The organism is Actinoplanes sp. NPDC051513 (assembly GCF_044454685.1).
Lineage (GTDB): Bacteria > Actinomycetota > Actinomycetes > Mycobacteriales > Micromonosporaceae > Actinoplanes.
In genome coordinates this window covers 135250-248092 of record NZ_JBITDW010000006.1, presented here as the reverse complement: position 1 = coordinate 248092, position 112843 = coordinate 135250, and the positions used below count along the sequence as shown (strand labels likewise).

Here is a 112843-nt window from a genome sequence, read left to right as displayed (position 1 = left end):
GGAAGAAGTAGAGCCCGAAGTCGACCAGCGCGCCCACGGCCGGCTCGCCGTCCACCGGCAGGTGCCGCTCGTCGAGGTGCCAGCCCCGCGGGCGCATCACGATCGTCGGGTAGGGGCCGCCGCCGAGCTCGTATTTCTTCTGCTCGGTCTCGAGCGAGACGGTGCGCCGGATCGCATCGTAGAGGTTCTGCTGGCCGTCGACGACGTTCGACCAGTGCGGGGTGTTGGCGTCCTCGAGATCGGCCAGCCACACCTTGGCGCCCGAGTTCAACGCGTTGATCGTCATCTTCCGCTCGGTCGGCCCGGTGATCTCCACCCGGCGGTCCCGCAGATCGGCCGGCGCCTCGGGTGCGGACCACTCCGCCGCCCTGATGTCGGCGGTCTCCTCGAGAAACCCGAGCGTTCCGCCGGCCGCGATCTGCTCCCGCCGGGCTTTTCTCGCGGCGAGCAGCTCGTTGCGCCGCCCCCGGAAGCGCCGGTTCAGTTCGGCAACGAACGCCACAGCCTCATCAGAAAGGATCTCGGTCATCGCGACGGCTCCCCTCGGTGCGCCAACTCCCTCGTACCGTAATGGACCGGGCCGCTCCCCGCGCCTCGGATGAGTTGCACAGGGCGGGAGCCGCGCTACGGCGGCCGCCGGCACGCGGTCCGGCGTGTGCCGGCAGCCGCCGTAGGCGGGGTTCGGGCACGGCTGCGGTTGGGGGGCAGCCCGCAGCCGTACGATATATGGGGTTTTAGAAGGTTCCTGCGGTGTTGCACTTGGCGTGCTGGACCACGCAGTCCTTCACGCGGTGGCCGAGCGCCGACGGCTCCCAGACCATGAAGGCGTCGCCGTGCATCGAGCCGGCGTTGCCGGAGCTCAGCTTGAAGCCGGCCGACGAGCCGCTCGTCGGATAGCCGATCACGAAGGAGACCGACGGGATCGCGACCGGGAACTTGCCGGAGCACTGACCCTTGTTGTCGGCGGGGCCGACGTGCGACTTGTGGTCGGGGCTGTCCAGGTGGACGCCGTCCCAGCAGTCGGGGAAGGTCAGCTGGAAGGTCAGCTCGGCGGTCTTGGCGCAGACCGGCCAGTTGCCGTCGGCGCTGCGGCCGGCCTCGCCGCCCATGCCGGCGCACCAGAACTGGCCGTTGGCGCCCTTGGGGGTGGCGATCTGACGCTTCGCGTCCCCGGCGATCATGCGGAAGCCCTGCGGGAACGGGACGGTCCTGGTCGGGTCGGGCAGACGCGAGCCGTAGTAGACGGTGACGCCGTGCGGCTCGACGGGCTTGCCGTTCTCGTAGAGGGTCGGGATCCAGTACGCCGAGTGGTCCTCGATCGGCTTGCAGCTGGAGTCCTTGTTCGTGAGCAGCGTGCCGAGGGTCGTGGCGGCGTTGGTGCTCTTGTTGCCCATGAACGAGTGCATGTGCGACGCGCCCGGCATGTTCGGGAACACGATGGGGTCGTCGGCCAGGTCGTGGCTGATGGTGCAGGAGGCGTTGAACTCCGAGACGCGGACCGGGTTGTTGACGATCGCGCGCGGTGTCATCGCCTTGAACGCGGCCAGTTCGGTGGCCCATCTCGCCTGGTCGACGTCGACCCAGCCGGCGCCCGTCGCGGATGTCGTGGTGGGTGCGGCCGTGGTCGGTGCGGTCGTGCCCGGTGCCGAGGTGGCCGGCTTGGTCGTCGTCGGCGTGGGCTTTGTCGCCGGGGTCGGGGCCGTCGCCGCCGGCGTGGCGCCGAGGGTGAACCAGTTGACGTTCACGAAGTCTGATTTTTGCGGACTTTTCATGACCGCGTACAGCGTCTGCTTGCCGGCCGGCGGGGTCGTCATCGCGGCGGTCCTGGTGACCCACTTCTGCCAGCCGCCGGTCTTGGCGATCGGGAAGCTCGCGACCAGCGTGCCGTTCGGCTTGGCCAGGCGCAGCTCGACCGTGCCGGAGGCCGTGCTGTTCGAGGCGAGCCGGGTAGTCACCGTCGTGCCGATCTGGACGTTGTCGTAACGCATCCAGTCGCCGTCCTTGAGCCAGCCGACGTTGCGGCCGCCGTCCTTGTCGGAGGTCTTCTCGGTGCGCACGCCGTTCTGGGCGTTGTACGCCTCGGCCTGCAGGCGGCCGGGCACCTTGGTCTCGGCGGCGTCGGCGGTGGCGATGTAGACCCCGCTGGCGCCGAGGGCAACGGCGAGGGCGGAGGCCAGGATGAGTTGGGTGCGGCGGCGTCGCGAGCGCGGATTGCCGGGCGCGACATGAAGGGCATCGCTGCGCATTAATATCTACCTTTTCGATGACCGTGGTGGTATCCAGTCATCAGGGAGTATGCACAGGCCAGGGCTATGATTCAACGCGATTCAGAAGACTTTTGAATTGCCTTTTCAAAGGACGCTGGCAGTCGCCACGGCGACTTTGAATAACGCTTTTTATGAGTGGGCTACTTTAATTTTCGCTTAAGACAGAATACGACGGTGCGCGACCTCGGCGTCACGCTGCAGAGTCTCGGCGTCGGCGTGGACGAGCTCGCCGCGCTCGACGATCGGCGCACCCCCGACCAGGGAGAGCTCGACCGGGGCCGGCGGCCCGAAGACCAGCGCGGCCAGTTTGTCATCGATACCCTCGTGGGCGAGACCGTCGAGGCGCCACACCACGAGGTCGGCCAGCTTGCCGGGCTCGAGGGAGCCGAGATGGTCTTGCCGGCCGAGGCAGCGCGCGCCGCCCATGGTGCCCAGGCGCAGCGCCTCGCGCGCGGCCATCGCGGTCGGGCCGCCCCGGAGGCGCGCGGTGTAGAGCGCCTGACGCAGCTCGGCGCCGAGGTGCGAGACCTCCTGCGAGGCGGCGCCGTCGACGCCGAGCCCCACGGGGACGCCGTGGTTCAGCAGCTCGCGGACACGGGCCATGCCGGCGCCGAGGCGGGCGTTGGAGCTCGGGCAGTGCGCCACGCCGGTGCCGGTGGCGCCGAGCTTGGCGATCGCTTCGTCGTCGAGGTGGACGCCGTGTGCGAGCCAGACGTCGTCGCCGAGCCAGCCGACGCTTTCCGCGTACTCGACCGGGGTGCAGTTGAAATGCTTGCGGCAGAAGTCTTCCTCGTCGTCGGTCTCGGCGAGATGGGTATGCAGGCGGACGCCCTTGCGGCGGGCCAGCTCGGCGGCTTCTCTCATCAGCCGGGTGGTGACCGAGAACGGCGAGCAGGGCGCGACGGCGATCTGCAGCATCGCGCCGGGCGACGGGTCGTGCCAGCGATCGATGGCCCGCTCGGTGGCGGCGAGCGCCTCGTCGGTGGTCTCGACGATGTTGTCGGGCGGGAGGCCGCCGTCTTTCCGGCTGAGATCCATGGAGCCGCGGGTGGGATGGAAGCGCAGGCCGATACGGCGGGCGGCCTCGATCTCGGCCTCGAGAACGTCGCCGCCGTCGCGGGGGAAGACGTAGTGGTGGTCCATGCTGAGGGTGCAGCCGGAGAGGGCCAGCCGGCCGAGGCCGGCGCCGGCCGACGCGCCGACGATTCCCGCATCGAGACGGCCCCAGATCGGGTAGAGCGTCGTCAGCCAGCCGAAGAGGGTGTCGTCGAGGGCCAGGCCGCGGGTCGCCCACTGGTAGAGGTGGTGGTGGGTGTTGACCAGGCCCGGGGTGATCAGGCAGCCGCGGCCGTCGACCCGGCGAATGTCGTTCCCGCCCGCTGCCGGGCCGGCCCACTCGGTGGCCGGGCCCGCTCCGGTCGCGACGATGCGGCCGTCGTCGCCCACCACGACGTGGCCGTCGGGATGGTAGGTGTCGCTCGCGTCGACCGTGGCGACCGCGGCGTTCTCGATGACGATCACCGGTACCACTCCGCGAGCGCCGGGGGCGCGTCGTCGCGGGTCACGGTCCCCTCGATGAGGCCGTAGGGGCGGTCGCCCGCGATGAACACCTCGTTGTCGTTGGTCAGCTCGAACACCGACAGGTCGACCAGGTAGTGATGCTTGTTGGGCAGGGCCAGCCGGATCTCGGCGATCTCGGGGCGCTCGTGCAGCGTGTGGCTGCCCATCGAGAACAGGGTCTGCTGCAGCGAGAGGCTGTAGGTGTTGACGAACGCCTCGGTAAGCGATGTCAGGGCGCCCTCGAAGGAGGCCGCCCAGTCGCCGGTCTCGCCCAGATGGCGCCAGCCGGCGTCGACGGCGGTGGCCAGGATGCGGTCGTTGGTCTCGGGCAACGTCGTGTACCGGTCGCGGACGAAGCCGTGGAATTCCGACGCCGTGGTGTTGAGCAGGGTCATGCCGGTGACGCCGGAGACGACCTGCTCGCGCTCGGCCGTCGCGACCACCTCGGCGAGCCTGGTCCAGCCGCCCTGGCGGCGGAACGAGTGCGGGCCGAGACGATCCCAGCCGTACGCCTCGATCGCCACCCGCGCGGCGCGCACCTGTCCCTGTGTTCTCAGGAAATGGCGCGCCAGCAGCAGCCCGAACTCCTCCGGCTCGCCGACGCCGTGTTTCTTCGCGAACGCGTACACGGTGTTTTTCATGGTGTCGGTCGGCAGGACGCCGGCGTTGTCGCCGGTCAGGTGGGTCGCGGCCAGGTCGCCGGAGAGCGCGATGCTGACGTTGAGATCGGTCAGCGAGTGCGTCTCGCCGTCGCGGGTGACGCGCACCAGCCGCGTCTCGGCCTTGCCGTAACGATTGGGTCCGAGCACGATCGCCACGGTGTCAGCTCCCTCGGTAGGTGGTGTAGCCGAAATTGCTGAGCAGCAACGGCACGTGATAATTGCGCTCGGGGTCACGCACATGGAACGCGACGGTGACCTCGGGGAAGAAGCAGTCCTCGCCCAGGTAGGGCTCCACGTAGAAGAACAGCCGGTAACCGCCGGCCTGCCACTCGTGCATCGGCACCCGGTAGCGCAGGCGGCCGTCGCCGTCGGTGCGGCCCTCGCCGATCGTGCGCCAGCCTTCCGAGTCGCGTCGCTCGAGCCGCACGTAGACGTCGCGGGCCGGCTCGCCGGTGGCCGTGTCGAGAATGTGCGTCGAGATGCGGGCGTGGAACTCGGGCTGCGTGCCGTCGTCAGAGGGCATCGAGCACCCGCTCCAGCCGGAGCAACGCGATCTTGCGCAGCTCGTCCGCCACGATGGCCCGCTCGGTCGCCTCGTCGTTGCCCAGCCGCTCGCGAGCCGCGGCGAGAATCTCCTCCCCGGTCCGGCCACTGGCAAAGATCAAGAACACATGCCTGAACCGTTTCTCGTACGCCTGATTGGCGTCGACAAGCGCGGACGCGGTCAGCTCGTCGGCGCTCTGGGCGGCCGCGGACTGTTCCCGCCGCGACCAGGCCGCCTCCTTCGAGTCGCCGGCCGCGCGCTCCCCGATGCGCGGATGGGCATTCATGGCGACGCACACGTCGTCCCAGCTCAACTCGCGGGCCGCCGCGTCGGCCGCCGAGACGATCTCGGATCGCTCGCGATACGGCCGTTTCGCGATGATCGCGGCGCCCCACGCCGGCGCGGCGCAGCAGGCGAGGAGGTCTTCCTCGAGGCGAACGGCGGGCAGCGAATTGAAGACCTCGACCGCGTCCATCGGGCAACCCCCTCCTGTGTCGATCAGTCAAGCAGGCCCGGTCGTACGAGTGCAGACCTTTGCCCGGGAATTTACGAGCCTGTTCCCGGTTGCGAGTCACCCTGCCACGGGGGTCCGACAGTTTTGTCGGGCCCCTGCGCGAGGATGGTCCCGTGCTCATCTCCGACGCCTCGCTGCCCGATCTGCCCATCCGGTCCGTGCTGCCCGCCCTGCGCGAGTCACTGGCCACCGCGGGCGCATCGGTGCTGGTGGCGCCGCCCGGCACGGGTAAGACCACGCTTGTTCCGCTGGCTCTCGCCGGGCCGGCCGGGCGGGTAGTGGTCGCCGAGCCGCGCCGTCTCGCCGCGCGAGCCGCGGCCCGCCGCATGGCGTCCCTGCTGGGCGAGCGGGTGGGCGAGCGAGTGGGCTTTTCCGTGCGCGGCGAGCGCCGCGTCTCCCGCCGGACGATGGTCGAGGTCGTCACCACCGGGGTCCTCGTGCGGCGGCTCCAACGCGACCCCGAGCTCGCCGGCACGGCCGTCGTGATGATCGACGAGTGTCACGAACGGCACCTCGACACCGACCTGGCGCTGGCGTTCTCGCTCGAGGTACGCGCGACGCTGCGCCCCGATCTGGGTCTGGTGGCGGCCTCGGCGACGATCGACACCACGGTCCTGGGCGACGTGCCGGTGGTCAGCGCGTCGGCGCGACTGTTCCCCGTCGAGGCGCACTGGGCGCCACCGACCGTCCCGATCAGCCCACCGCTCGGGCTGCGGGTCGATCCTCGGCTGCTCGACCACGTGGCGGCGACGGTGCGCCGGGCCCTGGCCGAGGGCGACGGCGACGTGCTCGTCTTCCTGCCCGGAGCAGGCGAGATCGACAAGGTCGCCGCCCGGCTCGGTGGCGCCGGGGTCGACGTCATCGCGCTGCACGGCCGGCAGCCGTCGTCCATTCAGGACGCGGCGCTGCGACCCGCGACCCGGCGACGAGTCGTGCTGGCCACCGCGGTGGCCGAGAGCAGTCTGACGGTGCCCGGTGTCCGGGCTGTGGTCGATGCGGGCCTCGCCCGGGTGCCGCGGATGGATCACGCCCGCGGGCTCGGTGCGCTGGTCACTGTGCCGGTGTCGCGGGCCGCGGCCACCCAGAGGGCCGGCCGTGCGGGTCGCGAGGCGCCCGGGCGGGTCTACCGCTGCTGGTCGGAAGCGCAGCACGCGCGCCTGCCGGCCCAGCCCGAGCCCGAGATCGCGGCCGCCGACCTGACGGGGTTCGCCCTCGACCTGGCGTTGTGGGGCCATCCCGACGGGAGCGGGCTGGCGCTGCCCGATCGGCCGCCGGCCGGCGCCCTGCAGACGGCGGTGGCCACGCTGCGCGACCTCGGCGCGGTCGACGATTCCGGCCGCATCACCGCGCGGGGCCGCGCCCTGGCCGACGCCGGCCTCCATCCGCGCTTGGCCCGCGCCCTGCTCGACGGCGCCCCGGTAGTCGGCGATCGCCGGGCGGCGGAGATCGTGGCGCTCCTCGACGACGACCGGGCTTCTTCCGACGATCTGGTCGTGGCCTGGCGGCGAGCCCGATCGGCCAACGACCCATCGTGGCGCACCGAGGTGCGGCGCTTGACGGCGGCGCTGAGCCGCTCCCCCGTCGACGATGTCGAGGTCCCCGACGTCACGGACGCCGCCTCCGCTCTCGGCGACGACGAGTCGGGGCTCGACGCGTCGGTCGATCCTGGCGGTGCTGGGCTTGATGCCGGCGGCCGGGGTGCGGGCCGAGCCGACGGCCGCCGGGATGCGGGGCGAGCCGACAGCGGCCGGGGTCCAGGGCGGGCCGACGGCCGGCGACTGCCCGACGATCTGGCGGCGGGGCTGATCGTGGCGATGGCCTATCCGGAGCGGGTGGCCCGGGTGCGGGAGGCCGGCGGGCGCGCCTACCTCATGGCGGGTGGCACCGAGGCCGAGCTCGCGCCGGGCAGCGGGCTCGCCGGGGTGGGCTGGCTCGCGGTGGCGGGCGCCGACCGGGCGGCGGGGGCACGCACGGCGCGGGTTCGGGCGGCGGCGCCGCTCGACGAGGCGACCGCGCGGGAGGCGGCCGGTGCGATGCTGTCCGAGTCGAACGAGATCGGGTGGGTGGACGGGGACGTGGTGGCGCGCACCGTGCAGCGGCTCGGGGCGATCACGCTGGCGGAACGGCGGATCGCGGAGCCCGCTCCGGCGCTGGTGCGCGCGGCGCTGCTGGAGGGGCTCCGGCGTGACGGGCTCGGCCTTTTGACCTGGAGCCGCGGAGCGGTCGAGTTACGGGAGCGACTGGCGTTCGCGCATGCGGCGCTCGGCGAGCCATGGCCCGACGTCACCGACGAGGCATTGCTCGATCGGGCCGACGAGTGGCTGGCGTTGGGCTCGGCGCGGCGGCGGGCCGATCTCGCGAAGCTCGACGTGACCGCCGGGCTGCGTCGCCTGCTGCCGTGGTCGGTGGCCGGGCGGCTCGACGAGGTCGCGCCGGAGCGGTTGCCCGTGCCGAGCGGGTCGCGGGTCCGGGTGGACTATTCGGACAGTGCGGCCCCGGTGCTCGCTGTGAAGGTGCAGGAGGCGTTCGGTTGGAAGGACGCGCCACGCCTCGCCGACGGGCGCGTGCCGGTGCTGCTGCACCTGCTCTCCCCGGCGGGGCGGCCGGTGGCGGTCACCCGCGATCTGGCGTCGTTCTGGCAGCAGGGATATCCCCAGGTCCGGGCCGAGCTTCGCGGCCGGTACCCGCGCCACCCCTGGCCCGAAGACCCCACCACCGCCGAACCGACCCGTCGCACCAACCCCCGCTCCCGCCGATGAGCCAATCCGCTCCGGCCGGCTGCCACACCGCGAGGCCAGGTGAATGGGCCGGCGACGGGTCAGGTGAGCTGCTGGAGGAAGGACGAGCCGGGCTGTGCGGGAATCGCCGGCGGCTTCAGGCGATGGAGCGGGCCCGGCTGGCCGAACAGATAACCCTGGCCCAGCGGGCAGCCCAGCTCCGACAGGCCCGCCGCCCGGGACACCGTCTCGATGCCCTCGGCCACCACCATGATGTCCAGCTCGTCGCAGATCGCGAGGACCGAGCGGCACAGGGCGCCGGCCCGCTCGGGGGCAACGTCCACATCGGTCAGTGTGGAGTCGAGCTTGACGATGTCCACGGGGAGGGAGTGCAGCTGGGCCAGGGCGTTGAAGCCGCTGCCGAAATCGTCCAGGGCGATGCGCGGGCCCAGGGCGCGCAGGCGGGTGGCGGCGGCCGCGGCGGCGGGGAGGTCGCCGATGCGGTAGGTCTCGGTGATTTCGATGACCAGGCGGGACGGCGGGAGCTTGTGGCGGGACAGGGCGGCCCGGACCGCTTCCTCGAGGCCCGACTGGCCGAGGCGGGCGGCGGACACGTTCACGTGCACGTCGATCGGGCGGCCGTAGACCAACGCCAACCGGGACCCGTCGGCGCATGCCTGGTCGAGCACGAAGTCGTCGATGGCGGCGACCTGGCCGGTGCGCTCGGCGACCGTCACGAAGACGTCGGGATGCACGGGGCCGCCGGCCGCGGGCAGGGTCCAGCGGGCCAGGGCCTCGACGGCGACCGTGGCGCCGTCGGTCAGGCGGACGATGGGCTGGTAGTAGACCTCGAAGCCCGAGGCGGCGGGGCGGCCGCCCGCGACCAGGGCCTGGGCCAGCAGGTGCGGGAGGTCGGCGTTCGGGCTTCCGTCGGCCGTGCCGGCGTAGCGGGCCAGGGCGCCCTTGCCGCGGCGCTTGCTCGAGTACATCGCGGCGTCGGCGCGGCGGAGCAGGGCGTCCGCCGAGAGGGGCTCGCCGGGCGCGGGGACCACCAGGCCGATGCTGGCGCCCACGCCGATGCGGTGGCCGTCGATGATGAACGGCTCGCGCAACGCTGCCAGCATCCGGTGGCCCAACGGCTCGGCCTCGGCCGGGCGGTGGTCGAGCACGACGGCGAACTCGTCGCCGCCGAGGCGGGCCACCAGGTCGTCGGGCGGGACGCAGCCCTGCAGGCGTTCGGCGATGGCGCGCAGCACGCGGTCGCCCATCGCGTGGCCGAAGCTGTCGTTGATGAGTTTGAAGTCGTCGAGGTCGGCGAAGAGCACCGCCAACGGCTTGCCGTGGTGGCGGTGGGCGTCGAGGGCGAGCACCAGGCGCTCGCGGAACAGGGCGCGGTTGGGCAGGCCGGTCAGCGGGTCGTGGTAGGCCTGATGGCGCAGGCGCTGCTGGCCCTCGGAGACGCGGTCGAGCAGCACGGTGTTGTCGACGATGGTGAACATCTGCCTCGCGACGACCAGGCCCAGACCCAGCCAGCCGAGGTACGCCTCGAACGGCGACAGCGGGTTGCCGGCGCCGGTGCTGATGGCGATCACGATGCCGGTGGCGGTGACCGGCACGTACGGAAGCAGAAGGTGCAGCCAGTCGCGTTCGGCGACGTCGGTGGCGGGGTCGGCGACGGGCCGGGGGTCGCTGATCGCGGCGAGCGCCACGAGGCCGCAGCCGAGCAGGTAGCCGGCGGACTCGAGGGGGCTGAGCGGGCCGTCGCCCAGACGCAGCAGCCGCAGTGTGTCGCTGACCGCGAAGGAAGCGAGCGCGAGCCCGGCCAGGTGCAGCGGTCGCCGGCCCGCCGGCGAGCCGGGCCGGGTGATCAGTAACAGCGTGGCCATGGTCAGGAGCAGAAGATCGGCGATCGGGTACGCGGCGACCATGCCGACCACCACGCCGTCCTGGCCCTCCCAGGCCACCCATGCGTCCGGCACCACCGACCAGGCCAGGGCCAGCAGCGAACCGGTGATCAGCACGCTGTCGATGAGCAGGGCGATCTGATCGCGGCGGGCCGAGGTCGGCACCGGTCGGGGGCGGGCGTAGGGCACGTTGAGCAGGGCGATGAACATGCAGACGGGCAGCGCGAGGAAGCCGATGTCGGCCACCGAGCCGACCGGCCGGCCGGGATCGGCCACGTCCTGCACGAACCACCAGAGGCGGACCGCCGACCAGCCGATCAGGCCGCCGCCGGCGAGGAGCCGCCATCGCCGCTGCACGCCCGTGCGCCGGCCGGCAGCCGAGAAGCACACCCAGGCGGCGGCCGCCCCCGCGACCGCCTGTGCGGCATCGTCGTACAGCCGCCAACCCCCGGCGCCGATCAGCTCGCCGAGCACCGTGGAACCCAGGACGAGCGTCAGCGTGACGAACAGTCGCGCTGTCATCCATTCACCATCCGCGAAATAGCCGCGGGACCCCCTTGCTCCGCGACCGGAGTAACCTACCGCAAGCGGCGGGTGATGGCCGAAACGATGAGGACTATTCACGACGGTGGAGACCATGTCTTCCGCCTCACGCGTCCTGCAACTCAAGGAAGGTCGTGAACAGCCCTCAGTCAGTCGGCGCTTGTCAGATCGGCGACAATGACCGTCACGTTGTCGGGGCCGCCGCCGCGCAGCGCGAGGTCGATGAGCCGCTCCGCGCACGACTTGGGGTCGGCGGCGGCGAGGATCTCCTGCTCGAGGGTCTCGTTGCTGACCACGGCGGTGAGACCGTCGCTGCAGAGCAGCCAGCGGTCGCCGGGCTCGGGCTCGACGATCACGTACGCGGGGCTGACCGGCTCGCCCTGCAGAACCCGGGTGACCACCGAGCGGCGCGGGTGGCCGGCCGCCTCCTCGGGCTTGATGAGCCCCTGGTCGACGAGCATCTGCACGTACGTGTCGTCCTTGGTCAGCTGGTTGAGCCGGCCGTCGCGAAGAAGGTATGCCCGGGAGTCGCCGACGTGTGCCATGGCGGCGCGGGTGCCCGAGAAGATGACCGCGGTGAGCGTGGTGCCCATGCCCTGCAGCTCGGGGTCGGCGACGACCTGCTCGGCGATCCGACCGTTGGCGACCTCGAGCGCCCGGTGCAGCGCGTCCATCTGATGGTCGTTGTCGATGGGCACGTCGAGAACGCTCATCGACTCGATCGCGAGGCGGCTGGCGAGATCGCCGGCGGCCATCCCGCCCATGCCGTCGGCGACGACGAGCAGGTGGTCACCGGCGTAGTAACAGTCCTCGTTGTTGCTGCGGACATGTCCTTGGTCGGTGACTGCCGCCCACCGGAGGTGCAAGGTCATGGCGTGCAGCTTCCCAGATCACCGCGAGCCTGTCTGCACGCGGGCGGCGGCGAGTCGCCAGAAAGGGCGCTCGGGCGGACGGAATTGCTGTTCAGCTGGGGTCCAGCGGACGGCCAAGACACCGTGGGTCAACCTCGCTGTCGCGGTGGGTGGGTGCGATCCAGGAGAGCGCCGACTCCTCGACCTGCCAGCCGCGCACGCTGACAGCGCTGTCGGGCGGCCGCACCGGCTCGGGGCAGAGGGTCTTGGAGCGCACCTGGTCGTTGGGGATGAAGACGACCTCGCCTTCGCTCTGCAACATGGTCGTCGAGGTGTCGTCGACCGAGATGAGCTGGCCGCGAACGACCTGCGTGCCGCCGGCGGACGAACCGGCCGCGGGGACGACCTCGACGGCGCTGTTCGGGAGCACCGGCGCGCGCAGGAAGAGCACGCCGACCGCGAGCGGGGCGACCAGCGCCGCGCCGACCGCGGGCCAATGGGTGACGAGCTGGGCCGACCAGGCCGGGACCGGCCCGGTCAGCAGCGGCCCGAGCAGCGGCGGCACGGCGAGCAGCAGCGCCGTGGTGGTCTCGCCGGCGCGCAGCGCGTCCACGATGCCGGGCCACACGAAGATCAGCACGAGAGCGCCGACGAGCACCGGCACGCCCACGGTGATCCAGAGCATGAGCCAGCGCTCGGCGCGGAACCGGAGCGTCGCGGTGACGCCGAGGATCGACACGACCAGCATGCCGAGCGTGGGCAGCAGCCGCAGCTGCCAGGTGAACGCGGCGAGCATGGTCGCGAGCAGCACCACCCAGTCGGGCATGCGCAGCGCGGTCACCGCGAGCAGCGACCGGCCGGCCTCGTCGGGCCGGCTGACGACCAGGATGCCGCCGAGCGCGCGGAGCACCAGGATCACCGCGGGCACCGTCCAGATCAGCGTGATGAACAGGGCGCTGATCATGCCGAGCGGGCTGATGTACTGCACCAGCAGCAGCATCGTAGGGAGGTCTTGACGGCTGAGGTACCACAACCTGAGGACCAGCAGGACCAGCGGGAACGCGGGCAGGACGGTGAGCAGCCAGTTGAGCTGGGCCCGCCGGCGCCGCGGCGGGATCGGTCCGCCCTTGACGAAGATGTCGGTCACGGGAAGGTGCCTTCCCAGGGCAGATCGCGGATGTCCGGCTTGGGCACGTCGGGCTGGGTCGCGATGGCGATCGGGGTCGTCCCGTTCTGGTCGACCTCGTCCTGGAGGTCGTTCTTGTAGGCCTGCTCCCAGCGGTCGTCCTTGGGGTCCTTGAGCGACCGGTAGAGCGTCAGGTCGACCAGCTTCTTGAGCGCGGCGTTCTCCCCGACGTTGACGCCCCACGCCTCGGTGGCGTCGAGGCCGAGGTCCCAGTGGTCGAACTCGCCGGGATAGCGGTCCTTGTAGCCGGCCAGGATCGCGGCGTCGGTGGTGACCGCCTCGACCTTGTGCTCGCGCAGGTCGGCGATGCACTCGCTGACCAGGTTCTTGCTGCGCATGATGACGCCGGCGTTCTCGGGGGCGGTGAGGCTGGTCGAGGTGGAGAGCGAGCACCCCTGTTTGCCTTTGAGATCGCCCAGCGTGGTGACCCGGGAATGCCCGCGCAGGGTCAGCACGGACTGTTCGGTGAACAGGTACGGCGCCGAGAACGTCACGCCGGCCATCTGCTCGCGGTCCTGCGTGATGCTGTAGCTGGCGATCACCATCTTGACCGGCACGCGGTTGCCCGCCGGGTCCGACGCCTGCATGCGCGCGCGATCTTCGCTCTGGATGCCGTAGAACTTGACCTCCGACCGCCGGAAGCCGAGATCTTCGGCGATCATGTAGGCGATGTCGACGTCGAACCCGCCCCAGGTCTGTTTGCGATTGTCGTAGAGCCCGACGCCGGGCTGGTCGTCCTTGATCCCGATGGTCAGCACGGGCCAGCTGTCGACCCCGGCCTGGTCGCGCAGGTCGGCCACCGACGGCGGACCGCCCACGAACACCTTCATGATGGCCAGCGCCAGGACGAGCACCAGGGCGAGGCCGAGCGCCGCCAGCCGGAAGGCGGCCAGGCTGAAGCGGGGCGGCGGGTTGAGCATCGGCTCGGGCTCGGGCGGCGGCAGCTGCCGGTCCACCGCCTCGCGCTCGGCGATGTCCTGCACCGCGATGTCCTCGGCCGTCCCCTCCGGACCGGGCGGCGTCCGGCGCCGCACCGGCCAAGCGAAACGGCTCGAATTCCCGTCGGTCATCGCCCCATGGTGCCGTATCCCGCAAAGAACCTAGAGGCGGGCTGCGACCACCACAGCGCTCTCGGCCGGCAACTCCACCCGATCGCGTTGCAGCACCACCCCGGGCGAGGTGGCGAGCAGCACCTTGCTCGGCACCGACCGCAGGCTGACGGTCTGCGGCGCCGGCGCCAGGTTGGCCGCGACGACGCACCCGCCGCGGCGGATCACCACGAACTGGTCGCCGTGCCAGACCTCGACCCGGGAAAGCCACGGATCCGACAAATCCGAATACTGCCGCCGGAGCGCGATCAACTGTTTGTAGCACGAGAGGATCTCGGCGTGGCCGGGCTTGCCCAGCTCGTCCCAGTCCAGTTTGGAGCGCTCGAACGTCGCCGGATCTTGCGGGTCGGGCACCTCGTCCGAGCTCCAGCCGTGCGCCGCGAACTCGCGCCGCCGGCCGGTGCGCACCGCGTCGGCCAGCTCGGGCTCGGGGTGGCTGGTGAAGAACTGCCACGGGCTGCTTGCCGCCCATTCCTCGCCCATGAACAGCATCGGCGTGAACGGCGCGGTGAGCAGCAGCGTCGCCCCGACCTTGAGCAGCCCCGGCGAGAGCAGCGCGGAGAGCCGGTCGCCGACCGCCCGGTTGCCGATCTGGTCGTGGTCCTGCAGGAATGCCACAAAGCGATGGCCTGGCGTTTTAGAAGAAACCGGCCGGCCGTGGCGCCGCTGCCGGAAGCTCGACCAGGTGCCCGCGTGGAAGAACGCGCCCTCGAGCACGGTCTGCAGGCAGTCGAGCGAGCCGAAGTCGCCGTAGTAGCCCTGCCGCTCGCCGGTGAGCAGCGTGTGCAGCGCGTGGTGCACGTCGTCGTCCCACTGCGCCTGCAGACCGAACCCGCCGGCCTCGCGCGGGGTGATCAGCTTCGGGTCGTTGAGGTCGGACTCGGCGATCAGCGAGAGCGGGCGGCCGAGGTGCGCCGAGAGCGACTCGACCTCGACCGCGAGCTGCTCGAGCAGGTTGACCGCGGAGTGGTCGACGAGCGCGTGCACGGCGTCGAGCCGCAGGCCGTCGACGTGGTAGTCGCGCAGCCACATCAGCACGTTGTCGGCGATGTAGCGGCGCACCTCGTCGGAGAGCGGCCCGTCCAGATTGATCGAGTCGCCCCACGGGTTCGAGCCGTGCTTGCTCAGATACGGCGCGAACATCGGGGCGTACGCGCCGCTGGGCCCGAAGTGGTTGTAGACCACGTCGAGGACCACGCCGAGGCCGCGGGCGTGGGCGGCATCGACGAAGCGCTTCAGGCCGTCCGGTCCGCCGTACGGGTCGTGCGGCGCATACCAGCAGACGCCGTCGTAGCCCCAGTTGTGCGAACCGTTGAACGCGTTGACCGGAAGCAGCTCGACCAGGTCGACACCCAGGTCGACGAGATGGTCCAGCCGATCGATGGCCGCGTCGAAGGTGCCGGCAGGGGTAAATGTTCCAATATGCAACTCGTACAACACAGAACCCGGTAGCTGCTTGCCGGTCCACGCCTGGTCGGTCCACGCGAAGGCGGAATGGTCGTAGACCCGGCTGGGCCCGTGGACGCCGGAAGGTTGCCAGGGTGAGCGAGGATCCGGCAGCGGCGAGTCCGCCCCTTCCAGAACGAACGCGTAGTCGGCGCCGGCGGAGACAGCCGGAAGATCTACCTGCCACCAACCGGAATCGTCGCGCTCCATCGCGCGCTCCTCCCCCGCCACCAGCAGCCTGACGGTTTTCTCGGGGACCCAGACTTCGAAGAGTGTCATTCTTTCACCAGCAGGGCGACGGGGTAAGCACGCAGCAGCTCGGCCACCGACAGGCGATTACCGCCGTAGCTGGTCCCGGTGAAGACTTCCGTCCAGCTGTTGCCGTCGAGTGACAGGGTGGTGTCGCCCCAGCCGCCGTGGCGTGACAATCCCACCGGCAGCCGGGTGGCGATGGTCACCGCGCCGCCGCGGTCGAAGGCCAGGCAGTGCTCGCCGACGCGGCCCTCGGCGTAGACCGGGCGATAGCCGGTGAACAGCTCCGGCCGCTGCCGGCGCAGGCGCAACGCGCGGCTGGTGACCAGCAGCTTGGCCGCGCCGCTCTCGTCGACCGGCGGCAGCCAGCCGTCGTCGAGGCGGGCCAGCAGCGCGCGCCGGGCCGCGAAGTCGACGGGACGCCGGTTGTCGGGGTCGACCAGCGAGAAATCCCAGAGCTCGCTGCCCTGGTAGACGTCGGGCACGCCGGGCATGGTCAGCTGCACGGCCTTCTGCCCGAGCGCGTTGGACCAGCCGGGCGGCGTGATCGATTCGACGAAACCGGCGACCTCGCGGTGCAGCGCCGGGTCGTCGTAGATCCGGTCGACCATCTCGCGCAGCAGCGCTTCGAAGCGCTCGTCGGGGCGCGTCCAGGTGGTCGAGGTGGCCGCTTCGCGAGCGGCCTTCACCGCGTACGCGTGCAGCCTCTCCCGCGAGATCGGCCACGCGCCCACCGCGGCCTGCCAGATCAGATGGGCCAGCGAGGGGTCCGGGAGCGGAGCGATCCGGACCCAGCGGCGCACCACCTCGGTCCAGTCCCCCGGCACCTCGGCCAGCACCGCCAGCCGCGCCCGCACGTCCTCGCTGCGCTTGGTGTCGTGGGTGGAGAGCGTGGTCATCGCCGCCGGCCAATCGCGCCGCCGCTCCTCGTTGAGCTCGTGGAACTCGTCGAGGGTGACGCCGAACTTGGCGGGATCGTTGCCGACCTCGTTGCGCGCGGTGAACCTGGTCCAGCGGTAGAACGCGGTGTCTTCGACGCCCTTGGCCATGACCGCGCCGGTGTACTGCTGGAAGCGCAGCGCGAGCTCGTCGGCCGGGTTGCGCAGGCGGGTGGTGAGCGCGTCGAGCACCGGGATCAGCTGCGGCCGCCGGCGACCGGCCTCGGCGCGCGCCTGCGCGAGATGGCGACCGCCCAGGGGCAGATAGGAGCGATAGACCGGAAAACAAGCGGCAAGTTCGGCCAGGGCGCGGGGTGCGGCCTCGATCTCGGGTACGAGACGGGCCAGGCGCCCGAGCTCGGCGGCGAACATCGTCGTCGCGGCGGTCAGCTTGGCCTCGTGCACTTGATCTTGCCAGGAGACCTCGCCGCCGGTCAGGTGATGTTGCAGGGTGTCGAAGAACGACTCGGTGGACGGGTCGACGAAGACGCCGCAGACCTCGGCGAGCGCGTCGTACCCGGTGGTGCCGGCGACCGGCCAGGGCGGCAGGTGCTCGCCGGGCTCGAGGATCTTCTCGACCACGAGCCAGGCGGCGGGGGCCGCGGTGTGCAGCCGGGTGAGGTATTCGCCGGGGTCGCGCAGGCCGTCGGGGTGGTCGACGCGGATGCCGTCGATCATGCCCTCGGCGTTCCACCGCAGGATCTCGGCGTGCGTGGCCTCGAGCACGGCCGGGTCCTCGACGCGCAGGCCGGCCAGGTCGGTGATCGAGAAGAAGCGGCGGTAGTTCAGCTCGGCGTCGCCGCGGGGCCAGGCGACCAGCTCGTAGTGCTGGCGGTCGTGGACCTCCCGAGGGGCGCCGTCGCCGGTGCCCTCGGCGATCGGGTAGCGCTTGTCGTAGTAGCGGAGCTCATCGCCCTCGACGGACAGTTTGTCCAATTCGTCCGGCGCATCCCCGAGCACGGGAAGCAGGATCCGGCCCCGCGACCAGTCGATGTCGTAGAAACCGGAAAACTCCGATTTCGGGCCGTTTTTCAGCACGTCCCACCATGTCGGGTTGGCGTGCGGCACGGCCACGCCCGCATGGTTGGGAACAATGTCCACCACGAGCCCAAGACCGGCCGCACGGAGGGTTTCGGACAAGTCAGACAAACCCGAAGAGCCGCCGAGGGCCGGATTGACGAACCGATGATCGACGACGTCGTAGCCGTGGGACGAACCGGGCACCGCGGTCAGGATCGGCGCCGTGTAGAGGTGGCTGACCCCGAGATCGGCCAGGTAGTCGGCGAGCGCCCCCGCCGCCGAGAGGGGGAAATCGGGACGGACCTGGACCCGATAGGTTCCAGAAGGACGGCCTTCAGTCCGGTCAAGGGCGGCGGCGGGGTGGTTGGACTGGGGCATCAGACCGTCCTGTCCAGCACGATTAGCGATCGGTCCGCCACCCAGATCTTGCTGCCGGCCTCGACGACCGACGGGCGATCCGGCGACGGCTCGGCGGTCTCGATGACCTTCTCCCACTTCTCGCCGTATTCGGCCGGGGGCGTGGCGAACTCGATGGGCGCGTCGTGCGCGTTGAAGAAGAGCAGGAACGACGAGTCGACGTGCCGCTGGCCGTACTGTCCGCGCTCGCGGATGCCCTCGCCGTTGACGAACAGCGCGACCGCCCGGCCGAAGTCGTTGCCCCAGTCGTCGCCGGCCATCTGCCGGCCGTCGGGGGTGAACCACTCGAGGTCGGGCAGCGGGTCGCCGCCGCCGCGGGCGGTCACCGGCAGCCCGGTGAAGAACCGCCGCCGCTGGAACACCTGGTGCCGGTGGCGGAACGCGGTGAGCCGCCGGGTGAACTCGAGCAGTTGCTCGTCGGCGTGCTCCCAGTCGATCCAGGAGATCTCGTTGTCCTGGCAGTAGGCGTTGTTGTTGCCCTGCTGGGTGCGGCCGAGCTCGTCGCCGTGCGAGATCATCGGCACGCCCTGCGACAGCATCAGCGTGGCCAGGAAGTTACGGCGTTGCTTGGATCGGAGCGCCAGCACCTGGGGATCGGAGGTCGGGCCCTCGATGCCGCAGTTCCACGACCGGTTGTGGCTCTCGCCGTCCCGGTTCTCCTCGCCGTTGGCGTCGTTGTGCTTGTCGTTGTACGCGACCAGGTCGCCCAGCGTGAACCCGTCGTGCGCGGTCACGAAGTTGATCGAGTGGAAGGGCTTGCGGCCGTCGTCCTGGTAGAGGTCAGCCGAGCCGGTGATCCGGGAGGCGAACTCGGCCAGCGTGGCCGGCTCGCCCCGCCAGAAGTCGCGGACCGTGTCGCGGTACTTGCCGTTCCACTCCGTCCAGTTCGGCGGGAAGTTGCCCACCTGGTAGCCGCCGGGGCCGACGTCCCACGGCTCGGCGATCAGCTTGACCTGACCGACCACCGGGTCCTGCTGCACCACCTCGAAGAACGTGGAGAGCCGGTCGACGTCGTAGAACTCGCGGGCGAGGGTGGAGGCGAGATCGAAGCGGAACCCGTCGACGTGCATCTCGGTGACCCAGTAGCGCAGCGAATCCATGATCAGCTGGAGGCTCTGCGGGCTGCGCACGTTGAGGCTGTTACCCGTTCCGGTGTAGTCCATGTAGAACTGCGGCTGATCGTCGACCAGGCGGTAATACGTACGATTGTCGATGCCCTTGAGCGACAGCGTCGGACCGAGATGGTTGCCCTCGGCGGTGTGGTTGTAGACGACGTCGAGGATGACCTCCATGCCCGCCTTGTGCAGGGCCTTGACCATCCCGCGGAATTCCTGGGTCTGCTGGCCGAGCGTGCCGGTCGAGGAATAGCCCTGGTAGGGGGCGAAGAAGCCGAGCGTGTTGTAGCCCCAGTAGTTGCGCAGGCCGAGGTCGTGCAGCCGGTTGTCGTGGACGAACTGGTGCACCGGCATGAGCTCGACCGCGGTCACGCCGAGGCTCTTGAGGTGCTCGATGATCGCCGGGTGGCCGATCGCCGAGTAACTGCCGCGCATGTCCTTGGGCACCTCGGGGTGCCGCTCGGTGAGGCCCTTGACGTGGGTCTCGTAGATCACCGAATGGTGGTACGGGATGTCGGGGCGCCGGTCGTTCCCCCAATCGAAGTACGGGTTCACCACCACGCCCTTGGCCATGTAGGGCGCCGAGTCGAGATCGGACATCCGGTCGGGGTTGCCGAGTTCGTACGCGTACAGCGACGGGTGCCACCGGATGTCGGCGTCGACCGCCCGCGCGTACGGGTCGAGCAGCAGCTTGTGCGGGTTGTAGCGCAACCCGCGCCCCGGCTCGTACGGGCCGTAGACGCGGTAGCCGTACCGCTGGCCCGGTTCGACGCCCGGCAGGTAGGCGTGCCAGACGAACGCGTCCTGCTCGTGCAGCTGGACCTTGCGCTCGTTTCCGGACGGGTCGAACAGGCACAGCTCGACCGCCTCGGCACCCTCGGAGAAGATCGCGAAGTTCGTGCCCGTGCCGTCGTACGTAGCACCCAACGGGTACCGGTGACCAGGCCAAACCTGCATGTCGTGCTCCCACCCTCGTCGGCGCCACGCAGTGTGCCCGCCGGCCGTCCGGCGTAATCCTGCGCGGCCGCGTCAGCGGTCATTGTCTCGGACGCGACCGGCAAACCGCCGCGCGACTGTCCGTTACCCGCAGATCGGGTCCTACTGCGCTCGCTTGGCCGAGTAGATGCTGAGGTTGGTATAGGCGGCCGAGAGCATCGGCGTCGTGACATCGTGCTTGGCGCCCTCGGCCACGAAGTCGCCGAGGATCGCGTCGGCCTCGACCGGCAGCCCCTGCATCATGTCCCGGTACATCGAGGACGTCATCGGCTCGGTGGTGGACAGGTTGCGCTGCACCACCGCGATCGCGCCCGCCCGCGGCGGGTGGCCGGCCGCGGTGGCGATCGCGATCGCCTCGGCCGCGACGCGGGCCCCGAAGTCGTGGCCGCCGGGCGCGGCGTTGATGTCGCCGACGCTCGCCCGCATCAGCGTGGTGGCCGCCGCCATGGTGGCCAGGAAGACCCATTTCTCCCACATGTCCTGCACGATCGTGTGCGATGGGTTGGAGTCGAACTCCTCGCCGGAGAGCGCGAAGGTCACCTCGGGGAGCCGCTCGTCCTCGCCATCGAGCGGGCCGTAGCCGATGCGGTGCAGGCCGCTCATCTGCACGACGTCGCCGTCGGCGTCGAGCGTCGCCAGGATCAGGCAGACGCCGCCCCAGGCCCGTTCCGGCCCGAACGCACCGACCAGCTCGTCGACGTGGCGCATGCCGTTGAGCAGCGGCACGATCACCGTGTGCGGGCCGATCGCCGACGCCATGTCGATGAGCGCCTGCTCGAGGGCGTAGCTCTTCACCGCGAGGACGACCAGGTCGTACTGGCCGTCCACGGTTTCCGCGGTGATCGTCCGCGGTCGGACGATGGTCTCGCCGTCCGGACTCTTGATCCGCAGTCCCCGGCCGTCGAGCACCGCCTTGCGGCCCGGCCGGACCAGGAAGGTGACGTCTTTGCCGGCTTGAGCCAGCCTGCCGCCGAAGTACCCGCCGGTCGCGCCGGCTCCTACGAAGAGTGTGCGCACCGTCTATCTATACCTAACCCAGGAGCTCATCCGTGAAGCACCAGCGCCACTTCTCGCCGGGTTCGTAGGAACGCATGACCGGATGGCCGGTCTGTTCGTGGTGGGCCGACATGTGCCGGCGCGGCGAGGAGTCGCAGCACGCCACCATTCCGCAGTCGAGGCACACGCGCAGGTGCACCCATCCGTGGGTGAACCCGCCGGCCACGCACTGCGGGCACCCGTCTTCGTACGCCGTCAGCGGGGCGGGCGAACCGGCCTCCGCCAGGTGCAGGCAGGTCAATCGTCACTCCGTTGCAACTGGGACTCTTCGAGGTCGAGCTCGCGCTGTGCGCGGGTCAGCACCTCCTCGGGGATCCGCCCCTCGTTCCGGGCGATCTTGAAGACGTGCCGTTCCGCTGTGATCATCTCGCGCCGCAGCCGACCGTACGCCGTCGAGGGGGTTTCCTGCTGCTGATTGCCGAGCCGTTCCCACGCGTTGTTGGACCGGCTGCCGATCAGTCCGCGCAGTCGCTCGACCACTTCGGCCGGCGCGCCGTCGGCCTTCTCCTCGAGCGCTTCGAGGGCCGCGCGGCTGGCCTGATACTGCACGCCGGCCTCGGCCAGCGCATCGGCCGAGGTGGTGTCCTGCCGCACATTGAGCCGCACCGCGAGCCACGGCAGCGTCGTGCCCTGCAGCAGCAGCGTGAAAACAATCACGGCGAACGCCACGAAGAGGAACAGGTCCTTGTTGGCGACGTCGTCGGGCAGCGACTGTGCGGCCGCGAGCGTGACCACGCCGCGCATGCCGGCCCAGGCGATCACCGTGGGCACGGCGAGCGGCGGCCGCTCCTCCCGCTCGCGGATCCGCGGAATCATCCGGACGAGGTACGTCGCCGGGTACATCCAGAGGAACCGCACCACCACCACGACGCCGATGACCGCGGCCGTCACGGCGATGGTCGTGCCCACATCGGTGGTGATGCCCTCGCCGATGCTGCGCAGCTGCAGCCCCACGATGAGGAAGACGACGCCCTCGAGCAGGAAGGTGATCAGCCGCCACACCGCGTCCATCTGCAGCCGGGAGGTCGGCGACAGCAGGTAGGGGATGCGGTGACCCAGGTAGAGCCCCGCGACCACCACGGCCACGACGCTGGAGCTGCGCAGTTCCTCGGCGACGATCACCACGACGAACGGGGTGAGCAGCGACACCGCGTCGTCCAGCAGCGGATCGAGGATCTTGCGGTGCAGCTTGGCGGCGATCACCGCGCCGGCCAGGCCGATCACCACGCCCACGCCGGCCTTGAGCCCGACCTGACCGACGATCGGCCAGAACCCGACCGCGCTGCCGGCCAGGGCGCCCGCCGCGATGCGCACCATCACCAGCGCGGTCGCGTCGTTGAGCAGGCTCTCGCCCTCGAGGATCGTCACCACGCGGCGCGGCAACCCCACCCGGCGGGCAATCGCGGTCGCGGAGACGGCGTCGGGTGGGGCGACAATCGCCCCGAGTGCGACACAGGCCGCGTACGGGACGCTGGGCAGCAGAACGTGCACGACGGTGCCCACGGCGAACGCGGTGACCAGCACCAGCCCCACCGCGAGCAGCAGGATCGGGCGGATCTGGCGGCGGAACGCCGGCACCGAGGTCTGCAGGGCCGCGACGTAGAGCAGCGGCGGCAGGATGCCGATCAGCACCAGCTCGGGCTCGAGGTGCGCCTCCGGGAAGCCCGGCACGAACGACAGGCCGAGGCCCGCCACCAACAGGACAAGTGGCGCCACGAAGCCCAGCCGGCGGGCCAGAGCGGCGCCGAGAACAGAGATCGCCACCAGCACGACCACGTCGACGATGCTCCCCATGCCGGGAAGCTTAGTCAGGCGATCGGTGATCAAAGATAAGCACTTCTACTCACGCCCGGGCCACGCCGGGTAGGGAAGGCTGTCGCGCATGAATGTGGGGATCACCGGGATCGCGTACGCCCTGCCGGCCCGCGAGGTGCCGACCGACGAGCTGCAGCGCAGCATCGCGGTGGCCAGCGGGCTGGCGCTGCCGCCGAGGATGTTCGAGCAGGCCACGGGCATCAAACGCCGCCGGATGGCGGCCGACGGGGAGTATGCCTCCGACCTGGCGATCGACGCGGCCACCAAGGTGCTGGCCGAGACCGGCACCGACCCGCTCGACCTCGACCTGCTGCTGTTCGCCAGCGCCACCCGCGACATGGCCGAGCCGGCCACCGCGCACGTGGTGCAGGCCGCGCTGGGCAGCCGGGCCCATGCGATGGACGTCACCAACGCCTGCAACAGCTTCCTCAACGGCATCGACCTGGCCCGCTCGATGATCCTGTCCGGCCGGGCGCGCCGCGCCCTCGTCGTGACCGGCGAGACGCCGACCCGGGCGATGCGGCCGCGGGTGGACGGCCTGGCCCAGGCGCGTACGGCGTTCGCCGGGTTCACGTTCGGCGACGCGGGCGCGGCCGTGCTGGTCGAGCCGGTCGCCACCGGCGGCATCGTCGACGTCGACACCGAGACGCACTCCGAGCACTGGTCCGCGGGCGGCATCTTCGGCGGCGGCTCCCGCCATCCGCGCGGCGACGAGCACACGTACTTCACCGGCGACGGCCACCGGCTGCGCCAGATCTTCGAGAAGATCGGGGCCGGGCTGATCGAGCGGGTCGCACTGCGCACCGGGCACGGCTGGGGCGACTACGCCAAGGTCCTGGTGCACCAGGTGACGCTCCCCTACCTCGAGCGCTTCGTCGAGGCCACCGGCGTGCCCCGCGACAAGCTCGAGGTCACCGTCGACCAGCTGGGCAACATGGCCTCGGCGACGCTCGGCGTGCAGCTGGCCCGGGTGCGGCCGTCGCTCGAGGCGGGCGACCGGGTGCTGCTGGTCGGCCTCGGCGGCGGCGTCAGCCTGATGACCATGGTCTGGGAGGTCTCGTGACCGCGGACACCGAGCCGGACGCCGGGCGGGACCCGCGCCCGCCGAGCCCGGCGAAGGCTGCGCCGCTGTGGGTGATCGTGCCGGCCTACAACGAGGCCGCCCGCATCGGCGACACCCTGCGGGCCCTCAGAACCCAGACCGACACCGACTTCACGCTGCTGGTGGTCGACAACGGCTCGACCGACGGCACGGCCGCGCTGGCCCGGTCGCTCGGCGCTCTGGTGCTGACCGAGCCCGAGAAGGGCGTCGGCTGCGCGGTCGACACCGGTTTCCGGTACGCGATCGCGCACGGCGCCGTGCACCTCGCCCGCACCGACGCCGACTGCCTGCCCGCGCCCGGCTGGGTGGCGGCCGCGCGCCGGGCCCTGGTCGAGGGCCGGGGCCTGGCCTGCGGGCGCATCGTGGCCCGCCGCGACGAGCACGGCCCGTTCGGCCGCGCGTTCTTCCGCCTGCTGGTGACGCTCGCCGCCGCGTTCGGCCGCCTGCGACCGGCCCACCGCGGCGGGGAGTATCTGGCGCCGTACCGGATGCACGCCGGCAACAACATGGCCATCACCGCCGCGCTCTACGTGGCGTGCGGCGGCATGCCGCGGCGGCCCTCCCCCACCGATCGCACGTTCCTCAACCGGGTGCGGCGCACCACCACGGCGATCGTGCACGCTCGCGACATGGTGGTGGCGAACTCGACCCGCCGTATCCGCGCCTACGGCGTCGTCGGCACGGCGAAGTGGTACCTGGATCGCGGCAGCGGTGCTCTCCCGGCGGACCCGCGCTGATGCTCGATCGCCTCATCGCCGGCCTCGATCCCGGCGACACCCGTCCCGCCCTGGCCGGCCGGGCCACGCGCGGCGACCTCGCCCGTCTCACGCACGGCCTCGCCGTGGCGCTGCATTCTCGCGGCCTCGTCGCCGGGGAGACGATCGGTTTGTGCGTACGGCCGGGACCACGTGCCCTGGCCGCCATGCTCGCGGCGTACCACCTGGGTCTGCGCATCGCGGTGCTGGACCCGACCGCCGGCCCCGACGTGCTCCGGGCCCGGCTCTCCCTCGCCGCGCCGCGGCTGATCCTCGCCGACGCCGCCGCCCAGGCGGTGGCCGGCTGGCTGGCGCCGCTGGCCCGCCGCGCCCACCTGGCGCTGCCCACGCTCGCGGCCCTCGCTCCCGTGATGACCGTGGGCCGCCGCCTGCCCGGCGCCCCGCCCGCGCTGCGCCCGCTCCCCGGTCCGCTGCCGGCCGCCTTCGACGGCGACGGCGACGCGGTGATCGTCTTCACCTCGGGCACGACGAGCCGGCCGCGGGCGGTGGTGCACACCCGGCGCTCGCTGTCGGCCGGGATGACGGCGGTCCGCGACCTGGTCCGCCCGGTCCCCGGCGTGCCCGTCCTCGGCGGGACGTTCTTCGTCCTGCTCCCGTCCCTGGCGAGTGGCGCGCCCGTGGCCCTTCCCTCCCGCCGCGACCTCGGCCGCCAGATCCGTTCCCTGTCGCCGCAGGCCACCTATCTGACGCCGCCGCAGCTCCGCGCCGCGCTGTCTTCCGGGGTCCGCTTCACCGGCCGCGTCTACAGCGGTTCCGCGCCGGTCAGCGCGGCCCTGCTGTCGGCGGTGCGGGCGGCCGGCGCCACCGAGGCCTGGGGTGTCTACGCGCTGACCGAGGTCTTCCCCGCCGCCGCGGTGGAATCAGCGGACAAATCCGGTTTCTCCGGCGAAGGGGATCTGGTCGGCGCGCCGCTCCCCGGAGTGACCGCGACGACCGGCCCGGACGGCCAGCTCCTGCTGTCGGGGCCCACCGCGGCCGATCGATACCTCGGTGAGGAGCCCTTCGACGCGGTGGCAACCGGCGACCTGGGCCGGCTCGAGAACGGGCGGGTGGTGCTGGGTGGCCGCATGAAGGACATGATCCTGCGGCGGGCCGAGAACATCTATCCGGGCCTGTACGAGCCGTCCCTGCACGTCCCGGGCGTCGAACTGGCCGTGCTGGTGGGCGTGCCGGCCGGCGACGGCGACGAGCGCGTGATCGCGGTGATCGAGCCGTCCCCCGGCGCGGACGAGACGCGGGTGCGGGCCGCCCTGCGCGACCCCCTCGCCCGGATGGGCGCGGCCCGGCCCGACCAGGTGCTCTTCGCCCGGATCCCGCTGACGGGCCGCTCGCGCAAGCCCGACCGCGAGGCCACCGCCCGGCTGGCGGCCCGCGCATGACCACTACCGCCTCGCTTGGCAGCCGACGCATGACCACCGCCGCCCGGTCGGCGGCCGGCGTATGACCGCGACCGCTCGCGCGCGGGACCGGCGCGTTTATCTGCTCAGCCATCCGGTGCTCTTCGCGCTGCTCGCGGCCCTTCGGGGCAAGCCCGTGCGGCGGCTGGGCCGCACGCTGGTGGTGCACGACCGGGAGGCCTATCTCGCGGCGCTCACCCGGATCCCGCTGGACCGCACGGCCGAGGGGACCACCGGCGGCGCGGTGGATCGGCTGGCGGGCGCCGGCGGGCTCTTCGACCAGCAGGGCGACCAGCACCGGCAGGCCCGCCGGGACGTCGCCGAACGGCTGGGCGCGGCCGGCGTCGAGCGGCTTCGCCCGGTCTGGACCCGCCTGCTCGACGAACGTCTCGCACCGCTCGCCGAGGGCGGCGCCGTCGACCTGGCGCCGCTGGCCGCCGAGATCGCCGGCGCCACGGCGGCGGCGCTGCTCGGCCTCGACGCCGACCCGTTCGAACTGGCCGCGGCGGCGCAGGAGGCGGGGGCGACGGCGGCCCGCGCGCACCTGCCGGGGCTGGGCCGCCGCCGCGCCGCCGCCCAGGCCGAGCGCGCGGCCGAGCGACTGCTCGCCCTGGTCACGCCCGCCGGAACGGCCGCCTGCCCAGTCGTCGGCGAGGGGGGCCCACCTGCGCGGGGCGACAGCCGGGCAGGTCACGGCGACGGTTCCGCCAGTCGGGGCGACGGCGGCCCCGCCGTCGAACGTGGGCGAGGCGACGCGGGGCTGGCGGCGACGCTCGCTGTGGCCGCCGTGAACACCACCGTCGCGGCGCTGCCCCGGGCCGCGGCCTGGGTCTGCGATGGCGGGCTCTGGGCGTACGCGCGCGAGGGCGTGCTCGTCGACGAACTGCTGCGCGTCACCTCGCCCACGCCGCTCCTGCCTCGCGTGGCCGCCGCCGGAGGCGAGATCGCCGACGGCTGCCCGGTGCGCGCCGGCGACCGTATGCTGCTGATCGCCCGGCACGCGGTGGACGCTCATCGCCGCGACCCGGATCCGGTGAATCCGGCGCCGGCCCGGATCTCGCAGCTTGTCTTCGGGGCGGGGACGCACGCCTGCCCGGGGGCGCGGCTCGCCCGGCGACAGCTCGGTGACCTGCTCGAAGCGCTCGCACCGCACCGGCCCGTCGTCGTGCGCGCCGGAGTCGATCGGCGGGCGGCGTTGCCGAGCTGGCGGACGCTGATCGTGCGAGCGACGGCGTGAAGATCGCGGGGGCGACGGCGTGAAGATCGCGGGGGCGACGGCGTGAAGATCGCGGGGGCGACGGCGTGAGGATCGCGATCACCGGGGCGAGCGGGTTCTGCGGTGGCGTCGTGGCACGGCTCGCTGCGGAACGCGGGGACGACGTGACCTGCCTCGGTCGTCGGCCGGGGCCGGTGGGGAAGCACGTCTTCTGGGACGCCACCCGAATAAATCCCGATATCTCCGGATGTGACGCGGTCGTGCACCTCGCGGCGGCCGTGGGGGATCCGCGGCCCGGGAACGCCACCGAGCGGGCGTTCCACACGGTCAACGTGGACGGGACCCAGCGGCTGGTCGAAGCCGCAAAAGGGGCTCCGATCGTCTGGGTGAGCAGCGCCTCGGTGTATCGGCCGGGACCCTATCGCGCCCCGTTGACCGAGGAACATCCCACCGACCGGCAGCACACCGCCTATGGCCGTACGAAATCATGGGGTGAGCGAATCGCCCTCGCTGCCGGCGCCGTCGTCCTGCGGCCTCGCGCCGTGTACGGCGAGGGTGACCCCCACCTGATGCCGCGGCTGCGGCGAATCGTGCGCGGCGGCCGCGCCTGGCTGCCCGGACCGGACGTGCCGCTGAGCCTGACCGCCGTGGAGAACCTGGCCTCCGCATGCCTGGCCGCGCTGGACTGGCCGGCCGGCGCCTACAACATCGCCGACGACGTGGTCTACCGGCGCGATCGGGCCGTCGGAAGCGTGCTCGGCGTGCCGGTGCGGCACGTGCCGCTGACGGTCGCCCGGGCCGCCGCGACGCTGCCGGGGCGGACGCTGACCCGCTACAGCGTCGACCAGGTCACCGACGGGATGGTGCTGGACATCGGCAAGGCCCTCGGCACGGGCTGGCGCCCGGAAACCAGGCTCACAGGGTGGTGACCACGCCCGAGCGCGCGACCGTCTCGGCCCGGGTGCCGTCGCGGCCGAGCTGCGTGGTGACCGCGTCGACCGAGAAGACGTAGTTCGTCTGCGCGTCGAGGCCGGTGACCGTGGCGGTGAGGTAGCCGCAGCCGGAGGCGGGCGTCATGACCGTCCAGCCGACGTCGCGCTGCCGGCCGGGGAGCACGTCCTGGGAGATCGCGGTGATGCGGTACTCGACCAGGTCGTTGCCGCCGTAGTTGTAGAACGTGACGGCGGCGCTGCCGGCGGCGCTGCCGGCGGCGGGGACGACCGTGGCGCCGGCGATGGCGTGCGCGGTGTCCGGCGGGCAGCCCGGGCTTCCGGTCGGCGTGGGGGTGGCGGTCGTCGACGCGACCGGCAGGAAGCCGGTCGGGAACGTGCTCGGCTTCGCGGTGTACCCGGAGGGTGCCGCGGACGGCGTGGCGCTGCCCTGCGACGTGATCACCCATGGTGACCCGCTCGGGCTCGGCGCCGCGGTCGCGGTCGTGCTCGACTTGCAGCCGCCCAGGGCCAGCGGCGCCAAGATCAACATGCCCAGCCAACGCATGCCCAGCCAACGACGGCGCACCGGCCCGCCTCCCCGTCTCGCTCCAGCGATGTCGGGGTTCAGATCGGCTTGCGGCTCGAGACGCTTAGGCGGGGCTGAAGTGTGCGCGGGCCCGCGCGGCGAGATCTTTGGTGGCGGCCGAGTTCACCCACGTGCCCAGCACCACGGACGCGCCCGGCACCATCTTGGCGAACATGCGGCGGGCCGCGTGGACCCCGGCCATCTGGCCGAGCCGGAAGCCGAGCTTGAGCATCACTCCGGTGAGCGGACGGTCGGCGACGTCGGTGAACATGCGGCTCGCCCGTTCCCGGCCGGCGGCGACGCCCAGCGCGAGGCGGGCGCCCTCGGCGGCCTTGTGCACCCGTTGCAGCACCAGGAGGTCGGTGGCGCGCTCGGTGGCGGCGGGGTCTTCGCCGTACGCGGCGGCGATGTGCAGCACCATGCGCGACTGGGTCCAGGCCAGGACGCCCAAGTCGAGCACCGCGCCGGGCAGGCCGGTCGCGCCCGAGACAGCGCCGGAGATGCGCGCGAGCGTGGTGAAGCGGCGGATGGCCAAAGCAGCGAGGGCGTCCGGGGAAACGCCGGGGCGGTCGAGTCGCATACGCTCGGCCCACTGGGCCGCCTCGGGCCCGAGGCGGCGGACCGCGTCGAGGGCGAGGTGCTCGGGCGCATACTGCGGGTCTGACTTCATGTGGGACCAGAGCGTGCCGGGGGGCGCGATGGTCTCCTGGATCGGATCTCTGACGGGGGTGGCGGCTTCGCTCATCAGATCTCTCCGTTGGGGGGATGGGAAGGGATCCTGATCCATTGTGGCGTGCACATGCACGTGCAGGCGAGGGGTGCAGATGATTTTGTATCCGCACTGAGATCTTGAGCACGGTTTTGCCGGAATGAACCCCGGCCTGCCGTTGTTACATCGGGTTACCCGCTTTTCTGCACAGGAGGTCCTCCACGTGCTCGACCCACACGAGCTCTATGAGTTGGCCGACGACCTGCCGGCGCTGGACGAGCCGGTGCTCGTCCAGGCGCTCACCGGGTTCGTCGACGCGGGCAGCGCGATCCAGCTGTTCCGCGAGAATCTGCTGGACAGCCTGGAGACCAGGGCCGTCGCGACCTTCGACCTCGACCAGCTGCTCGACTACCGCTCCCGCCGTCCCCCGATGATCTTCGTGGAGGACCACTGGGAGTCCTACGAGGCGCCCAGTCTCGCCCTGCACCTCATGCGCGACCAGCTCGGCACCGAGTTCCTGATGCTCGCCGGCCCCGAGCCCGACCTGCAGTGGGAACGCTTCATCGCGGCCGTGACCGGCCTGATGGACCGCTTCGGCGTCAAGCTCACCGTCGGGCTCAACGCGATCCCGATGGCCGTGCCGCACACCCGTCCGGTCAGCGTCACCGCGCACGCCACCGACCAGCGCCTGCTCGGCGACCGCGAGTCGTGGTTGCAGCGCGTGCAGGTGCCGGCCAGCGTCGGCAACCTGCTCGAGTTCCGGCTGGGCGAGCAGGGCAAGGACGCCATGGGGTACGCGGCGCACGTCCCGCACTACCTGGCACAGACCACCTATCCGGCCGCCGCCGAGCTGCTGACCGACTCGGTGTCGTCGAGCACCGGCCTGGCCCTGCCGACCGGCGAGCTGCGCAAGGCCGGCGAGATCGTCCGCGCCGACATCGACAAGCAGATCGCCGACGACGAGCAGGCCGCGCGCCTGGTCAGCTCCCTCGAGGCGCAGTACGACGCCTTCCTGCGCGGCCGCGAGAACAACCTGCTCGCCGAGTCCGACACACCGCTGCCGACCGCCGAGGAACTGGGGGCCGAGCTCGAGCGCTTCCTGGCCGAGCAGACCCGCGACGACTGACCGCCAGATCGCGCTGAGTGCGAGGACGACGGCCGGCCTTCGGGCCGGGTGTCTCCTCAATGGAGCGGGAACGATATCTTCAGCGGATGACGGAGCGCCCCACCCGGCCGGGAAGTGTCGCGCTCACCGCGATCTGCACGGGCGGGGTGCTCGCGTTCGTCGGCACGACGCTGGACTGGGCACGCGTCACCGACGCGTCCGGGGCCTACTATCTCGTCCGCCTCGCCGACTTCAACCGCGTCGCGGCGCCGGTCGCGGTGCTCTGGCTGGTGCTCGCGGCCGGCGGCGCCCTCGCCGCCCGCGGGTCGTCGCCGTGGGCGTCCGTGGCGCGGATCGGCGTCATGCTGACCGCGAGCGTCGGCTCGTTCTACCTGCTCAGCCTCACGCTCTTGGCGAACGGCTCAAGGGTGCTGGCGCACGCCGGCCTCACCGACCAGCCGTCGGTGGTCACGGTCCGGCACATCATCCCGGAGGCGGGCTGCCTGCTGTACGTCGTCGGGCTCATGCTGGTCGCGGTGGGCGCCGGCATCACCGAGGTCGCGATGCGCGGGTTCCAACCGGCTCCGCCCCGTCGGGAGGGCCGTCCGGTGCTGCACCGCATCGTGCTGCTCCTCGGCTTGATCCTCGCGGTCGTCGCGGCGGTCCTCCCCTGGTTCGGCACCAGCGCCGCCGGCGTCGTCCTCACCCCGACCGGCATCGACTCGCCGCCCGGGCACCATGACACCGAGACGTGGCTCGTCCTCTACCGGGCCGGCGTCGCCGCCTGCCTCGTGATCACCGTTCTCGCCCTCGTCCGGCGGCGGCACGCCCCGTGGCTGCGCCTGCTCGGTCTCGTCGTCGGCGTCGCGGTGACCGTGATGCTCCTGAGCGGGTATGTGGCTCTGTCGCGCCAGACCACCTTGCAGTACGACTGGGATCGCATCGGCCCCGGCCATCACCTCGGCGTCGTGGCGATGCTCCTGCTCACGGCCAGTTTCGCGACGCTGCCATCAGGGGCCTCGGAAGGGGCGCTGCCCTCAGGGGCGTCAGAAGCGGCGCTGCCCTCAGGGGCGTCAGAAGCGGCGCTGCCCTCAGGGGCGTCAGAAGCGGCGCTGCCCTCAGGGGCGTCAGAAGCGGCGCTGCCATCAGGGGCCTCAGAACCAGCCGCGGATGAAGCGGACCAGGAAGCCGAAGCGGAGCGTCGCCCGTGACGAGACAGGCGCGCAAGGCGCCCGCCAAGAAGCCCAAGTCCGCGACGGCCCGGCAGGCGCCGGCAAAGGCGCCGTCAGGCTGGACCGAGCTGTCCAAGGCGACAAAGGCGCTGGTGGCACTGGTCGGCACGACCGCGGTGGCGGCCGTGGTCCCCGGGGTGCTCCCGTACGTCTCCGACCACACCCTCGACCTGTTCCGCTCCCCGATCGTCGACCTCCGCAGCGAGATCGGATCGTCGAGCCTGTTTCTCGGCCAGGCCGCCACCGAGGTCGTGGCGACCGCGCCGGAGGACATCGTCGCCGATCCCCGGTTCGTGCCGGCAGGCTACGCCGGTACCCGGCTCACCCTGGAGGGCCGGCGCTCGGCCCCGGTGTCCGTGCTGGACATGTCCGTCGAGATCGTCGAGCGCCGGCCGCCGCGCCGGGGCACCCTCATCTACGTCCAGTCGCAGGGCGAGGGCGACAACACGGTGGTCGACGTCGACCTCGACGCGCCCCGACCCCTCCCGGTCGCGGCGGGTGGCGGTGGCCCGTACTTCACCGGCAAGCACATCACGCTCGGCCGCGGCGAACTGTGGGTGATCAACGCGCAGTTCCGGACCACCCAGCACGAGTACGCCTGGCGCCTCCACCTGCGGCTGCGCTACCGCGGGTCGGACCGCGAGGTGACTGTGCCGCCGGCCGATCGGCCCCCGTTCCGGATGACCGCGTTCGTCGCGCCCGGCGATTACCGGCAACTGTTCGTGTGGAACAAGGACGGGCTCCTCACCGGGCACGACTGCGCCGCCGAGCAGGCTGTCTGCGCAGCCACGGACCTGCCGCCGATGAAGGCGCGACGCTAGCGTTGACCCAGCATGAAATCGAGACCCACCTGGATCTGCCGGTCCCAGTAGCCCCACTCGTGGTCGCCCGGCCCGAAGCTCGCGTCGATCTCCACCCTCGCGCTCTTGCACGCCGCGACGAAGCGTTCGTTCTGCTTGACCAGGTGGTCCTCGGTGCCGCAGCGGAGCATCAGCCGCGGCAGCTCCGCCCGGTCGGCCTTCTTGACGAGATGGAAGAGGTCCTCGTCGCCGCCGGCGACCTTGCGGTCGGGGAAGACTCGCGAGACCAGGGTGCGGATGTGCGGCCTCAGGTCGAACTCTTGGATGTACGCCAGATCGAGCGCGCCCGAGAAGCTGGCCGCCGCCGCAAACCGCTGCGGTTCCCGTAGTGCCCATTTGAAGGCGCCGTAGCCGCCCATCGACAGCCCGGCCACGAACGTGTCCTCGCGCCGCGCCGACACCCGGAAGAAACGCTCGACCGTCTGCGGCAGCTCCCCGGTGAGGAAATCCCAGAACCTCATCCCGTACGCCTCGTTGGCGTAGAAGCTGCGGTGCACCTGGGGCATGACGACGGCCAGGCCGCGCGCCGTGGCGTACCGCTCGATCGAGGTGAACCGCGTCCAGGCGGTGTCGTCGTCAGTGAGCCCGTGCAGCAGGTAGAGCACCGGCGGCGGCTCGTCACCCTCCTGCGGCAGCACCACGGTCATCGAGGTGTCCAGTTCGAGCGTCTCGGCGGCGAAGTCCACCCGGATCAAGGCCATGCCACAGGTTGGCACATCCGCCGTATGCCCGGTGGGTATACCCGATGAGTATAGTCCGCAGCATGACGGTGTCGTACGCGTTGCTGGGACTGCTCGATGAGGCCGACCGCCACGGCTACGACCTCAAGCAGTCCTACGACCGCCGGTTCGGCTCGGCCCGGCCGCTGCGGTTCGGGCAGGTGTATCGCACGCTCGCCCAGCTCGAGCGGGACGGGCTCATCACGGTGGCCGGTGTCGAGGCGGGCGCCGGCCCCGACCGCAAGCGGTACTCGATCACGACGGACGGGGTGACCGACTTGGAGCGCTGGCTGTCCGAACCGGAAGATCCGCAACCTCAGCTTCAGACGGTGCTGTTCACCAAGGTGGTCACGGCCCTGCTGTCGGGCCGGCCGGCCGGCGTGTTCCTCGAGGACCAGCGGCAGCGGCACCTCACGGTGATGCGCGAGCTCACCGCCGCGCGGCGGGAATCGTCGCTGCGCGACGGCATGCTCATCGACTACCAGCTGTTCCACATCGAGGCCGACCTGCGCTGGATCGAGCACGCGGCCGGCCGCCTCGACACGCTCGCATCGGAGATCCGGTCATGAGCATTCTGGTCGCGCCGCTCCGCTGTCGCGCGGCAAGACCAGCTTCGATCTGGCGTCACGGCCCGTCGTGCTCACGGCGGTGACAAATCTGCTTCCGTACGCGATGAGCTTCGTTCTGATTCTGACCGCGTGCAGTCTGACCGTTTCCGTGATCACCGGGGTGCAGACCGCCACCCGCCTCGACTCGGCCCGCTTCGAGTGACACCCCAACCGGGTTGGGAATGTCGTACCCGTCGATTAGAATGTATGTACTAAAAGGGGCCGTGACCTGCGAGGAGATCAACGTGACCGCGCCTGTTTTGTCCGAACCTGTTCCCGTGATCCCGCCCTACGCGACCATGCTCGGCTTCACCCGCTACGTGACCCGCACCGGCCCCGCGAAGGCCACGTTCGTCGGCGGTCTGCGACGCGCCCGCGAGCGCCGCAGCGGCTTCAACCCGCACGGCCAGCTGGTCAAGGCACTGAAGGCCGACATCGCCTTCCGCACCGGCGGCAGCTACCTGTCCGCCGTCACCGGTCTGGTGAAAGACCGCTGGAAGCCGCTGTACGAGTCGATCAGTGCCGGCGCCGTCACCTACCTGAAGTCGCTGGGCGACCCCGACCAGGTGAGCCTCGCGCAGACCCGCGACGCCCTGGCCTCGGTCGGACCCCTGGCCGTGAAGATCAACCCGCATTTCGGCCTGCGCTACGAGAACGGCCGCCGCGAGGCCGTCCGCCTGCACTTCGACGAGGCCCCGCCCACCCCCGAGGCCATCACCGCCACGCTGCACCTGATGGCCGGCCACATCGACCAGATCCTCCCCAACGCCGAGCCGGTCCTGGTCGACCTGCGCCGCGGCGTGACCCACCGCATCGACCCCGCCCTGAAACCCGCCGACATCGAGAGCTGGCTGACCGGCGAGGCAGCCGCCTTCACGACCATGTGGTCCACCACGGTCGCCTGACCGAGGCCACCCACCACCACGCCTGACCGAGCCCGGTCCGGCCGCACCACCCCAGAGCCCGCGGCCGCCCCGCCACCCCGGGGCGGCCGCGGCACATCCGGCGCGCCCGCGGCACATCCGGGGCGCCCGCGGCACATCCGGGGCGCCCACGGCACATCCGGCGCGCCCACGGCACATCCGGCGCGCCCACGGCACATCCGGCGCGCCCACGGCACATCCGGGGCGCCCGCGGCACATCCGGGGCGCCCACGGCACATCCGGCGCGCCCACGGCACATCCGGCGCGCCCACGGCACATCCGGGGCGCCCACGGCACATCGGTGACGTCAACGTGGTGCGCGTCAGGCGGCGTTGGCGGCTCCAGCGGCAGGCGGCTGAGCGGCTTCTGCCGACGGCCGGCCCGCATTCGCCGCTCGGCGGGACGCTGCCGTGCGGGTCGACCTGGTCAGGGTGGCCGGTTTGCCGGCGGCCGCCAGACCGAAGGTGGGCATGTTGCCGTACAGGGCCTCGAACGTGCCCTGCCGCACCACATACGTCTCGTGCCAGACGCCGACGTCGCCGCTGTCGCCGACCGCCTTGTTCCAGCGCTTCCACGCCGGATGATGGGGCAGCCGGGCATCTCGGGCGAACGCCTCCAGCTGCTCGACGCTCCTCCAGTACTGCACCAGGATCGGGCCGCGCGGGCCGACCCACGACGTGAAGTGCAGCAGGCCGAGCTCCTTGCGGCGGATCAGCTCGCGCAACATCGGGCCCATGGCCAGCGCCACCGGGATCCACTTGTGGAGCTTCCACACCTTGTTGACCCGCATGCCGATCAGGAAGACGACGAAGTCGCCCTCCAGCTCGGCGGTGGTGTAGCCCGCAACGACCTTCGCCATCTCGACCATCTCCCCGAAGGTTTGGATAGAGTCACTATCGATAGTTACACTATCCGCTCGAGGAGGGATGATCGCAAGGTGCGAGTGGGAGAGTTGAGCCGGCGTAGCGGGGTGCCGATCCCGACGATCAAGTTCTATCTGCGGGAAGGCCTGCTCCCGCCAGGGGTGGCGACCGCTGCCAACCAGGCCGACTATGACGAGGAGCACGTCCGGCGGCTCCGCCTGATCCGGGCGCTGATCGACGTCGGCGGCGTCTCCGTGGCGGGCGCGCGCGACGTGGTGGCGGCGCTCGGAACGTACGCGGCTGATCCTCATGAATTGCTCGGGTCGGCGCAGTCGGCCGTGCAGCCCCGGCACCGCCCCGACCGCGACACCTCCGAGTGGCGCAAGGCCCGCGAGCGGGTGATCGCGCTGATCGAGGAGCGCGGCTGGCTGATCTACCCCGGCTCCCCCGCGATCGACATGGTCGCCGACGCCCTCGCGGCCGGCGACTCGCTCGGCGTGGCCGAGCTCTTCGACAAGCTGAGCGACTACGCCGACGCCGCCGACCAACTGGCCGCCGTCGAGGTGGGCACGGTCCTCGCCCGGCCCGACCCCGCGGCCCGGATGGAGCTGGTAGTCCTCGGCACCGTGCTGGGCGAAGCCCTGTTCAGCGCCCTGCGCATGCTCGCCCACCAGCACGAGAGCGCCCGCCAGCTGCGCGGTCCGACAGTTTGAGTCCGGTATTCGCTCAGGTGCGGAACGGTTGCGGACGATTCCTTCGGTGTAAGCAGGGGCGAGGCGCGTCGGGGGGCGTTCCGTTATGCAGGGCATGAAGAAGATCACCGCAGTCCTGGCCACGACCGTCGCGCTGGTCACCGTACATCCGGCGGCCGCGGGCGCGGCCACACTGCCGAACCAGATCGCGTACGTCCGCAGCGGCGACATCTACGTCAGCAGCGGCCCGGCCGAGAGGCGCCTGACCACCGGCGGCGGCCACTCCCGCCCCCGCTGGTCCCCGGACGGGAGGCGGATCGCGTACCTGACCGGCGCCCAGCTGTGGACCATGAACGCCGACGGCACCGCCCAGCGCCGGCTCACCACCCGCGCCGCGGCCGGCCCGTCCTGGTCGCCGGACGGCAAGTGGATCGCCTTCGCCTCCCTGTCGTGCACCGGCGGCCCCGGCGTCTACCGCCTCCCCGCGCCCGCCACCCCCGCCACGCCCGGCACCCCCGCCACCCTCGCCGCCCTCGCCACGCCCGCCACCCTCGCCACGCCCGCCACCCTCGCCAAGCCCGGCACCACCGCCACGCCCGAGGTGCTCTTCCCCCGTGACTGCCGGGGCGAGGAGCTGCCGCCCGAGGAGCCGGCCACCCCGCGCGTGGGCACGCTGACCGACCGGCTGCGCACCGACGACGCCGTCGCCTGGTCACCCGACGGCGCCAAGATCGCGTTCCGGGGCGGCGACTGCGAATCGGTCTACGACTCCTGCCTCTCGGTGGGGACGGTCGCCACCGGCGGGGAACAGACCGTCGCCGCGTACGGCGGAGGCAGTTTGCAGAATCGGGGCTTCGCGGTGGTGCCGAGCTGGCGCGGGGACGGCGGCCGGCTGGCCTGGACGGCCTATCAGGAGGGCGAGACCACCGCCGAGAACGAGCCGGTGCACCTGGTCGAATACGACCCGGCGACCCGCGCGAAGCACACGGTCGGCGGCACGCTGGACCGCGAGCTCGCCTACCTCGGCACGACCCGCGCGGTGGTCACCGGCCAATACCGCGGCGGCTCCTGGGTGACGATCGTCGGGCTGACCGACAGCTCGCGCAGCCTGTTCCATTCGGGCTCGCAGCCGAGCGTTCGCCCCACCCGCTAAGCGATCCCGGCCGGGCGCCGAACAGGGTTTAGACCGGTGGCAACCTGGTTGCCATCCCGCATGTCGTCGATGGGGGATTTCGCCGATGTCCGTCTCCGGCCTGGGTTCCGCGCACACGCCGCGCACGCCGCTCACGCCCGTGCACCGGCCGAACCGCACGGACGAGAAGCCGCCGTACCGCAACGATTTCGACACCCTGACCGTCGCCGACCGTGAGCTCATCCACCAGGCGACCGGCCAGCGCATAGCCCCCGGCTTCGATCCCACGCGCGAATCCACGACCACCTTCGCCGCTGCGATCGCCGCCGAGCGCGCCGCCAGCCGCCTGGCTCCCGGCCAGCCGGTCACCGCCGTCTACCTCAAGGACCTCAACCGCCGCTTCGAACGCGCGGGCGGCGCCAACCCCGTCGGCCCCTACCTGGCCAAGGCGCTTGAGTACCTCTCCCGCAGCGGCCCTCGCCGCATAGACGTCTCGGCCTGACCGCCCAGTAGTCCTCCTGACCGCTCAGTAGTCTTGGGGGACCATGACCGAGACCGCCGAGCACCGTCCCATCCGAACCTTCCACCCGCGCCGGGGCCGGATGAGCGCCCGCCACGCCGACGCCCACACCGAGCTCTGGCCGGCCTTCGGCATCACGGTCGAGGACGGCGACCGCACCCCGCTCGATCTCGAGGCGCTCTTCGGCCGCTCCGCCCCGGTCGTGCTGGAGATCGGTTTCGGCATGGGCGACACCCTGGCCACGATGGCCGCCGCCGACCCCGGCCGCGACTATCTGGGCGTCGAGGTGCACACCCCCGGCATCGCCAATCTGCTGGCACACATCAACGATCAAAACCTCTCCAACGTACGGGTGGCGCGCGGCGACGCCATGGAACTGCTCCACAAGATCGCCCCCGCCTCGCTGGACGCGATCAACGTCTTCTTCCCCGACCCGTGGCCGAAGGCCCGCCACCACAAGCGCCGCCTGATCCGGCCCGGCAACGTGGTCCTGCTCCGCGAGCGCCTGCGCCCCGGCGGCATCCTCCACTGCGCCACCGACTGGCCCCACTACGCGGCCGCGATGGCCGAGACCCTCGACGCCGACCCCGCCCTGCGCCGGATGAGCGACGACCGAGCGGGCCGCCCCGAGACAAAGTTCGAACGCCGAGGCACGGCCGCCGGCCGCCCGATCACAGACCTCCGCTACACCCGCCCCTGACCCACCACCTGCTCTGGACAAATCGCCTCACGCACCCCACAGCAACTCACCATTGATGAACCGCCGCGCGCACCCCGCAGCAACTCACCATTGATGAACCGCCGCCCGCACGCCGCACCGACTCATCAACGATGAGTTGGCGTTCGCCTCGAGCGGCAAATCATCAAGGTTGCGCGAGAGGTGCGGCGACGGCGGAGGCCCCCGCAACCACGGGGACCGCCGCGCCACCACGGGAGGGCCCCGCAACCACGGGAGGGCCGCGCCACCACGGGAGGGCCGCGCAACCACCGGAGGGCCGCGCAACCACCGGAGGGCCGCGCAACCACGGGAGGGCCGCGCAACCACGGAGGCCACGCCACCGCGGGAGGCCCCGCCGCAAGCGCGGGAGGCGGGCGCACGCCGGCGCGGGAGGCGGGCGCACGCCGGCGCGGGCGCGTCCTGATGAGTTGGGGCGAAGGGTGCGCGGCAACTCATCACGATCGCAGCTGGTAGCGGGCGCGCGGCGGTGGGGCGGGCGGTGGGCGTACCTGTCGGTTTGGCGGTTTTGAAGGGCTTTCTTCCCTAGGCTGGAAGGCCGGAGGTAGGCCATGCGGCGAGAGGACCCCGGCCTGGATGCCGGACGCTTGTGGAGCGCCCGGGCTTCGACGGCCGCGGGAGCGGTCGCGGGCGAGGTCGCGGGCCAGGTCGCGGGCGAGGTCGCGTGGCGGCCCGGGGTGCTCGAGGAGGGGCTGCTCGGCACCTCGGCCGAGCCGCATCGGGGGGTGCTCACCAGCGGGGCCGCCGATCAACTCGCGGCGTTGGTGGCCCGGGCCGCGCATGCGCCCGTCGGGCTGATCCATTTCGTGCAAGCGGGGCGGCTGCGGCTCTACGGCGGATGGGGGCTGTCCGGGTCGTGGGACGAGATCGCGGACGTTCCCGTCGAGGAGTCGCTGGCGGGGATCGTGCTGCGGACCGACGCTCCGATATTGATCGCCGATCTGAGTGCGGACGACCGGGTGCCGGGCGGGCGGAGCGGCGCCTACCTGGGGCATCCGATCCGTGACCAGCACGGCGCGGTGCTCGGCATCTGCTGCGCGGGCGACAACGCGCCGCGCTCGTGGACCGCCGACGAGGTGGCCGCGGTCGCCGAGGCCGCGCAGGTGTGCACGCTGCTGATCACCGAGCAGGTGGCCCGGCACGAGATCGACCAGCAGCGCCGGTTTCTCGACGCCGTGCTCGACAGCCTGCACGACGGGGTCACGGCGTGCGACGCGGACGGGCGGATCGTTTTCGTCAACGAGCGGATGCGGGCCATGTGGGGCGAGGCCGGCCTGCCCGAGGACACGCTGCCGGACGGGCTGACCGACGTGGACGGCAAGGCGCTCGGCCGCGACGATCTCGGCGTCTTCCGGGCGCTGCGCGGCGATCACCTGCGCGACGAGGAGGTGATCCTGCACGGCCCGGACCGGCGCACCCGGCACTACCTGGTGGATGCGCACCCGATCACCGGGCCGGACGGGCACACGGTCGGCGCGGTGCAGGCCGTGCAGGACGTGACCCGGCGCCGGCGGGTCGAGCGGTTCCGCACCTGCGAGCTCGCGGTGACGACGGCGCTCGCGGAGGCGCCGAGCATCGAGGCCGCCGGGCCGCGCGTGCTGGAGGCCGTGGTCGGCACCCTCGACTGGGTGCACGCGGAGTTGTGGCTGGTCGACGACGCGGCCGCGGTCGTGCGCTCGGCCGCCCGGTGGAGCGCCCCGGGGTGGCAGGCCGACATCGACGTGCCGGTCGATCTCACGTACGGGACGGGGCTGGCGGGCCGGGCGTGGCAGGTCGGCAAGCCGTTGTGGATCCGGGACGTCGGGCAGCCGCAGAGCCTGATCTCGGAGGAGACGGCCAAGAGCTCGCGGCTGCACGCGGCGCTTGCCATACCCGTACGCGAAGGCTTTGAGACTCTTGGGGTTCTGACGGTCTTCGCGGACACGGTCGAGGACCCGGAGGACGAGTTGCTCGCCTTGATGTCGGGAATCGCCGCGCATATCGGTCAATTCGTGGAGCGGCGTCTCGTCGACGACCTGCAGCGGCAGCTGAACCGTTCGAAGAACGAGTATCTGGCCCTGATCGGGCACGAGTTGCGCACTCCGCTGACATCCATCAGCGCCTATACCGAATTGTTGCGGGAGGCGGACGAGCACACGCTGCTCACGGAGGGGCCCCGGCTGCTGGAGGTGATCGACCGGAACACCAATCAGCTGCGGCACATCATCAACGAGTTGATGGAGCTGTCCGCGCTCGACGCCGGCCACGCCGATGTGCAGCTCGCGCCCATGGATCTGGCCGAGGTGGTGCGGGATTCGCTGGCGAAGGCGCGCGCGGCGGTCGACGGGGCGCCGCTGGTGATCGAGGAGGAGCTGCCCGAGCATCTGGTGCTGCCGGGCGACCGGAAACGGCTGCGCCAGGTCGTCGACAACCTTCTCGGCAATGCCGTCAAATACAGCCCGGACGGCGGCCACATCGGAGTGACGCTCAAGGCGGCGGGACGGGCGGCGGAGCTGGCGGTCTCGGACACCGGGCTCGGCGTCTCGACCGATGAGCGGGAGAAGATGTTCACCGGGCTCTATCGGACGAGCCGCGCGCGGGACAAGGCGATCCCGGGAACCGGCCTGGGACTGACGCTGAGCCGGGCGGTCGTGACGCGGCATCACGGCAGCATCGAGCTGGTGGAGAGCGCCGGCGCGGGCACGACGGTGCTCGTGCGGCTGCCGATGGACGCGCGCTGACGATCGCCCTCTTCGGCTGACTCCTTCCCCGATCGGGTGACGGCAGAGCGTGACTGCCCGGTGACACGCACCGCGTCGCTCGGCAGTTGCTCGTCCTGAGCCCGTCCGAACCGGCGTAGGCTGTTTCCGAGCTGCCATCGCGGTTCGCGGCCGCTTCGATCGGACGCCGGCGCTCCCGATGCCGGGTTCGCATTCGCAGGCGCCGTGGCGGGGCAGGAGGGCTCGGCTATGACAGCCACCTACGGAATGGCTACGGGCGCCCATCGTCGTGCTCACCGTGTCTAGCGTCGGCGGCAGAGACCGCGTGGCACAGCTCGTGGCGGCACACGGGCCCGACGTCGGCCGGCTGTGCGAGGCCTGCGTGGCCGGCCTTCCCGGGGTGGCCGGCGCCGGGCTCGCGGTGATGACGACCCTGCCGACCCTGCCGGCCCAGCAGGTCCGGTACGCCAGCAACACGGTCAGTGCCCGGGTCGAGGAGCTTCAGGTGACCCTCGGCGAGGGTCCCTGCCGGGAGGCCTTCGCCGATCGCCGGCCGGTGCTGGCCGGCGATCTCGACGACGCGTTCTGGCTGCGCCGGTGGCCGATCTTCGTGCCGGCGGCCATCGACGCCGGCGCGAAGGCGCTGTTCGCCCTGCCGCTGCGGGTGGGCGACATGTGCCTCGGCGTGATCGACCTGTACCGGCCGGGCCCGGGTGTTCTGGCCGGCGAAGATCTGGCGGAAGCGCTCGCCTTCGCCGACGCGGCCACCGAACTGCTGCTCGCCGAGCATCTCCCCGGCGGGGAGCAGCCCGGAACGGAGCGGGCGTTCGCGCACCGGGCGGTGGTACACCAGGCCACGGGGATGGTCAGTGCCCAGCGGGGCGTCCCGGTCGACGACGCCTTCCTCCTGCTCCGCGCGCACGCGTATGTCACCGAGCGCGGACTGGAGGACGTCGCCCGGGATGTGGTGGCGCGCCGTTTGCGGTTCAGTGAGACGGACAATGACAGTACGACGGACTGAGGATGATCACCGTGATCGGGAGGCGGTCGTGAGCGCGACGCCGGGCCAGCAACTGGTCAAGGCCCTTGTCGGCCTGTCCGACGCCCTGGTCGCCGACTTCGACCTGCTGGAGTTCCTGCACCTGCTCGCCAAGCGCTGCACCGAGCTGCTCGACGTGCGGGCGGCGGGCATCATGATCGCCGACGGGCGCGGCTCGCTGCGGCTGATGGCCGCCTCGTCCGAGCAGGCGCGCCTCCTCGAGCTGTTCGAGATCGAGACCGCCGAGGGGCCCTGCGTGGTCTGCTACGCGAGCGGCTTGCCGGTGGCCGACGTCGACCTCCACACGCCCGACGAGCGCTGGAGCCGGTTTGCCGCGGAGGCCCGCCGGGCCGGCTTCCGGTCGGTGCACGCCGTGCCGATGCGGCTTCGTGACGAGGTCATCGGCGTGCTCAACCTGTTCGCCGCCGCGCCCGGCACGCTGGGGCAGGCCGACGCGGAGACCGCGCGGGCTCTGGCCAACGTCACCACCGTGGGCCTCCTTCAGCACCGTGCCATCGAATATCGCCAGGTCCTCGCCGAACAGGTGCAGCACGCGATGAACAGCAGGGTGACGATCGAACAAGCCAAGGGCGTCCTCGCCGAGCATTTCAGGCTGGACATGGCCGCCGCCTTCGACGAGTTGCGGCGCTTCGCCGCCGTGGTGGGGATGCGGCTCAGCGAGGTCGCCACCGCTGTCACGGCCAATGACCATGCTCCGCCGGCGATCAACCACCACGAGCGGCTTCGGATGCTGCTGGCCGGCCGATTCGACGGCACGACGGTGAGCCGGCTACGCGCCGCCGTCGGCGCGGCCACCGCCCGGCACGGCCTGTCCAACTCGCAGGTGTCCGAGTTCGTGCTGGCCGTGCACGAGGCGGCCGCCAACGCGGTCCGCCACGGCGGCGGCGCCGGGCAGATCCTGCTCTGGTTGCGTGGCGGCGAGTTCTACGCCGAGATCAGCGACCACGGGCCAGGGATCCCCGCCGGCGACGAGGTGATCCCGCCGGGGACCGGCGACAGCTTCCACGGTGGTCGCGGCCTCTGGCTGATCGGCAAGGTGTGCGCCGGCGTGGAGATCGACACCGGCCCGGCCGGAACCAGGCTGCTGCTGCGCTACCCGTTGAGCTCACTCGCGCCCGGCGCCGGGCCGGCCGCATCCTCCCCCGGCGGATAGCCGAACAGCAGGCCCAGCTCGAAGAGGCTCACCAGCCAGGCGACCAGCGGCGAGGCCCGCGAGATCGCGACTTCGCACCCGGTTCGCGGTCCATCGGCGGCAACGCGGATCAGTGCCCGCAGCGCGGCGCAGTCGCAGAACTCCACCGCCGCCAGGTCCAGCCTCAGCCGCCGCGGTCGCCACTCCCGCAGCGCCGCCCGCAGCACGTCCTCGACCCGCTCGGCGTCGCTGAAATCGAAGCTGCCGGAAAAAACCGCGACGACGACGGCCGGACCGCCTTCGGACAGCAGAAGCTGCCCGGATGTCAGCCCATCGGTGAACATCAACGCCGCCCCCCTCCACGGACGCGGCGGACGGGGATCACAGCCGCCTCGCCGCGGCACCGAAAGGACATCCCGTTGGCTCACGATAACCGGCTGTCCGGCGGTGTCCTATCCTCCGGGCAGCCCCTCTGGCCGTGCGGCGCGCAGCACCGTCAGCGCATCCACCGTGACCCAGGGACTGGCGCGCTTCACGCTCGTGCCGCCCCAATCCGCGTTCTCGGAGGCGTCCCGGTAATAGCGGGCGTGCGCCGGCCACCCGTCCTCGAGCCGCATCGACTCGAGCATCGCCAGCGCGTCGGCGCAGCGCGGATCGCCGAGCAGCCCCATCTCGCCCATGGCCTTGAGCCCGCCGAGGATGTCGTAGTGCCAATACAGCGGGAAATGCAGCTTCGCGAACTCGCCCCGGATCAGCGATCCGCTCTTCACGCCGTAGGCCATGCGCCGCGCGAGAAAGACCTCGGCCGCGGCACGAGCGGCCTCGCGAGCCGGCGCCGAATCGCGCGTCGTGCCGTACAGCCACAGCCCGCGCATCGGCAACAACGTCTCCATGAACGACGATGTCGACGCCGCCGGGTCGCGGTCGCAATTCCAGCCGCCGTCCGGCCACCGCCATTTCAGCAACAGCCCGGCGAGGCTGTCGCAGCGTTCGTCCGCCAGGCCCAGCGTCAGCAAATACCACAGCGCATACCCCTGCTGCGAGGCGTGCGCCCGATACCGCCCGTTCAGCACCGGCACGCCGCGCCGCCCATAGGCGACCGGCACCTCCCGGAAGTACTGGTCGTCGAGCCACGCGCGAAGCGCCTGCTCCCGCAGCGGAATCAAATTCTCCGAGCCGGGCGGGTGGCCGATCTCCGCGAGGGCGGCAAGCACCCAATGGGCGCCCTGCCATTTCGCGTACGGCTGGGAGCCGGCCCCCGCCACCATGCGCCGCACCATGTCCGTTCCCGGAATGGCCGCCCGATCGTCCTCGGCGGCCTCGCCAAGGACCCGCGACCGCACCATCCACCGAATCGCCGGCTCGGGCGAGGCCAGCAGACGCGCGACGACGGCCTCAGGAACGCGGCGCGGCATAGACCGTCATCCAATGCGGGCGGAGGCGGTAGTAGACGACCTCGTTCTCCCAGTCGAAGGCGTTCTTGCCGTAGAAGTCCTGGAGGTATGCGAGCAGCTCCGCCCAGTCCGCGGTGGACGGGCCGAGGATCTCGGCCGTGCCGTGGGTGAAGACGCCCAGTTCCTCGCCGCGCAGGTGGGCGGCGCTCGCGGCCGGGCGGGCGGCCAGGTGGCGGGCCTTCGCGGCGGTGCGGGCCGTGCCGAAGATCCATCTCCCGTGCAGGAAGTGGCCGTCGACGCCGCTGATCCGGGGCTCGCCCGTCGCGGTCACGGTCGACAGGGCCAGCGTGCACATGCCGGTCAGGGTCTCCACCAGCCGCTGGGCGGGCATGGTGCGCTCGGCGACGATCGATTGCAGGTGGGCGGTGGACCGGGACAGCGAGGCGTCGAGCAGGTCCTGCAGGGCGGCGAGTTCCTCCGGCGTTTCGCGCATCGGGTCAATGTATCGAGCGTTCTGGGTCACTCCGGGGTTGGCTTATACCCCTAGGGGGTATAAGTTTTCGGGCATGGATCACATGCATGCTGAGCGCCACGAGCACGGCGAGCACGCCGGCCACGATCCGGAGATCTTCCGGCGGAAGTTCTGGCTCAGCCTCGCGCTGACCGTCCCGATCGTCGTGACCAGCGAGATGGTCATGGACTGGTTCGGCTACACGCTGGACTTCCCCGGGATCGCCGGGGTCGGCCCGATCCTCGGCACGATCGTCTTCTTCTACGGCGGGTGGCCGTTCCTCGCCGGCGGCGTGCACGAGGTGCGCGGGCGTCAGCCCGGCATGATGCTGCTCATCTCGATGGCGATCACCGTCGCGTACGTCGCGTCGATCGCCACCAGCTTCGGCTGGTTCGACCTCGACTTCTGGTGGGAGCTCGCGGCCCTCGTCACGATCATGCTGCTCGGCCACTGGCAGGAGATGAAGGCGATCGGCCAGGCCCAGGGCGCGCTCAGCGCGCTGGCGGCGCTGCTGCCCGACGAGGCCGAGCGGGTCGACGCCGACGGCATCACCACCAAGGTCGCCGTACACCACCTCCGCGTCGGCGACACCGTGCTGGTGCGCTCGGGCGGGCGCGTGCCGGCCGACGGCAAGATCGTCGAGGGCGCGGCGTCGCTCGACGAGTCGATGATCACCGGGGAGTCGCGGCCGGTGTCGCGGGGCGCCGGCGATCGGGTGGTGGCCGGGACGGTGGCGACCGACTCGGCGCTGCGGGTCGAGGTCACGGCGGTCGGCGACGACACCGCGCTGGCGGGCATCGGACGTCTGGTCGCGCAGGCACAGGCGTCGCGCGGGCGGGCGCAGGTGCTGGCCGACCGGTTCGCCGCGATGCTGTTCTACGTCGCGGCCGGCGCGGGGCTGATCACGTTCGTGACGTGGTGGGCGGCCGGCGATCTCAGTCAGGCCGTCGTGCGCACCGTCAGCGTGCTCGTGATCGCCTGCCCGCACGCGCTCGGCCTCGCGATTCCGCTGGTCATCGCGCTGTCGACGGCCGTGGCCGCCAAGAACGGCATCCTCGTCAAGGACCGGCTCGCGCTCGAGCGGATGCGCACCGTCGACGCCGTTCTCTTCGACAAGACCGGCACGCTCACCAAGGGCGCGCACAAGGTCACCGGGGTCGCGGCGGCGGCCGGCCACACCGAGGACGACGTGCTCTCGCTCGCGGCGGGCGTCGAGGCCGACAGCGAGCATCCGCTGGCCCGGGCCATCGTCACCGCCGCGCCGCGGCGGATCACGGCGTCGGGCTTCGAGTCTTTGACCGGACGCGGGGTGCGTGCGCTGATCGACCATCATCCGTACGCCGTGGGCGGGCCGGCCCTGCTGCGCGAGCTGGACCTGACCGTCCCCGACGATCTGCGCAAGGCCGCCGGGGAGTGGTCGCGCCGCGGCGCCGCGGTTCTGTATCTGATCTCCGATGCCGACGTGATCGGCGCGTTCGCGCTCGAGGACGAGGTACGCCCGGAGTCGCGGGACGCGATCGCCTCGCTGCGCCGCGAAGGCGTACGCGAAATCTTGATGATCACGGGAGACGCGAAGCCGGTCGCCGACGCGGTCGCGGCCGACCTCGGCCTGGACGAGGTCTTCGCCGAGGTCCTTCCGGCCGACAAGGACCGCGCCGTGGCCGACCTGCAGGCGCGCGGGCTGCGGGTGGCGATGGTCGGCGACGGTGTCAACGACGCGCCCGCGCTGGCCCGGGCCGACGTGGGCGTGGCGATCGGGGCCGGCACCGACGTGGCGATCGAGTCGGCCGGGGTGGTGCTGGCGTCGTCGGATCCGCGCGCGGTCACCGGCGTCATCCGGCTGTCCCGGGCCTCGTACCGCAAGATGATCCAGAACCTGGCGTGGGCCGCCGGCTACAACGTGATCACCATTCCGCTCGCCGCCGGGGTGCTGGCCTGGACCGGCTTCACGCTGAGCCCGGCCGTCGGCGCGGTCCTCATGTCCGCCTCGACGATCGTGGTGGCGCTCAACGCCCAGTTGCTCCGGCAGGGATTCTGACTTGCTAGAGGAGTCTTTCTAAAGCATTCTCTTGGATATGAGCGACGAGATCCGGCTCACCGAGGCCACCTCCCTGCGAGCGTACGCGCATCCGCTGCGCCTGCGGTTGATCGGGCTGCTGCGCGCCGAGGGCCCGATGACCGCGACCCAGGCGGCCGCGCGGCTCGGCGACACCGTGCCGAACTGCTCGTTCCACCTGCGGCAGCTCGCCAAGTACGGTCTCGCCGAGCGGGCGCCCGGCGCCGACGGGCGCGAGCGGCCGTGGCGGGCCACCGCGCAGTACACGTCCTGGGATGACGACTCCGCCGACCCGGCCGTGCGCGCCGCCGCCGACCAGCTCGGCGCCACGATCGTCACCGACTACGCGCGCCGGGCGCAGGAGTACCTCGCCAACCGCGCCGGCGAGCCGCCCGAATGGCGGCGGGCGGCCGGCCTCGGCGACGCCCTCGCCCACGTCACCGCCGACGAGCTGCGCGAGCTGACCGAGCAGATCGACGCGCTGATGTCCCGCTACGACGACCGGCTCACCGACCCGGCGCGACGCCCGGCGGGCTCGCGGCCGGTGCAGATCATCCGGATGGCGGTCCCCCGTGACTGACACCCTGCAGGAACGCCGCGACCCGCCCGCCCTGCTGCGCCGGCCGCCGTTCCGCCGCTACTGGTCGGCGCAGACCGTGTCGCTGTTCGGCGACCAGATCACCCTGCTCGCCATCCCGCTGCTGGCGGTGCTCGCGATCGGCGCCGGCCCCGCCGAGATGGGCTACCTGACCGCCGCCGCCCTCGCGCCCAACCTGATCTTCTCGCTGCCGGCCGGCGCCTGGGTCGACCGCTACCGGCACAAGCGCCGCCTGATGATCGTCGCCGACCTGGGCCGGGCCGCCCTGCTGCTGGCCATCCCGTTCCTCTGGTGGGCCGGCTCGCTCACCCTCACCATCCTGTACGCCGTCGCGTTCGCCACCGGCACGCTCTCCGTCCTCTTCGAGGTGGCGCACAGCAGCCTGTTCGCCTCGCTGGTCGAGCGGACCGACTACGTCCGCGCGAACAGCCTGGTCAACGGCAGCCGGGCGATGTCCTACGTGGCCGGTCCCAGCCTCGGCGGCCTGCTCGTGCAGGTGTTCACCGCGCCGTTCGCCCTGGTCGCCGACGCGATCACGTTCGTGGCGTCGGCCGGTTTCCTCTCCCGCATGATCGTCGCCGAGCGCCGCCCGTCCCCCGCGGCCGAGGGCGGCGGGATGGTCGCCGGCATGCGCTTCGTGCTCCGCTCGCCGGTGCTGCGCGCCATCCTGCTCGGCACGTCGACGCTGAACCTCTTCAACTACATTTTCGCCGCCCTGTTCGTCCTCTACGTGACCACGCGCCTGCACGTCTCGCCCGGCCTGCTCGGCCTGATCGTCGGCGCCGGCGCGGTCGGCGGCCTGGTCGGCGCCGTGCTCGCCGAGCGCGTCACCCGCGGCCTCGGGATCGGTCCCGCGCTGATCGCCGGCATGGTCGTCTTTCCCGCCCCGCTGATCCTGGTGCCGCTGGCCGGCGGGCCGTGGCTGCTGTTCGTCGCCGAGTTCGTCTCGGCCCTGGGCGTCATGCTGCTCGACATCACCGCCGGCTCGGTGCAGACGGCGGCCACCCCGCACGAGCGGCTGTCGGTCGTCGCCGGCTTCCAACGAACCGTCAACTACGGCATCCGCCCGATCGGCGCGGTGCTGGGCGGCGCGCTGGGGGCGGCCATCGGCGTACGCCCGGCGCTGTGGATCGCGACCGTCGGCGCGCTGCTCGGCGTGCTGTGGGTCGTCTTCTCGCCGCTACGGCGCATGCGCGAGCTGCCCGCCTGACCGGCGCCGGCCGCGGGTCAGCCGGCGTCGCCGGACCACCCGCGTCTCGCCGGCGGCGCAGGCGGAACAGGCGACGTCAGTCCGCGAGTTTGATGGCGACCTCGACCTGCCAGCGGGTCTTCATGCGCTCGGTTCGCGGGTCGGTGAGGTAGGCCTCGTAGCGGCAGGCGAACCGGTCCCCCGCCGGGTTCTCCACGACGTCCATCGCGAGGCCGTTCCCGCGGATCCAGTCGATCAGTGTGCCGTTGGCGCGGCGGCCGTGGCCCACGAAGGTCATCGCGCCGTAGCGGCCGGCGGGGAGGACGCCGGGGCGGATGCGGCCGTCCGGCGAGACCGGCTCGTCGGTGACGACGCCGACCTCGATGTCCATCGGGCCGTCCATGTTCACCACATGCAGGCGGAAGAAGGTCAGGCCGCTGGGGAGTCGGGCGTGGAGCTCCTTCATGAGCTCGTCGCGGACGGCGAACATGCCGCGGAACGGCGTCACCACCCGGATACCGGCGTAGTGCCGCTCGGGCCGCACGACCTCGGAGGGACCCTCGTAGATCTCCATGCGGTCGATCTCACCACGGCCGGGCAAGGCCCCGGCGCGATAACTCGCGCCGGGGCCTGCAAAAGCGGCCTGCATAAGCGGGCCTGCAAAAGCGGGCCTGCAAAAGCGGGCTATCGGGTGCGATGGATGACGCCGGCCGACCCGCCGCCGCGGCGGGTCGGCTCGGCGGAGGCGATGATGCCGCCGTGGGCGGTGAACTCCATCGCCGTCGCCGCGCCGATCTCGGCCATGTCGGGACCGAACGAGTGGCCCAAAGGCGTCAGCGCCGGGCCGTACCGGGTGCGGAATGCGGGCTCGGCCTGGATGCCGGCGGTATTGCGCTGGGACCCGCGCGGTGCGGCCAGCGCGGTCGGCAGGTCCATGTCCAGGACCAGGCGGTTGACCAGGATCTGCAGCACCGTGGTGATGATCGACGCGCCGCCGGGCGAGCCCAGCGCCAGGAACGGCTTGCCGTGCTTGAGGACGATCGTCGGCGACATCGAGCTGCGCGGGCGCTTGCCGGGGCCGGGCAGGTTCGGGTCGGGGGCGGCGCCCTGGGTGGGCGTGAAGTTGAAGTCGGTCAGCTCGTTGTTGAGCATGAAGCCGCGGCCGGGCACGACGATGCCGTTGCCGCCGAACTGCTCGAGCGTGAACGTCCACTCGACGACGTTGCCCCAGCGGTCGGCGACCGTGATGTTGGTGGTGCTCAGGCCGTTGTCGGGCGTCAGCGTGGCGGGGGCCGGGGTGCAGCCCGAGGCGTCGATGTCGCCGGGGGCGACCGGCTTGATCAGTGCCTTGGCCGGCGAGATCTGGCAGGCGCGCTGACCGGCCCAGCGGTCGGAAATCAACTTCTGGAGAACATCCTGCGGCGTGTACGCGCCGACGTAGCGGCCCCGGTCGGCGAACGCGAGCGCCGACGCCTCCAGGTAGGTGTGCAGCACCTGCGTGACGTCCGAAGGGTCGACCTTCTCGAGAATGTTGAGCGCCTCGCCGACGGCCGTGCCGCCGCTGGACGGCGTCGACATGCCGTAGACGTCCAGGCCCTGGAAGTCGGAGACGGTCGGGGCCGGCCGGCGGACCCGGTAGGCGGCGAGATCGTCCTGGGTGAGGACGCCCGGCCGGATCGGGTAGGCCCAGGTCCCTACCGGGTTCGCCGAGACGGGCGGGTGCTGGACGGTCTTGACCAGATCGGCGCCGATCGGGCCGCGGTAGAACGAGTCGATGCCCTGCCGGGCGATCTGCCGGTAGGTGTCGGCCAGGTCGGGATTGCGCTGGATCGTGCCGAGGGCGGGCGGGGCGCCGCCGGGCAGATACAGCGCCTTGGTCGAATCGAACTGGCCGAACGCGGCCAGGTTGTCGTTGATCTGCTGGCGGAACTGGGCGTCGACGGTGAAGCCGCGGTCGGCCACGGCGGCGGCCGGCTTCAGCACGCTGCCGAGCGAGCGGGTGCCCCACTGCCGCAGCGCGGCGTCCCAGGTGGCGAGCGCGCCCGGCACGCCGGTGGACAGGCCGCTGACCCGGGCCTCCTGGAAGTCGTAGGGCAGGCCGTCGACGGGGTCGATGAAGTAGGTGGGCGTCATCGTGGCGGGGCCGGTCTCCCGGCCGTCGATGGTGGAGACCTTGTGCCGCTTGGCGTCGTAGTAGACGAGGAAGCCGCCGCTGGCGGGGCCCGCGACGAACGGCTCGGTGACGCCGAGGGTGGCCGCGGCCGCCACGGCGGCGTCGATCGCGTTGCCTCCGTGGCGCAACACGTGGAGGCCGGCCGCGGTGGCGGTCGCGTCCACGGTGGCGATCCCGCCGCCGTAGCCGTAAGCGGTCGGCCCCAGAACGGGGTTGGTGGAGGCCGACGCGGGAGCCGCGATCAGCGTCGAGGACAAGGTTGCTGCTGCTAGAACCGGCAAGATCCGCATCGATCCTCCGAAGTGGGCTTTCGACTGGGCAGAGGCAGCTGTCTATCCCTGCCTACCAGAAGTCGCGGCCCACGTCTCGAACATGGCGGCATATCGACCGCCCGCCCGGACGAGGTCGGCGTGCGAGCCCGACTCGACGATCCCGTGGTCGTCGACCACGATGATCCGGTCGGCGCGCATCGCCGTGGAGAGCCGGTGCGCGACCAGGATCGCCGTGCGCCCCTCCAGCAGCGCGTCGAGCGCCGCCTCCACGCGCAGCTCGGAGCGCAGGTCGAGGCTCGAGGTGGCCTCGTCGAGCACCACGACCCGCGGCTCGGCGAGAAACGCGCGGGCCAGGGCGAGCAGCTGCCGTTCGCCGCTCGACACCGACTGGCCGCGCTCGTGCAGCGGGGTGTCGAGGCCCTCCGGGGAGCGCTCGACCAGCTCGCGCAGGCCGACCGAGTCGACGGCCGCCCACACCTGCTCGTCGGTGGCGTCGGGCCGGGCGAAGGCGATGTTGTCGCGCAGGGTGCCGGCGAAGAGGAACGGCTCCTGCGGCACCACGCCGATCTGGGTGCGCAGCGAGGCGAGGGTGACGTCCCGCAGGTCATGCCCGTCGATGCGGATATGTCCGGAATCGGGGTCGTAGAACCGGGTCACCAGCTTGGCCAGCGTGGACTTGCCGGCCCCGGTCGGCCCCACGCAGGCGACGGTCTCGCCCGGCGCGATCCGGAGCGACAGATGTGAGAGAACCGGACGGTCGGCCACATAGCCGAAGGTCACGTCGTCGAATGCGATCTCCCCGATGACCGGTGGCAGGACGGCGGCGTTCTCAGCCTCCCGCACGGATGGCGCCGTCTCCAGCAGCGTCCGGATTTTGCCGATGGCAGCCTTTGCCTGCTGATATTGGGTATAAAGCTGGACCAGCTGCTGCACGGGCTGGAAGAACGCGTTGATGTACAGCACAAAGGCCGTCAGCTCGCCGATCGTGAGCGTGCCCCGCAGCACCATCCGCCCGCCGACCAGCAGCATGATCGCCATCGCGATCAGTCCGATCACCGACGTCCCGGGCCCGTAGATCGCGTTGATCCGCCCGGTCCAGTCGTTGGCGTCCCGGTAGGCGCCGACCACCGACCGGTGCGCCACCACGTTGCGCTCCTGCCGGTTGTGCGCCGTGACTACCCGCACCCCGTTGAGGCTCTCGGACAGGTCCGCGAACATCGCCGCGATCGTGTCGCGCTGCCGGTTGTAGCCCCGGTCCGCCGCGTGCCGGAACCACAGCGACGCGGCCGTGAGCGGCGGCACCACCAGCACCAGCGTCAGGATCGCCAGCGGCACGTCGTAGTGGAACAGCACGGCGGTGACCACGACCATGGTCAGCGCCTGGATGAGGAACTGGGCGAACCCGTCCTGCAGCAGGCTCTGCAGCGACTCCACGTCGGAGGTCATCCGGGTCATGGTGACCCCGGCCTTCTCGCGCGTGTAGTAGTCGAGCGACATGCGCTGCAGGTGCGCGAAGATGCGGATCCGCAGGTCACGTGTGGCCGAGGCGGCGAGCATGCCGCTCTTGCGCATCCGCACCGCCGTAGCGAGACCCGTGAACAGCACCGCGGCCACGAAGCACACGGTCGCGATCACGAGGACGCGAAGGTTGCGGTCGGAGATGCCGTGGTCGATCCCGACCTGGACGAGGTACGGCCCGGCCTGCAACAGCAGCGTCTCCACCAGGATCGCCAGCGACGCCGCGACCAGCAGCCCCGGCCGCCGGATCAGCAGCCGGCCGAGCGAGACCCGCCCGCCCGTGTCGCCGACCGGGTCGAACGGCACCTGCGGATCGCCGTGATCGGGCTCCGTGGCCTCGAGTTTCGCGACGCCGGCGGCGAGGTCGGAGGGGATTCCCGCGAAGGGCGCCCCGCTGTCCTTCCGTCCCGCCGCGCCCACGCTCGGCCGGCCGCCGACGTTGAATCCGCCGAAACCTCCACCGAACATGCTCATGCGGACACCTCGGCCGACGAAGCCGACGAGGCCGACGAGGACGCCGAAGCCGACGAGGACGCCGAAGCCGAGGACGCCGAGGACGCCGTCGAAGCCGCGAGGACTTCGGCGTAGCGCGGCTCCGAGGCGAGCAAGCTTTCGTGCGTCCCGTCGGCGATCACCCGGCCGCCCTCCATCAGCAGGACCCGGTCGGCGAGGCTGATCGTGGAGAGCCGGTGGGCCACGATCAGCGTCGTCCGCCCGCGCATGCGCTCCTTGAGCGAGCCGTGGATCCGCTGCTCGACGCCCACGTCGATGGCGCTGGTCGCGTCGTCGAGCACGAGGATCGGCGGGTCGACCAGCAGCGCCCGCGCGATCGCGATCCGCTGCCGCTGCCCGCCTGACAGCGTGTAGCCACGCTCGCCCACCACGGTCTCGTACCCCTCGGGGAGCTCGAGGATGAACTCGTCGGCGCCCGCGGCGACGGCTGCCGCGATCACCTCGTGCCGGGTGGCGTGCGGCCTCCCGTACGCGATGTTGTCGTGAATCGAAAGCGAGAAGAGAAAGGGCTCGTCGGGCACGATGCCGACCTGTTCCCGCAGCGACGACAGCTTGATCCGGCGCACGTCGGTGCCGTCGATGGTCACGTTCCCCGAGGTCACGTCGTAGAAGCGGGCCGCGAGCCGGCCCAGCGTCGACTTCCCCGAGCCGGTCCCGCCCACCACGGCCACCGTTTCGCCCGCCCTGAGCTTCAGGTTCAGACGATCAAGAGCCACGGTGCCGTTCGGGTACGCGAAGCAGACGTCGACAAACGCAAGATCCCCGCGCAGCGGCCGCTCGACCGGGTCGGAGTCGTCCAGAATTTCGCTCGGCGTATCGAGAATCTCGTAGATGCGGCGCGCGGACGCGGAGGCGCGCTGCCCCATCATGATCATCATGCCGAGCAGCCGGAACGGCGGCTGCAGCATCAGGACGTACGAGTTGAAGGCGACGATCGTCCCCACCGTGGTGTGCCCGTCGATCACCATGAGGCCGCCGATGAGCAGCACCAGCGCGAGGCCGAGCCGGGGCAGGTTGTCGAGCAGCGGGTTCCACCGGCTGCGGATGCGCGCGTCCTGCCGGTAGGCCCAGCGGATCCGGTCGGCGCTCTCGGCCAGCGTGCGCAGCTGCCGTCCCTCGGCCGCGAACGCCTTCACGATGCGGACGCCCTGGATGTTCTCGTCGACGACGGTGGCGAGCTGTGCGAGGCGGGCCTGGATCATCCAGGAGATCGGGAAGATCGCCTTGCGCATGCTCACGCCGAGCACTCCGATGATCGGCATGGTCGCCATGGCCACGATCGCGAGCGGCACGTTGATCGAGAGCATCAGGACGAACGCGACGACGGCGATCAGGCACTGCACGAGGATCGACGGGCCGAACGAGAGGTACATCTGCACGGCCCGGATGTCGGAGCCGGAGCGGGACATCAGCTCGCCGGACTGCACCCGGTCGTAGAAGCCGAACGGCATCCGTACGAGGTGGGTGTAGACGATGTTGCGCAGGTCGTACTCCATCTCGTACGCCGTGCGCAGCAGGTAGAGCCGGGCCAGGTAGTTGATCAGGCCCTGCACGAGGGCGAGCCCGATGATCGCCATGACGTAGGTGGCGAGCTTTCCGGTACGGTCGACGATCGCGTCGTCGATGCCGATGCGGACGAGGTTGGGGATCTGCACCTGCACGATCAGCCCGACGAACGACAGCACCAGCGAGGTGATCAGCAGGCCGCGGTGGGCCTTGACGAGCGGCAGCGCGCGACGCAGCCAGCTCTTGCGGACATCTGGGTCGATGGACGCCTTGGGCGCGCGTCGGCTCAAGCAGTGCCTCCTGAGGAGCGCCAGAGGTACTTAGCTTGGCTAACGATACCCCGTCGCTCAGAGGACCCCAAACGGTTTTGGCTCGACCGCGGGACAGATCGTGCCGTCGGCCGGGCGGGTCAGGCCGATCAGGTACGCGTCGGCCGCGCCCGAGACGCAGGTGCTGTGGTCATAGACGACATGACCCCAGCCTTCGTACGTGACCAGGCTCGCCAGCGGGCCCAGCTGACGGGCCATGCGCTCCGCCCAGATGTACGTGGTGGCGGGGTCGTGCTCCGAGCCGATCAGCAGCACCGGCGGCATGCCGGGCGACGGGGCGAACGGCTTCTGCGGGTTGGGTGGGGCCGAGGGCCAGCCCAGGCAGGCCGCGACGGAGTTGATCGCCAGCGGCGACGCGAGCATCTGCGGGGCTCGCGCGCGCAGGATCGCCAGGCGCCGGCGCAGGTCGGGGAAGCCGGTGATCGGCAGGTACCAGTCCGAGCAGATCACCGGAGGGAAGCTGTGGTCGACGATGTCCACCTCCGGCGGCGGCGCCTTGCGTGCCGTCACGGCCAGGCCGGCCGCGTCCTTCAGGTAGTAGGCGAACGAGTACCACTCCGGCTGGTAGAACGCGGCGAACGCGGCGGTGGTCAGGTCGGACACGCGCAGCTTCTCCGGCCGGGCGTACGGGTTCTCCAGCGTGCCGGCCGCCGCGCGCTCCACCAGCCCCGCCCACAGCGCCGGGATGTCCTGGCCGCGCAGGACACAGGTCTGGTCGCGGGCGCACCAGGCCACGAACTCGTCGAACGAGTCCTGGGCGGCGTCGGTCTCCTGCACCAGGAACGTGCCGACGCTGACGCTGTGGTCCATCACGCCGTCGAGGACCAGGGCGCGCAGGCGGTCCGGGTACTGCTCGGCGTACTGCTCACCCATCAGCGAGCCGTACGAGGCGCCATAGAAGCTGATCTTCTCCTCGCCGAGGGCCGCCCGCAGCGCGTCGACGTCGCGGACCACGCTGAGGGTGTCGACATGGCCGAAGACCGGGCCGGTGCGCGCACGGCAGTCGGCGGCCAGGCGACGGTTGTAGTCGATCAGGGCGGCGAACTCGCGCTCGTCGCCGACCAGCGGGGACGGGGTCTCGTCGACCAGATCCTGGGAGCACAGGATCGGGGTGCTGCGGCCGACGCCGCGCGGGTCCATGCCGACGATGTCGAAATGCTTGCGCAGCTCTTCGCTGAAGAACGTGGGCGCGTCGAAGGTGAAGTTCACGGCGGAGCCGCCGGGGCCGCCGGGGTTGACCACCAGCGTGCCGATCCGCTCGGCCGGGTCGAGGGCGGGCCGGCGGGCGATGGTGAGCATGACGGTGGGGCCCAGCGGATTCGCCCAGTCCGCGGGGACCCGCATCGTGCCGCACTCGACCTTCGCGTCCTCGGGGCAGGCCTTCCACTCGACCATGGGTGGGGACGCAAGCTTTTCCGCGTACGGGAAAAGAAGTGTCACGACCGTGACCGCCGCCGCCAGAGCTCGCACCGCGATATCGTCGGACGAATCATGATCGTCAGTCTGGCGAATGGGTGAAGTTCGCCGGGCCGTGGCACGGTGGACCGATGACCACCGGCTCACGCACGCGCCTGCTCGCCGTCGCGACCGGCGCCGCTCTTCTTTCCGCCTGCTCGGACTCCCCCTCCTCGTCCTCGACGCCGCCGCGGGCCGAGGCCACGGTGCCATCGGTTCCGGCCTCGTCGGTCCCCTCCTCCCCGCGCGGCACGCCCGACCTGAGCAAACCGCAGACGATCGTGAGCGGCCTCGAGGTGCCCTGGGGGCTCGCGTTCCTGCCGGATGGCAGTGCGCTGGTGAGCGAGCGGGACAAGGGCGTCATTCTCCGCATCCCGGTCGGCGGCGGCGATCCTCAGCAGATCTACAAGATCTCCGAATCGCGGAGTGGGGGCGAGGGCGGGCTGCTCGGGCTGGCGGTCTCGCCGGACTACGCCCAAGACCAATTCGTGTACGCCTATTACACCGCCGCCGACGAGAACAAGATCGCCCGGTTCAAGCTCTCCGACAAAGCGCCCACGGTGATCTTCGATGGGATCACCCGCGGGTCGCGGCACAACGGCGGGCGGCTCGCGTTCGGGCCGGACGGGATGCTCTATGTGGGCACCGGCGACGCCAGCGACGGCGAGCAGTCGCAGGACCCGGGCGACGTGAACGGCAAGATCCTGCGGCTCACGCCCGCGGGCAAGGCGGCGCCGGGCAATCCGACGCCGGGCTCGCCGGTCTGGTCGATGGGTCACCGCAACGTGCAGGGCCTGGCCTGGGACGCCGACAAGACCATGTACGGCATCGAGTTCGGGCAGGACACCTGGGACGAGGTCAACATCATCGAGCCCGGCAAGAACTACGGCTGGCCCGAGGTCGAGGGCAAGGGCGACAACCCTCGTTTCGCCAACCCGATCGTGCAATGGCGCACCGACGACGCCTCGCCGTCGGGCGCGGCGATCTCGGGGGACACGCTCTACGTGGCGGCCTTGAAGGGCGCGCGGCTGTGGACGGTGCCGCTCGGAGGCGACTCGCCCAAACCTTCCGCCGCGCTGGAGGGCGAGTACGGGCGGCTGCGGACGGTGGGGGTCGCGCCGGACGGGGCACTGTGGGTGATGACCTCGAACCGGGACGGGCGTGGCGACCCGCGCGACGGCGACGACCGGATCCTGCGGTTCCCTGCTTCGTGACGTGAGATGGCCCGGTCCGTAGACGGCTCACGGACCGGGCCACGCCTCGGGTCTTGCTACTTGGTCGGTGGGATCTGGGGAAGGGCGGAGATCGCCGTGGCGTACTTGGTGATCTGCCGCCCGTTGGGCACCACTCCGACGGCTCGGAGCTGGTCGTGGATCGCCTGCGCAATCGCATCCTCGGACTGTCCGCGATGCGTCTGCGCGACCTTGTTGATGACGTAGTCGATTCTCACTTGCGCCTGCCAGCCGGCGGGACGGCTACCGCCGGAGGTGGCGAAGCTGACTGAGGCCAGGGGTTCCATGCCCTGTCTATCGGAAGGTCAGACCCTCGACTGGAAGATATGAGGAACCTGTGCACCCGGATCGCACCCGTCGGGCACCGCTCTGGCCATCATTCCTCCCTGGTTTCCTCGTTTTCCGGCCTCGAGGCCGCGTCGGGCGGGCTCAGCTTGAGCCAGAGGAGCATCAGCAGGCCGAGGACGAGCATGGCGATGCCCATCCAGAGATTGATGCGTACGCCCTGCGCCTTGTCGATCTCGGCGGGCGAGTCGAAGATGCCCAGCAGCGTGACGATCACGCCGTAGATCACGAACAGGCCGCCGATCACCCGCCGCACGTCGAAGAGGCGGGCGACCCGGCCGGTGTTGTCGGGTTCCTTCGTCATGGCAGATCTCCTCTCACCAGACCGGGATGTACAGGAGGACGGCCAGGGTGACGGCTATCCCGCCGAGCAGCACCGGGTTGCGCCACCACACCTTCTCGCCGGCCAGGACCGCGCCGGCGGCGCCCTCGAGGCCGTACACCAGGCCGCGGAGCTCCTCCTCGCGTTTCGACGGGGTGAACTGGGTGACGATGACCGCCACGATCACGGCCACCACGAACGCGGCGCCCGCGCCCCAGAAGCTCTCGTCGAGGTCGGAGTTGAAGTGGATCGCGTCGGTCAGGTGGGCGATGTACAGCCCCAGCGAGGCCAGGAAGCCGAGGAACAGCGACCAGAACCCGGCCCAGGGGGACATCTTCTTCCAGAACATGCCGACGATGAAGGTGGCGAACAGCGGGGCGTTGAACAGCGAGAACAGCGCCTGGATGTAGTTCATGATGTTGCTGAAGCCGGCCGCGATGAAGGCGGTGCCGATACCCACGAGGACGCCGGCGATGGTCGCATAGCGCCCCACCCGCAGGTAGTGCTGGTCGTCGCGATCCTTGCGGATGTACGCCTGCCAGATGTCGTACGTGAAGACGGTGTTGAAGCCGGACACGTTGGCCGCCATGCCCGCCATGAACGAGGCGAGCAGGCCGGTCACCGCCACGCCGAGCACGCCGTTGGGCAGCAGGTCGCGCATGAGCAGCGGGATCGCGTTGTTGTAGACCAGGTCGCCCTCGTCCGTGCCCAGGCCCTGCACCGTGACCAGCGCGATGAGGCCCGGGATCACGGTCACCGCGGGGATCAGCAGCTTCGGGAAGGCGCCGATGATCGGCGTACGGCGGGCAGCGTTCTCGCTCTTGGCGGAGAGCGCCCGCTGCACCTCGGCGAAGTTCGTCGTCCAGTAGCCGAAGGACAGCACGAAGCCCAGGCCGAAGATGATGCCGATCCAGCTGGCGCCCAGCGGGTTGTCGGTGCTGCCGGTGTTGGCCCAGGTATGCAGGCCGGGCTCGCCCAGCGGGGACTGGCGGACCTTCTCGAACAGGCCGTCGATGCCGCCGACCTTGACCAGGCCGACGATCGTGATCGGGATCAGGCCGGCCAGGATCACGAAGAACTGCAGCACCTCGTTGTAGATCGCCGAGGAGAGACCGCCCAGCGTGATGTAGACCAGCACGATCGCGGCGCCCAGCATGATCGAGACCCAGAGCGGCCAGCCGAGCAGCGCCTCGAGGATCAGGGCCAGGGCGTACAGGTTCACGCCGGCGATCAGCACCTGGGCGACCGCGAAGCTGACCGCGTTGAACAGGTGCGTGCTGTTGTTGAAGCGGCGCCTCAGGAACTCGGGGACGCTGCGCACCTTGGAGCCGTAGTAGAAGGGCATCATCACGATGCCGAGGAAGACCATGGCCGGCACGGCGCCGACCCAGTAGTAGTGCAGGGTCATCAGGCCGTACTGAGCGCCGTTGGCGGCCATGCCGATGATCTCGATGGCGCCGAGGTTGGCCGAGACGAAGGCCAGGCCGGTCACCCAGGCCGGCATCGATCTCCCGGAGAGGAAGAAATCGGAGCTTGACCTGATCGCCGCGCGGGCGGCGAAGCCGATGCCCAGCACGGTGATGAAGTACAGCGCGAGAATCAGATAGTCGAACATGTCGAGGTCGAGCCGGAGTCCGCTCGCCGCAAGCACGTGCACGGGCCACCTCCAAGGCCAAAGTCGACATCGACTACCCGCCATGAACATTTTTCACACGTGTTGCCTCTTGTCACAGGGAACACGCGGCATTGCCGTCACATGACCGATGCTCGTTCCCGGAGGAGGCACTCGAGGCCGTCGAGGATGCGGTCCAGCCCGAAGGCGAACGCGTTGTCGGCCCCGCCGCGCTCGCCCTCGTCGGCGACCGCGGCGGCGACCGCGGGATAGCGATCGGCGTGATCGCGCAGGGCGATGCCGATCGCGGCGACCAGGTCGCTCTCGGCGCCGGCGCCCTGGCCCGCGATCATGCGGACGTGGCCGGCGATCGTGGCCACGGCGTCGAGGCTCTCGGCGCCGGTGAGGCCGGGCGGGAGGACGCGCAGGGCGCATTCCAGCCACGCGATCTCGTGGGGGCCGATCGGGCGGCGGCCGGTGCCGGCCTCGAGTGCCCAGACGTGGCCCGCGTAAGCCGCCAGGAGGACGGTGGCCCACTCGGTCAGCGCCTCTCGCCACGGCTTCTCGATCTCGGGTGGCTCGCCCAGGCCGCGCTCGAGCATGACCGCCACCAGCTCGGTCTTGCCCGGTAGGTAGCGGTACAGCGACATCTTCGTGTAGCCGAGGTCGGCCGCGACCCGCTGCATCGAGACGGCCGCGAGGCCCTCGGCGTCGGCGATCGCGATGGCCGCGTCGGCGATCTGGTCGAGGGTGAGCGCGGGCTTGGGGCCGCGGGTCGGCCGCGGCCGCGGCGCCCAGAAGAAATCTGCCGTCATCTTGCCATCCCTTCGAACAGCGTCTACCGTACACAGAAATAACCGAGTCCGATGGACACAGTTTAGGGGGAGACATGGACGTCCTGATCTCGGGCGCGAGCATCGCCGGGCCGGCGCTGGCCTACTGGCTGGGCCGGTTCGGGTTCCGGCCGACGATCGTCGAGGTCGCGCCGGCCCTGCGCACGGGTGGCAGCGCGGTCGACTTCCGCGGGCCGCTGCACATGGGCGTGCTCGAGCGGATGGGCGTGCTGCCGGCGCTGCGCTCGGCCGAAACCGGGGGCACGGTGATGCGATTCGTCGACGCCGATGGCGATCGCCTGATGGAGTGGCCGGCCGGGCTGGCCGGAGGCGACCTCGAGGTGCAGCGTGGCGACCTGTCCCGAGTCCTCTGCGACGCCGGCCCGTCGACCGCGTTCTTGTTCGGCGACCGCATCGCCGCGATGACCGAGACACCTTCGGGGGTCGAGGTCACCTTCGCGAGCGGGCTGCAGCGTGTCTTCGACCTCGTCGTCGGCGCCGACGGCGTCCACTCCGGGGTGCGGCGGCTGGCATTCGGCCCCGAGGAACAGTTCGTGAAGCACCTGGGCTACTACGTGGGCGGGTGGGACGTGCCCAACGAGTGGGGCCTGAGCCGCGAGTCGGTGCTGCACAACGACCCGGGCCGGATGATGAGCGTCGGCGGCGACCACCGCGACCCCGCACTGGCCGGGGCGTTCGTGGCGTTCGCCTCCGACCGGCTGAGCTACGACCGGCACGACCGCGACGCGCAGAAGCGGCTGCTCCGCGAGCGCTACGCGGGGATGGGCTGGCTGGCGCCGCGACTGCTCGACCTGCTCGACGCCGCCCCCGACCTGTGGTTCGACCAGATCTGCCGGGTCGACGCGCCACAATGGACCAAGGGGCGGGTCGCGCTGGTGGGCGACGCGGCGTGCGGCGCCACCATCGGCGGGCAGGGCAACGGCACGGCGATCGTCTCGGCGTACGTGCTGGCCGGCGAGCTCGCGGCGGCCCGCGGCGACCACCGCGTCGCGTTCCCGGCGTACCAGAAGCGGATCAGCAAGTTCGCCCGTGGCACCCAGAAGGGCGGCGACACCACCGGCAAGTTCCTGGCGCCCAAGACGGCGACCGGCATCCGCGCCCGCAACTATCTGAACAACCGGAAGTGGTTCATCGACCTGACCTTCAAGATCGCGGCCGACCGCAGCACGAACATCGAGCTGCCCGACTACGCACGCCTGGCCGTCAAGTGACGGAAAGCGCCCCGTCGATCGCCGCGCGGGTGCCCTCGGGGTCGGTCACCCACGGGAAGTGGCCCGCGTCCGGCAGCCAGATGATCGAGGCGTTCGGGAGCCAGTCGGCGAGCACGTGCGGGGCGGCCAGGCCGGTCACCACGTCCCGGTCGCCCGCGATGATCGTCACGGGCACGCCGACCGCGGCCAGGTCGCCGGGGTCGAGGGTGTCCGACCAGAAGTCCTCGTAATCCGCGGTCACCTCCGGCCGGCGCGCGTGCTCCCGCACGGCCGGGGTGTCGGCGCCGTAGACGAGCGGCATGAGGGCCGGGTCGAGCTCGCCGTCGGGGTCGGCGTCCCAGGCGCTCTTCGCGGCGGCGTACCAGGACTCCGCCGAGAACCACCGCTTCACCAGCACGTCCTGCGTGGGCTCGTCGGCGCCGAGCGGGATCGGCTTGCGCGACGGCGTGAGCAGCACCAGCCGCGCGACGCGGGAGGGGTGCCGCGCGGCGTAGGCGAGGACGGGCCACGCCCCCGCCGAGTGGCCGAGCAGGTCGAGGCGGTCGGCGCCGAGGTGGAGCCGCAGCTCCTCGAGATCTTCGGCCAGGGCGGTGAAGACGTGCGACGGCGCCGGTTCGGAACGGCCGGTGCCGCGCGGTTCGAGGAGCAGCAGGGTGCGGTGCACCCCGCCGAGGTCGTCGAGATATCCGGCGGGCCGTCCCGGCCCGCCGGGCTGGCAGACCAGGAGCGGCCCGTCGCCGCGCAGCTCGTAGTGCAGTTCGGTGCCCGCAGCCGACCGGAAGACCCCCATCAGCGGAGCCTATCGATCTCTTCCACTGTCAGCGCGCCGATATCGGTCACGACCAGGCTCGCCTTCGCGATCGCGTCCTCGGCGGGTGGGTAGACACCGTGCGGCACCGCCACCACCGCCAGCCCGGCCGCGGCGGCCGAGCGAAGGCCGTTGCTCGAGTCCTCGACCGCGGCGCAGGCCGCCGGGGCAAGGCCGAGCTTCTCGGCCGCGGCGAGGTACACGTCGGGGTAGGGCTTGCCGCGCGGCACCTCCTCGGTCGACAGCGTCACCTGGAAGGCGCCGGTCAGCCCGGCCGTGGCCAGCACCTGATCGATCAGAACCCGCGCCGACGAGCTGGCGAGCGCCAGCGTGAAGCGCTGGCCGATCCGGTGGACGGCCTCGGCCGCGCCCGGGATGAGCGGCAGGTTCGTGCGGTAGCGCTCGGCCATCCGGCCCAGCACGTCGGCGGCGACCTGCTCGGGGGTACGCGGCACGCCGACCTCCTCGGCCAGGTGCCGCGACCACTCGCCCGTGCTCATGCCCATCATCCGGTCCTGGCTGTCCGGGAGGAAATCGCGGCCGTGCTCGGCCACGTACCCCCGGCGCACCTCCTCCCAGACCTCCTCGGAGTCGATGATGACGCCGTCGAGGTCGAAGACGACCGCCCGGATCGTGCTCACAGCTCCGCTGCCGCTGGGATGATCTCGTTCTGGAAGATCTCGAACTGCTTCGTGTCGTACGCGTTGACCAGGCTGCCGTGCGCTTGCTGGAAACCCATGCGGGCGAGACCGCGCAGGCCCTCGATGATCTCGCCGGGGCTCTTGGTGGTGAGGTCGTAGTGGAACATGACGGTCTTCTCGATCTCGTCGTAGTCCCGGCCCACGTTCTCGCAGTGCTGCTTCAGCACGTCGAGCTTGTGCCCCACCTCGGGCGACGGGAAGAGGTTGCAGGCGTCGGCATACTTCGCGACCAGCAGCAGCGTCTTCTTCTCGCCACCACCGCCGATCAAGATGCGCGGGTGCGGCTTGCTCAGCGGCATCGGCGAGTTGAGCAGCCGGCCCAACTGGTAATGCTTGCCGCGGTAAGGGGTCTCGTCGCCGGCGAACATCTGCTTGCAGATCTGCAGCGTCTCCTCGAGCCGCTCGAAGCGCTCCTTGGTCGAGGGGAAGAACAGGCCAAGGCCGCGCGATTCGTCCTCGTTCCACGCGGCGCCGATGCCGAGCAGCGCGCGGCCGCCGGAAAGCACGTCGAGGGTGGTCACCGCCTTGGCGAGCAGTCCCGGGTCGCGGTAGGTCACGCCGGTGACCATGGTGAACAGCTTGGCCGTCCTGGTGTGGGCGGCGAGGTAGCCGAGGGCGGTGTACGCCTCGAGCATGGCGTTCTCGGCCGGGCCGACCCCGCGGATCTGCCAGACGTGGTCCATCACGCTGATCCGGTCGAAGCCGGCCTCGTCGGCGGACGAGGCCACGTCGGCGAGGGTCGCGCCGAGCTGAGGGGCGTCTCCGGGCCAGGTGAAATTCGAGATGTGCAGGCCAAGTTTCACTGCCCAATTCCTTCCGCGAGGACATTCACGGCATCTGATCCGCAACAGTCACGACCCTACCGCTTACACCCCTTTGTTGTACGCACAGTAGCCGCTCGGCTAACAGAGGCGATCCGTGATCGCCGTCTCGGGGGTCCGGTTCGGTCCGTCGAGCGGAGGGCTCTCCACCGTTCCGCTGAGTTGCTGTTCGGTTGCCGGCCGGTAGCTTCGAAGATCAGCAGTTCACCGTGAGGAGCACCGCCATGCCTTCCTCGCCGCTCAACCCAGCGACGACCCGTCACCGCCGACCATCACCGTCCGTAAGCGTCGTGATTCCGGTCCGCGACCCCGGCGGCCTCCCGCTGACCCTGCGCGGCCTCCCTCCGGTCGACGAGGTCATCGTCGTCAGCGAAATCCCCGCCGCCTCCCTCGCGCCGAGCCTCGCCTCCTCTGCCCCCGCCTCGCCCGGCCACGCCGCGTTCGGCCTCACCTCGCCCGGCCTCACCTCGCCCGGCCCCGCCTCGCCCGGCCCCGCCTCGCCCGGCCCCGCCGCGTTCGACCCCGCGTCGCCCGGTCCCGCCGCGTTCGACCCTGCGTCGCCCGGCCCCGCCGCGTTCGGCCCCGCCTCGTCCGCGCCGGCCGACGTCGCGTCGATCGTCCGCGCAGCCTGGCCGGCCGCCCGGGTGCTCCGCGCCGGCCGTCCCGGCCCCGGCAACGCCCTGGCCACCGGCCTGGCCGCCGCCCGCGGCGACATCGTGGTGACCCTGAACGGCGACGGATCCACCGACCCCGCCGAGATCCCGCACTACGTGGCCGCGCTCACCGCGGGCGCCGATGTGGCGGTGGGTTCCCGCTACCGCGACTCCGGCCGCGACCTGACCGGCGGCCGATTCCGCCGCTGGGCCAACGTCTTCCTGATCTGGATCGTCAACACCCTGTTCGGCGTTCGCCGCACCGACCCGGGCTTCGGCTACGCCGCCTTTTGGCGCGACGCCCTTTCCCGGCTTGACCTTCCCGACCCGTCCTCCCGAGCCGGCGCCGCCTGGGGCGACGGCCCCGAGCTGGGCCCGATGCTGGCCCTGCGCCCGTCGATCCGGGGCCTGCGGGTGGCCGAGGTGGCAAGCGTCGCCTACCCCCGCATGAGCCGGCCGGCCCGCGCCGAACGCCCCGGCCCGCGCCACTGGATCCGCCTCCTGACGACGGAGTTCCCGCACCGCCACGCCAACGCCGCCGATTCCGGCTCGGGCGCGGGCGCCGTCCACGCCGACGGTCCCGCTTCCCGCGCCGGCTCCACCCGTGCCGACGGTTCCGCCGCGAAGGCCGGCCGCACGGGGCCCGGCCGCACGGATATCCGCCCCACGGAGAACGGCCGCACGGGGACCGGCCGCACGGGCGCCGGCCTCACGGGCGCCGGCCGCACGGGCGCCGGCCGCACGGACACCGGCCGCACGGACACCGGCCTCACGGACACCGGCTTCACGGGCGCCGGCCTCACGGACACCGGCTTCACGGGCGCCGGCCTCACGGGCGCCGGCCTCACGGGCGCCGGCCTCACGGGTTCGACCGCGGACCTGGGAGCCGCGGGCGCCGATGAGACGGGCGCGGAGGGGCACGGCACCGACCGCCGGCCGCAGGGCGAGCCGATCTGGGGCCCGCCGAGCCGCCGCACTTCGCCCGCCCGCGACCTGTGGCGGGCCGGCGAGAACCCGGTCCCGCACACATCGCCGCGCTCGATAGCGAACGTGACCCCGCACGCCTGGCGCACCGGCTACCCCGGCCGCGCCGCTGCCCCTGAATTCGGTAGCACCGCCAGCCCGGACTCCGGTCGCACCGCCGGGCGAGACGGCACCGCCGGGCGAGACGGCACCACCGGGCGAGACGGCACCACCGGGCGAGACGGGACCACCGACCCGGACGCCAAGCCGCGCTCGGCCGAGGACGCCCGGCCGGACTCCGCCGCGGCGCGCTTGATCCCGCCGCAGCCTCCGGCGGCACCGCGGCGTGAGGTGGGCACCAAGCGCCGCCGCATCGAGGGCCTCCGCCAACGCCCCGACCTGCGCGTCATCAACGGCGAGGGGACCGGAAGCGGGCGCACTCGCAGTGGACGGCTGCGCCCGGTCCCCAGGGAAAACCTCGGCGGTTAAGCGGCGGCGGCGCGGAGCCGGGGCAGGATCTGGTCGGCGTACAGGCGCAGGAAACGCTCCTGGTCGGGGCCCGGCGCGTGGAACACCAGGTGCTTGAAGCCCATGTCGAGGTATTCCTGCACCCGGTTGCCGTGCTCTTCGGGGTCCGAGGAGCAGATCCAGCGAGTTACCGTGCGATCGACCGGGAGGGCATCGGCTCGGCGCTGCATTTCCAGCGGGTCCTCCACGCCGGTTTTCTCCTCGGGCGAGAGGGCCAGCGCGCCCCAGTAGTGGGTGTCGTTGCGGGCCTTTTCCATGTCGTCGTCGAACGAGACCTTGACCTCGATCATCAGGTCGAGGTCGTCGAGCTTGCGGCCGGCCTTCTCGGCGCCCTCGCGGACCGCCGGCAGCAGGGTTTCGGTGTACAGGTCGTGGCCCTTGCCGCTGGTGGTGATGAAGCCGTCGGCGATGCGGCCGGCCAGGCGGGTGGCGGCCGGCCCTGAGGCGCCGATGTAGATCGGCACCGGGGAGGACGGCTTGTCGTAGATCGTGGCGTTCTCGGTGCGGTAGAACTGGCCCTCGTAGGTGACCCGGTCCTCGGCCCAGAGCTTCTTGATGAGCTGCACCGACTCCTTAAGGCGGGCGAAACGCTCCTTGCCGTCGGGCCAGGGAATGCCCAGCGGCACCTCGTTGAGCGACTCGCCGGAGCCGACGCCCAGCACCACCCGGCCAGGCGCCAGCAGGCCGAGCGTGGCGAACGCCTGCGCGACCACGGCGGGGTGGTAGCGGAACGTCGGGGTGAGCACGCTCGTGCCGATCAGCACCCGCTCGGTGCGGGCGGCGAGCGCTCCCAGCCACGGAAGCGCGGCCGGCGCGTGGCCGCCGTGATGCCGCCAGGGCTGCAGATGGTCGGAGACGAACACCGAGTCGAAGCCCAGCTCCTCCGCCAGCACGCTGTACCCGAGAAGCTCCGCCGGCGCGAACTGCTCGGCCGACGCCTTGTACCCGAACCGAATCATGGCTCGACCCTAACCCGCGGCCTTGTAGGCCTCCCCCGCAGCGGTGGGCGAATCCCCGTCCTTGTAGAGGCCGAAGTCGACGCTGTCGCCGACCGCCGGCAGGCCGAACCAGGCGTACCGCTCGACGTACGACCTGCTCTGCAGACCGCTCGTGGTGCCCTTGATGAACGTGACCAGCTGCGACGCGCTCGGGTACTTCGGCGAGCCGGAGAAGTTCATCAGGCCGAACTCGGTGACCCAGATGGGCTTGTTGTAGCGCTTGTGCACGGCGTCCACGTACCCGAGGAACTGGCCGACCGCGGCGGCGCTGAAGTCCGACCCGTACCAGTGCAGGGTGATGAAGTCGACCCGGTAACCCTTGTCCTTCGCCCCGCTCATGAACCGGTCGAGCCACCCGCCGGCCGTGTCCCCGCCGTACGCGACCGACGGCGAACCCAAGCGCAAGCCGGTCGCCTGGAGCTTGGGCCACGCGGCCAGGGCATCTTCGACGCTCATGTCGGCCTGCCCGGCCATGTCGGGCTCGTTGAAGCCGAGCAGCTCGCCGCCGCTCTCCTTCTTGGCCTTCGCGATGGTGGCGTCGGTGGCGTCGCCCTTGGCCCGGATCATCGGGACGAACTCGACCCCGGACGGGCCGGGCACGTCGTCGTTGTTCGACGCCCAGTTGTAGTACCAGCCCGCGCCGACGTCGCCGAGCGCCGCCTTGAGGCCGGTGAACTTCCAGACGCCGACGCCCTTCTTCTTGCTCGCCTTCGCGGTGATCACGACGGCCGGTTTCTTCGTCCTGGTCTTGGCAGGCGCGGGCGACGGCGAGGTCGTGGCGGGCGTGGGGGCGGCGCTGACGGTGGTGGGCGACGGGACCGGCGCGGAGGTGACGACGACGGCGGCGGTGGGCCGCTGCGGCGGCGCGGCCTGGTGGTAGACGACCACGGCCGTCCCGGCGCCGGCCACCGCGGTGGTGGCGAGCGCCGCGGTCAGCACCTTCTGCGACACGCCGAACCCGATCTTGGTGGCCAGCTGCGCCCCGCCGGCCTTCGCGGCGGCGGCGTGGCCGGTGAGACCGGTGAGACCGGCCAGCGACCCCGGCAGCGAGCCGGCCAGCGACGCGGGGATCGGCACCAGCGCCATCCCGGCGAGCAGCCGCTCGGCCGCGACCAGGTTGAGCCAGGCGGGCGAGCAGTACGCGCAGTCACGCGTGTGCCGGGCGATGCGCTTGCGCCACAGCGCGCTCGGCGGGCCGTCCCAGTGCACGGTGACCAGGCGAAGGTCGGGGCAGGTCGGCTGGGCGGCCAGCGCCCGCACCACGACCCGGGCCGTCTCGAGCTGGCCCTTCATCCGCTGGATGCGCACGGCCGCGTGCTGGCGGGTGACCTCGGTGGCCTCGACGATCTCGTCCCGGGTGAGCTCGCCGGATGCCTCCAGCCACCACAGCGAGAGCAGCTCGCGGTTCTCCTCGTCGAGCCACCGGGTCGCCTCGGCGGTCTCGCGGCGCTGCCCGGACAGCTCGAGGCGGGTGATGGCCAGGTCGGTGAAGTCGGCCCCGGGATCGCGTACGTCCTCGTGGAGCAGCGCCTCGGGCGCGCCGCGCCGGAACCGGAACCGCTCACGCACCTGGCGGACGGTGATCGCCACCAGCCAGGACCGGAACGACTCGGGCTCGCGCAGGTCGCCGAGGTTGCGCAGCACCCGCAGCATCACCTCCTGCACCACGTCGTCGACGTCCGCGTGGCCCTCGAGGGCGCGGCCGACGATGGTGTAGACGAGCGGCAGATAACCCGCGACCAGCCGGTCGACCGCGGCCGGGTCGCCGGCGCGGGCCGCGATGACGGTCGCGATGTCGGGTTGGTCCGCCATGTGCCTGCCTTTCGTCGTACGTACCCGCCCATGGTTTTGCCGGGCGACCATAGGGGGACGCGCGAGCTGTCCATGGATAACACGTTTTTCGCGACCACCTGGTTGAGCACAGTCGCGGTTAGGCAGGCCGGACCCAGGGCACATGAGGGATATGCGTATGACAGTCCGGCTCGACCTGCCGCGTGAAGCCGGCAGCGTTCCCGCCGTGCGCCGACTGTTGCGCAGCGCCCTCGCTGTCCTGCACGTGGACCAGGAGTCCGGCGCCGATCTGGAGCTCGCGATCACGGAGGCCTGCGCCAACGTGGTCAACCACGCGTCGGATACGGAGAGCTTCGAGGTCCATCTCGAGGTCCACGAGGACCGCTGCACGATCGACGTCCGCGACGGCGGGGCCGGCTTCGACCCCGCCGCGATCGAGCCGCCCGATTCGGGGAGCGAGCGCGGCCGTGGACTCTTCCTGATCAGGGCGCTCGCGGAGAACGTACGGATGCAGTCCACGCCTCGTCGCGGCAGTCTCATCCATTTCGAGAAGTCGCTCGCCTGAGACACCCCGGAGTGCCAGGGCTCGTCAGCCGCAGCGGGGGCATGCGCCTATCATGCTTGCACTCCGGCAATTATTGCCGACCGTGAAAGGAGATCGAGTGTCCGACGGCCCGCCATCGGTCGGCGCGCAGCTGCGCGCGGCGCCGCCCGATCGCCTTTCCGAGGTCACCGCCGAGCACCTGCGCGCCCACTACTCCGCCGACCGGGTCGAGGTGCTGCTCGGCGATCTGAGCCTGTCCGGCCTGTGGCCGGTGCTCGACCCCGAGGGCCCCACCGGCGGCACCCTGGAGCAGCGCTGCTTCGGCAGCCAGCTGCCGGTGGTGGACCCCCGCCCGGACGGCCCGGCCAAGGTTCTGCTGCCCCTCACCGTCTGGGGCGACCGGCTCGGCGTGCTGAGCCTGGAGACCGGGCGCGAGACCACCCGCGACCTGACCGCCCAGCTCGCGGTGATCGCCGACGAGCTCGCCATGGCGCTGCGCACCGCCGATCGGGACACCGACCGCTACCACAAGGTGCGCCGCCGGCAGCGCCTGACCATGGCCGCCGAGCTCCAGTGGGACCTGCTGCCCGGGCGCTCGCTCAACGGCGAGCGGTTCCGGCTGGCCGGGGCGCTCGAGCCGGCGTACGCGGTCTACGGCGACCACTACGACTGGTCGGTCACCGGCGACCGGCTCACCGTGACCGTGCTCAACGGGCACGGCGACGGGATCGAGGCGGCGCTGCTCACCGCGGTCGCCGTCAACGCCATGCGCAACGCCCGCCGCTCGGGCGCCGGCATCGTCGAGCAGGCCGAGCTGGCCTCCGACGCCGTCTACTCGCGGCATGGCGGCAACTCGTACGTGGCCACGCTGCTGCTCGAGATCGGGCTGACCGACGGCGCCGTCGAGGCGGTCGACGCCGGCTCCCCGAAGGCGATGGTGGCGCACAACGGCGACATCCGGCCGATCACGCTGGAGCAGCAGCTCCCGCTCGGCATGTTCGGCGACAACCGGTACGAGACGCAGAAGTTCCAGCTCGAGCCCGGCGACCGGCTGCTGGTGACGAGCGACGGCGTGCACGCAGCGGCGCCCGGCGGGCGGGTCCCGTACGGCACGTCCGCACTGCTCACGGCCCTGCGCCGCACCCGGCTCCAGCCGCCGTCGGAGGCGGTCGGAACGGTGGTCCGCGCACTGCGCGAGTACCACAACGGGCTGGACGCGGATGACGATGCGGTGCTCGTCTGCTTGGATTGGGTGCGATAGCCGAGCATGATTCGCGGCCCGAGGGGGTAGTCGCAGTCCGGCACCACGTAGCTGGCGTCTGCAGAACAAGGACATATTCGACATGGACCACCGGGTCACCCACGTCGCCGCGGCCGTCGAGTCGGCGGTCGAGTCCCTCGTGTCCGTGCTGGACGCCGCCCGGGTTGCGCAGGCCCCCACCGTGCCGCCCGCTCAGCTGCGCGTGCTGACGTTCATCTCGGACAACCGGCAGACCAACATGAGCCGCCTGGCCGAGGCGCTCGACGTGGTGCCGTCGTCGGCGAGCCGGCTCTGCGACCGGCTGGAAGCGGCGGGCCTGCTGCGCCGGGTGCCCGACCCGCGCGACCGCCGCGAGGTGCGGCTCATGCTGACCCCGGCGGCGCGGCGGCTGCTCGACCAGATCCGCGAGCGCCGGCGGGTGGCGCTGGCCGAGGTGCTCGACCGCATGCCCGAGCAGGCGCGCGACGAGCTGCAGCGCTCGCTGGCGGCCTTCGCCGAGGCGTCCGAGCCGGGTGAGGAAGATACGGCCGATCTGCGTACGGCCTGAGGTAGGTTCCCGGCATGCGCATCGGCATCGTGATCCTCCCCGACCAGCGCTGGCCGGTGTCCGCGGGCCGCTGGCGCCGCGCCGAGGAGTACGGCTTCGACCACGCCTGGACGTACGACCACCTGGGCTGGCGCGACCTGATCGACGGCCCGTGGTTCGACGCGGTGCCCACGCTGACCGCGGCGGCCATGGTCACCAGCCGGATCAAGCTGGGCACGTACGTGGCCTCGCCGAACTTCCGGCATCCGGTGCACTTCGCCCGGGAGGTGACCGCGCTCGACGACATCTCGGGTGGCCGGCTGCTGCTCGGGCTGGGCGCCGGCGGCATCGGCTTCGACTCGGCGGTGCTCGGCGAGCCCGAGCTGACCCCGCGCCGGCGGGTCGACCGGTTCACCGAATTCCTCGACCTGCTCGGCACGATCCTGGCGAACCCGGCGACGACGTGGCGCGGCGAGTGGTATCAGGCGGTCGACGCCCGCAGCATCCCCGGCCCCGTGCAGCGGCCCCGCCCGCCGTTCATCGTCGCGGCGAACGGCCCGCGCGCCCTGCGGCTGGCCGTCAAGCACGGCGACGGCTGGGTCACCACGGGTTCGCACGAGGTTCCCGACGCGGAGGCATGGTGGCGGTCGGTGGCCGGGACGGTGGCCCGCTTCGAAGAGACGATGAGCGCGGCCGGGCGCCCACCGGACGCCATACCGCGCTATCTCAACCTGGACACGTCGCCGGTCTATTCGATGACCAGCGTCGACGCCTTCACCGACGCGGTGGGCCGAGCCGCCGCCCTGGGCTTCACCGACGCCATCACCCATTGGCCGCGGGCATCTAGTTGGTACGCCGGCGACGAGAAAGTCTTGGAATCCGTCGCCGGCTTGTTCCCTCTTTAGCGGCCGTTCGCGGCGCGGTAGGCGTCGGTCACCGACTGCGGAATGCGGCCGCGCTCGGAAATCTGGTGGCCGTTGGCCTGGGCCCACTCGCGGATCGACCGGTTCTCGTCACGCGAGCCCGCGGTGCGGCTGGGCGACGTGCGCCGGGCGGGGATCCGGCCCGCGCCCCGGCCCAGACGGGTGCCCGCGGTGATGAACGGGTCGAGAGCCTTACGCAGCTTCCCGGCATTGGCCTCGGAAAGGTCGATCGTGTAGTTAATACCGTCGAGACTGAACTCGACGGTGCGGTCTGCCTTCTTTCCGTCCAGATCGTCGATCAGCGTGGTGATAACCTGCCGCGCCATAATGACTCCCGAGTTAATCCAGATCAACCGCGCCCAGTGTTGCTCGTAACCGGCTTCCGGCGCAACTCATCGGGCCAGAATTCGCAATTGTTTCCTTCCGTGGCCGGTCCGTTATTCAAATGGCGGGACCGGCATTCACGGGAAACGGGGGAGGAAAGACCGGGTGGCAGGCGGGCGCGTGGATCACCTAGGGTCGCAGGCATGGACGAGCGTGCGGCGTGGAACGAGCAGCGCCGGCGGGCCATCGACGAGCACGCGGCCGCGCTCGCGGCCGGCCGGGAGACCGAGGCTCGTCAGGCCGCCGACCTGCTCACTTCGTTCGTCCAGCGCGCCGCCGAGGGCGGCCTGCCGCCACACCGGCTGACCGCGCGCAGCTTCGACGGCCGCGCCACCTACCGCACGAAGGCGCGCGGCTGGTATCTGAAGTCGAATCGTTCGATCGCCGTCGGTGAGCACGGCGAGTATTACGTCCTGACCGTTCCGTCATCGTGGCGTGCCCGGTTCACCGGCGCCGACCTCTCCCCCAGCATCCCCAAGCTGATCGTCGGCGCGGGCGGCGGTGACGGCGAGACCATTCCGCTGGCTCAACTCCTCGACCAGCGGCTCGACGCAGGAGCAACCTGGCCTTGATCCGCATCCCCCTCAGCCGGATCGCGGCGGCAACCTCAGCCGCTGTTTTGATGATCGCCTTCCCCACAGTCCCCGCCGCGGCCCAAAAAACAACCCACAAGACAGTCGCGGCTCAAAAGACAAAAGCCGACATTCCCTGCCCCAAGCCGAATGTGGCGAAGCCGGCCGGCATACCGCCGAGACCGGTGCCGCCCGCCGACAACCCGGTCGACAGCACGGTCGGTGGCGATTCCCTCGCCACCCACGGTCTGATCATTCCGGGCGGCGCGAAAAAGCCGCCGGCGGTCACCGCGACCACGTGGATCGTCGCCGACCTCGACACCGGCGAGGTGCTCGGCGCGTGCGGGCCGCACGTCTACCAGACCCCGGCGAGCGTGCAGAAGACGCTGCTGGCCGCCACGGTGATCGACAAGCTCGACCCGAAGCAGACCATGACCGTGGTGCGCGGCGACCTCGACATCGAGGTCAACAGTTCGGCGGTCGGACTGGTGGTGGGCGGTAAGTACCCGATCTCCACGCTGTGGCTGGGCCTCATGCTCAACTCGGGCAACGACGCCGCGAACGCCCTGGCCCGGCTGGCCGGTGGCGGCGGCTCCGACGGCGTGGCCAAGACGGTGGCGGCCATGAACGCCGAGGCCCAGCGGCTCGGCGCATACCAGACGCACGCGGTCACGCCCAGCGGGCTCGATGGCAAGGGGCAATTCACCAGCGCGTACGACCTGGCGCTGATCGCCCGCAAGGACTTCGCGAACGCGGACTTCCGCAAGTACGTGCTCACCAAGTCCGCGCAGATGCCGGCCCAGCCGCAGCTGAAGAAGAAGGGCTTCCAGTTCCAGAACGAGAACAAGCTGATCTTCAACTATCCGGGAGCGATGGGCGGCAAGACCGGCTTCACCACGGTGGCACGGCACAGCTACGTGGGCGCGGCGCAGCGCAACGGCCGGCGTCTCGTGGTGACGCTGCTCGGCGCCGAGGCGCACCCGCTGCGCGGCTGGCAGCAGGGCGCCGCGCTGCTCGACTGGGGTTTCGCGCTGCCCAAGGATTCCTCGGTCGGCACGCTGATCACGCCGGACGAGGTCGCCCAGCAGAAGGCCACCGCCGAGGCGAGGACCGAGTCGACGACCGCCCCCAAGGCCGTCGCGCCCTCGATCCGCTCGGCTTCGGGACGGGACCTGACGACCGTGATCGCGGCGGGCGGCATCGCGCTGGCGCTGGCCGGCACGCCGCTGCTCCTCCTTCTCACGCAACGCAGGAGAAGGAGGAGGCTCAGGTAGCGAGCAGCCCGAAGACCCAGACGACGGCGACGCCGAGCCCCGCGGTGAACTCGATCAACATCGCGAGGCCGGCCGCGCCGAGCGCCTGCTTGGTCGAGGGCCAGGCCTGACCGGGGCCGAGCCGGACGCGCTCGACCAGCCACACCCCGAGCACGAAGCCGAGGATCAGCCCCACCACCGGCACCACGAAGAACCCGATCAGGCCGAGCACGCCACCGGCCAGCAGCGCCGAGTTGGGCACGCCGGCCGCCTTCAGACGCTTGCCGGGTACGAGGTACTTCACCAGCGCGCCGAGCACGGCCACCAGCGTCGCGACCACGAGCACGACCCACTTGAGCGTGCCCGAGGCATCCCCGGCGAGGGCCCAGAAGAGCACGCCCGCCCAGGCCAGCAGCAGTCCGGGCAGGATCGGGATGACCACGCCGATCACCCCGAGCGCGATGGCGATCCCGGCGATCACATTGACGGTCGTGCCGGTGTCGAACAGGTCCATGACTCCAGCCTGCCCAATGCCCGCAAACTCCTAAACCGCGACCGCCCCGCCGATGAGGAGACAGGCGATTCCCCGTCCCCGCGGGGTGTGCGGTGCCGGGGAATCGGCTGGCTCCTCATCGGCGGGGCGGTCGCCCGCGGAGCGAAGCGAAGCCGGCCAGCACAGCAACCGTCGCGCACCTCAGCGTGACCGAAAGCTGTACCCGTCGCCACGGAGAGTCGTCCCCGTCAGCCGGTGGGCCCGCCAACAGGGGCCCGCCGACAGCGCAACCGGGGGAACTACATGACCACCAACGTGACGAACGCCGCCGACACCGCGCCCGCCGCGACGGTGCTCTCCGCCGCCGAGCAGGAGGAGCTGATCCGCACCCACATGCCGCTCGTCGGCCATCTGGTGCGCGACATGCTCACCCGCATCCCGAACCACATCCACCGCGACGACCTCACCAGCGCCGGCCTGCACGCGCTCGTGACCGCGGCCCGCGGCTGGGACCCGGACCGGGGCATCCCGTTCCACCGCTTCGCGAGCACCCGGATCCGGGGCGCCATCCTCGACGAGCTGCGCTCGCTGGACTGGGCGACCCGCTCGGTGCGCACCAAGGCGCGCGCCACCGACACCACCCGCCAGCAGCTCACCACCACGCTGGGCCGCACGCCGACCGCCGACGAGCTCGCCCAGGCGCTCGGCACCACCACCGGCGACCTGCAGCGGACCGACACCGACGTGCAGCGCGCCACCGTGCTGTCGCTGCAGGGCTTCACCACGAGCAGCGCCGACGACCTGGTGACCGAGAAGACGCCGGGCCCGGAGGACATGCTGCTGCGCCGGGAGCAGATCGGCTACCTGCACCACGCGATCGGCTCGCTGCCCGAGCGGCTCCAGTACGTGATCACCGAGTACTTCTTGCTCGAGCGGCCGATGGCCGACATCGCGGACGACCTCGGCGTCACCGAGAGCCGGATCAGCCAGCTGCGCGCCGAGGCGTTGTCGCTGCTCAAGGACGGGCTCAACACGCACCTCAGCCCGGGCCTCGCGCCGGTGCCCGACAACCCGGACAGCATCACGGCCCGCCGCCGGGCCAGCTACTACGCCAGCATCGCGAACAGCACCTCGCTGCACAGCCGGCTGGCGATGACCAACGCGCACGGGCACACGACGTACGGCCGCGCGTCGATCGAGCGCGCGACCGCTCCCGCGGCCTGACCGTCGGCAGCACGATGCCGCGTATACGTGAGCAGAGCTGCGCGTATAGGTGAGCAGAGCAAGGGGCCCGGCACACTCGCCGGGCCCCTTTCGCGTGCGGCCTCAGGCGGCGAGAGCCGTCAGCACCTTCGGCAGGTCGGTCGTGTGCAGGACGCCGAGCCGCTGCGTCGCCCGGGTCACCGCCACGTAGAGATCCGAGAGGCCGCGCGGGCTCTCCGCGATGATCTCGTCGGGCTCGACCACGATCACCGAGTCGAACTCGAGGCCCTTCGCCTGCCGTACGGTCATCAGCACGACCTGGTTGAGCAGGTCGGGCTGCTCGCCGACGGCCGCACCCGGCACCGTCTCGACGAGGTGCTTGCCGAGCTCGGGCTCGAGCGCCGCGGGCACGAGAACCCCGACACGGCCCGCACCGGCTTCGGCGGCTTCCAGCCGTACGGCCGCGGTGATCTCTGCTTGAAGCGCGGCCCGTGGCACCCGGAGCGACCACGGCGCCACGCCCGCGGACCGCACCGACCGGGGTGGCTGCAGCGCCGGGTCGACGGCCGCCAGAACGTCGGCCGCCACCGCCATCACCTCGGCGGGCGTGCGGTAGTTGACGGTCAGCTCGACCAGGTTCCAGCGCTGCGCCACGTACGGCTCGAAGACCTGCTCCCAGCCCGTGGTGCCGGCCAGCTCGGAGGTCTGCGCGACGTCGCCGACCACGGTCATCGAGCGGCTCGGGCAGCGGCGCATCAGCAGCCGCCAGGCCATCGGCGACAGCTCCTGCGCCTCGTCGACGATCACGTGGCCGAAGACCCAGGTGCGGTCGGCGGCGGCCCGCTCGGCGGCGGTCCTGGTGTCGAGGACCTCGTGCCGCTCGACGAACGCGCTCGCGTCCACCACGTCGATCGCGGACAGGATCTCCTCTTCCTGGTCTTCGAAGTCGAGGGAGCGGGAGCCCTCGACGATCTCCAGCACGCCCTCGGCGTACTCGATCGCCTCCCGCCGCTCCGTCGCCGCCTGCCGCTTCTTCAGGGTGTCGTCCGCGCCCAGCAGCTCGGCCAGCTCGTCGAGCAGCGGCACGTCGGCCGGGGTCCAGCGGGCGTCGTGGTCGCGCAGGAGCAGCGACCGCTCCTCCTCCGGAAGATCCCCGACGGCCGACGCGAGCCGGCCGGGGTCGGAGAGCAGCTCGCGCAGCACCCGCCGCGGGGTCAGCACCGGCCAGAAGTCGAACAGCGCCTGCTGGACGTCGATGTCCTCGCGCAGCTCGCGGCGGGTCTCGGCGAGGTCGGCCTCGGAGAGCAGGTTCTCCCCGCCCAGCGGGTCGGCGCCGATCCGCTCGGCGATCTGCAGCGACAGCGCGTGGATCGCCTCGGTCACGAAGGTCTGCCGGGCCACGTTGTGCGGGCGGCCGGACCGGCGGGCCGCGGCGCGGGCGTCCTCGAGCACCGACCGCTCGATGCGCAGCGGGTAGCCGTCGTGGTCGACCTCGACGTAGTCGTCGGGCGCCGTCTGCCAGTCGGCGACCGCTCGCCGCAGCACCTCGAGCATGCCGAGGCGGCCCTTGACCGCGGCCGTGGCCGGCGACTCGGCCGCCCGGGCGCGCACGCCGGGGAACATGTCGCCGAGGGTGGCCAGCAGCACGCCGGTCTCGGCGAGCGACGGCAGCACCTGTGAGATGTAGCGCAGGAACGTCGTGTTGGGCCCGAGGATCAGCACGCCCTGCTTGGTGAGCTGCGCCCGGTACGTGTAGAGGAGATACGCCGCCCGGTGCAGCGCCACCGCGGTCTTCCCGGTGCCCGGGCCGCCCTGCACGACCATGACCCCGTTGAGCCCGGCCCGGATCACTTCGTCCTGCTCGGCCTGGATGGTCTCGACGATGTCGCGCATCCGCCCGGTGCGGCTCGCGGTGAGCGCCGACAGCAGCGCCGCCTCGCCGGTCACGTCCTCGCGGCCGCCCGGCTCGGCGGACTCGATGTCGAGCGTCTCGTCGTCGATGGCGGTGAGCAGCCGGCCGCGGGTGCGCAGGTGGCGGCGGCGGGTCACCCCGTCGGGCGAGACGGCGGTGGCGAGATAGAACGCCCGGGCGGCGGGGGCACGCCAGTCGACCAGCAGCGGGTCGCGGTCGTGCTCCTCGGCCGCGAGACCGAGCCGGCCGATGTAGCGAGGCTCACCCGCGGCGAAATCGAGGCGGCCGAAGCACAGGCCGTTCTCGACCGCATTCATCTGGGCGAGCTGCTCGGCATAGTGGGCCCGGGTGGCCTCGCGCTGGGCGCGGCCCTGCGGGGTGCCGCCGGCCTCCAGCAGAATGGTCTTGAGACGCCGATCGGCCTGCTCACGCAGGCTGTCCAGGCGGCGGTAGAGGGTGGTGAGGTACGCCTGCTCGGAACGAAGGTCGTTCGCGGCGGAGCTTGACAAATCCACTCCCCTTTGTGGTAACATTCGGCTCCAGCGACCATTCTTGGTCGCTTTTTTTATTGCTCGACAATCGGCCAGATTAGCCCATCGACGGCCGTTCCCCAACCAGTGACGGTGTTGTCCGCAATCTGTCAACTTTCCCGGCGAGCCGTTACGCGCGACCGCGGATCGGACTTAGTCCGGGCATGAACCACAACCACCCGATCACTCGTCTCGGCGCGCTCGCCCTCACCGGGGTCGCCGCTCTCACCCTCGTCACCGCGTGCAGCGGCGACGACGAGCCCGCCGGCAACGCCGCGCAGGCCGCCGCCGGAGGGCCCGAGCCCAAGACCGTCGAAGGCGCCAAGGTCGCCGCGCAGACCGTGTTCGACCGCTTCGCGGGCGGAGACTTCGCCGGCGCCTGGGACATGTACACCGCGGCCGGCAAGCAGGCGATCAGCAAGGACGACTACGTCAAGCTCAACCAGGCCTGCTCCCGCAAGGGCCTGGCGATCCAGCTGACCAGTGCCCGCCTGGAAGGCACCGACAAGGCCGTCGTCATCGCGAAGCAGCTGGTGGCGGCGCAGTCGTACACGATGGTCTACGAGAACAACGCCTGGAAGCTGGAGCCGGCCAAGGAGGGCCTCGCGCTCTACAAGCTCGGCGCGGCCAAGGCGATCGCGGCGCAGAAGAAGGCGGGAACCTGCGCCGGGCAGTAGGCTCTCCCGGCGAGGCGATGCCCGCCGCTTTCTTCGAAGCGGCGGGCATCCTTGCTGCTAGGCGGCGATTGGCAGGCCATCCGGGCCGGTCATGGCCAGACGCGTACGCAGGGTGCCGCGCGCACTGATCTGGTCGTAGTAGGCCGCCCGGCGCCGGGCCACGCAGCCCTCCTTCGACGGGTGCTGGGACGCCATCGACGGGTCCAGGTGCGTGTTCAGCCCGTCGCGCAGCAGGCCCAGCGCCTCGGCGCGCAGCTGTGACACGCGCGACTCGGTGACGCCGAGATCCTCGGCGATCCGGGCCATCGCACGCTCGTCGAAGAAGTAACCCTGCACCACCGCTTTGAGCCGGTCGGGCAGCGCGTCCACCGCGTGCCGCAGGTAGCCGAGCCGCTCCCGGCGGATCAGCATCTCCTCCGGCCCGGCGCTCGGCTCGGTGACCATGTCGTCGGCCGCGGCCGTCGCGAATCCCTGGAGGCTGAACACCACCGCGCGGTGCACATCGTCGTCGGCGTGATCGATGTCCTCGACCGAGCAGCCGAGCTTGTCCGCGACCTCCTGTACTGTTGGGGTGCGGCCCAGCTCGGCGGTCAGCTCCTGACGGGCCGAGTCGGTGCGCCGGGCCCTCTGTCGCACCGAGCGGCTGGCCCAGTCCAGGCCGCGCAGTTCGTCCAGTAGAGCGCCGCGCACCCGAGCGGCCGCGAACCGGGCGAACGGCACGCCGCGGCCGGCATCGAAGCCGCGGGCCGCATGTACCAGGGCCGCATACCCGGCGGACATCAGGTCGTCGCGGTTGACGTGCTGCGGCACCCGGGCCAGCATCTCGCGAACCAGATGGCCGACCAGCGGCATGTGCTCCTGGACGATGTCCTCGCGGCGGCGGTCGAGGGGCAGTGCACCGCTCATGGTGGGGGATCTCCTCGCGGTAACGCCCGGCTGGGGGAAGTCCGGGCACTGAGGAGAACGGTGATCGGCGTTAAGTGCGGATCGGGTCCCGAACGGGTGCGGGACGGTTGCTTATATGCTTGATCACTGCTGACCTTTGGAGTACTCGCTACATGACAACGTTCACCGAGCTCGGCGTGCCCGCCGCTCTGGCTGAGGCGCTCGCCACGCTCGGCATCACCACCCCCTTCCCGATCCAGGCCGCCACGCTGCCCGACTCGCTCGCCGGCAAGGACGTGCTGGGCCGGGGACGCACCGGCTCCGGCAAGACGTACGCGTTCGCGCTACCCGTGCTGGCCCGCCTCGCCGCCTCGCGCAAGCCACGGCGGCCCGGCAGGCCACGGGCGTTGATCCTCGCGCCGACCCGGGAGCTGGCCACCCAGATCGACGCCGCGCTCGCCCCGCTCGCGGCGGCGGCCGGCCTGCGCACGCTGGTCGTCTTCGGCGGCGTCGGCGCGACCCCGCAGATCAAGGGGCTCGCGGCCGGCGTCGACGTGCTGGTGGCCTGCCCCGGCCGGCTCGACGACCACCTGCGCAACGGGCACGCGTCGCTCGACGCCGTCGAGATCACCGTGCTCGACGAGGCCGACCACATGTCCGACCTGGGCTTCCTGCCGGTGGTGCGCCGCCTCATGGAGCAGACGCCGCGCGACGGGCAGCGGATGCTGTTCTCGGCGACCCTCGACAACGGGGTCGACGTGCTGGTCAAGCGCTTCATGCGCAAGCCGGTGACGCACGCGGTCGACGCGGTCGACGAGACGCCGGTCGAGATGAGGCACCACGTGCTGCACGTACGCGGGGACGACCGCTTCGGAGTGCTGGTCGACCTGCTCGCCGCGCCCGGGCGCACAGTGGTCTTCACCCGCACCAAGCGGCGGGCCAAGGTGCTGACCAAGCAGCTGGTGGCGGCGGGGGTGCCCGCGGTCGAGCTGCACGGCAACCTCGCCCAGAACGCGCGCAACCGGAACCTGGCGGCGTTCTCCGACGGCAGCGTCTCGGCCCTGGTGGCGACCGACATCGCGGCGCGGGGCATCCACGTCGACGACGTGGCGCTGGTGATCCACGCCGACCCACCGGTGGAGCACAAGGCTTACCTGCACCGCTCGGGCCGGACGGCCCGGGCGGGCGCGCACGGCACGGTGGTCACGCTGATGACCGACGATCAGCAGGCGGAGGTACGCGATCTGACGCGCAAAGCCGGCGTACGGCCGACCACCAGCCGGACCCGGCCGGGCGACCCGCTGCTGGCCCAGCTCGCGCCCGGCGAGCGGCGGTTCGTGGCGCCGCCCTCGGTGCCGGCCCAGCCGGCGCCGTCGGGGAGGCCGGCGGGACGCTCCCGCGGCCGGGGGGCGGGACGTAGCGCCTCGACCGCCGTTTCTGCGCCGCGGGCGAACGGTTCCTCGCCGCGGGCGAACGCTTCTTCGCGGGCGAACCAGGCCAAGACCCCCACTCAGGCCGAGTCGGTCGCGAAGCGCGGCGGCCCCGCCCAGCACGCGACAATGGCCGGGCAGGGCGAAGGCACACGGTCGGGCCGCTCGCGCGGCCGTCGTGGCGCCGGGCCGGCCCAGGCCGCGACGTCGAGCGGAGGGGCCGCGGCGTTCTCGTCCGCCAGCCGGGTGAGCGGTCGCCGGCACGGCGCCCGCTGAGCCGGGTGGGCGGTCGCCGGCACGGCGGCGGCTGAGCCGGGTGGGCGGTCGCCGGCACGGCGGCCGCTGAGCCGGTTCGGATCAGGAGGAGGCCGCCGGGTCGCGGCGCTCGGTGGCCAGACGGGCCAGGTCGGTGCGGTTGGCGACCTGCAGCTTGGCGTAGACGTGGGCCAGGTGGGTCTTGACCGTGCCGCGGCCGACGAACAGGCGGGCGGCGATCTCGACGTTGTTCAGGCCCTGCACGGCCAGCTCCACCACTGACAGCTCCGCCGGGGTGAGACTCTCCCACCCGGCGTCGGGGCGGCGGCGCGGGCCACGGGCCTTGGCGGCGTAGGCGACGGCCGTCCGCACGTCCATCGCTTCCGGCGTCTGGCCGGCCCCGCGCGGCGCGGCCTCTCCCGATGCGGCCTCTCCCGATGCGGCCTCTCCCGATGCGGCCCCTCGTGATGCGGCCCCTCGTGATGCGGCCCCTCGTGATGCGGCCCCTCGTGATGCGGCCCCTCGTGATGCGGCCCCTTGCGGTGCGGCGCCGAAGTCGGCGCGAGCTCGCTCGGCGGCGGCCGCGAGGATTCCGGCGGCCTCGTCCGCGCCGCGGAGCAGGCTCAGCTCGGCCAGCGACTCCAGGCTGGTGAGGAAGCCGAGCACGAGGTCGTGGTCGATCCGGATCCGGAGGGCCTCGTGGTGCAGCCGCAGCGCTTGCTCGGTGTCGTCGTCGCGGACCAGCAGCGCCCGCTCGTCGAGCACACCGGCGCGGATACGTGGCATCGCGGCCGTGAGCGGCGCCTCCCCCAGGGCCTGCAGCGTCCGGGCCGCCGCCTCGCGCTCGCCGGCCCGCCGCAGCGCGGTGGCCAGCACCAGCCTGGTCTCGGGCGCCAGCCCCTCGTCGCTCGGCGCGGGCTGCCACCGGCCTTCCCGGCGGCACCACTCGACCGCCTCGGCGGGCCGGCCGTCCGCCAGCGCCAGCATGGCCTTGGTGCGTTCCCAGCCGGTGATGAACGGCAGGTCGCCGGCCCCGTCGACCAGGCGGTCGATGGGCTCGAGCGCCGCGACGGCCTCGGCCGGGCGGCCCTGGAGCACCCGGATCTCGGCGAGGACGCAGCGGGCCGAGCCGGTCCAGTGGAAGTCCCGCAGCGGCGCCGCGGTGTCCACGGCCCGCTCGGCGAGCTCGCCGGCCCGCCGCAGGTCGCCCGTCCGGGCGGTGGCCAGCGCCAGCCAGCAGAGGGCCAGCGTGGCGACGCCCCGGTCGCCCCGCGCGAGCGGGCCCGCCACCGCGGCCTCGAGGCGCGCGGTCGCCTCGGGGTAGTCGTCGGCGAGCACGTGGACCAGCCCGATGAACGCCTCGGCCGAGTCGGCCACGAACGCATCGCCGGCCCGCACGGCCTCCTCGCGGGCCGCCTCGGCCTCCGCGATCGCGGCGTCGAGCCCGACCATGAGCTGCCCGACGGCGGTCAGCGCGCGACTGATCCGCCCGGCCGCGGGCGCGCCGGTCTCGACCGCCAGCTCGCGGGCCGCGTGCGCCACCTGGTACGCCTCGATGCCGGGCAGACCGGTGTCACCGACCAGCGCGAGGGCCGCCAGCACGTCTGCCTGCAGTGGGGTCCGCTCGTCCGCGCCGCGCTCGGCCGCCCGCCGCAGCAGCGCCACGCCTTCGCCGCCCCGCCCCTCCAGGTGCCACAACCATGAGCACGACGCCGCGAGACGTCGTCCCCGCGCCGCGTCCGCACGGGACAGCCCCCACTCGATCGCGGCACGGACGTCGGGATAGGCCGCGCCGACCCGGGCCCGCCAGGCGTCCTTGTCGGTGGCCAGCAACGGCGCCACCCGCTCCAGCAGGGCCAGCTGGAGATCGAGGTGCCGATCGCGGACGCCCTCCGTCTCGCCCGCCTCGTCCAGCCGGTCGAGCGCGTACGCCCGGACGACCCCGAGCATCCGGTAGCTCGCCGCCACCCCGGTCGTGTCGGCCACCACCAGGGACTTGTCGATCAGCCCGCGCAGCGCCTTGAGCGCCGTGCCGCCGGCGAGCGCGATGACGTCGTCCGCGCCGAAGCCGGGCTCGAACACCGCCAGCCGGCGGAACAGCACGCGCTCGTTCTCGTCGAGCAGGTCATGGCTCCACCGCATCGAGCCCTGGAGGGTCTGCTGCCGGAACGGCGAGGTCCGCGCGCCGCCGTCGAGCAGGGCCAACGGGCCGCCGGCGCCGCCTGCTGGCTCGCCAGCGCCGCCTGCTGGCTCGCCGGCGCCGCCTGCTGGCTCGCCGGCGCCGAGGGAGTCGGCGATCTGCGCCATCGACAGCGTGCCGGTCCAGCCCGCCGCCAGCTCCAGCGCCAGCGGAAGCCGGTCGAGCCGGTCGCAGACGCGCCGGGCCGCGGCCACCGCGTCCGGTCCGTGGTGGGCGCGTTCCAGCAGCAGGTCCAGCGCGTCGGCGAGGGCCATCGGCGGAACCCGCCACACCCGCTCGCCGGCTATGCCCAGCGTGGACCGGCTCGTGGCCAGAACCGTGATGCGGGGACAGCCCGCCAGCAGCCCCGCGATGACCTTGGCCGCGCCGTCCAGGACGTGCTCGCAGTTGTCGATCACGGCGAGCAGCTCGCGGTCGCGCAGCGCGGCGACCAGCGCGGGCAGCGGGTCGAGCCCGGACGGCAGCAGGACGTCCAGGGCGTCGGCCACCCGGTGGGCGACACGCTCGGCGTCGGGCTCGCGTTCCAGCCCGACCCAGAAGACCCCGTCGGCCCACTCGTCGGCCCGCTCCTGGCAGGCGCGGATCGCCAGCCGGGTCTTGCCGCAGCCGCCCGGGCCGGCCAGGGTCAGCGCCCGCCCGGCGGTCATCGCCTCGCCGATCGACTTCACCTCGTCGGTGCGGCCGACGAACGAGGACAGCTCCGGGGGGAGGTGGTGGAGGGCCGGCATGCCCGAAGTCTGCCAGCAGATCTCTGCCAGGTGGCAGATGTTCCCCGGCCGCCGGGCCGACAGGATCGAGACATGACACAGCAGACCGGAAACACCGCCCGCCGCGTGGTCGGCAACATCTCGCTCTCGCTCGACGGCCGGATCATCGGCCTCGGCGGCGAGTACGACATGGGATGGATCGTCCCGCACGCGATCACCGAGGCCGCCCGCGACCACATGGTGCGGGTGACCGGCCCGGCCACCACCGCGTTGCTGGGCCGCAAGAACTACCAGGGCTTCGGCGGGTTCTGGCCCGCGGTCGCCAAGGACGAGAACGCCGCCGCCCAGGATCGCGCCTTCGCGCAGTGGCTCGACGCCGTCGAGAAGGTGGTCTTCTCGACGACGCTGACGGACGCGCCGTGGCAGAACTCCCGGATCGCCGACGCGGACCCGGCCGAGGAGGTCCGGAAGCTGCGCGAGCAGCCGGGCGGCGACATCGTCGTGCTCTCCAGCAGCAGCGTCATCCGGGCGCTGCTAGAGGCGGACGTGCTCGACCGGCTGAGCATCACGCTCTGCCCCGAGATCGTCGGCGGCGGCCGTCGCCTGCTCGACGACGGCCTGCCGGCCGGGTCGTGGTCGCTCACCGATCTGTCGACCACCGAGTCGGGCGCGATCTGCCTGCTCTACGACCGGGTTCGCTGAATCACCCGACGGCGTGGATGTCGAGCTCCAGATGGACGGGCCGGGCGATGATGCCCCGGCCCGCCTTCACGCCGGCCGTCACGCGGTCGACGGTGCACCGGGCGACGCAGCGGTAGCCCTCGGCCGTCGGCTCGACGGTGTCGATGGTCAGAACGACCTCGCTGTCGGCGCCGCGGACCGACAGGACGCCGGTCAGCTGCCAGCCGCCACCCGTCCGGGCGCAGGCCGTGCTGCGGAAGGCGATCACCGGGTGGTCGGTGACGGCGAGGAACCGCTTGCCGCGGATGTCACGGTCGCGCTTGGGATCGTCGCTACGGAACGAAGCGGCGTCGATCTGGGCGGACGCGCTGGACCGGAACGGGTCGGCGCCGATGGTGACGGTGCCGCCGCGGATGGCCATGGTCGCGGTGACCGGCTTGAGGCCGAAGGCATGGGCGGCGGTCAGCGTGCAGGTGGAGCGGGCCAGGTCGATGGTGTAGGTGCCGGGGCGGAGCTCGGTGCTCAGGTTCGTCGTCATGCCGACGAGCCTCGGGCTTCGGCGAGGCGGAAACCTCAGTGCTGGTACTGAGAAGAGCCACGCAACTCGGCCCGGCCGGTGAGGGACAGCTTGGCGAGGATGTTCCGGACGTGCGTCTCGACGGTGCGCTCCGAGAGGACCAGGCGCTCGGCCACGGCCCGGTTCGACAGGCCCGACGCGACCAGGGCAGCGATCTGCCGTTCCCGGGCGGTGAGCAGGTCGTCGCCGGCCAGCTCCGCGGCCTCCTCGGCGATCTTCGACATGCCCAGGCGGCGGGCGGTGGCGAGGGCCCGGCCGGCCAGCGTCCGGGCCTGCTTGTGGTCGGTGGCGCGCAGCAATCGGGCGTACGTGATCTGGGCGAGCGCCACGAACGGCGCGGAACCCAGCCGCTCCTCCATCTCGATGGCGTCGGCCAGATGCCGTGCCGCATCGGGCGCGCCGACGGCCGCGGCGATGCTACCGAGCAACCGATCGGCCGCGCCGTAGCAGGCCGACATCGAGTTGAGGTAGCGGCCCGCATACGGCAGCCCGAGGCGGTAACACTCCGTGGCCAGATCGAGGTCACCCACCCAGGCCGCCACCTCCCCCGCGGTCAGCACGATGAACGGCCGCCGCCCGTCCACCGGCAGGCGTGGCAGGATCCCGCGCAGCTCGGTCACCCGCTCGGCCGCCAGCTCGCGCTCCCCCATCTCCATGGCGATGCGGCCCAGCTGCGCTACTCCGATCGGCACGCTCGGGAAGCGCATGCTCATCGCGGCCAGATCCTCGGGCCAGTGCGGGTTCTCGCCGGTGAGGATCGACAGCCCGCCCTCGAAGGCGGTCAGCAGAAGGCTGGCCGACGTGTCCTGGGCGCGCAGCGCGAGATCGCGGGCCTCGACCGCGGTGGCGGCGGCCTCGGCGAACCGGCCGGCCAGCTGCTGCCGGGCGGCCCGGGCGCGCAGCAGGTGCCAGCGGGCTACCGGCCAGCCGAGGCGGTCGACGAGCTCGGCCAACCGAGTGCACTCGGCGTCGAAACCGGCCAGGTCGCCGAGACAGAGCCGCGCGTCGAGCCGCCAGGTGCGGCTCCACAGCTCGGCGTCCGGCTGCCCGCTCGGACCCGCCAGCTCGACGCCGCGCCGGGCCAGCTCGAGCACCTCGCCGACGTCGCGCATCGGGTCGATCAGCTCGTGCCGGGCGTGGATCGCGGCCACCAGCGCGCCCGGGTGGCCCGACCGCTCGGCCAGCGCCATCGCCTCCCGGCTGATCGGCTCGGCCCGCGGCGCGTCGTGCATCTCGGCGATGAGGAACGCGTACTGGGCGAGGACCTGGGCGCGGCCGGCCTCGTCGAGACCGAGCGCGAGGGCCCGCTCGCAGAGCCGCAGCAGCCGCGGGGCGAGCGGACCGCCCAGGCCGCCGAGCCCGCGGATCACCAGCGCGGCCGGCGCGCCGGCCTCGTCGACGACCGCCTCGCAGTCGGCCACCGCGAGGTCGAGCTGCCCGTCCCGGTACGCGGCGCCGGCGCGCTCGAGCCGCGTCTCGACCGACGGCGCGTTCTCCAGCGCCCGGGTCAGCCAGCGCACCGCCTCGCCGTGGTCGAGGGCCTCGGTCGCGTGCCGGGCCGCGGCCACGCACGCGTCGGCGGCGTCCTTTTGCGAGGCCGGGCCGGCGGCGGCTCGTACGCGATGCCGCGCGATCTCGGCCGGGCCGGCGCCGGCTTCGGCGAGGGCGTCCGCGATGCGCGCGTGAACGGCGATGCGGGCGTCGCGGCTCAGACCCGCATAACAGGCCTGGCGCACGAGCTCGTGCCCGAACCGCAAGCGGGCCGGCGCCCACGGGTCGTCGACGAGCACGCCCGCCTCGACGGCCTCCGCGATCGCTTTTTCGTGCGCGGACGTGATCACCGCCGCGTCGATCTCGGCGCCGAACGCGGCCGCCACGCCCAGAAGCTCCTGGCAGGCCGGGCTCAGGTGGGTGGTGCGGCGACCTACCAGCAGCCGCAGCCCGTCCGGCAGGTCGATGTCGCCGGCCGGACGTCCCAGGCGTCCCTCGCGGACGAGCAGGCGGCCCAGCTCGCGGGTGTAGAGCGGGTTTCCGCCGCCGAGCCGGTGCACCACCGGCGGCCAGGTGCCGTGCGCGGGCGTGGCGGCGAGGCCGTCCAGGTAGGTCGCGACCGCCGCGACGTCCCACGGGGCGAGCGGCAGCACCGTCGCGTCGGGGAGGTCGAGGTCGGTGCGGGACGTGCCGAGCACGAGGATCCGGCTGCCGGACAGCTCGCGGGCGAGCGCCGACAGCAGGATGAGGGAGGCGGGGTCGGCCCAGTGCAGGTCCTCCAGCACGAGCAGGAGCGGCGCCCGGGTGGCGGCGGTCCGCAAGGCGTGCACCACGTCGCCGATGGCTCGGAACCGGGCCATGGCGGCGGGCTCGCCCTCGTCGGCGAGCGTGAGCAGCGCGGGCGTGATGCCGTCCACATCGGACATCAGGAGTCGCAGCCACGGCCAGAAGGCGGGCGCGCCCTCGTCGGGGGAGGCTCGCCCGGTCAGGACGGCCATCCCGGCGGCCCGGGACACGGCCTCCTCGAGGACGGCCGTCTTGCCGATGCCGGGCTCACCGGTCAGCAGCGCGAGCGCGCCCTCGCCGCGTGCCGCCCCGGCTCGCAGCTCGTCCAGGGCCGCCACCTCGGCGACCCGGCCCACCAAGCCCCCACCCATGGAAGACACGCTGGCCCGATCCGGCGGGAATGTCCATCCACGGGCCGGGCGACACGCACGTGAGAGGGTGGTTCATGCCATTGAGTGCCTATCCCCTCCGAGCCTCGATCGCCGTATCCGACATCCAGCAGGCCGTCGCGTTCTACGAAGGCAAACTCGGCCTGCGGGCGCTGCGGTCCGGCCCCAGCGCCGCCATCGCCGACGGCAGCCGCGTCTACGGCTCCGGCGGCGGACCGGCGCTGAATGTGTTCCAGTCGGCCACCGCCGGGAAGACCCCGGCGACCCTGGCGACGTGGTACGTCGACGACATCGACCAGATCGTCGACGAGCTCACCGCGTCGGGCGTCGAGTTCGTCCGCTACGACCAGCTCGAACACGACACCAAGGGGATCACCGCCCGAGCCGGCGGCGGACGGATCGCGTGGTTCCAGGACCCGGACGGCAACACCTTCGCCCTCGAAGCCGACGTCTGACGCCTGCCTCATTCATCGAGCTGCATCGGGCGAGACCGTGCGACTCGTCCGCCCGGGGTGAGGTGGCCGTCAAGCGCGTCTGTGAGCTTGAACGGATGAACGTGGTTCCTGGGCTGCTGCGCGGATATCAAAGATCCTGGCTGGCCCGGGACGTGATCGCGGGTCTCACCCTGTCGGCGGTGGCCATCCCCGAGGTGATGGGGTACACCTCGATCGCGCAGACGCCGATCGTGACCGGGCTTTACACGGTCATCTTCCCGACCCTGGTATTCGCGTTGCTGTGTTCGTCGCGGTTGCTCGTCGTCGGTGCGGATTCGGCTACCGCCGCGGTGCTCGCCGCGGGGCTGTCCGGTCTCGGTGTCGCCGGGGTCACGCCCGGCTCGCCCGGCTGGCTGGCCTTCGCCGGCCTGACCGCGCTCGTGTGCGGTGTGCTGCTGGTCTTGGCGCGCCTGCTACGGCTCGGATTCATCGGGGATTTCCTGAGCGCATCGGTCCTGATCGGATTCCTCACCGGGGTCGGTATCCAGGTGTTCTCGGGGCAGATCCCCGGCCTGCTCGGCATCCCGAAGGGCGGCGGCAACTGGTTCGCCCAGCAATGGCACTGGATCACCTCGCTCTCCTCGGCCAGCCTCGTGACCTGCGCGTTCGGGCTGAGCACCGTGGTGATCATTCGGCTGTTCAAGCGGTTCCTCCCGGTCGTTCCGGGTGCCATCGTCGCCGTATTGCTGCTGACCACGATCTCTGCCCTGACCGACGCGCACGCGCACGGTGTGGCGGTAGTGGGCGCCGTGCAGGGCGGCTTTCCCCCGATCGGGCTGCCGTCCGGTGTCTCCTGGTCGGACGTGCCGAAGGTGCTGCCGACCGCCCTCTCGTGCTTCGTGCTGATCATCGCCCAGAGCGCCGCCACCTCGCGTAGCTTCGCCTTCAAGCACGGCGACGCCGTCGACATCAACCGGGACATCGTCGGGCTCAGCGGCGCCAACCTCGCTGCCGGCATCACCGGCACCTTCGTGGTCAACGGCAGCCCGACCAAGACACAGATCCTGGACGAGCAGAAGGGCCGCACCCAATTGGCCAACATGACGATGGCCGCGGTCGTGCTGCTCTTCACGCTGTTCTTCACCGGGCTGCTGGCCGACATGCCCACGGCGGTGCTGGCCGGCATCGTCCTCCTGATCGGGCTCAGCCTGATCGACGTGCCGGGCATGCGGCGACTGTGGCGGCGGCGCCGCAACGAGTTCGCGGTCGCTCTCATCACGACGGTCACCGTCTTCGCCGTGGGTGTCGAACAGGGGATCATCCTCGCGCTCGTGCTGTCGCTGCTCGATCTCGTCCGGCGGCAGTACCGTCCCGGCGACTACGTGGTCGCGGAGGACGAGGCCGGCGAGCCGGTGTACCTGCCTGCGGCGCCCGGCGCGCAGAGCCGGCCCGGGTTGGTGATCTTCCGGTACGACGCGGAGCTGTTCTACGCCAACGCCAGCCGCTTCGCCGATCACTTCGAGGCGGTGCTCTCCGCGGCTCCCGATCCGGTTCGGTGGATCGCGCTGGACTGCGGAGCGATTCCCGACATCGACTATTCGGCGGGCCTGACGCTGGCCAACCTCATCGACTACAGCCGGGCGCACGATGCCCGCTTCGTCCTGGTCCGACCGGACACCCAACTACTCGCGACGCTCCGCGCGTACGGAACGATGGACAAGTTGAGCGCCGGCGACGTCTTCCCGACGCTGGCCGCGGTCTTCGAGGCCTACCAGGCCGGTCCCGGGGCAGCGCCGTCCCGGCAAGCCGAGCGATGAGCAACGATGCCGGGCACCGCTGGGACGGTCTACCATCAGGGAGTGATCAACGGTGCGCACGTGATCCTGTACAGCCGCGACGCCGAGGCCGACCGGGCGTTCTTCCGGGACGTGCTGGGGTACCCGCACGTCGACGCGGGCGGCGGCTGGCTCATCTTCAAGACCCCGCCCGGCGAACTGGCCCTGCACCCGGCCGACGGACCGCCGGCGCAGGAGTTCTACCTGATGTGTGACGACCTCGCCGCCACCATGGCCGAGCTGAGCGAGCGCGGGGTCGAGTTCACCGGACCGGCCGCCGACCGGGGCTGGGGCCTGCTGACGGGCATCAGGCTGCCCGGCGGTGGACAGCTCGGCCTGTACGAGCCCCGCCACCCGATCGCCCACGCCCTGCCCCACTGACGCCCGCACCGGACACGCATCAGCACTCACCCGGCGGGGTAACCAGGCAATCATGGCGATCTACGACGTCAATCCCGCGGCGAGACAGCGCGCACAGCAACTCATCCAAGCCCGCCAGTACGTGCTGGACAGTGACTGGGGCACTGTCCAGCCACGCGCCGACGCCGAGAACGCGTTCCTGGAACGGCATTCGTGGCAGGAGTACGGCGCGTGGCACCTCGGCCTCACCGAGGGCGCCGGCGACGAGACCAAGGCCCGGTACGCCTTCGTCTTCGGCGACTTCCGCCGCATCCATCGCACCGGCTTGATCGCCTGCGTCTACCGAGCAGCGGAATGGCGCCACAAGGACATCGAACTGGCCGCCCATCAACTGCTGCAGGAGCTCGACACGGCGGCCGGCATCACTCCCACCGCCACCGCCTGACCAGACACCGGCTGGGCTGGGCGCGCCATGGCCGGGGGTCGTGCGTGGTCACGGTGGGTGCCACCCGCTGCGGTGGGGCGGCGGCCGGGCTGGGGTTGCCATGGCCGGGGGGCCGTGCGTGGTCACCATGAGCGCCGCCCGTCACGGTCATCGGCGGTTGCCGTCGCCGACGCCGGCTTCGAGCCCAGCTCGCCCGGGCTGCCGCGCCCGGCGCGGAGATCTTGATTAGTGGCGGCTTGCCGCGAACGGGAAGTCATCAGCGCAGCACACCCGGCCGGCGTCGCCTGACGCGCGGACGTCGCGGGCCTGATTCTCACTCGGGGACGTCGACCTCGATCTCGTCGCTCAGGGTGAAGCCGTCGCACAGCTCCAGCTCGTCGCCGCTCCAGAAGCGGCCGGGGTCGTACCAGTTGGGCTGCTTGCCGCGGGCGAGCAAGCCCATGTCCTCGTACGTCACCGCGACCACCTCGGCGCAGTAGGCCGTCTCGAGGCCGGCGTCGCCGACCGGGCCCCGCTGCCACTTGCGCGGGCGGATCTGGGGCACCCGGCCGCGCACCCATCGCCAGGCCAGCTGGGCCGACGACGGGAACGGCGTGCCGTCGAGGCGGGCCACCGTCTTGAGCGCTTTGTCTTCCATGTCGCGGGGCACGCCCGGCTCGAGCTGGCGCAGCCAGCCCCGCTGGCCGTACCGGTGTGCCCAGACCGTGACCGCGTCGCGGAGGTCGTGCAGCTGGACGCCGCGCTGGAACGTGCCGGACCACAGGTCTGGCAGCGATTTTCCGAGCTCGGCGTGCCACATGAGGGGCGGCATGTCCTCGATGACCAGGGACATGCCGACGTGGTTGACCGGGCTGTTGGTCAGCGTCTGGATCGCCCGGTCGGGGCCGGAGCGGCCGCGGAAGATCCAGATGTCACCCGTGCGCGTCAGGTCGAGGGCCTGATCGAGACTGATAGCGGCGTCCACGTGTCTATCCTCGGATGATGCGTTGGTGGAAAGTAGTGGGCTTGGCCGGATTGGCAGGAGTCGCGGCCACCGGGGTCGTCGTGGCCAGGGCGGAGCGCAAGCGGCGCGCGTATTCGCCGGACGAGGTACGCAGCCGCCTGCACCAGCGGGTCGCCGAGGCGGCGACCGAATCAGACAACATCAGTATCGCGGAGTAGCGACCATAGCCCGGCGCCGTCGGGCGCGCTGAACCACGTCTTGCCCCCGGAGCCGACCGCCTCGGCCGTGCCCGCCGGGCCAGGAATGGCGCCGGCCAGCACCGACTGTGTCGGGGAGAGCCGGCGGATCGCCACGGCGGCCACATTTTCGGGGTGGGCGTGCGCGAACTCGGAGTAGATCTCCTGGTCGTGCTGGCCGTCGTCGCCGATGAGCAGCCACTTGATGTGCGGGAACTCGGCAGCCAGGCGGCGCAGCGTGTTGCGCTTGTGTTCCTGGCCGCTGCGGAACCACCGGTCGGGGGTCGGTCCCCAGTCGGTGAGCAGCAGGGGGCCCGCGGGGTACAGGTGGCGGGAGAGGAAGCGGGTGAGCGTGGGAGCGACGTTCCACGCGCCGGTGGACAGGTAGAACACCGGAGCGCCCGAGTTCGCCGTGATCAGCCGCTCGTAGAGGACCGCCATGCCGGGGACGGCCATGCGGGCGTGCTCGTCGAGCACGAACGTGTTCCACGCCGCGAGCAGCGGGCGCGGCAGCGCGGTGACCATGACCGTGTCGTCGATGTCGGAGACCAGGCCGAAGCGGCAGTCGGGGTCGACCACGCGGATCGGCGCGTCGGCCGGCTGGGCGCCGTCGGTGGTCAGGCGCGCCTTGGCCCAGCCGGGCGCGAGGTCGCCCTTGACCCGGCAGTCGACGTAGCCGCTGCGGTCGGTGCGGGTCTCGGTGACCTGGTCGCCGATCTGGATGCGCACGACCGCGTTGCTGACCGGGGAACTCATGAAGCTGCGCCAGCCGCGCACCTTTTCCAGCGTCTTGCCGGACGCGGCGCCGCGGGTCAGCACGACGCGGGCCATCACCCGGGCCCAGCCGGGCGCGCCATACCCCGTATACGCCGTGATCACCGGCCGCCAGCCGCGATGGCGCAGCCGGCGTTCGACGATCTCGTGGAGGGCGTCCTCCACCACCGCGGCGCGGTGCATACGGACCGCGGGCGGGGAGGCGCCCGGAGTCTGCGTCACGCTGGCCCCCTAACCGTCTTCAGGTGCGGCGGTCATCCCGTGCGGTTACGGTACCTGGCCGGTATGACACTCGCGGAGTAATGCGTGATCACTCCATTCACGACTTTCAGGCCGCCGCCGGAAGCTCGGCCGTGGTCCACGCGTCGGCCCACCACTGTTCATCGGCGGCCGGTTGCCCGGCTCCGGCGCGCGTGACCGCGGCGGCCGTCTCGCGCCGGAGGCTGCGCAGCGCCTCGGCTGCCGACTCGGCCTCCTGCCAGGCCGCACGCTCGTGGTGAAGCGCTTTCTGATACTGCGCCCAGCGATGATCGCGCATCGCCTGCCGCAGCGCCGACTCCTGCACCACCGGATGCAGCCGCGGGTTCCAGCCGCGGTGGGCGAAGATGTCGTTCAGCTGCGCGATGGAGATCTCGCGGTTGCGGGCGGCCGCACTCGCAGCGTGATGCAGATAACGCTGACGCTCCGCATTCTCGCCGGGCTTGCGGCGCCGGCTCATCAACGGGTAGGCGCACGCCTTGGCGGCCTGGAGGGCGACCTTGTCGGCCGCGTCGAACGCGAGCCAGGCCGCGTCCAGCTCCTGCTGGGCCTCGGCCCAGGCGGATCGGCGTCGCTCGGCCATGGCGGCGGCGCGCCCGGCGGCCACCGACACCTCGCTCGCGTAGCGGCGGGCGTCGGCGTCGGCCTCGGCGACCGGTTCGGGGACCGGCCGGGTGCGGCGGGCGAACAGGCCGGCCAGGAGGAACACGCCGAGCAGCATGAGCACCCAGAGCGCGGCGGCCTGCGGGACGGAGACCAGAAAACTGTCCAAAGCGGTTTCCACGATGCACCTCACAACCCAAAGACTTTTAACTGCAAAGGCTTTTTTCGTACGGGCGGACGGGGTGACGCCTTCCGCGGCCGCGTGACCCGGCGCCTCGAGCGGCGGTGGGTGACGGCAGGCGCGGAAGAATCAGGCCGTGGGCGGGGCCCGCTGGCCGTGGACGCGGAGGACGGCGCCGGCGAGCACGACCGTCAGGGCCGCGACGACGATCACCACGGCCGGCTCGGGCGAGGCGGGCGCGCCGATGACCCGTACCGGAGAAGGTGTTGACGCCGAATCACTCACGGTGACCGAAGTCGCTGCGGTTGCCGTCGTGATGACGGCGAGTGACGGCGCGGTCAGCGCGGGCGCGGGCGACGCGACGGGACCGGCGAGAGCCAGGGCCAGCAGCGCGAGGCCGGCGAAGAAGCGGAGCAGGCGGCGAGAATCCCAGTCACTGCGGAGCCCGAGGTGGGAAACCCAGTGACTGCGGAGCTCACGCGCCACAGCTGCCACGAGAACAACCTACCGAATTGGTGTGCAACGTGCACGGCTCGCCGAGGTCACGGCCGTGTGACTCGGTACACCTGGCGAGGGACTATTGGTGCGTGGAACTTCAGGTGGTGGAGCAGGTGGCGACCCTCGGCGAATGGGTGGCCGAGGGTGGCGTGGTGGTGCTGAGCGGCGCGGGGCTGTCGACGGATTCCGGCATTCCGGATTATCGCGGGCCTTCCGGCTCGGCGCGGCGCTCGACGCCGATGACCTACCAGACGTTCACCCGCGAACCTGATGAACGGCGGCGCTACTGGGCGCGCAGCCACCTCGGCTGGCGCACGATCGGCCTGGCCGAGCCCAACGACGGTCACCGGGCCGTGGCGCGGCTGCAGGAGCAGGGGCTGCTCGACGGGATCATCACGCAGAACGTGGACGGCCTGCACCAGGCGGCCGGCGCCCGCGACGTGGTCGAGCTGCACGGCAACCTCGCCCACATCACGTGTCTCGACTGCGGCACGCTGACCCCGCGCGAGGAGATGGGCGGCCGGCTCGACGCGGCCAATCCGGCGTTCGCGGGAGTCGCTCTCGCGTTCAACGCCGACGGCGACGCCGAGCTGGCCGACGAGTCGCTCGACGGATTCACCGTGGTGGATTGCCTGGACTGCGGCGGGATGCTCAAGCCGGACGTCGTCTACTTCGGCGAGACGGTGCCGGCCGACCGGGTGCAGCGCAGCTTCGAATTGGTCGAGAACGCCCGTACGCTGCTGGTTCTCGGTTCTTCGCTGACCGTGATGTCGGGCCGGCGGTTCGTGCTGCGGGCCGCGAAGCACGGGATTCGAGTGGCGATCGTCAATCGCGGGGTCACGCGCGGGGAGCCGTACGCAAGCCTCGTCATCGATGCCCCATTGGGCATCGTGCTGCCCCACGTGTCCGCGGTCTCCACCGCCTAAATCCGGATTTATCCGGTCTGTTTCGGCGAGGTTACCGTAGCGATACGCAAATAAAGTTTGTTTCTCATTGACGTGACACGGGCCACTGTCGTTAACTGCCGGAACCGGTCCCGAAACCGGTTCCGAAATCTGCGGGCAACACCCGGCGGGCATCGGGAAGAATCGCGGATATGCGCGGGACAGGAGGACCAGTGCCGATCACCATCGCCGATGTGGCGGCCCGGGCGAAGGTCAGCAAGACGACCGTGTCCCGGGTGCTGAACGGCAAGGGTGAGCTCGACGAGTCGACCGCCGCACGGGTGCGGGCGGTGATCGACGAGCTCGGCTACGTCCCCAGCTCCCGCGCCGTCGGGCTGGCCCGCGGCCGCACGCGGGTGGTGGGCATGCTCGTGCCGTCGCTGACCTGGCCGTGGATCGGCGAGGTGATCCAGGGCGCGGTCGACGTGCTCGAAACCGAGCGGTACGGCCTGCTGCTGTTCACCTGCAACCGCGGCGAGGAGTCGATGCGCCAGTTCGGCGCCCAGGTGTCCGCCAAGTCGTTCGACGGCCTGCTGGTCATCGAGCCCGAGGGCACCCTCGACTACATCTACACGCTGCACCGCCGCGGCCTGGCCGTGGTGCTCATCGACGACCGCGACCAGACCTCGGGCGACATCCCCAGCGTCAGCACCACCAACCACGACGGCGCCGGCTCGGCCGCCCGCCATCTGCTGCAGATCGGCCGCCGCAAGCCGCTGGTCATCACCGGCCCGGAGCGCTTCGGCTGCACCGTCCAGCGCAGCGCCGGCTTCGCGTCGGCCTTCGCCGAGGCCGGCCTCGCGATCGCGCCCGAGCGCGTCTCGCTCGGCGACTTCACGGTCGCCTGCGGCGCCGATGCCGTGCACACCGCGCTCGCCGCCGGCGTCGAGTTCGACTCGGTCTTCGCCCACAACGACCTCTCGGCGCTCGGCGCGATGCAGGCGCTGCTCGACAGCGGCCGCCGCACGCCGCAGGACGTCGCGGTGGTCGGCTTCGACGACATCCCGACCGCGGCGCACACCCAGCCGCCGCTCTCCACAGTGCACCAACCGCTGCGCGAGATGGGCGAGGCCGCGGCACGCACGCTGCTGGCCCATTTCGAGGGCACACCCCTGCCCAGCACGCCGACCGTCATCCCTACGACCTTCGTGACCCGCGGCTCCACAGTCGCCTGACCCGTCCCACTCCCGGTTGCCGCGCCCCGGCGATCCGACCCGTCAGCGTCCGTTTCCGTCGCCGCGCCCCGGCGACCTTGATCCCATAGCTTCCGCTCTGTCGTCGCGCCCCGACGACCGATCACGAAACACACCGCGAGCTCTCGGAGCCGGCCACCCGGGCCGGAACCGCGATACCGCACGCCCTCGGGCACCCCTCTTCACCCATTTCATCTGAGGAGCATTTGCGATGCAGAGAAGGAAACTGTTCGCGGTCGCCGTGGCGGGAGTGCTCGCCAGCGGCGGTCTCGCCGCGTGCAGCGACTCGCCCAACGCCAACAACGCGAACGCGAACAAGTCGGTCGACTTCCTGAAGATCGGCATGCCGAACGGCACCCAGACCGAGAACCACAACCCGTTCGCCGGCACCTCTTCGGCCAACGCGCTCGGCTACAAGTGGATGATCTACGAGCCCCTGACCCAGTGGAACCCGGTCAAGCCGGCCGACCCGGCCAAGCCGTGGCTCGCGAGCGACGTGAAGTGGGCGGCGGACTACAAGTCGGCGGACGTCACGGTCCGCGACAACGCCACCTGGTCGGACGGTCAGAAGCTCACCGCCGACGACGTCGCGTACACGTTCACGCTGCTCAAGGGCAATGAGGCGCTCAACCAGTACGCGATCCCGTACGACCAGATCACGGTCAACGGGAACGTCGTGCACCTGACGTTCAAGGCGCCGCAGTTCGTCAACCAGAACAAGATCATGGCGAACACCCCGATCGTCCCGAAGCACATCTGGGAGAAGATCGCGGACCCGGCGACCGACATCAACAAGAACCCGATCGGCTCGGGCCCGTACACGCTGAAGTCGTTCACTCAGGGCGGCGTCGTGCTGAGCGTGCGGGACAGCGGCTACTGGCAGGACCTGCCGAAGGTCAAGGAGCTGCGCTACGTGTCCTACGCGGACAACAGCGCGCAGACCACCGCCCTGGCCAACGGCGAGGCCGAGTGGAGCTTCGTCTTCATCCCGAACTACCAGGCCACCTTCGTCTCGAAGGACCCGCAGAACCACAAGATCTGGGCGCCCGGCGTGCTCGGCATCCACGGCCTGTACATCAACACCACGATCAAGCCGTTCGACGACCCGAAGCTGCGCCAGGCGATGAACATGGTCATCAACCGGGCGGACATCTTCAACCAGGCCGAGGCCGGGTACTTCCACCCGCAGATCGACAGCGTGACCGGCCTGCCGAACGGCGCCGGCGACGCGTTCATCGCGCCGGAGTACAAGGACAAGAAGCTGACCCCGGACGTGGCGGGCGCCAAGGCACTTCTGCAGGGCGCAGGTTACAAGCTGAACGGCACCACGCTGACCGACCCGTCCGGCAAGCCGGTCAAGATCACCCTGACCGACCCGGCGCCGTGGTCCGACTACCAGACCACGCTGGAGATCATCAAGACCAACCTGGCCGAGATCGGCATCGCGGCCACGGTCGACAAGGCCAACCAGGACAAGTGGGACCAGAACGTCCAGAAGGGCGACTTCCAGGCCACGATGCGGTGGACCAACGGCGGCGCGACGCCGTACGACATCTACCAGACCGTCATGGACGGCGACATGCTCAAGCCGATCGGCACCGCCGCTCAGCAGGGCAACTTCGGCCGCTTCAAGTCGCCGGAGGCCACCGCGGCGCTCAAGGCGTACGCGAACGCCACCAGCGACGCCGACCGCACCACCGCGATGAACAAGATCCAGAAGATCTTCGTGGAGCAGGCCCCGATGCTGCCGGTCGGCTCCGACAACGTGGGCGGCGCCTACAGCACGAAGAACTGGACCGGCTGGCCGAGCGACGCCGACCCGTACGCGGGCATGCAGCCCACCCAGCCGTACGCGCTCGACGTCGTCCTGCACCTCAAGCCCGCCAACTCCTGATCGCACCACGCCGCTCCCCGTCCGATGACGGGGAGCGGCGCCCCATCTTCGAAGGAAGTGGCATGACGTCGGTTCAAGACGCCAAGGCCCCGGCGAACGAAGTGGTGCTCGAGGCTGTCGGCCTGACGAAGCACTTTCCCGTACGCCGGAAACTGCGTGATCTCTTCACCTCCAAACACGACGCGGTGCACGCCGTCGACGATGTGCACCTGACCCTCCGGCGCGGCAAAGTGGTCGCGCTCGTCGGCGAGTCGGGCTCGGGCAAGTCCACAGTGGCCCGCCTGCTCGCCCAGCTCTACCCCCGCACCGGCGGCGACATCCAGCTGCACGGCGCGTCGACCCGGGTGAAGGGCGGCCGGGCGTTCCGCTCCTACGCCAGCCGGGTCCAGATGATCTTCCAGGACCCGTTCGCCTCGCTGAACCCGATCCACACGATCCGCTATCACCTGACGCGGGCGCTGCTGATCCACCAGAACGACGGCGGCGACCTCGAGGCGGCGCTGGCCGAGCTGCTGACCCGGGTGAGCCTCACGCCGCCCGAGCGCTACCTCGACAAGTTCCCGCACGAGCTCTCCGGCGGTCAGCGCCAGCGGGTGGCGATCGCCCGCGCGCTCGGCGCCCGGCCCGAGGCGCTGCTGGCCGACGAGCCGGTGTCCATGTTGGACGTGTCGATCCGCCTCGGCGTGCTGAACCTGTTGCGGAACCTCAAGGAACGCCTCAACCTCGCGATCCTGTACATCACCCACGACATCGCGTCGGCCCGCTACTTCGCCGACGAGACCCTCGTGATGTACGCCGGCCGGATGGTCGAGGGCGGCGACAGCGAGACCGTCACGCAGACGCCCGCGCACCCGTACACCCGGCTGCTGATCGACTCGGCGCCGGACCCGGACCGGCTCACCGGCGACGTCGACCCGCTCGAGGAGGACAAGGGCAACGGCGAGCCGCCGAGCCTGATCCACCCGCCGACCGGATGCCGCTTCCACCCGCGCTGCCCGGCCGCGATGCCACGCTGCTCGACCGACCTGCCGGTACGCCTGGAGATCGGCGACAAGCCTGGTCACTGGGCGGCCTGCTGGCTCTATGACCCCGCGGGGGCAGACAAGTGAAGTACCTCCTCCAGCGCATCGCGTTCTACCTCTTCACGGTCTGGGCCGCGATCACCATCAACTTCTTCATCCCCCGGCTGGTGCCCGGCGACCCGGTCCAGTCGCTGATCTCGAAGTACCAGGGTCAGCTCTCCACCAAGTCGATCCAGTCGCTGTACGTCCTCTTCGGACTCGACAAGCACCAGAGCCTCTGGAGCCAGTACATCGACTACTGGAAGCAGCTGTTCAACGGCGACCTGGGCCTGTCGTTCACGTTCTTCCCGGCCCCGGTCTCCCAGGTCATCGCCCAGGCCCTGCCGTGGACGGTGCTGCTCGTCGGCCTCACCACGATCATCAGCTTCACGCTCGGCACCGGGCTGGGCGTGCTCGCCGGCTGGCGGCGCGGCTCCTGGGCCGACGCCCTGCTGCCGGTCACCACGTTCTTCTCGTCGGTGCCGTACTTCTGGCTCGGCATCATCGCGATCTACCTGCTCGCCGGGCCGGACAGCTTCTTCCCGTCGTCGGGCGGCTTCGACTCGGGCCTGGTGCCCGCCTGGGACCAGTACTTCATCCCGAGCGCGCTCCAGCACAGCCTGCTGCCGGCGCTGACCATCCTGATCTCCTCGGTCAGCGGCTGGATCCTGAGCATGCGCAACATGATGGTGACGGTGGCCTCCGAGGACTACATCACCGTCGCGCACGCCAAGGGCCTGCCCGAGCGGCGGGTGGCCCTCTCGTACGCGGCCCGCAACGCGCTGCTGCCGAACATCTCCGGCTTCGCGCTGGCGCTCGGCTTCATCGTCGGCGGCACGCTGCTCGTGGAGATCGTCTTCTCGTACCCGGGGCTCGGCTTCACGCTGCTGCAGGCGGTGGGCGCCAAGGATTACCCGCTGATGCAGGGCATCTTCCTGATCATCACGATCGCCGTGCTGCTGGCGAACCTGCTGGCCGACGTCGCGTACATCCTCCTCGACCCGCGCACCCGCAAGGAGGGCTGAGCGATGACGATCCCCACCTCCAGCATCGAGCAGGTCATCCCGGGGCAGGGCTCGATGGCCCAGCCCGAGGCGTCGAAGCCCGGCAAGGCCAAGCGGCAGCGGTTCCGCTTCGTGCGCAACCGCAAGGCGGCCGCCGGCCTGATCATCCTGGGCATCTACGTGCTCTTCGCGATCATCGGGCCGTGGGTGGCGCCGTACGACCCGAGCGCGCGCAGCAACGACCTGGTGCAGGGCCCGTCGGCCGCCCACTGGTTCGGCACGACCCACCTCGGCCAGGACATCCTCAGTCAGATCCTGGTCGGCACCCGCAGCGTCATCTACGTCGGCTTCCTGGCCGGCATCATCGCGACCACGCTGAGCGTGCTGGTCGGCGTCAGCGCCGGCTACATCGGCGGCAAGACGGACGACACGCTGTCGGTGTTCACCAACGTCATCCTGGTCATTCCGGCCGTGCCCCTGATGATCATCATCACCTCGACGCTGAACAACGTCAGCGACACCCTGATCGCGGTGATCATCGGCCTCACCGCCTGGTCGTGGAACGCCCGGGTGCTGCGCGCCCAGACGCTGTCGCTGCGCCGGCGCGACTTCGTCGAGGCGTCCCGGGCGTCCGGCGAGCGCACCTGGCGGATCATCGGCTTCGAGCTGCTGCCGAACCTCACCGCGGTGATCGCCTCCGGCTTCGTCGGCACGGTCATCTTCGCGGTGCTCTCCGAGATCACGCTGGCGTTCATCGGCGTCGTCAACAACGGCTGGAACTGGGGCACGATCCTGTTCTGGGCGCAGGGCCAGCAGGCGCTCGGCCAGGACGCCTGGTGGTGGTTCGTGCCGGCCGGCCTCGCGATCGCCCTGCTCGGCATGTCGCTCTCGCTGATCAACTTCGGCATCGACGAGTTCGTGAGCCCGCGCCTGCGCTCGGCCGGCAAGACCAAGGTCAGGACGACCTCCGGCCGGACCGTGCGGATGCGGATCGGCTTCACGCCGGTGCTGTCCAGCACGCCGTCCTATCAGCAGTTCGTTCCGACGATCAATGCCGAGGGCGCGACCCCCGTGGCCCGGGAGGCGAAGTGATGGATCCCGTACTCGAGATTCGCAACCTCAACGTCGACTACGGACTCGGCGATCGCGCCGTGCACGCCGTACGCGACGTGAATTTGACCTTGCACAAGGGCGAGGTGCTCGGCCTGGCCGGGGAGAGCGGCTCCGGGAAGTCGACGCTCGCCTACGGGATGACCCGCCTGCTCGCGCCGCCGGGGGTGATCACCAGCGGAGAGGTGATCTACCACCCCGAGAAGGGCGAGCCCTACGACGTGCTCGCGCTCACCGACCGCCACCTGCGGCAGTTCCGCTGGGCCGAGACGGCGATCGTGTTCCAGGGCGCGATGAACTCGCTCAACCCCGTGCACAAGATCTCGACGCAGCTGGTCGACGTGCTCCGGGCCCACGAGCCGAAGATGAGCGAGCACAGCCGCAACGCCCGTGCCCGCGAGATGCTCAAGCTCGTCGGCATCTCCCCCGACCGGATGGACGCCTACCCGCACCAGCTGTCGGGCGGCATGCGGCAGCGCGTGATGATCGGCATGGCGCTGATCCTGCAGCCGCAGGTCGTGATCATGGACGAGCCGACCACCGCCCTCGACGTGGTGATGCAGCGGCAGATCCTCGGCCAGCTGATCGACCTGCGCGAACGGCTCGGCTTCTCGGTCATCTTCATCACGCACGACCTGTCGCTGCTGGTGGAGTTCTCCAACCGGATCGCCATCATGTACGGCGGCCGGATCGTCGAGGAGGCGCCGGCGGCCACCATCTACCGGGACGCGCTGCACCCGTACTCGAAGGGGTTGCTCGGCTCTTTCCCGGCCCTGCGTGGTCCCCGGCGCGAGCTCGCCGGCATCCCCGGTTCCCCACCGGACCTCGCGGGCATGCCCACCGGGTGCTCGTTCCACCCCCGTTGCCCCAGGGCGTTCGAGCCCTGTTCCACCGCCATCCCGGTGCTCGGCCGTCCGGACACCCCGGATGGAGCCGGCCGTACCGTCGCGTGCTGGCTGCATCCGGCCGAGCAAGCCGTCGGATGACGTGGGGGCCGGTCCTTTCACCGCTGAGGACCGGCCCCCTTCCTATCCCCGTCCAACCACCCCACCGCCGCCCCTAACCGGACTAAAGGCGGCCCACTGGAGAGACATGAACCCGACTACCACCACCGCCGCTGTCCCGCTCGTCACCGGCCTGCCGACCACGTTCCAGTGGGGCGTCGCCACCTCGGCCTATCAGATCGAGGGCGCCGCTTCCGAGGACGGGCGAACACCGTCCATCTGGGACACCTTCTGCCGGAAGCCCGGCGCCGTGCACAACGCCGACAACGGCGACGTGGCGTGCGATCACTACCACCGGATGCCGGCCGACGTGGCCCTGATCAAATCGCTGGGGGTGGACGCCTACCGGTTCTCGATCTCCTGGCCGCGGGTGCAGCCGGGCGGGCGCGGGCCCGCGAACCCGGCCGGGCTCGCGTTCTACGACCGGCTCGTGGACGAGTTGCTGGCCCAGGGGATCGACCCCTGGGTGACGCTGTACCACTGGGATCTGCCGCAGGAGCTCGAGGACGCGGGCGGATGGCCGGTCCGGGACACGGCCTACCGGTTCGCCGATTACGCCGCGCTCGTCTTCGATCGCCTCCAAGATCGAGTGGCCACGTTCACGACGCTGAACGAGCCGTGGTGCTCGGCGTGGCTGGGCTACAACGTGGGGGTACACGCGCCGGGGCGGCAGAACTTCGACGATTCGATTCGCGCGGTGCACCACCTGCTGCTCGGGCACGGGCTCGCCACGCAGCGGATGCGCGCGCTCGAGACGCGGCCGCACACCTACGGGATCACGCTGAACATGGGCACGGCCGATCCCGTCACCGACACCTTCGAGGACCGCGAGGCGGCCCGGCGCGCCGACGGGATGGGGTTGCGGATCTACCTCGACCCGCTCCGGCACGGGCAATACCCCGCGGACATGGTCGCGGATCTCGCCGCTCGCGGGTCGGCGTTCCCGGTCCAGGACGGTGACCTTTCGATCATCTCGGAGCCGTTCGAGGTGCTCGGGGTCAACTTCTACTTCGGGCAGGACTTCGCCGGGACCGACGAATCAGGCAACACGCACGATGCCGCCGGGGATCCGGTGGTGCGGGCCGTGCTGCCGGATGCTCCGCGGACCGCGATGAACTGGCCCATCACTCCGTCGCGCTTCACGCAGCTGCTGATGCGCCTGCACAACGACTACCCCGGCCTGCCCTTGGTCGTGACCGAGAACGGCGCGGCCTTCGACGACGCCCCCACCACATCCGGATTTGTCGCCGATGACGACCGGATCGCGTATTTGTCATCCCATATTGCGGCGGTGGCCGACGCGCGGGCGCAGGGGGCCGACGTGCGCGGTTACTTCGCCTGGTCCCTCATGGACAACTTCGAGTGGGCCGAGGGCTACGCCAAGCGCTTCGGCATCGTCCACGTCGACTACCGGACCCAGACGCGTACGCCCAAGCAGAGTGCCCTCTGGTTCCGCGACTCGATCGCACAGACCCGCTCCGCCGAGTAGTGCTCCCGCCGGCGGCTCCGCGGGGATCAACCCCGGGGCCGTCGGCGGCCTCCACCCCTCACCCCGCCGCCGCCGTCAGCGGCGGCTGCGCTCGTTCGGGCGGCGCGATCGGGGCGGGAGCGCGATCATCGGCTCCTCCCCCTCGGGCAGGCCGCCCTCGGCCAGCAGCTGGGCGATCGGGAGCGTCGCCGCCCCCATGGCCACCGCGTCCTGGCCCAGCGTGCACAGGTCGATGCTCGTCTGGCTGTACGGACGGCGCAGGGCGTGGCGGGCCGCGGCCTCGCGGATCTCGGGAAGGAACCGCTCGCCGAGGTGTGCGCCGGCGACGCCCCCGAGGACGATGCGCTCGGGGCTGAACAGGTTGATGAGGTCGGCGATGCCGGCGCCGAGGTAGCCGACCGTCTCGGCGAAGACCGGTACGGCCTCGGGGGGCGTGTCGGTCAGCATCGCGTCGACCAGGTCGGGAGTGTCCGCCAGCCCGGTGGCGGCCGCCAACCGCCGGGAGATACCGCCGGCGCCGACGTACGCCTCGAGGCATCCGCGCGAACCGCAGCGACACACCTCGCCGTCGTACACCAGGGTGGTGTGACCCCACTCGCCCGCGTTGCTGTTGGCGCCGCGGTAGCTGCGGCCGTCCATCACGACGGCCGCGCCCACGCCCGTACCGATCATGATGATGACCGCGTGGCGTGCGCCGCGCGCCGAGCCGAACCACATCTCGGCCTGGCCGAAGGTCTTGGCGCCGTTCTCCACGAAGATCGGCACGTTCGTGCCGGCCCGCAGCATGGCGCCGAGGGGCGACGCGTCCCAGCCGGTCGACTGCGAGTCGACCACGCCGTCGCGGTCGACCACGCCGGGCACGCCCACGCCGTAACCCAGCACGTCCTTGGCCGCCACGCCGGCCTCGGCGGTCACCGTGGCCAGGCCGGACAGCAACTGCGCGGCCACCTGGTCGGGGTCGTCGTCGTGTTCGAGCTCGACCGCGGCCAGCCGGGCCATCGACAGGTCGTAGAGCTCGACCAGCACCCGGGTCTCGGCCACGTCGGCGCCCACCACGTAGCGGAAGCCGGGCCGCACCCGCAGCAGCACCCGCGGGCGGCCGCCGTCCGAGCCGACCAGGCCGGCCTCCTCGACCAGGCCCTCCTCGAGCATCTCGCCGATCAGGTTGCTGACGCTGGCCTGGCTGAGCGCGGTGGTCGCGGCCAGCTGCTGGCGGCTCTGCAGACCGCCGTGGAACAGGTCGGTGAGCAGGCTGGACCGGTTGGCCCGGCGCACGTCACGCACCGTCGTACGCCTGCTCTCCAACGTCGCGCCCCCTCTGCTGCCGTCACCTGCTCCGAAACTCTACGGCGCGCCCGGCCCCGGGGCGTCTATGGTGCCCCCGTGACCGACTATCGCGACGTCAATCTGAGCCACTGGAACGAGCGCGCCGCCGCCCATGCCGCGTCGCCCGGCTATCCGGTGGCCTCGCTGGTGGCCGACCCGGCGGCGCTCAGTGAAGTGGTTGCCTTCGACCGGCCCCTGCTGGGTTCCCTCGATGGTCAGCGCGGTATCCACCTGCAGTGTCACATCGGCACCGACACCGTGTCGCTCTCGCGCCTCGGCGCCACGATGACCGGCCTAGATTTTTCCGACAAATCCCTTTTTGAGGCCCGCAGCATTGCGTCCCGGGCCGGTGCCGATGTTCGCTTTGTCCAGGCAGACGTGTACGACGCGCTCGCGGTGGCCGGCGACGGCTACGACTTCGTCTACACCGGAGTGGGCGCGCTCTGCTGGCTGCCGGACATCGCCCGCTGGGCCCGGGTGGTCGCCTCGCTGCTGAGGCCGGGCGGCCGGCTCTTCCTGCGCGAGGGCCACCCGATGCTGTGGTCCCTCGACGACGAGAACACCGACGCCCTCGTCGTGCGATATCCGTATTTCGAGCGCGCCGAGCCGATGGTCTTCACCTCCGACGGCTCGTACGTCGAGACCGACATCGAGCTGCGCGGCAGCACCACCCACGAGTGGAACCACGGCCTCGGCGAGGTCATCACCGCGGTGCTCGACGCGGGGATGACGCTGACCGGCCTGATCGAGCACCGCTCGGTGCCGTGGGAGGCGCTCCCGGGCCGCATGCATCTGCTGCCGAACGGCGAATGGGTGCTCGACGAGGAGCCCGACCGGCTGCCGCTGACCTACACCCTCCAGGCGACCCGTCCGGTTTAGAGATCGACGCGGGCGGGGTATCCCGGGTCATCCCCACGACCGAGGAGACCCCCGATGCGCACAGGATCCATCGGCGCAGCCATCCTGATCATCTGGCTGCTGCTGGGCAGCGTGGCCGCCTACGAGCGCGGCTACTTCAAGGACACCGGCGACACCAGCTGCGCGGAAGCCGGCACGATCATGGTGACGATCGTGGCGGGCCCCCTGAACTGGCTGGGCGTCAACCCGAAGATCAAGTGCGACGTCCCCGAGCCGAGCAAGTAAGTCCCCCACGCGAGCCGGGCGGCGGCGACAGGACCCACCACCTCTCGCCGTCGCCCCCTCTATGCAATCAAACCGTGCTCGTGCGCGAAGACGACGATCTGCACCCGGTCGCGTAGGGACAACTTCCGCAGGATCGCGCCGACGTGGGTCTTCACGGTGGACTCGCCCGCGAAGATCTCGGCGGCGATCTCGGCGTTCGACAGGCCGCGGGCCACGGCCCGGAAGACCATCCGCTCCTTGTCGGTGAGCGAGAGGTACGCGTCCGGCACCGGCGCCCGCGCCGCGAACTGCGTCTCCAGCAACGCGGTCAGGTCGGCCGGGGCGAGCACCGCGTTCCCCGCGTGCACGCTGCGGACCGCGTCGGCCAGCTGCGCGGGCGTGGTGTCCTTCAGCAGGAAGCCGCTCGCGCCGTACCGGATCGCGGTGGCCGCCCGATCGTCCAGGTTGAACGTCGTGAGCACCAGGACCCGCACCGGATGCGGGCGCGGCGTCGCGTAGATCAGCCGGGTCGCCTCGACGCCGTCCAACCCGGGCATGCGCAGATCCATCAGCACGACGTCCGGCTGCAGCTCATCCACCATGCGTACGGCGTCCCGGCCGTCGCCGGCCTCGCCGGCCACGCGAATCCCCTCCTGCGCGTTGAGGATCACCACGACGCCGGCCCGGAACAGCTCCTGGTCGTCGACGACCAGCACCTCGATGTCGCTCACGTCAGCGGTATCCGGGCGGTGGCCACGAAGACGTGGTCGCGGCGGCCGGCCGTCAGCGCGCCGCCGACCGCGGCCAGCCTCTCCCGCATGCCGTCCAGTCCCGACCCCGTGCCTTCCGAGCCCGCGCCCACCGCGTTGCGGACCTCGATGACCAGCGCCTCGTCGGCCCACGAGCGCCGCACGATCACCGGCCGGTCGCGCCGGCCGTGCCGGATCGCGTTGGTGAGCATCTCCTGAAGCACCCGGTAGGCCGCGGCCTGCGACTCCTCCCCGACCGGGCGCGGCGTCCCGTCCTGCCCCGACACCACCTCGTGCCCGCCGGACCGCAGGTTGTCGATCAGCTTGTCGAGGTCGTCCCCGGCGGTGTCCCGGGTCGCCGACAGCACGTCGCGCACCTCCCGGAGCGACGTCCGGGCCGAGGTCGCGATGGTGGCCAGCGCCGACTTGAGCGCCGCCGGATCGTCGTCCGGCAGGTACTGGCCCGACTCGGCCTGGGCCAGGATCACCGCGAGCGAGTGCCCGACGACGTCGTGGACGTCCCGGGCCAGGCGGGTCTGCGCGTCCCGGACCCGGGCGGTCTCCTCGGCCCGCGCCCGCTCCCGGGCGGCCCGGTCCACCTCGCCGCGGGCCCGGTCGGCGGTGCGCAGCGCCACGCCGGCCAGCCAGGGCGCGCCGAGCAGCGCCACGAACACGACGGCCACGCCGATCCGCCAGCCGATGCCCAGCCCGCGCACGGTGCCGGCGATCAGCTGCGAGGAGGCGATCGGCAGGTTGATCCGTACGGCGCCGACCTGCAGCAGGACCACCACGACCAGCGCTCCGGCCAGGATCGACAGCCCGCTCGCCCAGAGCGTGACCCGGCCGCCCCAGCGCGCGGCCCCGAACGCGACCACCACCACGGCGACCTGCGTGAACGCGAACGGGGTCCCGGTGGCGATCTGGCAGATCGGGATCAGCCAGACGATCACCAGGGAAAGCCACGGCGCCCGGCGGACCAACGCCACGGCCACGGCGGTACCGAGGACGACCAGCCAGAACAGGAACCGCCAGCCGGAGTACTCGAGCCACACCTGGGTCCGGTACTCGACCAGGCCGGAGACGAGGACGGCGGCCGCGGCCGCCACCTCGCCGCGTGGCAGACGATCATCCATGCCCACACGCTAGGCCGACCAGCGTGTCGAGCAGCCGCGGGTACGGCATTCCGGCGGCCGCGAACATCCTCGGGACCTGCGAGTGCTCGGTGAAGCCGGGCATCGTGTTCACCTCGTTGAGCACCGGGCCGGCCTCGGTCAAGAAGAAGTCGAACCGGGCGACGCCGCGGCAGCCGAGCGCTTCGTACATGGCGGTCGCGGCGTCCTCGATCGCCGCCACCGCGGCCGGTTCGATCGGCGCCGGGATCAGGAACTTGGCCGTCTCACCGCCATATTTGGCCGTGTAATCGAAGATTCCGTCGCCGACGATCTCGAGGGTCGGGCTCGTCAGCACCCTGTCCGGATTTTTCAGCACGGCCACGTCGATCTCACGACCCTTGATCACCTGCTCGACCAGGACGCGGTCGTCGTGCCGCAGCGCCCCGGCGATCGCGGCGGCAAGCTCGCCAGGCCGGCTCACCAGGGTCACGCCGAGGCTCGACCCGGCCGCGACCGGCTTGACCACGACCGGGCCGCTCCAGGCGTATCCGGCGGCCGTGCCGGCGGTGAGCAGCCGCCCCGGCGCGACGGCGATGCCAAGATCCTGAGCGATCAGCTTGGTCACCCATTTGTCCATCGCGAACGCTCCGGGCCGCAGACCCGAGCCGACGTACGGGACGCCGGCCAGCTCCAGCAGAGCGGCGAGGGTGCCGTCCTCGCCGCCGGGGCCGTGCACGATCGGGAGGGCCACGTCGCAGGCCTGGAGCTCGCCGACGGCGGCGGCCAGCCCGATCGGGTCGCCGGCGCCGTCCCGCCACGTGCCGTCCCGCCCGATCGTGAGGCGAACGATCTCGTACGCGCCGGGGTCGAGCGAGGCGGCGACGGCGGCCGCCGAGGCCAGCGACACCTCGTGCTCACCGTTGGCGCCGCCACCGATGACGGCGGCCCGGATCCGGGACATGTCAGATACCTCCGATGACGTGGCGGTGCGGGCGGGGGCCGAGCCCGGTGACGATCTCGTGCGGAAGGGTGCCGGCCCAGGCGGCCCAATCGGCGACGGTCGGCTCGCCGTCGTCGCCGGGCCCGAAGACGATCGCGGTGTCGCCGAGCCGAACGCCCGGGCCGGCTCCGTCTCCCGGGCCGGCTCCGTCTCCCGGGCCGGCTCCGTCTCCCGGGCCGGCACCGTCTCCCGGGCCGGCACCTTCTCCCGGGCCGGCACCTTCCCCCGGGCCGGCACCTTCCCCCGGGCCAGCGCCTTCTCCCGGGCCGGCGTCGACGACGATCTGGTCCATCGAGATGCGGCCGGCGATCGGGCAGCGGCGGCCGCCCAGCAAAACCTCGGCGTGCGGGCCGGCGTTCCGCGGGAGCCCGTCGGCGTAGCCGACCGGGAGCAGCGCGAGGGTGGTCGTGCGGGGCGCGCGCCAGGTGTGGTCGTAGCCGACCGGGGTGCCCGCCGCGACCCGGCGCACCTCGACGACCGGGGCGCTGAGCGTCATCGCGCCGCGCAGGGCCGTGGTGCCCGACGGATCGATGCCGACCAGCCCGGCGCCGGTGCGAACGAGGTCGAAGTGAGTGCCAGGGTCGGTCAGCGTCGCGGCGGTGGCGGCGAGGTGCCGCACCCGGGGGCGCAGGCCCATCGCGTACGCGATCGCGACCCCCTCCCGGAACCGCCGCACCGCCTCAGGCGTGTCCGGCCCGGCCAGGTGGCTCATCACGCCGATCACGACGACCCGCCCGCACAGCTCGGCCTCGCGGGCGGCCCGGCACAGCGCGAGCCATTCCCCGGCGTCGGCGCCGTCGCGGGCCATCCCGGTGTCGAGGTGCAGGTGGACGCGGGCGCCGGGCGGCATCGCGGCCAGATGGGCGAGGCTGGGCACGGCCAGGTCGATCCGGCGGGCCACGGCCGAGGCGAAATCCGCGCCCGGCGGGTTGAGCCAGCTCAGGATCGGCCCGCCGAGCCCCGCCGCGCGCAGCGCGAGTGCCTCGCCCAGCCCGGTCGCCCCCAGCCACGTGGCCCCGGCGCCGAGGGCGGCCCGGGCCACCCCTACCGCGCCGTGGCCGAACCCGTCGGCCTTCACCACGGCCATGAGCTCGCCCCGGGCGTGCGCCGCCAGCGTGCGCGTGTTGTCCGCCACCGCGCCCAGATCGACCGTGATCCGGGCCCCAACCGGGAGATCCAAGGCCGGGAGATCCGGGGCCAGGACGTCCGGGGCCGGGACGGCTGGAGCCGGGACGGCTGGAGCCGGGACGGCTGGAGCCGGGACGGCTGGAGCCGGGACGGCTGGAGCCGGGACGGCTGGAGCCGGGACGGCTGGAGCCGGGACG

Annotated in this window: 103 protein-coding genes and 1 pseudogene (1 of these 104 cut by a window edge); 51 read left to right on the top strand and 53 right to left on the bottom strand. The window is 71.5% G+C overall.

Annotated features, from left to right (window positions below):
• From aceB to uraD, 6 genes are all read right to left on the bottom strand, one after another.
• Positions 1-529 carry the start of a malate synthase A gene (gene aceB, locus ACIA5D_RS21565; protein WP_396031924.1) on the bottom strand. It extends 1013 nt beyond the left edge of the window, so only the first 529 of its 1542 coding nucleotides appear in the window; its start codon is at positions 527-529; the stop codon falls past the left edge of the window.
• Positions 530-734: 205 nt separating this feature from the next.
• Positions 735-2246: a DUF1996 domain-containing protein gene (locus tag ACIA5D_RS21560; protein ID WP_396031923.1), complete on the bottom strand. Its 1512-nt coding sequence runs from the start codon at positions 2244-2246 to the stop codon at positions 735-737.
• A gap of 177 nt (positions 2247-2423) precedes the next feature.
• Positions 2424-3788 (bottom strand): 8-oxoguanine deaminase, encoded by a 1365-nt coding sequence (locus ACIA5D_RS21555; RefSeq protein ID WP_396031922.1) that lies wholly within the window; start codon positions 3786-3788, stop codon positions 2424-2426.
• The gene (gene pucL / locus ACIA5D_RS21550) at positions 3785-4645 is read right to left on the bottom strand and encodes a factor-independent urate hydroxylase (protein WP_396031921.1); all 861 of its coding nucleotides are present in this window, start codon (positions 4643-4645) and stop codon (positions 3785-3787) included. Before pucL ends, ACIA5D_RS21555 begins: the two co-directional genes overlap by 4 nt.
• 4 nt (positions 4646-4649) lie before the next feature.
• Positions 4650-5012, bottom strand: a complete 363-nt coding sequence (uraH, locus tag ACIA5D_RS21545; RefSeq protein ID WP_396031920.1) for a hydroxyisourate hydrolase — start codon at positions 5010-5012, stop codon at positions 4650-4652.
• A complete protein-coding gene (gene uraD / locus ACIA5D_RS21540; RefSeq protein WP_396031919.1) occupies positions 5002-5508 on the bottom strand; it encodes a 2-oxo-4-hydroxy-4-carboxy-5-ureidoimidazoline decarboxylase in 507 nt (168 codons plus the stop codon). Before uraD ends, uraH begins: the two co-directional genes overlap by 11 nt.
• 152 nt (positions 5509-5660) lie before the next feature.
• On the opposite strand from uraD, the gene ACIA5D_RS21535 reads away from it, so the two are divergent.
• Positions 5661-8306, top strand: a complete 2646-nt coding sequence (locus ACIA5D_RS21535; RefSeq protein ID WP_396031918.1) for an ATP-dependent RNA helicase — start codon at positions 5661-5663, stop codon at positions 8304-8306.
• Between the two features lie 59 nt (positions 8307-8365).
• On the opposite strand, the gene ACIA5D_RS21530 is transcribed toward ACIA5D_RS21535, so the two are convergent.
• From ACIA5D_RS21530 to ACIA5D_RS21485, 10 genes are all read right to left on the bottom strand, one after another.
• Positions 8366-10690 carry a putative bifunctional diguanylate cyclase/phosphodiesterase gene (locus ACIA5D_RS21530; RefSeq protein WP_396031917.1) on the bottom strand — a complete coding sequence of 775 codons (2325 nt, stop codon included), beginning with the start codon at positions 10688-10690 and terminating at the stop codon, positions 8366-8368.
• A gap of 170 nt (positions 10691-10860) precedes the next feature.
• Positions 10861-11583: a PP2C family protein-serine/threonine phosphatase gene (locus ACIA5D_RS21525; protein ID WP_396031916.1), complete on the bottom strand. Its 723-nt coding sequence runs from the start codon at positions 11581-11583 to the stop codon at positions 10861-10863.
• 91 nt (positions 11584-11674) lie between these two features.
• Positions 11675-12709, bottom strand: a complete 1035-nt coding sequence (locus ACIA5D_RS21520) for a hypothetical protein (RefSeq protein ID WP_396031915.1) — start codon at positions 12707-12709, stop codon at positions 11675-11677.
• On the bottom strand, positions 12706-13818 hold the full coding sequence (locus ACIA5D_RS21515) for a transporter substrate-binding domain-containing protein (RefSeq protein ID WP_396031914.1): 1113 nt from the start codon (positions 13816-13818) through the stop codon (positions 12706-12708). The genes ACIA5D_RS21520 and ACIA5D_RS21515 overlap by 4 nt, the downstream gene beginning before the upstream one ends.
• A 30-nt stretch (positions 13819-13848) precedes the next feature.
• On the bottom strand, positions 13849-15582 hold the full coding sequence (gene treZ, locus ACIA5D_RS21510) for a malto-oligosyltrehalose trehalohydrolase (protein ID WP_396031913.1): 1734 nt from the start codon (positions 15580-15582) through the stop codon (positions 13849-13851).
• A complete protein-coding gene (gene treY, locus ACIA5D_RS21505; protein WP_396031912.1) occupies positions 15579-17891 on the bottom strand; it encodes a malto-oligosyltrehalose synthase in 2313 nt (770 codons plus the stop codon). The genes treZ and treY overlap by 4 nt, the downstream gene beginning before the upstream one ends.
• Positions 17891-20002 carry a glycogen debranching protein GlgX gene (gene glgX, locus ACIA5D_RS21500; protein ID WP_396031911.1) on the bottom strand — a complete coding sequence of 704 codons (2112 nt, stop codon included), beginning with the start codon at positions 20000-20002 and terminating at the stop codon, positions 17891-17893. The genes treY and glgX overlap by 1 nt, the downstream gene beginning before the upstream one ends.
• Before the next feature lie 141 nt (positions 20003-20143).
• A complete protein-coding gene (locus ACIA5D_RS21495) occupies positions 20144-21058 on the bottom strand; it encodes a ketopantoate reductase family protein (RefSeq protein WP_396031910.1) in 915 nt (304 codons plus the stop codon).
• A gap of 13 nt (positions 21059-21071) precedes the next feature.
• Positions 21072-21338: a UBP-type zinc finger domain-containing protein gene (locus ACIA5D_RS21490; RefSeq protein ID WP_396031909.1), complete on the bottom strand. Its 267-nt coding sequence runs from the start codon at positions 21336-21338 to the stop codon at positions 21072-21074.
• On the bottom strand, positions 21335-22891 hold the full coding sequence (locus ACIA5D_RS21485) for a cation:proton antiporter (RefSeq protein WP_396031908.1): 1557 nt from the start codon (positions 22889-22891) through the stop codon (positions 21335-21337). Before ACIA5D_RS21485 ends, ACIA5D_RS21490 begins: the two co-directional genes overlap by 4 nt.
• Positions 22892-22979: 88 nt before the next feature.
• Between ACIA5D_RS21485 and ACIA5D_RS21480 the strand changes: the two genes are divergently transcribed.
• The 5 genes from ACIA5D_RS21480 (at position 22980) to ACIA5D_RS21460 (ending at position 28332) form a co-directional block, all read left to right on the top strand.
• On the top strand, positions 22980-23975 hold the full coding sequence (locus ACIA5D_RS21480; protein ID WP_396031907.1) for a 3-oxoacyl-ACP synthase III family protein: 996 nt from the start codon (positions 22980-22982) through the stop codon (positions 23973-23975).
• Positions 23972-24751, top strand: a complete 780-nt coding sequence (locus ACIA5D_RS21475; protein WP_396031906.1) for a glycosyltransferase family 2 protein — start codon at positions 23972-23974, stop codon at positions 24749-24751. The genes ACIA5D_RS21480 and ACIA5D_RS21475 overlap by 4 nt, the downstream gene beginning before the upstream one ends.
• A complete protein-coding gene (locus tag ACIA5D_RS21470) occupies positions 24751-26169 on the top strand; it encodes a class I adenylate-forming enzyme family protein (protein WP_396031905.1) in 1419 nt (472 codons plus the stop codon). The genes ACIA5D_RS21475 and ACIA5D_RS21470 overlap by 1 nt, the downstream gene beginning before the upstream one ends.
• 61 nt (positions 26170-26230) lie before the next feature.
• Entirely contained in the window at positions 26231-27424 is a 1194-nt protein-coding gene (locus tag ACIA5D_RS21465) for a cytochrome P450 (protein ID WP_396031903.1), read from the top strand.
• Positions 27425-27489: 65 nt separating this feature from the next.
• Entirely contained in the window at positions 27490-28332 is an 843-nt protein-coding gene (locus ACIA5D_RS21460) for an NAD-dependent epimerase/dehydratase family protein (protein ID WP_396031902.1), read from the top strand.
• Here the strand turns inward: ACIA5D_RS21460 and ACIA5D_RS21455 are convergent.
• A complete protein-coding gene (locus tag ACIA5D_RS21455) occupies positions 28319-28885 on the bottom strand; it encodes a hypothetical protein (protein ID WP_396031901.1) in 567 nt (188 codons plus the stop codon). The two genes, ACIA5D_RS21460 and ACIA5D_RS21455, sit on opposite strands and share 14 nt — an antisense overlap.
• A 100-nt stretch (positions 28886-28985) precedes the next feature.
• On the bottom strand, positions 28986-29666 hold the full coding sequence (locus ACIA5D_RS21450) for an EcsC family protein (RefSeq protein ID WP_396031900.1): 681 nt from the start codon (positions 29664-29666) through the stop codon (positions 28986-28988).
• Positions 29667-29853: 187 nt separating this feature from the next.
• On the opposite strand from ACIA5D_RS21450, the gene ACIA5D_RS21445 reads away from it, so the two are divergent.
• The 3 genes from ACIA5D_RS21445 to ACIA5D_RS21435 all read left to right on the top strand — a co-directional run bounded on the left by ACIA5D_RS21445 (position 29854) and on the right by ACIA5D_RS21435 (position 32788).
• Complete coding sequence (locus ACIA5D_RS21445; RefSeq protein ID WP_396031899.1) at positions 29854-30756, top strand: proteasome assembly chaperone family protein; 903 nt, start codon at positions 29854-29856, stop codon at positions 30754-30756.
• An 86-nt stretch (positions 30757-30842) separates the two neighbouring features.
• Complete coding sequence (locus ACIA5D_RS21440; protein ID WP_396031898.1) at positions 30843-31946, top strand: hypothetical protein; 1104 nt, start codon at positions 30843-30845, stop codon at positions 31944-31946.
• Positions 31943-32788 carry a hypothetical protein gene (locus tag ACIA5D_RS21435; protein ID WP_396031897.1) on the top strand — a complete coding sequence of 282 codons (846 nt, stop codon included), beginning with the start codon at positions 31943-31945 and terminating at the stop codon, positions 32786-32788. The genes ACIA5D_RS21440 and ACIA5D_RS21435 overlap by 4 nt, the downstream gene beginning before the upstream one ends.
• Here the strand turns inward: ACIA5D_RS21435 and ACIA5D_RS21430 are convergent.
• A complete protein-coding gene (locus ACIA5D_RS21430) occupies positions 32785-33528 on the bottom strand; it encodes an alpha/beta hydrolase (RefSeq protein WP_396031896.1) in 744 nt (247 codons plus the stop codon). The genes ACIA5D_RS21435 and ACIA5D_RS21430 overlap by 4 nt on opposite strands.
• Before the next feature lie 62 nt (positions 33529-33590).
• On the opposite strand from ACIA5D_RS21430, the gene ACIA5D_RS21425 reads away from it, so the two are divergent.
• The 3 genes from ACIA5D_RS21425 to ACIA5D_RS21415 all read left to right on the top strand — a co-directional run bounded on the left by ACIA5D_RS21425 (position 33591) and on the right by ACIA5D_RS21415 (position 35059).
• The gene (locus tag ACIA5D_RS21425) at positions 33591-34115 is read left to right on the top strand and encodes a PadR family transcriptional regulator (RefSeq protein ID WP_396031895.1); all 525 of its coding nucleotides are present in this window, start codon (positions 33591-33593) and stop codon (positions 34113-34115) included.
• Positions 34116-34194: 79 nt separating this feature from the next.
• The gene (locus ACIA5D_RS21420) at positions 34195-34317 is read left to right on the top strand and encodes a hypothetical protein (RefSeq protein ID WP_396031894.1); all 123 of its coding nucleotides are present in this window, start codon (positions 34195-34197) and stop codon (positions 34315-34317) included.
• Positions 34318-34453: 136 nt separating this feature from the next.
• Entirely contained in the window at positions 34454-35059 is a 606-nt protein-coding gene (locus tag ACIA5D_RS21415) for a hypothetical protein (protein WP_396032191.1), read from the top strand.
• 340 nt (positions 35060-35399) lie between these two features.
• Here ACIA5D_RS21415 and ACIA5D_RS21410 read toward each other — a convergent pair whose 3' ends face one another.
• Entirely contained in the window at positions 35400-35936 is a 537-nt protein-coding gene (locus ACIA5D_RS21410) for a DUF4188 domain-containing protein (RefSeq protein WP_396031893.1), read from the bottom strand.
• Between the two features lie 78 nt (positions 35937-36014).
• On the opposite strand from ACIA5D_RS21410, the gene ACIA5D_RS21405 reads away from it, so the two are divergent.
• The 7 genes from ACIA5D_RS21405 to ACIA5D_RS21375 all read left to right on the top strand — a co-directional run bounded on the left by ACIA5D_RS21405 (position 36015) and on the right by ACIA5D_RS21375 (position 43932).
• Positions 36015-36653 (top strand): MerR family transcriptional regulator, encoded by a 639-nt coding sequence (locus tag ACIA5D_RS21405; protein ID WP_396031892.1) that lies wholly within the window; start codon positions 36015-36017, stop codon positions 36651-36653.
• Positions 36654-36747: 94 nt separating this feature from the next.
• The gene (locus ACIA5D_RS21400; RefSeq protein ID WP_396031891.1) at positions 36748-37785 is read left to right on the top strand and encodes a hypothetical protein; all 1038 of its coding nucleotides are present in this window, start codon (positions 36748-36750) and stop codon (positions 37783-37785) included.
• An 85-nt stretch (positions 37786-37870) separates the two neighbouring features.
• Complete coding sequence (locus tag ACIA5D_RS21395; RefSeq protein ID WP_396031890.1) at positions 37871-38266, top strand: hypothetical protein; 396 nt, start codon at positions 37871-37873, stop codon at positions 38264-38266.
• 43 nt (positions 38267-38309) lie between these two features.
• A complete protein-coding gene (gene trmB, locus ACIA5D_RS21390) occupies positions 38310-38984 on the top strand; it encodes a tRNA (guanosine(46)-N7)-methyltransferase TrmB (RefSeq protein ID WP_396031889.1) in 675 nt (224 codons plus the stop codon).
• Between the two features lie 587 nt (positions 38985-39571).
• Complete coding sequence (locus tag ACIA5D_RS21385) at positions 39572-41740, top strand: ATP-binding protein (protein ID WP_396031887.1); 2169 nt, start codon at positions 39572-39574, stop codon at positions 41738-41740.
• A gap of 304 nt (positions 41741-42044) precedes the next feature.
• Positions 42045-42740 carry a GAF and ANTAR domain-containing protein gene (locus tag ACIA5D_RS21380; RefSeq protein WP_396031886.1) on the top strand — a complete coding sequence of 232 codons (696 nt, stop codon included), beginning with the start codon at positions 42045-42047 and terminating at the stop codon, positions 42738-42740.
• Between the two features lie 28 nt (positions 42741-42768).
• Complete coding sequence (locus tag ACIA5D_RS21375; protein WP_396031885.1) at positions 42769-43932, top strand: ATP-binding protein; 1164 nt, start codon at positions 42769-42771, stop codon at positions 43930-43932.
• On the opposite strand, the gene ACIA5D_RS21370 is transcribed toward ACIA5D_RS21375, so the two are convergent.
• The 3 genes from ACIA5D_RS21370 to ACIA5D_RS21360 all read right to left on the bottom strand — a co-directional run bounded on the left by ACIA5D_RS21370 (position 43872) and on the right by ACIA5D_RS21360 (position 45798).
• Positions 43872-44255: an STAS domain-containing protein gene (locus tag ACIA5D_RS21370; protein WP_396031884.1), complete on the bottom strand. Its 384-nt coding sequence runs from the start codon at positions 44253-44255 to the stop codon at positions 43872-43874. The two genes, ACIA5D_RS21375 and ACIA5D_RS21370, sit on opposite strands and share 61 nt — an antisense overlap.
• Positions 44256-44363: 108 nt before the next feature.
• On the bottom strand, positions 44364-45326 hold the full coding sequence (locus ACIA5D_RS21365) for a hypothetical protein (protein ID WP_396031883.1): 963 nt from the start codon (positions 45324-45326) through the stop codon (positions 44364-44366).
• Entirely contained in the window at positions 45307-45798 is a 492-nt protein-coding gene (locus ACIA5D_RS21360; protein ID WP_396031882.1) for a pyridoxamine 5'-phosphate oxidase family protein, read from the bottom strand. Before ACIA5D_RS21360 ends, ACIA5D_RS21365 begins: the two co-directional genes overlap by 20 nt.
• 73 nt (positions 45799-45871) lie before the next feature.
• Here ACIA5D_RS21360 and ACIA5D_RS21355 point away from each other — a divergent pair, with 73 nt between their 5' ends.
• From ACIA5D_RS21355 to ACIA5D_RS21345, 3 genes are read left to right on the top strand one after another with little or no spacing between them, the layout of a single operon-like run.
• A complete protein-coding gene (locus ACIA5D_RS21355) occupies positions 45872-47854 on the top strand; it encodes a copper-translocating P-type ATPase (RefSeq protein WP_396031881.1) in 1983 nt (660 codons plus the stop codon).
• 37 nt (positions 47855-47891) lie between these two features.
• Complete coding sequence (locus tag ACIA5D_RS21350; protein WP_396031880.1) at positions 47892-48452, top strand: helix-turn-helix domain-containing protein; 561 nt, start codon at positions 47892-47894, stop codon at positions 48450-48452.
• The gene (locus ACIA5D_RS21345; RefSeq protein ID WP_396031879.1) at positions 48445-49680 is read left to right on the top strand and encodes an MFS transporter; all 1236 of its coding nucleotides are present in this window, start codon (positions 48445-48447) and stop codon (positions 49678-49680) included. The genes ACIA5D_RS21350 and ACIA5D_RS21345 overlap by 8 nt, the downstream gene beginning before the upstream one ends.
• A gap of 76 nt (positions 49681-49756) precedes the next feature.
• On the opposite strand, the gene ACIA5D_RS21340 is transcribed toward ACIA5D_RS21345, so the two are convergent.
• From ACIA5D_RS21340 to ACIA5D_RS21320, 5 genes are all read right to left on the bottom strand, one after another.
• On the bottom strand, positions 49757-50233 hold the full coding sequence (locus ACIA5D_RS21340) for a hypothetical protein (protein ID WP_396031878.1): 477 nt from the start codon (positions 50231-50233) through the stop codon (positions 49757-49759).
• A 110-nt stretch (positions 50234-50343) separates the two neighbouring features.
• Positions 50344-52122 carry a gamma-glutamyltransferase family protein gene (locus ACIA5D_RS21335; RefSeq protein ID WP_396031877.1) on the bottom strand — a complete coding sequence of 593 codons (1779 nt, stop codon included), beginning with the start codon at positions 52120-52122 and terminating at the stop codon, positions 50344-50346.
• Positions 52123-52164: 42 nt separating this feature from the next.
• Positions 52165-54096: an ABC transporter ATP-binding protein gene (locus tag ACIA5D_RS21330; protein ID WP_396031876.1), complete on the bottom strand. Its 1932-nt coding sequence runs from the start codon at positions 54094-54096 to the stop codon at positions 52165-52167.
• Positions 54093-55931 (bottom strand): ABC transporter ATP-binding protein, encoded by a 1839-nt coding sequence (locus ACIA5D_RS21325; protein ID WP_396031875.1) that lies wholly within the window; start codon positions 55929-55931, stop codon positions 54093-54095. Before ACIA5D_RS21325 ends, ACIA5D_RS21330 begins: the two co-directional genes overlap by 4 nt.
• A gap of 57 nt (positions 55932-55988) precedes the next feature.
• Complete coding sequence (locus ACIA5D_RS21320; protein ID WP_396031874.1) at positions 55989-57440, bottom strand: alpha/beta hydrolase; 1452 nt, start codon at positions 57438-57440, stop codon at positions 55989-55991.
• 77 nt (positions 57441-57517) lie between these two features.
• On the opposite strand from ACIA5D_RS21320, the gene ACIA5D_RS21315 reads away from it, so the two are divergent.
• Positions 57518-58639: a PQQ-dependent sugar dehydrogenase gene (locus ACIA5D_RS21315; protein ID WP_396031872.1), complete on the top strand. Its 1122-nt coding sequence runs from the start codon at positions 57518-57520 to the stop codon at positions 58637-58639.
• 56 nt (positions 58640-58695) lie between these two features.
• Here ACIA5D_RS21315 and ACIA5D_RS21310 read toward each other — a convergent pair whose 3' ends face one another.
• The 4 genes from ACIA5D_RS21310 to ACIA5D_RS21295 form a co-directional block, all read right to left on the bottom strand.
• The gene (locus tag ACIA5D_RS21310) at positions 58696-58944 is read right to left on the bottom strand and encodes a hypothetical protein (protein WP_396031871.1); all 249 of its coding nucleotides are present in this window, start codon (positions 58942-58944) and stop codon (positions 58696-58698) included.
• A gap of 89 nt (positions 58945-59033) precedes the next feature.
• Entirely contained in the window at positions 59034-59306 is a 273-nt protein-coding gene (locus ACIA5D_RS21305) for a hypothetical protein (RefSeq protein WP_396031870.1), read from the bottom strand.
• A gap of 13 nt (positions 59307-59319) precedes the next feature.
• Positions 59320-60981: a sodium:solute symporter family protein gene (locus ACIA5D_RS21300; RefSeq protein WP_396031869.1), complete on the bottom strand. Its 1662-nt coding sequence runs from the start codon at positions 60979-60981 to the stop codon at positions 59320-59322.
• Positions 60982-61076: 95 nt separating this feature from the next.
• Positions 61077-61751 (bottom strand): TetR/AcrR family transcriptional regulator, encoded by a 675-nt coding sequence (locus ACIA5D_RS21295; RefSeq protein ID WP_396031868.1) that lies wholly within the window; start codon positions 61749-61751, stop codon positions 61077-61079.
• Positions 61752-61825: 74 nt separating this feature from the next.
• Here ACIA5D_RS21295 and ACIA5D_RS21290 point away from each other — a divergent pair, with 74 nt between their 5' ends.
• Positions 61826-63001, top strand: a complete 1176-nt coding sequence (locus ACIA5D_RS21290) for an FAD-dependent oxidoreductase (protein ID WP_396031867.1) — start codon at positions 61826-61828, stop codon at positions 62999-63001.
• On the opposite strand, the gene ACIA5D_RS21285 is transcribed toward ACIA5D_RS21290, so the two are convergent.
• The 3 genes from ACIA5D_RS21285 to ACIA5D_RS21275 are packed head-to-tail and all read right to left on the bottom strand — an operon-like array spanning position 62994 to position 65313.
• Positions 62994-63791 (bottom strand): alpha/beta fold hydrolase, encoded by a 798-nt coding sequence (locus ACIA5D_RS21285; protein WP_396031866.1) that lies wholly within the window; start codon positions 63789-63791, stop codon positions 62994-62996. The genes ACIA5D_RS21290 and ACIA5D_RS21285 overlap by 8 nt on opposite strands.
• Complete coding sequence (locus ACIA5D_RS21280; RefSeq protein WP_396031865.1) at positions 63791-64450, bottom strand: HAD family hydrolase; 660 nt, start codon at positions 64448-64450, stop codon at positions 63791-63793. The genes ACIA5D_RS21285 and ACIA5D_RS21280 overlap by 1 nt, the downstream gene beginning before the upstream one ends.
• Positions 64447-65313 (bottom strand): LLM class F420-dependent oxidoreductase, encoded by an 867-nt coding sequence (locus ACIA5D_RS21275; protein ID WP_396031864.1) that lies wholly within the window; start codon positions 65311-65313, stop codon positions 64447-64449. The genes ACIA5D_RS21280 and ACIA5D_RS21275 overlap by 4 nt, the downstream gene beginning before the upstream one ends.
• 308 nt (positions 65314-65621) lie before the next feature.
• On the opposite strand from ACIA5D_RS21275, the gene ACIA5D_RS21270 reads away from it, so the two are divergent.
• Complete coding sequence (locus ACIA5D_RS21270; RefSeq protein ID WP_396031863.1) at positions 65622-67436, top strand: glycosyltransferase; 1815 nt, start codon at positions 65622-65624, stop codon at positions 67434-67436.
• On the opposite strand, the gene fgd is transcribed toward ACIA5D_RS21270, so the two are convergent.
• The gene (gene fgd, locus ACIA5D_RS21265; RefSeq protein ID WP_396031862.1) at positions 67433-68434 is read right to left on the bottom strand and encodes a glucose-6-phosphate dehydrogenase (coenzyme-F420); all 1002 of its coding nucleotides are present in this window, start codon (positions 68432-68434) and stop codon (positions 67433-67435) included. The genes ACIA5D_RS21270 and fgd overlap by 4 nt on opposite strands.
• Positions 68435-68443: 9 nt before the next feature.
• Entirely contained in the window at positions 68444-70285 is a 1842-nt protein-coding gene (locus tag ACIA5D_RS21260; protein WP_396031861.1) for a sigma-70 family RNA polymerase sigma factor, read from the bottom strand.
• Between the two features lie 157 nt (positions 70286-70442).
• Here ACIA5D_RS21260 and ACIA5D_RS21255 point away from each other — a divergent pair, with 157 nt between their 5' ends.
• The 4 genes from ACIA5D_RS21255 (at position 70443) to ACIA5D_RS21240 (ending at position 73500) form a co-directional block, all read left to right on the top strand.
• On the top strand, positions 70443-70829 hold the full coding sequence (locus tag ACIA5D_RS21255) for an ATP-binding protein (RefSeq protein WP_396031860.1): 387 nt from the start codon (positions 70443-70445) through the stop codon (positions 70827-70829).
• Positions 70830-70926: 97 nt separating this feature from the next.
• Complete coding sequence (locus tag ACIA5D_RS21250; protein ID WP_396031859.1) at positions 70927-72069, top strand: PP2C family protein-serine/threonine phosphatase; 1143 nt, start codon at positions 70927-70929, stop codon at positions 72067-72069.
• 82 nt (positions 72070-72151) lie between these two features.
• Positions 72152-72616 carry a MarR family winged helix-turn-helix transcriptional regulator gene (locus ACIA5D_RS21245; RefSeq protein ID WP_396031858.1) on the top strand — a complete coding sequence of 155 codons (465 nt, stop codon included), beginning with the start codon at positions 72152-72154 and terminating at the stop codon, positions 72614-72616.
• Between the two features lie 14 nt (positions 72617-72630).
• Positions 72631-73500 (top strand): LLM class flavin-dependent oxidoreductase, encoded by an 870-nt coding sequence (locus ACIA5D_RS21240; RefSeq protein WP_396031857.1) that lies wholly within the window; start codon positions 72631-72633, stop codon positions 73498-73500.
• On the opposite strand, the gene ACIA5D_RS21235 is transcribed toward ACIA5D_RS21240, so the two are convergent.
• Positions 73497-73844 (bottom strand): Lsr2 family protein, encoded by a 348-nt coding sequence (locus tag ACIA5D_RS21235; RefSeq protein ID WP_396031856.1) that lies wholly within the window; start codon positions 73842-73844, stop codon positions 73497-73499. The two genes, ACIA5D_RS21240 and ACIA5D_RS21235, sit on opposite strands and share 4 nt — an antisense overlap.
• A 201-nt stretch (positions 73845-74045) precedes the next feature.
• Here ACIA5D_RS21235 and ACIA5D_RS21230 point away from each other — a divergent pair, with 201 nt between their 5' ends.
• The gene (locus tag ACIA5D_RS21230; protein ID WP_396031855.1) at positions 74046-74474 is read left to right on the top strand and encodes a hypothetical protein; all 429 of its coding nucleotides are present in this window, start codon (positions 74046-74048) and stop codon (positions 74472-74474) included.
• Between the two features lie 50 nt (positions 74475-74524).
• Positions 74525-75748, top strand: a complete 1224-nt coding sequence (locus tag ACIA5D_RS21225) for a D-alanyl-D-alanine carboxypeptidase family protein (RefSeq protein WP_396031854.1) — start codon at positions 74525-74527, stop codon at positions 75746-75748.
• Here the strand turns inward: ACIA5D_RS21225 and ACIA5D_RS21220 are convergent.
• Entirely contained in the window at positions 75741-76241 is a 501-nt protein-coding gene (locus tag ACIA5D_RS21220) for a DUF456 domain-containing protein (protein ID WP_396031853.1), read from the bottom strand. The two genes, ACIA5D_RS21225 and ACIA5D_RS21220, sit on opposite strands and share 8 nt — an antisense overlap.
• Before the next feature lie 282 nt (positions 76242-76523).
• Between ACIA5D_RS21220 and ACIA5D_RS21215 the strand changes: the two genes are divergently transcribed.
• Positions 76524-77444 carry a sigma-70 family RNA polymerase sigma factor gene (locus ACIA5D_RS21215; protein WP_396031852.1) on the top strand — a complete coding sequence of 307 codons (921 nt, stop codon included), beginning with the start codon at positions 76524-76526 and terminating at the stop codon, positions 77442-77444.
• A gap of 102 nt (positions 77445-77546) precedes the next feature.
• On the opposite strand, the gene ACIA5D_RS21210 is transcribed toward ACIA5D_RS21215, so the two are convergent.
• Positions 77547-79868: a HelD family protein gene (locus ACIA5D_RS21210; protein WP_396031851.1), complete on the bottom strand. Its 2322-nt coding sequence runs from the start codon at positions 79866-79868 to the stop codon at positions 77547-77549.
• 161 nt (positions 79869-80029) lie between these two features.
• Between ACIA5D_RS21210 and ACIA5D_RS21205 the strand changes: the two genes are divergently transcribed.
• Positions 80030-80542 carry a hypothetical protein gene (locus tag ACIA5D_RS21205; RefSeq protein ID WP_396031850.1) on the top strand — a complete coding sequence of 171 codons (513 nt, stop codon included), beginning with the start codon at positions 80030-80032 and terminating at the stop codon, positions 80540-80542.
• A gap of 57 nt (positions 80543-80599) precedes the next feature.
• Here the strand turns inward: ACIA5D_RS21205 and ACIA5D_RS21200 are convergent, their stop codons facing one another.
• Positions 80600-81448, bottom strand: a complete 849-nt coding sequence (locus tag ACIA5D_RS21200) for a sigma-70 family RNA polymerase sigma factor (RefSeq protein ID WP_396031849.1) — start codon at positions 81446-81448, stop codon at positions 80600-80602.
• A gap of 152 nt (positions 81449-81600) precedes the next feature.
• Here ACIA5D_RS21200 and ACIA5D_RS21195 point away from each other — a divergent pair, with 152 nt between their 5' ends.
• Entirely contained in the window at positions 81601-83133 is a 1533-nt protein-coding gene (locus ACIA5D_RS21195; RefSeq protein ID WP_396031848.1) for a DEAD/DEAH box helicase, read from the top strand.
• Positions 83134-83214: 81 nt separating this feature from the next.
• On the opposite strand, the gene ACIA5D_RS21190 is transcribed toward ACIA5D_RS21195, so the two are convergent.
• Positions 83215-86040 (bottom strand): LuxR C-terminal-related transcriptional regulator, encoded by a 2826-nt coding sequence (locus ACIA5D_RS21190; RefSeq protein ID WP_396031847.1) that lies wholly within the window; start codon positions 86038-86040, stop codon positions 83215-83217.
• A gap of 72 nt (positions 86041-86112) precedes the next feature.
• Here ACIA5D_RS21190 and ACIA5D_RS21185 point away from each other — a divergent pair, with 72 nt between their 5' ends.
• A complete protein-coding gene (locus ACIA5D_RS21185) occupies positions 86113-86721 on the top strand; it encodes a dihydrofolate reductase family protein (RefSeq protein ID WP_396031846.1) in 609 nt (202 codons plus the stop codon).
• 1 nt (position 86722) lies between these two features.
• On the opposite strand, the gene ACIA5D_RS21180 is transcribed toward ACIA5D_RS21185, so the two are convergent.
• Both ACIA5D_RS21180 and ACIA5D_RS21175 read right to left on the bottom strand, forming a co-directional pair.
• Positions 86723-87238: a YceI family protein gene (locus tag ACIA5D_RS21180; protein WP_396031845.1), complete on the bottom strand. Its 516-nt coding sequence runs from the start codon at positions 87236-87238 to the stop codon at positions 86723-86725.
• Between the two features lie 35 nt (positions 87239-87273).
• On the bottom strand, positions 87274-89925 hold the full coding sequence (locus tag ACIA5D_RS21175; RefSeq protein ID WP_396031844.1) for an AAA family ATPase: 2652 nt from the start codon (positions 89923-89925) through the stop codon (positions 87274-87276).
• A gap of 74 nt (positions 89926-89999) precedes the next feature.
• Between ACIA5D_RS21175 and ACIA5D_RS21170 the strand changes: the two genes are divergently transcribed.
• The 4 genes from ACIA5D_RS21170 (at position 90000) to ACIA5D_RS21155 (ending at position 93017) form a co-directional block, all read left to right on the top strand.
• On the top strand, positions 90000-90398 hold the full coding sequence (locus tag ACIA5D_RS21170) for a VOC family protein (RefSeq protein WP_396031843.1): 399 nt from the start codon (positions 90000-90002) through the stop codon (positions 90396-90398).
• A gap of 95 nt (positions 90399-90493) precedes the next feature.
• Positions 90494-92194 carry a SulP family inorganic anion transporter gene (locus tag ACIA5D_RS21165; RefSeq protein WP_396031842.1) on the top strand — a complete coding sequence of 567 codons (1701 nt, stop codon included), beginning with the start codon at positions 90494-90496 and terminating at the stop codon, positions 92192-92194.
• Between the two features lie 42 nt (positions 92195-92236).
• Positions 92237-92593, top strand: a complete 357-nt coding sequence (locus tag ACIA5D_RS21160; RefSeq protein ID WP_396031841.1) for a VOC family protein — start codon at positions 92237-92239, stop codon at positions 92591-92593.
• A gap of 52 nt (positions 92594-92645) precedes the next feature.
• The gene (locus tag ACIA5D_RS21155) at positions 92646-93017 is read left to right on the top strand and encodes a hypothetical protein (RefSeq protein WP_396031840.1); all 372 of its coding nucleotides are present in this window, start codon (positions 92646-92648) and stop codon (positions 93015-93017) included.
• A 313-nt stretch (positions 93018-93330) separates the two neighbouring features.
• Here the strand turns inward: ACIA5D_RS21155 and ACIA5D_RS21150 are convergent, their stop codons facing one another.
• Positions 93331-93981 (bottom strand): hypothetical protein, encoded by a 651-nt coding sequence (locus tag ACIA5D_RS21150; RefSeq protein ID WP_396031839.1) that lies wholly within the window; start codon positions 93979-93981, stop codon positions 93331-93333.
• A 17-nt stretch (positions 93982-93998) separates the two neighbouring features.
• Between ACIA5D_RS21150 and ACIA5D_RS21145 the strand changes: the two genes are divergently transcribed.
• The gene (locus ACIA5D_RS21145) at positions 93999-94178 is read left to right on the top strand and encodes a hypothetical protein (protein ID WP_396031838.1); all 180 of its coding nucleotides are present in this window, start codon (positions 93999-94001) and stop codon (positions 94176-94178) included.
• Here ACIA5D_RS21145 and ACIA5D_RS21140 read toward each other — a convergent pair.
• The 3 genes from ACIA5D_RS21140 to ACIA5D_RS21130 form a co-directional block, all read right to left on the bottom strand.
• On the bottom strand, positions 94152-95153 hold the full coding sequence (locus ACIA5D_RS21140) for an App1 family protein (protein WP_396032190.1): 1002 nt from the start codon (positions 95151-95153) through the stop codon (positions 94152-94154). The genes ACIA5D_RS21145 and ACIA5D_RS21140 overlap by 27 nt on opposite strands.
• 145 nt (positions 95154-95298) lie before the next feature.
• Complete coding sequence (locus tag ACIA5D_RS21135; protein WP_396031837.1) at positions 95299-96012, bottom strand: hypothetical protein; 714 nt, start codon at positions 96010-96012, stop codon at positions 95299-95301.
• A gap of 129 nt (positions 96013-96141) precedes the next feature.
• Positions 96142-96507: a hypothetical protein gene (locus tag ACIA5D_RS21130; protein WP_396031836.1), complete on the bottom strand. Its 366-nt coding sequence runs from the start codon at positions 96505-96507 to the stop codon at positions 96142-96144.
• A 92-nt stretch (positions 96508-96599) separates the two neighbouring features.
• Here ACIA5D_RS21130 and ACIA5D_RS21125 point away from each other — a divergent pair, with 92 nt between their 5' ends.
• From ACIA5D_RS21125 to ACIA5D_RS21090, 8 genes are all read left to right on the top strand, one after another.
• Positions 96600-97436, top strand: a complete 837-nt coding sequence (locus ACIA5D_RS21125; RefSeq protein WP_396031835.1) for an NAD-dependent protein deacetylase — start codon at positions 96600-96602, stop codon at positions 97434-97436.
• Between the two features lie 191 nt (positions 97437-97627).
• A complete protein-coding gene (locus ACIA5D_RS21120) occupies positions 97628-98629 on the top strand; it encodes a LacI family DNA-binding transcriptional regulator (protein WP_396031834.1) in 1002 nt (333 codons plus the stop codon).
• A 229-nt stretch (positions 98630-98858) separates the two neighbouring features.
• Positions 98859-100541: an ABC transporter substrate-binding protein gene (locus ACIA5D_RS21115; RefSeq protein WP_396031833.1), complete on the top strand. Its 1683-nt coding sequence runs from the start codon at positions 98859-98861 to the stop codon at positions 100539-100541.
• A 62-nt stretch (positions 100542-100603) separates the two neighbouring features.
• Entirely contained in the window at positions 100604-101650 is a 1047-nt protein-coding gene (locus ACIA5D_RS21110; RefSeq protein ID WP_396031832.1) for an ABC transporter ATP-binding protein, read from the top strand.
• On the top strand, positions 101647-102627 hold the full coding sequence (locus tag ACIA5D_RS21105; RefSeq protein ID WP_396031831.1) for an ABC transporter permease: 981 nt from the start codon (positions 101647-101649) through the stop codon (positions 102625-102627). Before ACIA5D_RS21110 ends, ACIA5D_RS21105 begins: the two co-directional genes overlap by 4 nt.
• 3 nt (positions 102628-102630) lie before the next feature.
• A complete protein-coding gene (locus ACIA5D_RS21100) occupies positions 102631-103698 on the top strand; it encodes an ABC transporter permease (RefSeq protein ID WP_396031830.1) in 1068 nt (355 codons plus the stop codon).
• Positions 103698-104702: an ABC transporter ATP-binding protein gene (locus ACIA5D_RS21095; protein ID WP_396031829.1), complete on the top strand. Its 1005-nt coding sequence runs from the start codon at positions 103698-103700 to the stop codon at positions 104700-104702. The genes ACIA5D_RS21100 and ACIA5D_RS21095 overlap by 1 nt, the downstream gene beginning before the upstream one ends.
• 106 nt (positions 104703-104808) lie before the next feature.
• Positions 104809-106209 (top strand): GH1 family beta-glucosidase, encoded by a 1401-nt coding sequence (locus ACIA5D_RS21090; RefSeq protein WP_396031828.1) that lies wholly within the window; start codon positions 104809-104811, stop codon positions 106207-106209.
• 75 nt (positions 106210-106284) lie between these two features.
• Here the strand turns inward: ACIA5D_RS21090 and ACIA5D_RS21085 are convergent, their stop codons facing one another.
• Entirely contained in the window at positions 106285-107493 is a 1209-nt protein-coding gene (locus ACIA5D_RS21085; RefSeq protein ID WP_396031827.1) for an ROK family protein, read from the bottom strand.
• A gap of 99 nt (positions 107494-107592) precedes the next feature.
• Here ACIA5D_RS21085 and ACIA5D_RS21080 point away from each other — a divergent pair, with 99 nt between their 5' ends.
• Both ACIA5D_RS21080 and ACIA5D_RS21075 read left to right on the top strand, forming a co-directional pair.
• Positions 107593-108414, top strand: a complete 822-nt coding sequence (locus ACIA5D_RS21080; RefSeq protein WP_396031826.1) for a class I SAM-dependent methyltransferase — start codon at positions 107593-107595, stop codon at positions 108412-108414.
• Positions 108415-108468: 54 nt separating this feature from the next.
• Positions 108469-108678 carry a hypothetical protein gene (locus tag ACIA5D_RS21075; RefSeq protein ID WP_396031825.1) on the top strand — a complete coding sequence of 70 codons (210 nt, stop codon included), beginning with the start codon at positions 108469-108471 and terminating at the stop codon, positions 108676-108678.
• A 59-nt stretch (positions 108679-108737) separates the two neighbouring features.
• Here ACIA5D_RS21075 and ACIA5D_RS21070 read toward each other — a convergent pair whose 3' ends face one another.
• The 4 genes from ACIA5D_RS21070 to alr are packed head-to-tail and all read right to left on the bottom strand — an operon-like array spanning position 108738 to position 112653.
• Positions 108738-109388: a response regulator gene (locus tag ACIA5D_RS21070; protein WP_396031824.1), complete on the bottom strand. Its 651-nt coding sequence runs from the start codon at positions 109386-109388 to the stop codon at positions 108738-108740.
• A complete protein-coding gene (locus ACIA5D_RS21065) occupies positions 109385-110539 on the bottom strand; it encodes a sensor histidine kinase (protein ID WP_396031823.1) in 1155 nt (384 codons plus the stop codon). Before ACIA5D_RS21065 ends, ACIA5D_RS21070 begins: the two co-directional genes overlap by 4 nt.
• Positions 110532-111479, bottom strand: coding sequence for a D-alanine--D-alanine ligase (locus ACIA5D_RS21060; protein WP_396031822.1), 948 nt, complete (start codon positions 111477-111479; stop codon positions 110532-110534). The genes ACIA5D_RS21065 and ACIA5D_RS21060 overlap by 8 nt, the downstream gene beginning before the upstream one ends.
• A gap of 1 nt (position 111480) precedes the next feature.
• Positions 111481-112653 (bottom strand): alanine racemase, encoded by a 1173-nt coding sequence (gene alr / locus ACIA5D_RS21055; RefSeq protein ID WP_396031821.1) that lies wholly within the window; start codon positions 112651-112653, stop codon positions 111481-111483.
• Between alr and ACIA5D_RS21050 the strand changes: the two are divergent.
• Positions 112621-112843: pseudogene (locus tag ACIA5D_RS21050) on the top strand (hypothetical protein); the annotation flags it as partial. The gene alr and the pseudogene ACIA5D_RS21050 sit on opposite strands and share 33 nt — an antisense overlap.

Coding starts and splice junctions, on each gene's coding strand:
- ACIA5D_RS21260 (WP_396031861.1), bottom strand. CDS start 70,285: ATGGCGGACCAACCCGACATCGCGACCGTCATCGCGGCCCGCGCCGGC.
- trmB (WP_396031889.1), top strand. CDS start 38,310: ATGACCGAGACCGCCGAGCACCGTCCCATCCGAACCTTCCACCCGCGC.
- ACIA5D_RS21485 (WP_396031908.1), bottom strand. CDS start 22,891: ATGGGGAGCATCGTCGACGTGGTCGTGCTGGTGGCGATCTCTGTTCTC.
- ACIA5D_RS21140 (WP_396032190.1), bottom strand. CDS start 95,153: ATGCACCGCGCCGCGGTGGTGGAGGACGCCCTCCACGAGATCGTCGAA.
- uraH (WP_396031920.1), bottom strand. CDS start 5,012: ATGCCCTCTGACGACGGCACGCAGCCCGAGTTCCACGCCCGCATCTCG.
- ACIA5D_RS21185 (WP_396031846.1), top strand. CDS start 86,113: ATGACACAGCAGACCGGAAACACCGCCCGCCGCGTGGTCGGCAACATC.
- ACIA5D_RS21225 (WP_396031854.1), top strand. CDS start 74,525: ATGATCGCCTTCCCCACAGTCCCCGCCGCGGCCCAAAAAACAACCCAC.
- ACIA5D_RS21310 (WP_396031871.1), bottom strand. CDS start 58,944: ATGGAACCCCTGGCCTCAGTCAGCTTCGCCACCTCCGGCGGTAGCCGT.
- ACIA5D_RS21115 (WP_396031833.1), top strand. CDS start 98,859: ATGCAGAGAAGGAAACTGTTCGCGGTCGCCGTGGCGGGAGTGCTCGCC.
- ACIA5D_RS21090 (WP_396031828.1), top strand. CDS start 104,809: ATGAACCCGACTACCACCACCGCCGCTGTCCCGCTCGTCACCGGCCTG.
- ACIA5D_RS21515 (WP_396031914.1), bottom strand. CDS start 13,818: ATGACCGACGGGAATTCGAGCCGTTTCGCTTGGCCGGTGCGGCGCCGG.
- ACIA5D_RS21285 (WP_396031866.1), bottom strand. CDS start 63,791: ATGGGGGTCTTCCGGTCGGCTGCGGGCACCGAACTGCACTACGAGCTG.
- ACIA5D_RS21305 (WP_396031870.1), bottom strand. CDS start 59,306: ATGACGAAGGAACCCGACAACACCGGCCGGGTCGCCCGCCTCTTCGAC.
- ACIA5D_RS21255 (WP_396031860.1), top strand. CDS start 70,443: ATGACAGTCCGGCTCGACCTGCCGCGTGAAGCCGGCAGCGTTCCCGCC.
- ACIA5D_RS21100 (WP_396031830.1), top strand. CDS start 102,631: ATGACGATCCCCACCTCCAGCATCGAGCAGGTCATCCCGGGGCAGGGC.
- ACIA5D_RS21480 (WP_396031907.1), top strand. CDS start 22,980: ATGAATGTGGGGATCACCGGGATCGCGTACGCCCTGCCGGCCCGCGAG.
- ACIA5D_RS21060 (WP_396031822.1), bottom strand. CDS start 111,479: ATGTCCCGGATCCGGGCCGCCGTCATCGGTGGCGGCGCCAACGGTGAG.
- ACIA5D_RS21355 (WP_396031881.1), top strand. CDS start 45,872: ATGGATCACATGCATGCTGAGCGCCACGAGCACGGCGAGCACGCCGGC.
- ACIA5D_RS21465 (WP_396031903.1), top strand. CDS start 26,231: ATGACCGCGACCGCTCGCGCGCGGGACCGGCGCGTTTATCTGCTCAGC.
- ACIA5D_RS21155 (WP_396031840.1), top strand. CDS start 92,646: ATGGCGATCTACGACGTCAATCCCGCGGCGAGACAGCGCGCACAGCAA.
- ACIA5D_RS21095 (WP_396031829.1), top strand. CDS start 103,698: ATGGATCCCGTACTCGAGATTCGCAACCTCAACGTCGACTACGGACTC.
- ACIA5D_RS21470 (WP_396031905.1), top strand. CDS start 24,751: ATGCTCGATCGCCTCATCGCCGGCCTCGATCCCGGCGACACCCGTCCC.
- ACIA5D_RS21210 (WP_396031851.1), bottom strand. CDS start 79,868: ATGTTACCACAAAGGGGAGTGGATTTGTCAAGCTCCGCCGCGAACGAC.
- ACIA5D_RS21110 (WP_396031832.1), top strand. CDS start 100,604: ATGACGTCGGTTCAAGACGCCAAGGCCCCGGCGAACGAAGTGGTGCTC.
- treY (WP_396031912.1), bottom strand. CDS start 17,891: ATGCCCCAGTCCAACCACCCCGCCGCCGCCCTTGACCGGACTGAAGGC.
- ACIA5D_RS21200 (WP_396031849.1), bottom strand. CDS start 81,448: ATGAGCGGTGCACTGCCCCTCGACCGCCGCCGCGAGGACATCGTCCAG.
- ACIA5D_RS21450 (WP_396031900.1), bottom strand. CDS start 29,666: ATGAGCGAAGCCGCCACCCCCGTCAGAGATCCGATCCAGGAGACCATC.
- ACIA5D_RS21065 (WP_396031823.1), bottom strand. CDS start 110,539: ATGGATGATCGTCTGCCACGCGGCGAGGTGGCGGCCGCGGCCGCCGTC.
- uraD (WP_396031919.1), bottom strand. CDS start 5,508: ATGGACGCGGTCGAGGTCTTCAATTCGCTGCCCGCCGTTCGCCTCGAG.
- ACIA5D_RS21530 (WP_396031917.1), bottom strand. CDS start 10,690: ATGACAGCGCGACTGTTCGTCACGCTGACGCTCGTCCTGGGTTCCACG.
- ACIA5D_RS21330 (WP_396031876.1), bottom strand. CDS start 54,096: ATGAGCATGTTCGGTGGAGGTTTCGGCGGATTCAACGTCGGCGGCCGG.
- ACIA5D_RS21455 (WP_396031901.1), bottom strand. CDS start 28,885: ATGTTGATCTTGGCGCCGCTGGCCCTGGGCGGCTGCAAGTCGAGCACG.
- ACIA5D_RS21385 (WP_396031887.1), top strand. CDS start 39,572: ATGCGGCGAGAGGACCCCGGCCTGGATGCCGGACGCTTGTGGAGCGCC.
- ACIA5D_RS21400 (WP_396031891.1), top strand. CDS start 36,748: ATGAAGAAGATCACCGCAGTCCTGGCCACGACCGTCGCGCTGGTCACC.
- glgX (WP_396031911.1), bottom strand. CDS start 20,002: ATGCAGGTTTGGCCTGGTCACCGGTACCCGTTGGGTGCTACGTACGAC.
- ACIA5D_RS21560 (WP_396031923.1), bottom strand. CDS start 2,246: ATGCGCAGCGATGCCCTTCATGTCGCGCCCGGCAATCCGCGCTCGCGA.
- ACIA5D_RS21425 (WP_396031895.1), top strand. CDS start 33,591: ATGACGGTGTCGTACGCGTTGCTGGGACTGCTCGATGAGGCCGACCGC.
- ACIA5D_RS21190 (WP_396031847.1), bottom strand. CDS start 86,040: ATGCCGGCCCTCCACCACCTCCCCCCGGAGCTGTCCTCGTTCGTCGGC.
- ACIA5D_RS21220 (WP_396031853.1), bottom strand. CDS start 76,241: ATGGACCTGTTCGACACCGGCACGACCGTCAATGTGATCGCCGGGATC.
- ACIA5D_RS21365 (WP_396031883.1), bottom strand. CDS start 45,326: ATGCCGCGCCGCGTTCCTGAGGCCGTCGTCGCGCGTCTGCTGGCCTCG.
- ACIA5D_RS21350 (WP_396031880.1), top strand. CDS start 47,892: ATGAGCGACGAGATCCGGCTCACCGAGGCCACCTCCCTGCGAGCGTAC.
- ACIA5D_RS21410 (WP_396031893.1), bottom strand. CDS start 35,936: ATGGCGAAGGTCGTTGCGGGCTACACCACCGCCGAGCTGGAGGGCGAC.
- ACIA5D_RS21315 (WP_396031872.1), top strand. CDS start 57,518: ATGACCACCGGCTCACGCACGCGCCTGCTCGCCGTCGCGACCGGCGCC.
- ACIA5D_RS21415 (WP_396032191.1), top strand. CDS start 34,454: ATGCTCGGCTTCACCCGCTACGTGACCCGCACCGGCCCCGCGAAGGCC.
- ACIA5D_RS21215 (WP_396031852.1), top strand. CDS start 76,524: ATGACCACCAACGTGACGAACGCCGCCGACACCGCGCCCGCCGCGACG.
- ACIA5D_RS21180 (WP_396031845.1), bottom strand. CDS start 87,238: ATGACGACGAACCTGAGCACCGAGCTCCGCCCCGGCACCTACACCATC.
- ACIA5D_RS21430 (WP_396031896.1), bottom strand. CDS start 33,528: ATGGCCTTGATCCGGGTGGACTTCGCCGCCGAGACGCTCGAACTGGAC.
- ACIA5D_RS21205 (WP_396031850.1), top strand. CDS start 80,030: ATGAACCACAACCACCCGATCACTCGTCTCGGCGCGCTCGCCCTCACC.
- ACIA5D_RS21165 (WP_396031842.1), top strand. CDS start 90,494: ATGAACGTGGTTCCTGGGCTGCTGCGCGGATATCAAAGATCCTGGCTG.
- ACIA5D_RS21240 (WP_396031857.1), top strand. CDS start 72,631: ATGCGCATCGGCATCGTGATCCTCCCCGACCAGCGCTGGCCGGTGTCC.
- ACIA5D_RS21145 (WP_396031838.1), top strand. CDS start 93,999: ATGCGTTGGTGGAAAGTAGTGGGCTTGGCCGGATTGGCAGGAGTCGCG.
- ACIA5D_RS21245 (WP_396031858.1), top strand. CDS start 72,152: ATGGACCACCGGGTCACCCACGTCGCCGCGGCCGTCGAGTCGGCGGTC.
- ACIA5D_RS21195 (WP_396031848.1), top strand. CDS start 81,601: ATGACAACGTTCACCGAGCTCGGCGTGCCCGCCGCTCTGGCTGAGGCG.
- ACIA5D_RS21440 (WP_396031898.1), top strand. CDS start 30,843: ATGACGGAGCGCCCCACCCGGCCGGGAAGTGTCGCGCTCACCGCGATC.
- fgd (WP_396031862.1), bottom strand. CDS start 68,434: ATGATTCGGTTCGGGTACAAGGCGTCGGCCGAGCAGTTCGCGCCGGCG.
- ACIA5D_RS21360 (WP_396031882.1), bottom strand. CDS start 45,798: ATGCGCGAAACGCCGGAGGAACTCGCCGCCCTGCAGGACCTGCTCGAC.
- ACIA5D_RS21370 (WP_396031884.1), bottom strand. CDS start 44,255: ATGTTCACCGATGGGCTGACATCCGGGCAGCTTCTGCTGTCCGAAGGC.
- ACIA5D_RS21295 (WP_396031868.1), bottom strand. CDS start 61,751: ATGACGGCAGATTTCTTCTGGGCGCCGCGGCCGCGGCCGACCCGCGGC.
- ACIA5D_RS21175 (WP_396031844.1), bottom strand. CDS start 89,925: ATGGGTGGGGGCTTGGTGGGCCGGGTCGCCGAGGTGGCGGCCCTGGAC.
- ACIA5D_RS21230 (WP_396031855.1), top strand. CDS start 74,046: ATGGACGAGCGTGCGGCGTGGAACGAGCAGCGCCGGCGGGCCATCGAC.
- ACIA5D_RS21075 (WP_396031825.1), top strand. CDS start 108,469: ATGCGCACAGGATCCATCGGCGCAGCCATCCTGATCATCTGGCTGCTG.
- ACIA5D_RS21290 (WP_396031867.1), top strand. CDS start 61,826: ATGGACGTCCTGATCTCGGGCGCGAGCATCGCCGGGCCGGCGCTGGCC.
- ACIA5D_RS21395 (WP_396031890.1), top strand. CDS start 37,871: ATGTCCGTCTCCGGCCTGGGTTCCGCGCACACGCCGCGCACGCCGCTC.
- treZ (WP_396031913.1), bottom strand. CDS start 15,582: ATGACACTCTTCGAAGTCTGGGTCCCCGAGAAAACCGTCAGGCTGCTG.
- ACIA5D_RS21340 (WP_396031878.1), bottom strand. CDS start 50,233: ATGGAGATCTACGAGGGTCCCTCCGAGGTCGTGCGGCCCGAGCGGCAC.
- ACIA5D_RS21170 (WP_396031843.1), top strand. CDS start 90,000: ATGCCATTGAGTGCCTATCCCCTCCGAGCCTCGATCGCCGTATCCGAC.
- ACIA5D_RS21525 (WP_396031916.1), bottom strand. CDS start 11,583: ATGACCTTGCACCTCCGGTGGGCGGCAGTCACCGACCAAGGACATGTC.
- ACIA5D_RS21235 (WP_396031856.1), bottom strand. CDS start 73,844: ATGGCGCGGCAGGTTATCACCACGCTGATCGACGATCTGGACGGAAAG.
- ACIA5D_RS21335 (WP_396031877.1), bottom strand. CDS start 52,122: ATGCGGATCTTGCCGGTTCTAGCAGCAGCAACCTTGTCCTCGACGCTG.